Consider the following 115343-nt stretch of genomic DNA (forward strand, 5'->3'; position numbering starts at 1 on the left):
ATTTGTAACAATATGGAAGTGTATTTTGAACTACTTTGATAAAATATTATCAATCATAATTCGATAAAGTCCTTCTTTCATCCCTTCTATACGACTATTTTGTTAGAAAAATTATATGTTGAATATTTTCAAAAAAGTACCAAAAGGCATGTTTCATATATTTTATTCATACACTATAGAGTACTTCAACCTGTTCATTTATGGGAGGGCTCTATCCGATGAAACGTATTCATGCGAAAAGACTTACTATTATTTTATATATCTGTTTACTTTTCACAATGCCTGTGATGGTCTATTTGCAAATAAACAACGAGGTTCTGTTGAGTATTATACTGGTCGGTATGATGTTCGTAATTTCAATGGTTATGTTTTGGTTATCAACAAAGGAACATGAGGCGGATGAAGCGAAGATGAAGGAGAAGAGATTCCTTAATTAGGTAAAACAGCGTTCGATCTTACAAATATACCCACATGAGGTGGAGACATCATGGATGAAAAGAAAATAAGAGATTACGGAGAACGTCTCAGTAATCTTGTATCCGACTATGAAGAGCATATTCAATCAACCATTGAAAAAGAGTATGATCGCCAAACAACGAAAGCTGATAAAATAGCTGACAAAGTAGCCAAATTTGGAGGTAGTTGGACTTTTATTGTTATTTTCTCCGTATTTTTGGCTACTTGGATCGTAGTAAATGCACTTCAATTAACAAAGCTGATTCATTTTGATGAACCACCTTTTATATTGTTGAATTTGATTCTTTCTTTTATAGCTGCCTTTCAAGCGCCCATTATTATGATGAGTCAAAATCGTCAAGCGAAGCGCGATAAGCAAGAATCAATCATCGATTTTTCGATCAATTATAAAGCGGAGCAAGAAATCGATGACATGCAGGGTCATTTGCATCGATTGGAAGCCGATTTTTCGGATTTCAGAACTGAAATCAGAAACGAGCTTACGGAGATTAAAAATCTATTGAAATCTAAATAAGTACCCGCTTACTGATTGTATTAACTTCGCCAAAAACCAAACATTTTTCGGAAGAGTCCATAGCTTTTTCTTTTCCTTTTGGAGCGAGGGATAAAAGTGTTATCCCTGGATGATGGGGGAAAAGTCGCAATTTTATTCGACAATAGCATGGAAAGTTCTTCTTCTGATATACCTTGAGCAGTCATTGGCAGATATCAACCTTTCTCGACAATCTGACTTTAATGTACCACATCTAAGGGCACGTAAGATAGTTGGACTTTCATCTTTGCACGTTTTATGGTAACTTGGTGTCATTAGGACTTGGGAGGAATAGGGGTAATGGCTAAACAGCAGCACAGATGGAATTTGCGTTTGAAGAGTAGTAATGTATATTTGGGAACCGTCTATTTGGGAGATCCTCTACCAGAAGTAGAAGATGTCATTATGATCGGAGATAAAAAATACACGATTCTTGAGCTTGGAAGCACGAGAGATGCTGGCGATGTATTTGTCGAGGAGTTTAAAGCGGCTAAAGAAGAGAGCAAAAAGAAGTAGACTGCTGAATAAAAAAAAGGAGACTGCGTACAAACGTACAAACAAGCAGTCTCTTTTTTTCGATTTAAATAGAGCAGCACTAAGAAACAAGAAAAAAGACTAGTATTCACTCAAGGAGGATGGAGTGAAACCGTCTTTTTTTTATTGCTTTGCTTGCTCCTACATCAAAGGATTAGCGTTTGAAGCTGGACAATTGTTGTTCAGCAATTTGTACTAATCGCTTGGTGATGTTGCCGCCTATTGCCCCAGCGTCGCGTGTTGCTAAATTACCGTTGTAGCCATTTGGGGAGAGAGGTACGCCAATTTCTTGAGCCACTTCATACTTCAGTTGATCTAATGCTGCCTTTGCTTGCTGTACGACTAAAGTGTTGTTAGCCATCCAAAATCATCTCCTTTTTTTTGGTACATCAATATTATTTGAATGTTCAGAATTTTTATTCGGAAAATTTTAAATTATTTACAAATGGATATTTCTCTTTGCAAAGATTATGGAAATATTAATAACCCCCTACCCATTAAGGGCGGGGGAATAATATTATATTAAGAATTATTCCGCTTCGGATTCCGTACTTTCTTCAGTAGCTTCTTCACTCACTACTTCTTCGGTGGATTCTACTACGATTTCTTCTTCATTCAAGGATACCACTTCTTCCTCTTGGCTCATTTTGTCACCTCCCTTGATACGAATAGTATCATCATATCTCTTTATCGTTGAGTAGACAAGCAGGTGGAAGTCTTCTTTAAAAGATTTAATATAAGCTTAATACATCTGTCATTTTATGCCTTACATGAGCCTGCTGCAGCGTCGATATCTATGTAGTAAAGTCGAAATTGGATGAATTACGCCTGCTTTTTAAGGTTGGAAAAGGATAAAATCAAATAAGCATGTTTCATGTTCCTGTGAATATATATGAGGCGAAGCAGCAAATGCTGAATGCTTTTGTCAAGGAATTAGGAGGAGTCCAAATGAATCGATCCGATGTTATCTTGGAATTGCAACTTGTTCCGGAATTGCTGAAGCAAGCAGAAGCCATTTATGTGGATGCGGTGACTGAGCTTGCATGGGCCAAACATCAACTGCTTTCCAAAGAATATGAAGTCATTGGTGATGGTTTGGTTACAGGGAAGAACGATTTACAACGACAAGCGGAAATATGGCCCTACACGAAAGACCTACAGCAACAAGTGCTAAGGATGGAGGCTTCCGTTGAGCATACGAAAATAGAATTTCATTTTTACAAACGGAAGCTAGAAAATTTGCAAACGATCGCGAAACTGATGACGATTCTGTAAAAGTTAAGAAGCAATACAAAGCTCTGCAATCAAACAATTGCAGACTTTTCTTATTTTGCAGATCGCTTGCTGAAAATTTGTTCTCTCTCGACGTTTACAGTGGATACCAGTTGCGCATCCTAAGGGTAGATATTGTAAATGCCAACTCGTCAGGAGGAAACTATCGTAATGAAGCCATTAAAAATCCTAATGTCAGCGAGTATGATCATGCTTGTCATAAGCGGCTGTCAAACTGTCAAACAGGCAGCGACGATAGAAGCGCCGACTCCAGCAGCGTTTAATGTCCCGCTCATAAGCTCAGCCGGACAAACCATTGGAGGTGCTAAGCTTACCTCCCTTCCAGAGGGAGTACGTATTGAGGTTCAGGTTAGCGGTTTGAAGCCGGGAGCCCATGGACTTCATTTTCATGAGAAAGCTGTCTGTGAAGCTCCTAATTTCGATACAGCTGGAGCTCATTTTAATCCTCATAAGAAGCAGCATGGTTTCAAAAATCCGAAGGGGGCGCATGCGGGAGATTTACCCAATTTGATCGTGGACAAGCAGGGGAATGGTAAGTTTGATGCTATCACGAAAACCGTTGTGCTTCTTCCGGATAAGCCTGATTCGTTATTGAAGCCAGGTGGAACCAGCATCATCATTCATGAACAGGAAGACGATTTGCTAACAGATCCAACTGGAAACTCTGGCAAACGCATCGCTTGTGGGGCAGTGAATAATTGAAGGGGCTGACTTAACATCATGATCAAAACACAAGATCTTAAGCTGCAAATTGATGAGCTGACGAAACAAAATGATATGGTGCTTGTTGAGCTTGAACAAGTAAAGAAGATGTTAATGGGCAGCGATTCCTCTCAAAATTCTCAAAGTGGTGGAGATTCCGGATACCAGACTTCTGATTCAGGTGGACAAGGTCAAGGGCAAAATCAAAACCAAGGCCAAAATCAAAGCCAAAATCAAAATCAAAATCAAAATCAAAATCAAAATCAAAATCAAAATCAAACCCAGAATGCCAACCAGGGTGGGGGAAATGGGCAGCAGGTTTCGGATTTGGCCAATGAGTTGTTGAAAATAAAGGATCTTGTTGAAAAGCTTGAGCAAAAAACGTCGCAGTATGTTAGCAGTCAATCCAACGGAACTTTGACAGAAAAAGATGCCGTTAATTTGGTGTTAACTCTCATGAATGGCATGGTAGATTGGGCAAGCGAGTTTGTATCGTCAAAAGCTTCTTCCAATGGACAATTACAATAAGAGAATGCGAAAAATGTTATTTTAAGACAAAAGAGCGGTGATGAGCTGTTCTTTTGTCTTTTTTGTCGAAATGAAACCATTTTTATAACCATTTATTCCTATTCATTTGATGTATTTTTAAGGTGATTCGACAATATGCACTTATTTACAGGAAGTGAATTGATCGCTAAAGTATAGAATAGTAAAAGATAAATAGACAAATTATTAATCGAGGTGTGGAGCCATTGAGAGAAATCGATATTAACCATTTGTTGATCCAACTTGGAATCTCTAAGATTGCATTTATGAAATGGCAAGCCGAGCAAGCGCAGCAGCATGAAGAATTAGGAGACTCAATGATTGTTCCTCAGGTTGATACGTTTACTGAACTGATGTCTGATGCTTCCCTTGAGCTTACTTTGTAGGATAGATTCCTTCCTGCTACTTGATTGTTCCTGTCCCTTCAAGCTTCAAATGAATTTGAACTCGAAAGTCTAGCTCGGGATAAAGAGATTGCCAGGCTTTCCACTCTTCTTCAACATTTCCAAAGTGGCGAGCGCGGTAGTTTAAACCGAAACCAAACGGATCGAGATTTTCTTTTTGTAACCTCCTCAGCAGTTTTTTTATCCGCTCCCTTCCCGTCTTCTCTGTGCTTTCCTGGTAGGAAGCAAGTTTATCAGAGCTCACCTTTAGATAAGCTTCCTCAATAACTCCACTCATATTGATCCTCAGATCTACGTGAGGCGGCGTTCCTCGAGGTGTGTAAACACGGTATTTGGATTTAATGCTATCCACTGAAATAAAGATTTTGGAATCGTCAATGGGCGCTTCGAATTCCACTTTATTCACCGTTGCTTTAATCACATTAAATAGGCGTGTTTCGTCTGAATTTAAGGTAAGTCTTGCCCTAATTTTATCGAAAACGATCGACGTGTTAATGGTATAATGATTGCCAGATGCTTCGACTACGGGGAGAATGGGGTCTAGGCCCCATTCTGTTTGTTTTCGAAAGAAATCAAACATGTATTCCGATACGATGAATCCTGATTCTACGCCTGTTTTACCGAAACTGAGCAGTAGAGAAATACCTGGCAAACGTTCTTGGCTGGTTTGTGTGGCTAATACAGCCTCGGCGCTAGGCTTTCCAATAGCAATCCAAGCAACCATCTGAATACCTCTGCGTCGGTTAAACCAATCGAGCGATTCACGCAAGTTTTCCTCAATGATGTTTTCACCGATAAGCACCATTTTGGCGTGTCCGAAATCTAATTCTTCGATTTGGTTTTTTAAATGATTCAGTACTTTATGATCTACAAGCATATCATCATACATAATACAGAGTCTTGATCTAGTGATACGTCCAACATCCATCGATTCTAGCTTCAAAGAAGCGTGTTTGTAACGAAACCGGATGAGGTTGATGTTCGTGTCGATATGTTCACTGAATGCAGTCTGCGGCCCTTGTATGGTTGCCTCTACTTTTGCTTCACTTTAATGCAGCAGCTTTTACTTGCGCAGCCTGAAAGAGCAGGATACAGGTCGGTAGAACAATAGCTACGTAACCAGAGGAAATTTTGAAAAGTGCATCCACATTACTCATAGGACGCTCGCAACCTGGGAAAGAGAGCAAATAACCTTCAAATTCCGAATCATCTTTCATTCGAAAAAAAGGCTGAATAATTTGCTCGCGAATCGTATCACTATCGCAAATATTTGTTATAGGTTAAATTCAAGGATATTCTTCCTTCCCATACAAGGTTTTCCTTCTTAGTCTGTCTCTCCATTTACAGCCGTATCCATACACCTGCTAGGAAGTTGGTTTATTTCCAGCAGGAAGCGGGAATGCTTGGAACAGAAGCATAAGCTAGGTTAACTGGAGGAGGAAAAGCAAGCAAGATGAAGACACTCGTCATCATTCCTGCGTACAACGAGGAGAAGAGTATAGGTGCTGTGATTACATCAATTCAATATGCGCTGCCAGAAGCAGATATGGTCGTGATTAATGATGGATCATCCGATCATACTTCAGAGGTTGCTCGTGCAACGGAACTTGCAGTAGTGATAGATTTGCCCGTTAATTTAGGCATAGGCGGCGCTATGCAAACGGGCTATTTATATGCAATTCGCAACGAGTACGACCTTGCAGTTCAGATCGATGCGGATGGTCAGCATGATCCATCGGAGCTTTCTCAAATCTTGAATCCGCTTATAAAGGGAGAGACCGATTGCTGTATTGGATCGCGTTTTTTGAGGAAAACCGACTATCGATCTGCATGGAGTCGGCGAGTAGGAATAAGGTTCTTTACTTGGATGATCCAGTGGATGATTGGTAAAACGTTCACAGATCCAACCTCAGGCTTTCGTGCTGTGAACCGGCCTATAATTCAGCTTTTTTCCAGCTACTATCCGGAAGATTACCCGGAGGTAGAAGCTATTGTTCTACTAGAGAGGCAAAAGTTCCGAGTTTGTGAAGTATCTGTCGTGATGCATGCTAGACAAGCTGGACGTTCCTCTATAACACCAGTGAAATCGCTCTATTACATGTTAAAAGTATCATTGGCTGTATGTATGACTAGAATTCGCAATGTGAGTTGATGATTATGAATATATATTTACTTGCAATCACCTTTTGTTTAGTGTTCCTATTTATTACAGTGGAGCTTATTCGGAGGCAAAAACTTCAGGAGCAGTATGCAATTCTATGGTTGACGCTTGGTTTTTTTATGGGGATGTTTAGTTTGTTTCCAAGTATGCTGAATCAGATTTCTCGGCTTATGCGCATCTACTATGCCCCTTCCTTACTTTTCCTTGTTGGCTTGTTGTTTTCACTAGTGTTCATCATGCATTTGACCATTGTGATCTCGAAGCTTCATCGTAAATTGACACGTCTCGTTCAAGAGGTTGCTTTGCTGCAGGAGCGGGTGGGGAAAAAGGAGTCAGAATGACACAAATGGCACCGTTAATCGTCGTTTTTATTAACGTTCTGCTGCTCGTAGGAGGCCAAATCTTATGGAAATTAGCTTTAAATCGAACTCCACTTACCGGCCTAGACAATCTGGGAGCTGTTTTGATGCAGCCCTATTTGCTGCTAGGTTGTTTACTGTATGGCCTCGCTACGCTCCTATGGTTCTTTGCGCTTAGTAGATTTGATCTTAGTCGCATTTATCCACTACAGTCTATTGCTTATGTTTTGGGAGCCTTATGCGGCCTGATAGTATTCAAAGAAACGTTTTCAACCTCACAATGGATGGGGCTACTGCTTCTTGTGGGTGGCGTGTTTATGTTAGCAAGATAGGAGTAAACAACGACAAGGTTTCTAGATGTTGAACGCGCAACAACGATGATGAAGCCAAAGGGTTTTATCGATAAATTGTTGGGAGGGGATGCCAATTGAATAAAGGATCTTTATTCGCGTTACTGCTTCTCTTGGTCGTAGGCCTCTATTTACGGCTTCATTATGTGCTGCAAGCGCAGTATCCACCCTTGGATTGGGATCAGTTGGAATACACAAAAACGGCGATTCAACTGCTGAACAAGGGGATTTATGCCTACCGAGATACGATGCCCAACTCGCTTGTTACACCTGGTTGGCCGCTAATGCTAGCTGGCGTATTTTGTATTATAGGGTATGAACCACTGGAGCCAGCTTTAATGGTAATTCGCCTGTTGAACTGCTTTATCGCTTTGGGAGCTATTACATTTATATTCCTCTTGGGCCGTAGACTATTTCATCCGATTACTGGCTTCTTAGCCGCGGGGTTTGCCACAGTATATCCGTCCTATGTGTGGTCTACTTCCTTGATATTAACGGAGGTTCCATTTTTGACAGCCTTTACAGGCATGTTGTATTTGCAGGTGCGGATTATTCAGGAGAACAAGGGGAAGGACCATCTATGGATGGGACTGCTGCTTGGTATTTGTGTTCTTTTTCGGCCTAACGCGCTGCCGATGGCGATTATTCCTTATGTATTCCTTTGGACAAAAGATAAGCAAATCAACTGGAAGCCTACGTTACTGGCTGCAGCTTCATTCGCTTTTGTCATGCTGCCATGGTGGATACGTAATTTATTGACGTTCCACGAATTTATTTTTATCGCAAAAGGAGAAGCAGGCAATCCGTTCCTTGGCGGAACAGACCCCTACTTCGCAGATACGATAGATTGGAATCACATTAATAAGGACCATCAATTCGCAGAAGGCTTGAAACGGATTCGTCAAGGGCTCAAAGATAATCCATGGTTATGGATCAAGTGGATGACGGTGGGGAAGCTATTCGTATTTTTCAAGACGATGTGGGTTGGCCCCTATCCGTTTTCGGTACCGGCTTGGTATGCAAATTTATTAGTCAAGCTGCACAATTATTTAATTACTTTTGGTGCATTTAGCTTAATGGCATTTAGTCTTCGGAATCGTTCAATTCGTTATTTGACATGCAGCTTCTTCGTATTTCTAAGCGTGCATTTGGTGTTTATCCCCGTTGATCGCTATCTATACGGGATGCTCCCCTTTCTTATGCTGGGAACAGCCTATTTCGTTACGCAAGCTCTTTTTTTAATCCGTTACGTATGGATTACATCTCTACTGCAGCGGAAGGGGATTTGAATAGAATCTGTTTCGCGCAGTATTCGATAATATCACTTCGTCTTACAATTCCAATGAAATTATCCGAATCGTCGACGACAGGCACGAAGTTTTGTACTTTAGCCAACTCAATGAGATCCTCCATGTTTGCATGGATATGAACGGGTTTATTTCTCATTCGCAAAGGGACTTCTTCAAGCAAATGGCGATGGGCATTCTCAAAACCAATGGCTCCGGAATTTTTCAGAAACCATAATAAATCGCCCTCTGTCACCGTACCTACATATTGTCCTTCATCAGATAGAATGGGCACTGCGGTATAGCGATGATATTCCATTCGTTCTAGGGTTTGGCGAAGCGTAGCTTCCAGGGTAGTTGTAATAACTTCAGATTTAGGTAAAAGAAAAAATGCGATATTCATTCATTGACACTCCTTAGAGTTTTACGTAGCAAAACTAACATCGTAAGCAAGACCTTAGAGTTTTGCATGGCAAAACTGGCATCGTAAGCATGGCATTGCGTTCTGCGTAAGGCAAAGCGAGCTGTATCAGTTGAGATTACAATCGTTTATAAGAAAGATTGATATTGTAACATAGAACTGCAAGATCATGCACCTCCATTGTAACAAAAAAAATGAATAGAATCTAAACCTGTGATGGATTCTATGATTGAGAGGTGAATTTCATGAATCAAGCTTTGACGACAGCATTAATCGGAATCGGCGCGGCGCAAGCAATGAAGCTACCCATTACCTATGCCAAAACGAAACAATGGGATGTGTCCCAACTTATTCAAACGGGCGGCATGCCTAGCTCGCACTCCGCAGGTGTATCTGCCTTAGCTACATATATTGCGTTGAAAAGGGGACTTTCTGCTATTGATTTTGCTGTGAGTTCTGTCTTCGGGGCCGTCGTGATGTACGATGCTATGGGTATTCGACGCGCAGCGGGGGAAATCGCAGTGGAAGTTAACGATTTGGACGAGCGATTAGAGAGGCTGGCTGAGCAGCATCCAGGGCCGTATCATGCGCGCAAACGCAAAGCGTTAAAAGAACAGCTAGGACATCTGCCTATTGAAGTTTTGGGCGGAGCTGTTCTAGGAATTACCATAGGAACGCTTAGTTACTTGTTCGAACGAAGAAACAAGTAGCTGTCCAACATATGGACATCTTTTTGGGAATGGGATAAGATCAGGGGACGTTCTCAGAAAGGAAGATTGTCGATATGGAATCAATTCGAGTTACATCCGTAGACCAATTAAAAGCATGTTTCGAGGTCCGTTTGAAAGTATTTGTAGAAGAACAGCATGTTCCAGAGCACCTGGAAATGGATGAGAAAGACGAGTCTCCAGAGGCATGTCATCATATTCTGATTGTAGATGAGGGCAAGCCTGTTGCAACTTCAAGGTGGTACGAGTATCAACCAAACACTGCCAAATTTCAACGGGTTGCCGTTCTACAAGATTACCGAGGCAAAGGTCTAGGGAAACAGCTTATTTTGGAGATGGAAAAGCAAGCGAAGGAATTAAACTGCCACACATCTATCCTGGATGCGCAATGTCACGCTGAAGGATTTTACAGTCAGCTAGGCTATGAGGTTATTTCAGCTGAGCCCTTTTACGATGCAAATATTTTACACGTAAGAATGAAAAAGCCGCTTTAGCTAAAAGCGGCTTTTTTCCGATGAGCTATCCAACTCTTCGGTAGAAAGAGGGAATGTGATGATGAAACGAGCCCCGCGATGAGGTGCGCTTTCAACTTCTAAAGTCCCTTCGTGATCCTGCACGATTTTATGACATATTGATAATCCAAGACCCGTTCCAGATTCTTTAGTTGTGTAAAAAGGATGAAATATTTTTTCAAGTAACTCACTCGGTATGCCTGGGCCGTTATCTTCAATAACTAAAGTCGCGTGTTTTTGATCGCGAGTTAGTTTAATTTGAATGACACCGGTTTCTTCCATGGCTTCGCAGGCGTTTTTCAGCAAGTTTAGAAGAAGCTGAATCATTTTATCCTGGTCCATCAAAATAGGGACAGGCAGGAACGATTCGCTGTAATGGATCTGATGACCTAACCGTGTCGCTTCTGATTCCATGAGCGAGATGACTTTCAATATGCACTCATGAAGAGAATGGATTCGAAACTGTGTGGAATGAGGCTTAGAGAACTGCAAGAATTCAGCAGTTAACTCACTCATTCGGTCGATTTCATCCATAATCATGGAATACCAATTCTCAATGTTGTAACCATTCGCCTTGGAGATTTGTAGAAATCCCCGCACGGTAGTTAAGGGATTTCTAATTTCATGGGCCATGCCGGATGCTAACTCGCCAACTACCCGTAATTTTTCCGAACGCAGCATATGCTCTTCGCGCTTTAACCAAGTCTCCCTTTTCTTAATAAACAAGTTATGTTCGGCAAGGAGGATAAGGTCATCCTTTGTTACCCCATCTGAGGGATAGGTAGCAATTCCGTATGTAATTTGAATACCTGTTAATTTAGGCAGCTCTGAATCAAGCTGAAGTTTGTAGGAAGGGAATGCCTGTTTATTTTGCATGTAAGGCATAACGACAGCGAATTCGTCGCCACCATATCGCGAGATAAAAAGGGCATCTGAAAATAAAATTTTTAGCAACTCCGCGATTTGCTTTAAAATGAAGTTTCCGGCCTGAAAGCCGCGAGCTGTATTCATCGACTTTAGATCATTACAATCAATTAAAATAAGTACAAGGCTACGATTTTCTTCAATTAATTGTTCTAATCGACGATGGCACTCTTCAAAGTTATATAAACCTGTTAGTGAATCTTGTTTGGACAACAGGGCTCGTTCTTTTCTTAACAATTCAGTCTGTTTTAAGTTCATAAAGCTTGTTTTGGTAAGTATTACAGCAGCGACAAAATGCAAGCTGTTACTTAACACGAAGAGCCAAAGTAAATGTATAGAGTCATCTTCTGAGGTATAGAAGGCTGTTGTCATGTATACCAGTGCGAAAGATGCGGCCAAACTCCATGATTTCTTTGTGCTATCTTCTGTGTAAATGTCTCGAGAGAGCAGCAGCAAGTACAACGGCAAAGCGAGATTTAACTGAGCAGTCCAGTGAAAACAACATAGAATCAATAGGCGGACCCAAGGCATGGCCCATAATCGATGTTCTCGCAGGCTCACCAGAAAGAGACTGCAGCTTAGAATTAACAAAAGCGGGTTAAGTATTGGATGTGAAAAATAGGCATAGATACTAAAAACAACGGCATAAATATAAATAATCCAGTTCGTAACCACCATATCATCTCCTGAGTGCAAGTATGACAGTATTTTACACCCTTGTCTTAAGTTCTCTATTGCAACCTAAATCCCTGCATTAAAACGTAAATTTTAGGATATAATCACGGATTTTCTCGAAAAAAAGAACCTGACGAGTAAAGGCTCGTCGGGTTCTTCGCAGTTCTGCTAGAACGTTGGTAACTGATCAAGATTATTGCTCGGGTCGCCATCAGCATCAGAACGTAAATGTTCGTCGCCATCACGCCCTCTAAACACGTTTACATGTTCAATCTGTCCGTCTTTTGCTAGCTGCTGCGCTTGTTTGTAGTCCACAATGTCGCCTGAGGACAATTGTAGTTGAATAATGTCTCCGTCCCCATTTTTCCTAACGGCTACTACTTGAGCTTTGGTGCTCTGCGATGAGCCGATCTTACCTACAGTTGATTGGTCAATAGGATTCATAACCATCACCTCCACAGCTTAGTATGGAGGCTAATGAATCAATTTATTCAGAAAGCTTGAGAAGCTGGTGCTGCTTGATGAAGGACATATGGCCAGTTTTGCCGATATAATCGGGCATTTTATCGTCGTAATGCATCAAGTAAATGCGTTTCTGCACATCCTCAGGCAGCGTTAATAATTCTTCTAAAGTAGCATGTATGGCACCTCGTCCGCTTAGTTGACAGTCGTGCAGAATCGTATGACAATTTCTATGTTTTACAACCTCGTGGAGGAGTAACTCTTCGCTGAATCGGATATCTGCGCTGTAAAAAGTCTGGTTGTTGATAAAGAGCGAGTAGCTGGCTTTACGGAGAATATGTAGGGTAGGTATGAATTCTATTGTAAGATCAGAGGCGATGGTGGATGGCTGCCGTTCTTCGAGGAGGATTACATCAAAATAATCATCTAAGCAGTAGAAGCCTTCTTCCGGGTTATACATACCACCTTTTAGTGTGTTTTCCCAGAGCACGCCTGCTAATGTATCGGTAAGGAAAAGTTTGGTTTTTTTCTTATTATGTTGGTACAACAGACGAAACGCGATTTCTTCTAGCCCGCCAATGTGATCTGCATGAATATGGGAGATGGCAATTCCATCAATTTGATCAGGTGTTATGCCAAGTTCGTGTAAGGATCTGGGTGTATTGAAACCACAATCAATGAGGATTGTTGCATTGTCGCTTCTGACAAGAGCACTAGTATTGTAATAGTTTTTGGCAAACGCGCTGCCGGTTCCAATCATTTGAATGTGTAAACTCATTCAGCCGCCCCCATTTTTCGACAAAATACATCTTTTTCTAATGTAGCATGGGAACTTGCAGAATATCAATCCTTATGTGAATCCACTTTTGCGCGGGATAGGGCGGTGGTATAATGAAGTTAGAGCAAAAAGGATGAGAGATGCAGGAGTAGAGTTCGTTTACTTAACGTGAAACGCTTAGGAGTGATTGAGATGTCGTTTACATTTACGTCCCATTTGCACGCTGTGTCCCTAATTGGATCTTTAGGTGCGGCGCTTGTGGTTATGTTCGCCCGTTTGAGAGCTGCTTCTAAGCCAGTCAACGCTGCAAAAATTATAATGCCACCGATTGGCATGACAACAGGTTTTTTAATGTTTGTTGTACCCATGATGCGAATACCCTTGCTATGGGGCATCGCCGCATTCTTGACAGGAGCTATCTTATTTGCTTATCCGCTCATTCGCACATCGAAATTTTATGTGCTGAATGGCTTTGTTTACATGAAGAGATCGAAAGCATTTCTTGCCATACTGCTCATTCTGCTTATTATCCGACTATCTTTGCATGAATATGTGGAAGCCATTATATCCATCTATCAAACTGGCGCGATTTTTTTTATTCTTGCCTATGGCATGCTCCTCCCGTGGCGTATTGCCATGTATATGCAGTATAGAAATCTTCGTATTAAGAACGAGCAATGAGGATTGCGTTCTAACAATGAGGTGTGGATCGATTCATGTTGTGGATCTTTGTTAGTGTACTTTTGATTGGATGCGGGCTTGTAAGCACGTCGGTTTATGTCGGCTGGCGCCTTACACATCCAGAACGTCGTCGGATCGATGATTCTCCAGCTAACTATGGGTTGTATGCTGAAGAAATTGCGTTTTCTAGCCGAACAGGGGATGTACAGCTTCATGGATGGTTCCTGCCATCCTCTGATTGTTCGTCTCAGATGACGATATTATTTTCTCATGGTTATGGGGGAACACGTCTTGAGAAGGGGCTCCCCGCACTTGAATTGGCCAAATCGCTCGTCGACGCCGGGTATCATGTTGTCATGTTTGATTTTCGTAATTCGGGTCAATCCGAGGGTGATTTGACGACAGTAGGATATTTAGAGAAACAAGATGTGTTGGGAGCCATCGATTGGATTCGAGAACACACGACAACCAAAATTGGATTAATCGGTTTCTCCATGGGGGGAAGCACGTCAATTCTAGCCGCTGCAGAGGAGGAGGCTGTGATCGGTGTAGTCGCGGACAGCCCATTCAGCCAACTCAGTCCATATTTGCGCAATAATTTGCCAGTGTGGTCGAAGCTCCCCCGCTTTCCTTTTACAGCGCTTATTTTGGCTATTTTGCCTCGCATGATTGGGATTAGTCCACGTCATGTGGATGCACTTGCCGCTGTGGATCACGTTTATCCGAGGCCAATCTTATTTATTCATAGTCAAGACGATAATGCGATTCCTTGGACGAATAGTCAAGCCATGTGGAGTAAATATCCAGATGATTTTGAGTTGTGGATCACGACAAAAGCACCCCACGTAGGCACCTACAAATTGCAGTCTGAGGCTTATACAAAACGCGTTCTTGCTTTTTTTTCAAAATTGTAAAAACAACGCAACTCTTCTTAGCCTTCGGAGTATAAAGATGCAGACACAAAGATTACTTACGAGAGCTGGAGGTTAAGAGGATGAAAGTTCAGCGTATATTTGCGTTGATGCTAGTGTTTTTTGTTTTAAGTACGGCTGCAGTGGCAGCCTCATCGATATGGGGGGATTATAAGGGGTTTAGTATTGCCCGTTTGATCGTCAACGACAAGACATCCGAATTTGCCGATTCTGATGTGCCTCCGCTTATTGTTGATGGTAAAACGGTTCTGCCACTTCGTGCTGTGAGCGACGCACTTCAGGCATTAGTGAAATGGGATAATTCGAATAAAACGGTTTCTTTGTACAAACCAAACGTACATATGTTTTTCACAACAGAAGTACGTAAAGATTCAGCAATTGTTCCCTTTGGCGTTGTAGAAAAAGGGAAGCAAGCGGATTTCATTGTTTTCGCCCAAGTAGACAACTTGAAAACTAGCATTAACTCTGTGCAAGTTTCTGTGATCTCACCAAGCGGGAAGAGTGTCACTACACCTGTTGTTAAATCAATTAATGAATCCAAAGAATCATTTTGGTTAAAAGTTCCACTCTATGGCGTATCCTTTGACGAAGCGGGTACGTACGTGGTGAAATTCGCGATGAAACGAGAAGGTTCGTCTGACTATTCCGTTGTGTCGGAGAAACAAATTCAATCGGAATAGAGACGTGCTGACGAAGTTGTGGTTTGACCTCTTATTATGAAAGTGTTACGATAATTGGGTAATCCATAATGAAACGAAATGAGGTTCTGCCTGTGAGCGATGATAAGCACGATCATGTGCACGGCCCGGACTGTGACCACGATCACGACGAGCATGGGGAAGATGTTTTTATCGTAACGGATGAGAACGGTGAAGAACACGAGATGGTTATGGTGTATACCTTCCAATCTCAAGAGCAAGCCTATGCTGTTTTACTCGATCGTAACGATCCTGACGCCGATGGTGTCATTTTCCGTGTCGAGGAAGAGGATGAGGATGCATATCTCGTCAATATTGAAGATGAGGCTGAATGGGAACGTGTAGTGACCATTTACAATGAAATCATAGCTCAAGAAGACGAAGAATAAGAGTTATACATAAGAACCCCCTTTCAGATTACAATCTGGAAGGGGGTTTCTGTTTGTGCTTGTTTATTTTCTAGGGTTGAAATACATGATTCTACCATTGAATAGATGAAGTTCGGCTTTTAACTGTTTACCAAGATACTTACAGAACTCATTACCTTTGCTTTTATCCCCGTGAGTTGCATCCTCAGGCAAAACTACCTGAACATAGTGTCTATCTTCTTCTTGGCTGCGCTCGCTGCCAACACCGACGACAATATATTTATACAACGGGTTTTTACCCTTGAGGTAAAACCACTTGCCTTCGCCTTCAGGCTTGGTCTCGATTGTATAAGGAAATCCTGCGTCGTCATACTCCCAACCGAGCTGCTGGGCGGTGAGCGATAGTTGATCTCTGTAATGCAGCAGCTTCTCTTTCAGCTCTTCCAAGGATAGAGCGGGTACTACAGAGCCTGTCACGAATTTGATATAGGCGCTTTGAGCCATTTCCTTAGTCACCTCGCTTACTAAACATCACCAACATCATAGCATCATGTAAACGGTTTTACAATATTTCCCCTCGTAAGTAGCAGGTCTAGAAAATCGCTTGCGTTTCGACGATAACTTTTACGTTTTGTACACTGCGATCCTCAGGTCCTTTTACAGGAAGCCCAACTTCCACATGTTCAATGATATAGTCGATTAACTCTTGAGTAATGACTTCACCAGGCAGCAAAATTGGAATCCCCGGCGGGTATACATAGATGAATTCGGCGATAATTCGATCGGCGGCTTCCTTGAACGGAATGGTTTCTGTTTCCCCGTAGAATGCATCCCTAGGTGTTAATGTCAGCTGGGGAATGGCTGGAACCTTAATGACAACTTCTTTCACATCAACAACATCATCATTCACATGTGAGAGCTTGCGAAGCGCTTCAAGTAAAATATCGATATTTTCTTGGGTGTCGCCCGGTGTAATCAAGCAAAGGATATTGTACATATCGCTCATCTCAACTTCAATGTTGTAATGGTCGCGTAGCCAGTTTTCAGCTTCAAAGCCAGTGATGCCTAATTTTCGCACATGTACACATATTTTTGTTGGGTCATAGCTGTACGTTGCCTCGTCGCCAAGTATCTCTTCACCGAAACAGTAGAGATTGGTAATTTCGTTTATTTGATTTCTCGTATATTCAGCTAGTTCGAGGGTACGTTCGGCCATGGCATGTCCGTTTAACGCCAAATGTCTGCGAGCGGTATCTAACGAACCCAGCAATATATAGGAGGTAGAGGTTGTCGTCAGCATACTAATGATCGTTTGGATGCGTTTCGGGTTGACGCGGTTCCCTTGTACGTTTAGAACAGAGCTTTGGGTCATTGAACCGCCAAGCTTATGTACGCTCGTTGCGGCCATATCTGCGCCGGCTACCATCGCAGACATTGGAAGTTTTTCATGGAAGTGAATGAGCACACCATGGGCTTCATCGACAAGGACAGGCATATTGTAGCTATGAACGAGATCGACGATTTCTTTGAGGTCCGTACAAACGCCGTAATAAGTAGGATTAATGACAAGTACGGCTTTAGCATCAGGGTGCTTCTCAAGTGCTCGACGAACGGAACGAGTCGGAATTCCGTGGTCAATCCCCAGGTTCTTGTCCCGAGCCGGAGAGATGAATACCGGCTTGGCGCCGACGAAAATAATGGCAGCTAAAATTGATTTGTGTACGTTGCGGGGGACGATGATTTTATCGCCTTCCGAGCAAACGGACATGATCATCGTCATGATCGCTCCGCTAGTCCCTTGAACCGAGAAGAATGTATGATCGGCGCCGTATGCGTCCGCAGCAAGCTTCTGAGCTTCCTCAATTACGCCCATTGGTTGATGTAGGTCATCCAGCGGTGCTATATTGATGAGGTCGATGGACAGGGCATTGTCCCCAATAAAGGAACGAAACTCCGGGTCCATGCCGACTCCTTTTTTATGACCAGGAATATGGAACTGAATCGGATTTTTCTCCGCATGCGCGAGCAGTGCTGAGAACAGGGGGGTACGCGTGTGATCCACCTGATTATCGCTTCCCTTCTATCGTGGATTGCTTGTCGATCTATGCAACAAACAAAAAAAGTATAACAAAATAGAAATTACATGCAAGCTAAATTTTTGAAAATAGTTTGCGCTGAATACGGCAAAACTAACAGTAAACGGTAAAAAAACTGGAAATGGAGGGAAGATTGCATGAATTGGCTGCAAAAATGGCATCAAAAGCGATTATTTTCACCATTTGTGTTGGAATTGTTGATTATTATGTTTGTTGTCGAATTTGTGAAGGGAGCCTTGCTGCTAACGATTTTACCTGTTTATATGAAAACGGCGCTCGGAGCTTCCACTTTTATTATCGGCTGGACGCTTGCTGCGCAATACATAGGAGATAACGTTCTGCGAACACCAGTTGGGTGGATAATCGATAAGTTTGGTTATCGGACAACGATGTTGACAGGGGTGCTGCTGACCTTCATCTCAGTTATTCTCATAGCAACAACTACGGAATATTTATGGACAATTATTGCCTGTGCAATGCTAGGATTTGGTACAGCTCCACTGTGGCCCTGTGTCATAACAGGAACGACGGAAGTGGCAGGAGATGAAGGGAAAGGCACCATAATGAGTATTGTTTACATGGCGTGGTTGTCGGGTACAGGGCTAGGGCCGGTCGTGATCAATTTTTTCATCAAGGAAAATCAGTATAGTACGGCATTTCGGTTATTGCTTGGCTGTATGACGGTTGTCGTGTTAGTTGCGCTTTTGCTGCCGAAAAAGCCTAGCCTTCCTATGAGTCAATTGGAGGAGAAGAAGGGGACCCGGAATAAGTCAAATGCTCCTTTCTTGCAAAGGGCAGCCGATTATTTGGGAGAGGTAAGGCGGTCGATGTCTGTAAGCCCGCTTTTATTTCCCGCTATGTTCGCTCAAACATTCGCTCTGGGGATCCTGACGCCGATTCTTACGCTTTACGCGAAAGAAGTATTACGGCTAACGTCCTTTCAGTACAGTATGTTCCTTATCGCTGGAGGTGCTGTGACTGTGATCTTCTTAGTCCCGATGGGGAAGTTAGTGGATCGAATCGGTATTCGGCCCTTTTTAATAGCTGGTTTCTCCATCAGCGCAGCGGCGTTGCTGCTATTTACGTTTACACATACAATGGTATTCCTTTACATGCTAGTGGCGGCTCTAGGGGTTGGATATGCGTTCATCATTCCATCCTGGAACGCACTCATTGCATCTGCTATTCCTCCAGAGAAAAGGGGAGCGGTGTGGGGCTTTTTTTTAACGATTGAAGGCTTAGGTATGATCGTGGGACCCATCGTTTCCGGCAAGCTGTGGGATGTGTATGGCTACCATGCGCCATTCGTCATGAGTGGTTCTGTTCTGCTCGTTTTGCTTGTTCTACAAATGTTCATTTCCATCCCTAAAAAAGGTGTGGTACGATAGTGGAAAATGTTTCATTTGGAGGATAGACAAGCAACATGAATAAACAAATAGGAATCATCATGCTGCTGCTGATGACGATATTTATTGGATTTGGTATCATCATCCCTGTGCTTCCAGAGGTTGTCAAAGGCGCTGGGGCCGAATATCATAATGCGCTTTTACTCTCTGTATACTCAGCTGCATCTTTTCTGATGTCGCCGATCTGGGGAGCTGTGTCTGACCGAATCGGACGAAGACCGATTATTTTGATTGGATTGATCGGTTTCTGCATCAGTTTCCTCATTTTCGGATTTGCAAATGGCCATTTGTGGGTTATGTATGTGTCTCGCATTTTCGGAGGGTTGTTTTCGGGAGCGGCTACAGCCTGCGCCGTTGCTTATGTGGCGGATATTACTACGGCTGAGAACCGAACCAAAGGCATGGGGATGGTAGGCATGTCTATTGGGTTAGGATTTATTTTTGGTCCTGCCATTGGCGGCATCTTAAGTCGGTGGGGAACGTATCTGCCATTTTTCGTAGCTTCGGGACTTGCGCTTGCTTCTTTCATTTTTGCCTTCGCGATATTGAAAGAGTCGCTGCCGGCAGACAAGCGGACCTCTGTAAAAGAGCAGGCGCCATCCAGATGGACAGCGTTCTCGGGCGCTTCCAAGTATTTGTATATCTTATCCTTCTTTGTATCCTTCACGTTAGCTGGACTGGAAGCGACGCTTCAATATTTCCAAATGACCAAGATCGGTGCAACGCCATTTGATATTGGCATGATGTTTTTGGCCAGCGGCATCGTTGGTGCGCTCATTCAAGGCGGGGTCGTTCGACGATTGGTCAAAAATGGAGCCGAGCAGCGAGTTATCGCAATCGGACTCCTTCTTTCCGCAGCAGGGTTTTTCTTGCTACTGTACTCTACAAGCGTACTCACTGCTGCGATTTACTTATCTGTATTCGGCGCAGGGAACGCGCTCATTCGCCCTTGTGTGACATCGCTGATTACACAGAGGACGAAAGTAGGGCAAGGCGTAGCGACTGGTCTCAGTTCCTCTATGGATAGCCTTGGCCGTATAGCAGGGCCACTGCTCGGAGGAGCTGTGTTCGCGATTGCGCACTCGCTGCCGTTCATCATCGGAGGGATACTATGTTTAGCCGCTACGCTGCTGCTGCTGCGCTTCGTATTGCTAGACAAGCAAAGCGCTGCTCAGCAAACGGCCTAGTATGTTTAAAAAGCTGTACATCTACTTCCCTAGAATAGTGGGAGTAGATGTACAGCTTTTTGGTATCTGAATAGAACGATTTGCCAATCTGGGATATCCCTGCTGTCAACCGATCGATTGTTGTCTTCCACGAATCGGATGGACCAAGTAAAACGCAGATACAGGCGTGATCACTCGTTTTTTTGAAAAAAGAGCTATCCTCAAGCTGAGGATAGCTCTTTGCCGAATATCTAATGCTATATCATTCAGCATTTTTCTTCCGGTCGATCAATTTCTCAATCGATGGCGTCAGTTGTTCCTTAATTGATGCGACTAACTTGTCTTTGGATATACCCTTAGACTTAGCGATCTCTGCCAATGATTTGCCAGCTTTGAGTTGAGCGTTCAGATCGGATTCACTAATACCAAGTGATTTGGCTAGCTTTTCGGGGTCTGGTTTCAAACCGTGATGATGCCTCTTGCTTCGCCCATTCTGATTCTCGAACCAGTTCTTCTCATTCAGAATGAACTTCAAGTGCTGGCTAAGATTCTGCTTCATACGTTCGCCTTGCTCAGCCGTCAGCTTCCCGTCTTTTACCGCAGCCTCAATTTTGCCTACCCGCAATTGCTGCAGCTTCACGGTTAGGTCAGCCTCATTGATGCCTTTCTCGGCGGCCACTTCGACGATGCTTTTACCGCTCTTTAGTGACTTGATCATGGCTTCATGATCGACGCCAAGTAAAGTGGCTGATTCCTCGACAATTGGCCATCTCCGACCGTGATGATCCCGTTCATGCTCAGCTTTTACGCTCATTTGCGTATTCGCGGTCATTGTTTGCGCGTGTGCGCTTTGGCCTAATGGGAAGAGAGTGGTGCTGCCGAATAAAGCTGTGAGAGCGACGGAGCCGATAATCAGCTTCTTCAAATAAGTTTGCTTCATGGGAAGCCTCCTTTCCATATGGAATTTGGAAATACAGCACTTAGTCTGCGCAGGAGGGATTTATTTTAGTTTAAAGAAACCTTAGGCTAACATAAATTATTGCTTAAGACGGTTACTCTGCGTTAACTGCCATCCGATAAAGTGGCATCAAAGTCTCGAACGTATGTTTGATCAATTGCTCAAACTCCTCACCCTTGCCGAGAAGAGGATCAACGGAAGCTATGTTTCTGCCAATAAGCAGCTCAGCTTTTTTCACATCACGGAAACGACTCAACGCTGCGTTCCATCCGTCGTGATCCAGCTCGTCTACGGGTACTGTATCTTTTTTCATATGATCGAATGAAAGGAGGAAATCACTAGGGAGCCCCTTTTGTAAATGATCGACTTCTCTCATATATCTCGAGGCAATGTTTCCTTTGTTGGGAAGCTCGTAAATTAAAGCTAACCAAATGAATACATGATCGTCGAATAGTCCGACTTGAAAGTGAGGAACTTGCTTGTAGCCGCGCTTGTTTGGACAAAATGCCATCCAGGTATCTACCGGTGGATTCACTTTGCGTCTTGCATGCTTAGCGATATGTAAAAACATTTCGTTGCCTGCTAGGATGGACAGATCGTGGCAGAGGGAGTCGCCAAGCTCTTTGAATTTAGGCTGGATGCGCTCGCGAATCGCTTCCATTCGTCCTTCCAGGCCCTCTATCGCAAATGTATCAAAATCATGCTGTGTAAAACCATTGAAACTCATATCGTTCAGTTCCTCTCTTATCTCCAATTTATAATTATTCTAAAACAATTCGACGTTTCAAGCAATGAGCGGCCAGTTTAGCAGCTTGGTATAGGACATTTGATCCATTTTATTGAAAAAAGGAGGAAAAATCGCGATTTTTGGCGAAAGATTTTAGAAAGATTTTATAAAAGGAAAGACAGGAGAACTTATACAGATGAGCATGCCAAAATGGTCTAAAATAACGATTCTCGGTACGCTAATGGGAACTTGCTTTACAGCTGGTATCTATGCGCAAGATCTGATCCAACGTGTGGATGCCTATTTGCGAGATGATTTCAATGTCGTTGTTGATGGTAAGCAAGTGAAGCTGGCTAATCCGCCTTTGATTTATAATAATACTAGTTACTTGCCAGTGAAAGAGCTTGGAACTTATTTGGGGGCAGTCGTTAACTGGAAGGAAAGCAATAAAACGATCTACATGAATAGTCGCATTCACCCGGAGCAGCCGGCAGAGGGCACCGATACAATCTATACGGAGATTGTGCTTCAGTACCCGTACGCACAGCATATGGATTACCTTGGAGCAACCTATCCCGTTCTCATCAACATGGTAGGGGATCAAACCTATTATCGGTTGAAAGATATTGAGAGAATGGGTATAAGCACAGAGGGACTTCGTAAGGCGAAAGAAAAATATACAGAAGAAATCTATGTTAGCGAAGCAGAGCTCAAGACGAAATGGAAGGACATACCTCAAGCCTCCTATGTCATCAATGAACCGCTTGTCATTAATGGTGAAAAAGATGAATCCAAACGTGAAGCGCTCAAAAAGTACGTGGCTGATTTCCGTTATTACGTGCTCGATAACAAGGCTTTTGCATCCGTGCCGATTATTATTGATGCGCTGCCTGAGGAAAACACCTATACCTATTTATTTACGGAAAATAGACACTATTACCGGACTACCTTGAAGCTTACAAAGACGGTGCAATTTACGGACTCCGCCTTTTATGTGGTAGGAAGCTCTTCTAAAGAGGACATCGAAGTCATTACGGTCAAATAGGTTACGCACCTGTGTTTGATTGGCTCTTTAAATAAAAAATCGCGATCTGCGTGCGATCCCGCAAATTCAGCTTGCTCAAAATTTCAGTGATATAATTTTTAACCGTACCTTCGCTCAGGAATAGCTCCTGGGCGATTTCTTTATTTGAGAGGCCTTCGGAAATTTTTGAGACGACGGTCTGCTCTGTAGGCGTTAATCCGAAGCCGCTCAATGGCTTAGGAGTTTCAACAGTTTTAGTGGGGCTGTGGCTGATAAACGTAGTTAGTTTTTTGGCGATATCCGGATGAATGAGTAGATTGCCCTGTTGAACGGTTTTGATGCCTTGGATGATTCGATCTGGCGCAATGTTTTTAAGCAAATATCCGCTTGCGCCATTTCGTAAAGCTTGAATGATGAATTCATCATCGTCGAAAGTTGTAAGGATAAGCACGGCTACATCAGGGTAAGCCTGCTTGATGAGCAGAGTGCCTTGCACGCCGTCGCAAATCGGCATTCGAATGTCCATAAGAACGACGTCGACTTTTGTTCCACTTTGAATAACATGCAAGGCTTCTTCACCGTGCATACATGTGCCAACAATTGTTATGTTTTCGTCGAGACCAATAATTAACTTTAAGCTTTCGCGAATAAAAGGGTCATCATCTGTAATCAACACATGAATCATTGAAGTTTTCTTCCTTTCTAATTGGACTGAACTTGACGATAGGTCGGCAATACGGTAGTTACCGCGAAGCGTTCCTGCATGCTTATGTTCAATTGTCCACCGATAAGCCCCGTACGTTCTTCCATCCCAGTAAGTCCAATCCCTTTAATATGCGTAGAGTCAGGGAGCTTACCATTATTGGATATGTTCATTATAATTTGTTTGGATTCATACGTTAAGGCAATAAATACTTGTGTTGCTCCGCCGTGACGAATCGCATTCGTCACGGCTTCTTGTGCGTTGCGATACAGGATAAACTCAAGACTTGGGTAAAGGGCATAGGGCATGCCCAGTATCTCCAATTCAATGGTTATCCCGCTGTTGCTAATCAAATCTTCAATGAGCTTATTAAGTGAGTAGGTTTGCAGGTCGACCTCGTTGGGTTTCAATCGTCGAACGGTTGCACGGAGCAACTCCATACTTTCTGTCATTTGATCGCGAATCGTATTGAGCATCTCCATACCTTGCTGTGGCTGAGTGGGGAGAATGCGGATTGCCGCTTCCATCATCATTTTCAACCGGATAAGCTTATGGCCAAGATCGTCGTGGATATCATGCGATATGCGATTGCGCTCGTCAGCTTGAGCAATGTGTTCAACCTTGCGTGCATAGTCAATCAACCGCAAGCGCGCATCATCCAATTCGTAGTGCTGACGACGCAGGTGGTCGTAAAGCAGTTCGACTTCATCTTTGTTTTGTTCTATGAAGAATAGCTTTAATAGCATGCAGGCAAACCCGATAAAAATGAGATTGGCGATTATATAATTACTGGCTCCTTGACCTTGCATAGAAATATTCAATAATACAAATTGAAGAAGTGCGCAAACATAACGAAATTGGCTATTAGCAAGATGCATATAGGAGATAAGGGTAGAATAAAACGTGATGAACATAAGTCCATCATAGTGATAACTCATCCATGCGCTAAAACCGATTTCAATTAGAAGCATGAAGAGGGAATAACGCGCTGATAAGATCGTCCTGCGTAGTTCGGCGATCCATATAAGCAAAAGCGTAAAAAACGCGAATGTTCCATAAGAAGCATAGTTTTCTAGATACATAGACGCTAGAGCTGGGGTGAGAATAAGCGCATAGCGCGTAAAGGGTAGAAGTATTGTCACAAGTTTCCCGTCCTTTTCCATCTTATGTAGGCAAATTATATCACAATTAATAGAGAAGAGAGCGAAGGAACGATCATTTCATGACGATTGTCATGTTGTGCAATGACTTTGTCTACCTGCTCATTACATTTAAAAAAGGTACACTAACATCAATAACAACAAAGGAAAAAGGAGTTGGTCTTGTGAGCTTTATTCAACTCAAAGATGTCGTTAAAAAATACAACAATAAAATATCAGTAGATCACCTGAATTTGACGATTGACGAAGGGGAAGTTTTTGGATTACTAGGTCCGAATGGAGCTGGGAAAAGCACGACGATTAAAATGTTGAGTGGGTTGCTCAAAATCGATCAAGGTCAAATGGTAGTCGATGGCCTTTCCGTATCCAATCAGACGATTGAAGTGAAACGAAGAATCGGTCTAGTTCCTCAAGATTTAGCTATCTACGAGGGATTGACTGCCAAAGAAAACGTAACATTTTTTGCGAGGCTGTACGGTCTTCAAGGTAAGCTTCTCAAAGCAAGGGTGGAGGAAGCCTTGGCGTTTGTAGGTCTTTCCGATCGGAGCAGCGATAAACCAAGCTCTTTTTCGGGTGGTATGAAGCGTAGATTGAATATTGCTTGCGCCATCATGCATCATCCCAAGCTGATCATTATGGATGAGCCTACGGTGGGGATCGACCCGCAATCGCGGAACCATATTTTAGATTCGGTTCGAGCGTTGAATCGTATGGGCTCTACAATCATTTATACGAGTCATTATATGGAGGAAGTTTCCGCCATATCGACGAGAGTGGGCATTATGGATCACGGTCATCTTATCGCTTGTGGAACCCAGGCGGAGCTTCGCAGTAAAGTAGCTCAAGACCATAAAATTGTGATACAGGCAGCGAATATTGTCGAGGATGCCGTTCAAGAACTGAAGAATCATCCACAAATCAAGCGAGTTACGATTCAGGATCAAACCATTGAATTACTGCTAGGTTCCTCGCAGGCTTATTTACAAGACATTTTATTCATCTTATCTAAGCATCAAGTGAAAATTAATTCGCTCACGCAAGTAGAACCTGATCTTGAAGCGTTGTTCCTGTCGTTGACAGGAAGAACTTTAAGGGATTAGGGGGTACTATCATGCATATATGGACAATTGCTTGGTACGAGGTGCTGCGCATGATGCGTATGCGCTATGTGTTTATCATTCAGTTTCTGATGCCCTTATTACTCATCTTCATTCTAGGTTCAGCGTTATCTAACACATTCAAAATCGAAGACAAGACGTTAAAACCCGTTAAAGTAGATGTTGTTCAAGGGGATACAGGAGCTATTAGCAGTTGGTTTGACAGCTTTGTCGCAGCGCAGCAAGTACAACCAGTAATCCAAACAAACAGCATTCCAACGAGAGAGGAAGCTGTGGAGCGGGTGAAAGCGGGGGAATCCGAGTTTGCTCTGATTATCCCCAACGATTTTAGCGCTCAGGTATTACAGGGGAAAGAAGCTCAGTGGGAAATGATCCTGGGTAAGGACTATGGGCAGAACCTGACAGCGCAAATGGTACTTCGTTCTTTCTTAGATCAAATTAATCAAATCCAAGCGACCATGGTTGCAACTGGGCCCGGAGCGCTGCAGGCCATGCAAAATCAAGGTAGTAACTTATTTCATAAGCCGGATACGAATGCGCCAACGCACGTGCGCATTGGGAAGATGACCCAAACGAATGCAAATTATACAGCAACCCAGTACTACGCGGCATCTATGTTAATCATGTTTCTATTATACTCGGGCATGTCAGCAGCGATCGGTTTGCAAAATGAGAAAGAAAAACACACATTGTCACGTTTGAATTCATTACCTATCTCCAATGTGAAGATTTTGATGGGTAAAATTTTGGGCAATACAATCATTTCCTTACTTCAGGCGTTTGTGATTATCGCTGCTACAATTGTGTTCTACGGCGTAGATTGGGGACATTCTTATTTGATGCTCTTTCTAGTCTGTTTACTGATTATCGTTGTGTCCATGAGTCTCGCTATAGTAGTTATGATCATTGCCGGATCGACGAAATCGGTCAATACGATTTTTCAAATGTTGATTCTCGCAATGACGTTTCTAAGTGGCGGCTTTACTCCTTTGCCCGATGGGCTTCTGCACCAGCTTGGTGAATTTACGATTAACTACTGGGGAATGCAAAGCTTATTTCGAATAATGCTGCGAAGCGATAGTTTTATCATTATTCATCATGTTCTTATTTTAGCAGCTATAGGGGCTTGTCTCTTGGTTGTATCTCTTGCTGCTTATCGAAAGGCGGGATACCATGATTAGTTTTTATATTGCGCTTAACATGCTGCGGCGGACACTTTTACAAAAAAAAGGAATTATGATGTATCTCATTATTCCAGCAACTGCTGTTTCACTTATTATTGGGGTTCTTGGACAGCAGGAATCACGGCAAATTAATATCGAATACGTGAACGCAGATCGCGGCACAATTGGTACCCACTTGCTTCGCGAATTGTCTGTTTTGCCCGACTATCACCTCACAGAGGCTACCTCTGAAGCGTCTTTAAAGGATCGTGTCATTGAGCAAAAGGTCGATGCCGCATTCCTCATCCCAGAAGGATTTAGCGAGACGATGCTGAAGGGCTCATTGGCACAAGTGGATATGTATCAGCTGAATTTGAACGAAGCTACCTTTACGTTGAAAATGAATTTGAACAGCGCTCAGTCGCTCTTGCAAGGAACGATTGATCTTCAGAGGAGCAAGGGAGTGCAGGAAGTCGATCTTCTGGACACGGTTGAGAAAACAATTAAGCAAGTAGAAAAGCATCAAGTCAAGGCGACCATCACGGATTATGATTTGTATATGAATCCAAATATGAATGCAGTAATTGGCTTTATGTTGATGTTTATGATGGGATTAATTAATAATACAGTTACTGTCATTATGGAAGACCGTAGTCAGCGAACGATGGCACGTACTTATTCGGCGCCGGTTCGATCCATTGAAATTGTTTTAGGTAATTTTCTGGGTAGCTTCTTCGTTGGCACTTTACAGGTTCTCGCGATATTGTTTGTTACTAGATATGTGACGAATTACAATTATGGGTTGCCGTTTCTGTCTCATTTTATCATTTTGGAGTTCTTCCTTCTGGCTAGTATGGGGATTGCAAGCGCAATTGCAGGAATGGTCAAAAATACGAAAAACATTAGTATCATCAATTCCCTTGTAGTAACTCCTACCTGTATGCTCGGAGGCTGTTTCTGGCCGATTAGCTTGATGCCTGATTGGATGCAAAAGATAGCAAATTTCGTGCCGCAGACATGGGTCATTGATGCCATCCAGCGAATGGCTTCTGGGCAGACACTTGGACAGATGTGGATGCACATGGGGGTGCTGGCGTTGTTCGCTTTAATTTTACTTGGGGTTGGTTCGGTTATTCTTAAACCTGGCGAAGCCGAGGCCAGCTAAATAAATAATAGACTACCTGAGGAAACCCAGGTAGTCTATTATTTATTTTTGTATTACCAAGCAAACGCGCTTGTGATGATAACCAACAAAATGAAAAGAACAAGAATTGCTGTCGAGGATGTATAACCTACGCCTCCACCTGCTGCATAGCCCATTTAAACAATTTAAAATGGTTTCTTTTAGGTAGAGTTGGTTGGATATTTCTTGCCGAATTTCAAGATGAGTATGGTACAATATAACGGTGATAGCGTGCGGATGTTCACAACATCTTGGAAGAACGAGTGAAAGGGAGCGGAGACAGCATGTCGATTACTGCTAATGAAGTGGCTGAGTGGATGTTTCAAGAACTGCAATCAGCGGGCATTTTACATCAAAAAGAGGCCGTAGAATACATCACACGTAATTTTGGTGAAGCATTCATTTACGTCAATGAGAATGGCAATCGGGCCATCGGTAAGGACGTAAAAAAAGTATTTAAGAAATTGCATGGCGGAAGAGCTGCTTGGGAGCGAGATGGATTTTTCTGGGGTTGGCATTAGAAGTTAAGCGCAGAATTTGGTTTTCTAGACGGCAATAAGTGTACAAGCTGTGAGAAATTTAATCTGAATTTCAGGTTGCTTTAATAGAAGGCTGAAGAAAAAGGAGTACACTGAGGGTGCTTTCACAATATAGTCAAAATAATAGGAGTGATGATTGTGAAACCTCTCAAGTCTCTGGCTCAAGGATTTCTGTATGCATTTGTTGCAATTGGAGCTTTGCCATTTTTACTCATTAAAAGCTTGCTTGAGCTTTAAGAATGAATGGATTTATTTACCAATTAGGGCTGAAGCCGTGATGAAACAGGCCTCAGCTTTTTTTGTGCGGCTCAGCTTAAAAAAATGTCAATAATCCAAGTTGCTAAAACATATAATTCATAATAAGATAAGAATATGAGGGTGAGTTGTCTGAATATTTAAACAAAATTGCTGTGATTGAATTTGGAGGGGATTGCCGTGAGTAAGAGTCATGAAGTAGAGTATTGCAACCTAGAGTTACGATTTGATCGCCGGCTAATCCGGAATTTTATTAAATCCCTTATTCAGGAAGGTTATTCCTTGTATTGGAACGAAAGCGAGCAGCAGTTCATCATTTCCATTCGTACAGGTCGTAAGTTGATTAAGCTGAAATTTGAACGTATTGGAGAGAAGTATAAAATTGTTGGCAATTACTCCTTCAAAGATGAGAAGCTTGCTGAAATGATGGAAAAATTGATTGGTGACACGCGCGGCCACGCGGTGGTAAAAAGATTTAAAGATCGGCAAATACTCATTGAGAATATTATGTTTGGGGAAATCATTCGCATGGTGGAAATCAGTGGTATCGAGCATAAAGTGCTTTATCAAAAAGAGCCAGCTGTGACAGTAGAAGAAGTCATGCAAGCGTTGCGCTCCAAACGAACGGACGAACGCATTCCAATTTTACGCATGGAGCTTGATTATGAACTGGCTACTTTATACGATGCAGTGACTACGGGGGACCAGAAAGTCGTGATGGAAAGCAAGAAGAAGCTGGTCGAAATGAGACAAGAGATGCTCTTATTGGAGATGTGAGAATGAATAATGGAATCAAATAATAGGAGAGCCTGTATCTAGATACGGTCTCTCTTTTATGTTTTAATAAATTATACTTGTTAATCAAAAAAACATCGTTTATAATCAACTCATGAAAGTTAAAGTGCTTTAACTTTTGAAGGGTGAATAGCTCGCTAAGCTTTTTTAAAGGATCATGATTTGCTAAGTTAAGCGATTTATTTATAACCAAAAGTTAAAGCGATTAAACTTTGGTGGCTGTAAGCATTGAAATGTAGAAAGCTGGAGGAAGGAGCGGTTTCGCTGGGCGCAAGCAGAGGAAGTCGTCGTGAGAGCAAGTATTTCTATCTGTTCATTTCACCTTGGATCATCGGTTTCACCGTATTTGCCTTATTTCCAATTGGGGCTTCGCTCTACTACAGCTTTACGGATTACGATATTATTCATGCGCCCGTTTTTGTAGGCACTAGTAATTATTCAGAGCTGTTCCAAGATCGGCAGTTCTGGAATTCGATCATTGTGACACTGAAATATACATGTTTCAGTGTGCCGCTTACCCTTCTTTTATCTTTAGGCTTTGCAGTGCTTATTAATCAGAAAGTTCCGTTCCGTGGATTTTTCCGGACGGCAATGTATTTTCCAAGTATGATTTCAGGTGTTTCTATGTCCTTATTGTTTTTCTGGGTGTTTAATCCACAAGCGGGCCTGTTTAATTATGGACTTTCCTTACTTGGCGTCAATCCGATAAACTGGCTTCTTGATGAGAAGTATGCGATGTGGGCGCTCATTATCATGTCATTTTGGGGGATGGGAGCGGGCATGTTAATCTTCTTAGCAGGTCTGCAAGGAGTTCCGGTAAGTTTGTTGGAGGCTGCGCGGCTCGATGGCGCTGGGCGCTGGAGATCGTTTTGGAATGTTACATTTCCCATTATCTCACCTGTGTTTTTGTTCCAGCTCATCATTGGCATGATCGATTCTTTCCAAGTGTTTACGCAAGCGTATACCATGACGCAAGGAGGACCTAATTACTCGACATGGTTCTATGTGTATAACATTTATGTGAATGCATTTAAGAATTTCCGCTATGGATACGCTTCCGCAATGTCTTGGCTGCTTCTGCTTGCTGTCATGATCGTGACCTTCCTCATTATGAAATCGTCGAATCGCTTCGTGCATTATGAAGGAGGATCGAACTCATGAGTAACCGGAGGTTCGGGTTTAATCTAATGCAGGTCCTTGGATTCCTTATTTTGATTTCTGTGACGATCATCATGCTCTCGCCACTATGGTTTATGGTTTCTACATCACTGAAAACAACGAAAGAAATGCTTGCCTTTCCACCAACATGGATTCCGAAAACTTTCGCTTTTAAGAATTTTGTTACACTGTTTACGAATGCGGATCTTAAATTCGGGCAGCAGTATGCGAACAGCTTTATCGTTGCTTTCTTTTCTGTTATTGGCACAGCAGCTTCTTCCAGCTTAGTGGCGTTTGGTTTTACACGCTACAACACGAAGTGGAAAGCGTTCTTTTTCATGCTGCTGCTTAGTACGATGATGCTTCCATACCCGGCGATTATGATTCCGCAATTTCTGTTATTCCGACAGTTGGGTTTACATGATTCTTTACTTCCGCTCATCGTTCCAACCTTTTTTGGTTCAGCTTATATGATCTTTTTGCTCCGCCAGTTCTTTTACTCGCTTCCTAATGAACTGTTCGACGCGGGTCGAATAGATGGGTGCAGTGAGTTTCGTTTGTTCTGGAATTTGACCTTGCCTTTGTCAGGACCGGTATTGTCGACGGTAGCCATTTTCACTTTCATCTGGACGTGGAATGATTTGTTGGCTCCAGTCTTATACTTGGATTCGCAAGAGCACTTTACGCTTCCTATTGGCATGGCGGCGATGCTTTCTTCCAAATTCAGAATCGCGCCTTGGAATCTATTAATGGCCGCTTCACTCTTATCTGTGTTACCGATTATCGCACTGTTTACGTTTGCTCAGAAACGGTTTGTCGAAGGAATTGTTCTCACAGGTATTAAGTAATGATCCACATTACTTGATCTCATACATGGTTTATCCAAGGGGGAGGAAAAAAAAGGATGAAGCAGGGGAAAAGAACAATCGCTATGGCATTAGGCTTTACGCTGGCAAGTATGTCCGTGCTGTCCGCTTGTTCAGATTCAGGCAGTAAAGGAAAGAGTACCGGTGAGGCGGTCACCATTACCCATTATACGATCGATTCGCCAGACCGGACATTCGTAGAGAAGTTGATCCCAGATTTTGAAAAGTTGCATCCAAACATTAAAGTCAAAGTGACCAAAACGCCGTATGAGCAGTTTGATTCAAAATTACAATCCTCTATAGCAGCCAACAACGCACCGGACGTGACGTCTCATTGGGGCTATGGCGGCTTCATGGAGTACTACAACAAAGGGATGCTTACGGATCTTAGCGACATCATGAAGGCAGACGGATTCAAAGCTTCAGATTACTCTATTCCTGAAGATGTGATGAACATTTATAAAGTTGATGGCAAAACTTATGGAATACCACTCAATAGCTACGTCACAGTAATGCTTTATAACAAAGATATGTTCGATAAGGCAGGACTCTCTTATCCGCCAACGGATTACGAGGACAAGAGCTGGACATTTGATAAGATGGTTGATTATGCCGGCAAAATGACTGTCGATTCAAAGGACTTGAATCAAGCCCAATACGGAGTGGATTTCGGTTGGGGCGAGAGAGACCAAAGAGCGCAATATTTCGGTGCGAATGTGTACTCCGACGATACATGGAAGAATGGTGGAAAGCCATCCGCAGTTAATTTAAACAAACCGGAAGTGATAGAAGCTTATAAGAAGCTCTATGGATTGATCTGGGATAAAAAGGTGTCGCCGACACCAGCCTTCTCGAAGTCAGTTGCAGGCCAATTTGGCGATCCGTTCTTATCAGGCAAGATCGGTATGTCCGTCGTGGGTTCATGGAGTTTGGCCGCATCCAGCGAGTTTAATTTCAAGGTAGGCGTTGCTGCTGTTCCGCAAGGTCCGAACCAGAAGACTCGTAGTGTGCTGTACGTGGATCCATTATTTATCCTGAAAGATTCGAAGCATCCGAAAGAGGCTTATGAGTGGATTAAATACTTAATTACCACGGACGTTCAAGAGAAATCGATTGAACTAAGTGGAGGTAATCCTCCAGTTAACCAAAAGGCTGCTGAGAAATACTATGCGAATTTCGAAGGTATCGACCCGAAACAAATTAAACAGGTGTATGAGGGAGCTTTTAAATACGGCTTCGAATCCTACAACCATTTGCTTTCTAACTATTCGCAAATTAATGAATTGTTCATTAACGAGCTTGCCGCTGTGGAAAATGGTGATAAGAAAGTGGAGGAAGCCTTACCAGGCGTTCAAGATAAAATAACAAAACTGTTGGAACGCGTTAATAAGCAATAGCAAGAATGATCAGGAGGGATGCGGCTCTTCATTCCTCCTGTGTATTTGATTCGCCAAGTGTGGTAATTTGGAAGTATGCCGTGAATCGATCGTTTACTGCAATTATAGAGCTACAGGAGTTGTTCCTTTATGAAAGTAAGTATCTTTGATGTCGCCAAGAAAAGCGGACTGTCCGTTGTAACCGTTTCGCGAGTCATTAATCAAGCTGGCACTGTGCGTGAAAAAAATCGGCAAAAAGTACTGCAGGTTATGAAAGAATTAGATTACCGCCCAAATGCTGCCGCACGAAGTTTAGCAAGAGGGAAGACGGGGATTATCGGACTTGCGATTACGACCTTGAATGACTCATTCTTAGATGCGGTTGTTAAAGAGATTAACGATCGGCTTGCTGAAAAAGGCTACTTTTTGGCGCTTTCGATTTCTACAGAAGTATTTTCTTCATTTGATAAGTCGATGTTTCAGGAAGATCGCGTCGATGGCGTCATTATGCTTTCGCCCATTCACGAAGACCAGTACGTGATGGAACTCAAAAAAAAGAAAATTCCATTCGTGATGCTGGATAATCAGAATGTTCATCCTTCCGTATCTTCCGTCATTGTGGATAATTATAAAGGCGGATACGAAGCGACGAAGCATTTGATTGAGCTTGGACATAAAGAAATCGCTCATATAAGCGGGCCTGAACCGTTTCTTAGTAGCAGTGAGAGGAAGCGCGGATTTGAGAGCGCGATGCAAGATGCTGGCTTGAACCCATCGTGGATTGTACGAGGAGATTTCAGTATCACATCCGGTTACGAAGTAACCAACCGCTGGATACAAGCTGGCAAACTTCCAAGTGCGGTGTTTGCAGCAGATGATTTAACGGCATTTGGCGTCATGGACGCGTGTAAAAATGCGGGTTATCAAGTACCGCGGGATATTTCAATTATTGGCTTTGATGATCAAATTTTCTCGGCTGAGTTTCGGCCAAGGCTGACGACTGTTCGTCAACCTGCTGCAAAGATGGGTAAACATGGTGTTGATCTGTTGTTGAAATGGATTGATGGTACGGTTAAACGTGGCGCGACAGTGCAGCTGGAGCCGGAATTAATTATTCGTGAATCTACAAGTAGAAAACAAAACTAGAGAAGACAGATATACAGGAGTTGTGAGTATGAAATATTTTTTGGGTGTGGATGCTGGCGGGAGTAAAACCTATACATTAGTAACCGATGAGCACGGACATATTATCGGTAAAGGGCACAGCGGGAATGGCAATCATCAATTAGGTGTTGAGCGGGCAAGAGCCAATATTACAAGCTCCGTTGAAATGGCGTTGCAGCAAGCGAAACTAACACGTAATGATATTGAATTTGCTTTTTTTGGCTTGGCTGGTGCCGACCGACCGATTGATTATACAATACTTCGTCCTGTGATTGGCGGGCTTGGTTTTCCCAATCATGCGATTGATTGCGACACAATGATTGCGCTGCGAGCTGGAGCAAGAAAGCCATACGGCGTCGTTTTGATTTGTGGCAGCGGGACGAATAGCGCAGGGAGAAATCCGCAAGGCGAATTTTATCAATGCGGAGGATTTACCTATCAATTTGGTGACTTCGGCGGCGGTGGAACTTTAGCTGTCGAGACCTTCCGTTCAGTTATTCGTGCTTGGGATGGTAGAGAGCAACCAACGATGTTGACAGAGCTTCTTCTTGAATTCTTAGGCTTCACTACCGTGAAGGACATGTTCGATGATTTCTTAGATAAGAACAAGCCTGTTCCTTTGAATGCAACCAAGTTGTTATTTCAAGCTGCGCATCAGGGTGACGAAGTCGCCTTACGCATTCTCCGCATACAAGGAGAAGAGCTTGGGAAGTCTGCTACCGCTATTATTAAGCGTTTGAAGATGGAACAAGAGAGCTTTCATGTTGTGTTAGCCGGCAGTGTAATTTCCAGAGGCGAAGGACCGTTTATCCATACTTATATCGAAAAAGCGGTCAGTGCGATCGCGCCAAACGCAGAAATCGTTAAATTGAATGTTGAACCCGTGGTTGGCGCCGTATGGCTGGCCATGGAAGCTGCCGGTACCATCGTATCCGGTGCAGCTTACGAGCAACTCAGAACAGTGTCCGACTATCAAAACATACAACTATAAGACGAGATAAGGATGTGGGTACAATGAGAAACGCATTAAAAATCGCAATCATTGGCGGAGGTTCTTCGTATACGCCAGAAATCGTGGAAGGCTTTATTTTACGATACGAACAATTGCCTGTGAGAGAGCTTTGGTTTGTTGATGTGGAAGAAGGCAAGCATAAGCTGGAGATTGTAGGTAATTTGGCGAAAAGGATGATTGAAAAGTCAGGCCTTCCAATTGAGGTGCATTTAACCCTCGATCGTAGAAAAGCGATTGAAAATGCTGATTTTATTAGCACTCAAATGCGTGTAGGCCTTTTGGAAGCACGCAAGTGGGATGAGCATATTCCGAATAAATATAATGTTATTGGACAAGAAACTACTGGGCCAGGCGGCATGATGAAAGCACTTCGTACAATTCCAGTGCTGCTGGATATTTGCAAAGATATCGAAGAGCTTGCTCCGAATGCTTGGTTATTGAATTTTACGAACCCTGCTGGCATGGTAACCGAAGCTATTCACAAGTATTCGAAAGTGAAAAGTATTGGGTTGTGTAATGCCCCTATCGGTCTGCACAAATGGTTGATGAAGAAGTATGATGTAAGCTCAGAACACATCTACACGGAATTTGTCGGTCTGAACCATTTGCACTGGGTTACGCGCGCTGAAATCAAAGGCGAGGACAAATTAGCCGAACTGCTGGATCGCAGAGAAGAATACAGCGGTAAAAACGTGCCAGCTAGCGAGTGGGATGCTGATTTCCTTCGTTCCTTGCAATCCTTGCCCTCGTACTATTTGAAATATTTCTACATGACCGATGTCATGCTGCAGGAGCAGCTCGAATCCCTCAAAGAAAATGGGACACGCGCTGAGGTTGTGAAGCGTGTAGAAGATGAATTGTTCGAGCTGTATAAAAATCCTGACTTACAAGAGAAACCAAAGCAGCTTGAGAAGCGTGGTGGCGCCTATTACTCCGAAGCGGCGGTTAATCTGATGGACTCGCTTTACAATGACAAACGAGACATTCAAACCTTGAATGTGATGAACGATAACATCATTGACTTCCTGCCGAAGGATGCTTGCATTGAGGTTAACTGCGTAGTCACGGCAAATGGCCCAGTACCAATGGGATTGACTAAAGTTCCTGAACATGTCAAAGGACTTATGCATGCAGTCAAAACATATGAGCGACTGACAATCGAGGCGGCCGTACAAGGCAGCAGAGACCTCGTTCTACAAGCGCTTGTTCATCATCCCTTAGTGCCTTCAGTAGGGGTAGCCAAAATATTGATGGAAGAGATGCTAGAGAAAAACCGACCTTATTTACCTAATTTTTTCAAATAAGTAATCGTCATCAAGCTCCCTGAGAAGGGGGCTTTTTAGTTTCTAAATGACTATTGTTAACGTGTGCATTCCGTGCTATTCTGTTGGTAGAGGTGATTGTATGAGCGTTACCATTAAAGATATAGCTCGTCAAGCTGGGGTGTCTCATACGACCGTTTCAAGAGCATTGAACGATAGTCCCCTAATCAATGAAGAGACGAAGGATCGGATTCGCACCCTTGCAACTAAAATGGATTACACTCCTAATTTCAGCGCCAAAAGCTTGGTATTGGATCGTTCGTATAACTTAGGGCTCTTTTTTACTACACTGAGCCAAGGAACATCGGCGGGTTTCTTCTATGAAGCCATTCGCGGTGTTAATAACGTGATTCAAGATCGCTATCAATTGATCGTCAAAGGGATAGACGATTACACGAGTTTTCATTCCATAACACGTAAAAGTTTTGATGGTATTATCGTTGTTAGCCAAAGCGATGATGACCAGCCTTTCATTGACCATGCGACAGACAAAGGCATCCCGCTTGTTGTCTTGAATCGTCCCATAGACACCCCTGGTGTGCTGAACGTAATATCTGACGAAGAGCAAGGCGCATTTCTGGCAGTTTCCTATCTCATCGAACAAGGACATCAACGAATTGCTTTAGTTGAAGGACGCGCAGGCTTCAAATCCGCACAGAACCGCAAGAAAGGCTTCGAAAGAGCGATGCTTCACAATCGTCTAACGGTAAACTCAAATTATCGATTTCCTGGTTTGTACGATTTAGAGAGTGGACATAAGGCGATGCAGCATTTCTTGACGCTTGCTGAACGACCGACTGCTGTTTTTTGTTGTAATGATGAAATGGCCTTGGGTGCTATGAAAGCGATTTCGGAAGCTGGTATGCTGGTTCCTCGCGACGTATCCATTATCGGTTTCGACAATACGGTTTATGCTGCTTATGTCACGCCGGCTTTAACAACCGTTCATAGACCGATTGAACAAATCAGCAAGGAAGGCGCTACTCGCCTTATTAGCAATATTGAAAATAAGCAGCATGAAACCGAGCAGGTGCTTTTAAAAACAGAGCTAGTGGTACGGGAATCCGTTCGTTCACTGTTAAATGGATAGGAGAGTGAGAAGCTAGATGAGCATTCTTAGAGAGTTACTTAAGGATATTCCCATTCCGCAAATGGTTAAGATCCGGCAGAAATTTGACCGCGCGATCCTCGAAAACCCTGAGGTGGAGCTAGCGAACAAGCTGGCAAGCAGCGGTGTGATGGAGAGCATCCATCCAGGACAGCAGGTTGCTGTTGCCGTTGGGAGTCGCGGTATTGCCAATATTGCTGGTTTCACCAAGACAACATTAGATGCGATAAAGGCTAGAGGAGCGCATCCTTTCATCGTACCGTGTATGGGAAGTCACGGGGGAGCTACGGCTGAAGGACAAACGGAAGTTCTACAGCACTTTGGTATCACCGAAGCAACCATGGAAGCGCCGATTCGCTCCTCTATGGAAGTTGTACAGATTGATCAACTGCCTAACGGTTTGCCTGTTTATGTGGACCGTATTGCGTCTGAGGCCGATGCCATTGTCGTTATTAATCGGGTAAAGCCCCATACCGCGTTCCGTGGTCGCATCGAGAGCGGCATCATGAAGATGATTGCTATCGGGCTTGGCAAGCAAAAAGGCGCAGAGGCTTGCCATCAACTTGGGTTCAAATATATGGCGGAAAATGTGCCTGCAATGGCTACTCTTATGATAGAGAAACTCCCCATTGTGTTCGGAGTCGCGCTTATCGAGAACGCCTATGACGAAACGTGTCGAGCTGAAGTGCTTCCAGCAGCTGAGATAGAGGCTAGGGAGGAGCAATTGCTCATCGAAGCGAAATCGCGTCTGCCGAAAATTTTGTTTGATGAGATCGATGTGCTTGTAATCGACTACATAGGCAAAAACATTAGTGGTGACGGGATGGACCCCAATGTAACAGGACGGTATCCTACGCCTTACGCACATGGCGGCCCGGAAGTAGCCAAGATGGTCGTTCTTGATCTAACACCGGAAACAAAAGGCAATGCAAATGGCGTAGGCACTGCTGACTTCACCACCCAAAGACTTGTCGATAAGACGAATCTGGAGGCAACCTACGCTAATGGGTTGACTTCGACCGTCTGTGCACCGACTAAGATCGCAACAACACTAGAGAACGACTTCTACGCGATTAAAGCAGCTATTAAAACGTGTAATATCCTTGATTACACAACATGCAAGTTAGTTCGGATTCAAGATACGCTTCATCTTGGAGAAATTGAGATATCTGTCAATTTACTGGCTGCTGCTCGTCAACATCCAGATATCGAGATATTAACAGAGCCATATGAACTTTCATTTGACGCAGAGGGGAACATTTGCAAATGACAGATCATTCCCCAGCAGCTAAACCTTACATAGTCGCAGCGGATATTGGCACAACAAGCACCAAAACACTAATTATCGACCGGGAAGGGCGCGTTAAAGCTTCACATTCCATCGAATATCCTTTGTTTACTCCAACCGCTGATCGTGCTGAGCAAGACCCTCAACAAATTTTTCAGGCTGTCGTTGAAGGCATCGGTGCCGTTGTGCGCGAACTCGGAATATCGGCCGAGGAAGTGCTTTGTGTATCTTTTAGTTCCGCCATGCATAGTCTTATCGCAGTTGATGACCAGGCAAATCCGCTTACACAATGTGTGACGTGGGCGGACAATCGGAGCGCTGTCTACGTAGAAGAACTGAAACGCAGCGGTTTGGGTCAGCAAATTTATTCTCGTACAGGAACGCCCATACATCCGATGTCTCCCTTGCTTAAGCTGATGTGGTTCCGCGATAATGAGCCCGATCTCGTCAAACGTACATATAAATTCATCGGTATTAAGGAATTTGTTTTCGTGCAGCTGTTCGATCGCTATATCATCGATCATTCCCTAGCGAGTGCAACAGGCCTATTCAATCTCCAAAATCTTGATTGGGATGAAGAGGCTCTTCGTTTGGCTGGAGTGACTCGCGGTCAGCTTTCAGAGCTGGTGCCGACAACGTTCCACATCAACGGCCTTCGTGTCGAACACGCGGCCGCTATGGGTCTGTCCACAGCTACACCTTTCGTGGTCGGTGCTTCCGATGGCGTCCTTGCAAATCTGGGCGTTGGCGCTATCGAGCCTGGCGTTGTGGCTGTTACCATCGGGACGAGCGGGGCCGTTCGCAGCGTCGTAAACAAGCCACAGACCGACCCTGAAGGCAAGCTGTTCTGCTACGCGCTGACTGAGAATTTCTGGGTTGTCGGCGGACCGATTAATAATGGCGGCATCGTTTTTCGATGGGTAAGAGACCAAATAGCGACGTTAGAAACAGAAGAAGCACGTCGTATAGGCATGGACCCATATGATTATTTGACGGAACTGGCTTCTCAAGTGCAAGCGGGCTCCGATGGACTGTTATTCTTGCCGTTGCTAGCTGGTGAGCGCGCTCCTTACTGGAACGCCAATGCGCGAGGCGTATACTTCGGCCTTTCATTAAATCACCAGAAAAAGCACATGATTCGTGCGGCTTTGGAAGGCGTCATGTTCTCCATCCAGGCTGTCGCCTCTTCGCTAGAAAGACTGATGGGACCAGCTACGGAGCTTCGCGCTTCTGGCGGATTTGCGCGATCTGCGTTTTGGCGTCAGATGATGGCGGATATGATCGGCACGTCAGTAACAGTCCCCGACGCTATAGAAAGCTCGGGAGTTGGCGCGGCATTGCTCGGCCTACTAGCAATGGGCGAGATTGAAGATTTATCACATGCGCACAATTGGATTCAGGTAGGCACGGCTCATGAGGTAAATGAAAGCGATTATCGCATCTATCAGCAATTGACATCTATTTATACAAGCGTATATCATCAATTAAAAGATCAATTCGATGCGATTACCGCCTTTCAGCAGCAGCACCTCTTGAGTCTTAAATCATAAGTTTTTGCGAATAAAGCATAATGCAGCATGGTTTATGCAGAAGTGCTTGCTAAAGCAAACGCAGCTCATGCTTGCCAAGATAGCTTTTTTAAAGAAAAGCTGGGCTTATGCTTATGAAGAAAGTTTTGCTACAGCAAAGCACTTAGGAGGATGACGACGATGAACTTATTCGATCTTACAGGCAAAACAGCAGTCATTATTGGCGGAAACAGCACACTAGGAGGAGCCATGGCGGTTGCTCTTGGTGGACATGGGGCAAAAGTTGCCATCGTTGGGCGCAATCAAGAGAAAAGTGAGCAGGTGGCTCTGCGTATTCAAGAAGACGGCGGAGAAGCGAATTGCTTTCAAGCGGATGCGACCAAACGCGAGGATCTGGAGCACGTATTGAAAGAAGTCATTGCTTGGTCAGGAAGCGCGGACATTCTGATGAATTGCCCCGGTAAAAATAGTGCCACACCTTTCTTTGACATTTCCATGGAAGAGTGGGATTCTATAATGGAGGTTAATTTGAAAAGCGTCGTGTTAGCTTGCCAAGTGTTTGGGAAATATATGGTTGATCGTGGAGAGGGCGGAAGCATCATTAACATTTCCTCCGTTTCATCTGATCCTCCGCTTTCCCGTGTATTCACTTACTCCGCCTCCAAAGCAGCCGTCAATAATATAACGCAAAATTTGGCCCGTGAATTTGCTCCGAGCCGTGTACGCGTCAACGCGATCATCCCTGGATTTTTCCCAGCGGAGCAAAATCGTAAGATCTTGTCGCCTGAGCGGATCGAGTCTATCATGCGTCATACGCCGATGAATCGATTCGGGGAGGCTGCTGAGCTGCAGGGTGCAGCGGTTTTCCTTGCCTCTGAGCAAGCTTCAAGCTTTGTGACAGGCTCTGTCTTAAGAGTGGATGGCGGTTTTGGCGCGATGACGATTTAATACCTATTTATCGGACTACTTATCGGAAGGGTGTATGAGAAACATGTCGAAACAACAAATTGGTGTGGTTGGTCTTGCGGTTATGGGGAAAAACCTTGCGCTGAACATCGAAAGCAGAGGATTCAGTGTATCGGTCTTTAACCGTTCTTCCGAAAAAACAAAAGAGCTTCTGCAAGAAGCTCCGGGTAAAAATTTAGTAGGTACATACAGTATTGAGGAATTCGTACAATCGCTAGAAATTCCGCGCAAAATTTTGATTATGGTCAAAGCGGGCGGACCGACGGATGATACGATCAACCAATTGCTTCCTCATTTGGACAAAGGCGATATTTTGATCGATGGGGGGAATTCCTTCTTTCCAGATACACAACGCCGCAACAAATCTCTTGAAGAGCATGGTATCCGTTTCGTAGGAACCGGCGTTTCCGGTGGTGAAGAAGGCGCACTTAAAGGTCCTGCGATTATGCCGGGCGGTCAAGAAGATGCTTATAAACTGGTAGAACCTATTTTAACGGCAATTTCTGCAAAAGTGGGTGGCGACCCATGCTGTACATATATCGGACCTGATGGCGCTGGACACTATGTTAAAATGGTGCACAACGGTATTGAGTACGGCGATATGCAGTTGATTTGCGAAGCTTATCAATTGCTCAAAGACGTGTTGAACGTGAGCACAGAAGAGCTGCATGAGATTTTCACCGAGTGGAACAATGGTGAACTCGATAGTTACTTAATCGAGATTACGAAAGATATTTTCACCAAATATGACGCTGAAACTGGTAAACCAATGGTGGATGTCATCTTGGATTCCGCTGGACAAAAAGGTACAGGAAAATGGACCAGTCAAAGTGCGTTGGATCTTGGCGTTCCGCTTTCAATTATTACAGAATCCGTGTTCTCCCGTTTCATCTCAGCGATGAAAGAAGAACGCGTTGCGGCTAGCAAAGTTCTCAAAGGACCTGATGCTCCAGCCTTTACAGGTGATCGCAAAGCGTTTATTGAGGCTGTACGCCAAGCGCTTTACGCAAGCAAAATTTGCTCTTATGCTCAAGGTTTCGCTCAGATGAGGGCTGCTTCTGAAGAGTATAATTGGGGTCTGAAGTATGGCAGCATCGCGATGATATTCCGTGGTGGTTGTATCATTCGTGCTAGATTCCTGCAAAACATTAAAGAAGCGTACGATCGTGATCCGGAATTGAAGAACTTACTTCTGGATTCGTACTTCAATGGCGTGGTTGACAATTATCAACAGTCTTGGAGACAAGTGATTGCAGAAGCGGTTACTCGCGGGATTGCAGTACCTTCTTTCGCATCAGCACTTGCCTACTACGATAGCTACCGCACTGAAAGATTGCCAGCGAACTTGCTGCAAGCTCAGCGCGACTATTTTGGCGCACATACGTTCCAACGTGTGGACAAAGAAGGTAGCTTCCATTTCAACTGGATGGAAAACTAAAAGTCCATTGCTCATAGCAGAAGTATAATTCTGGGGAATTAATCAGTTTCCTGTAAGCCATAAGCTGCTTCGCGCAGCCACATTTTCAGACGATCAGCTTCTTGATCGAAACCATGGCGCCTATGAATAAGCATCATTGCTACCTCGGCAAAATAACGGAAGTTTTTCATTAATCGCGGTTGAGCTAGACCTTGCATTTGTGGGTCTTCCTCAACCATTTTTTTCTTTATAAACTCCAAAATCCAAACGACATCTTCTTTGCAAAGCGGGTAATTTGGATGCAAAATTTGTTCCAGTTTGCCTTTCGTATGGTTGGTATAGGCGACAGTTTGGTTCAAAGTTCCATCTCTCCTTAATCGGTATAGGGTCTCTTTTTCATCTTCGAGCTCCCCTGAAAGGAAAACTCTTCATCTTAAGTCTAACTCAACTGTAAATGCTGGAATTTATTCACAATACTATATGTTTTTTTTGCTGATTGTATTCATGTCTTATAGGCGTATGGTATGATGTTGGGAACGTTTGTATGAACAGTTTATGGGAAAAGAGGATCAATGTGAATACGAGAAATATCGTGCTTGTAGGTTTCATGGGGACTGGTAAATCGACAGTTGGGCAGAAGTTGGCTGAGCGGTTAGGATGGTCATTTCTAGACTCGGATGCTGTAGTTGAGCACCAACAGCAAACAACGATTGCTGAGCTATTTAGCAACTATGGCGAAGCCCATTTTCGCGCTTTAGAAAGCAAAGCACTTGAACATATTTTAACACAACAAGGTCAAGTGTTAGCCACAGGTGGAGGGGCGGTGCTTGCAGAGAGCAATCGAGTATGTATGTTAAGCCAAGGCTTTGTTGTTGCACTCCAAGCAGCTCCCTCAGTCATTATTGAACGTGTGAGAACGGATGAGAGTCGCCCTTTACTGCAAGGCAACCTAGACGATCAGGTTTATAAGCTGCTTGAACAGCGGAAGCACGCATACGATTTTGCGCATACCACAATCGACACCACAGAACTGACCGTAGAGCAAATTGCAGAGGAAATTGTGAGCAGGGCAGGACTGAGAGGAGAAGGATAAGCGTAGACGTAGACGCTTAGTCCTCCCATTCCAACATGCCGCCCGTCATGTTCTTTAAACCTTTGTAACCAAGTGATTCCAAATAATCAAACGCCCGACCGCTGCGGTTACCGCTCCGGCATACAAGAATAATTTCTTCGGTTTGCGGAATGTCAGTGTGACGCTCTGGCAATTGACCTAAAGGAATATGTTTGGCCCCTGGGATCATGCCTGCGGCCACTTCCTCATCTTCACGAACATCGATAATTGTTAATTGCTCGCCGCGACCGAGTCTTTCTTTAATTTCTGAAGGAACAATCGTATCCAAGGTAAGCCTCCTAGCTTCAAGGTGACTGGGAAGAAGTCCCATTGTAAGTAATGATAGAAAGAATTGAACAAGAAGTCAAACCATTGGTTAATTCAATGGATTTCGTCAGTCATTTTCATAGATGGAGTGAAGTCTTTTGACGATGTTATATATCGGCTTTGCTGGAATCTTCGGGGCACTAGCCCGTTATGGGCTTTCTCTCGCGTGGAATCCAGCTTCGCCAATGGCGTTTCCTTGGGGAACCTTATTTTGCAATTTCGCAGGCTGTTTGCTATTAGGCTTTTTAGCTTTTGCAGAGGGTCTCGCGATTCCGATTCGCATACGTGCTGCCATAACTACTGGTTTTATAGGCTCGTTTACCACGTTTTCGACCTTTAGCTATGAAACGTTCACTATGTTGAAACACGGACATCTTCTATTGGCTGCTCTGTATGTAGGTGGCAGTTTATGGGGAGGACTTGGTTTTACATGGGTTGGTATACGGATCGCAGAGCGCTTTCAAGGAGGAGGAAATCCTTCGTGATGACTTGGTTATGGCCTGTTTTTTTAGTGGGATTGGGAGGTTTCTTCGGTGCGATTAGCCGGTTTCAGCTTGCCGCATACATGGCGAGAAGGTTCCCAAGTTCTTTTCCGTATGGTACACTGACAGTAAATCTTTTGGGTTGTTTTTTACTAGGTTGGTTAATGAGATATCATGCCTTTGATGATTGGAAATTGCTTATAGGCACAGGGTTTATGGGTGCGTTCACCACATTTTCTACATTAAAGCTTGAAAGTCTTAAATTGCTGCGTGCTAATGACATGCAGACCTGGCTGCTGTATACGTCTTTCAGTTATACATGCGGAATTTTATTAGTGTTCATCGGATATTACATATAAGTTTATGACGCCATTTAGGTGGGAGTGCGAAGTTATTGCTCAAAATGCCGGTTTTTCTGGCGAAAAACGCTAAGGAGAGATTGCTTACATGAAAGCTATTGTGAAACCAACCGCTCAACTTCAGGGCGAAATCAATGCATTGTCGTCCAAAAACTACACCACTCGTTACCTTCTTATTGGTGCACTTGCCGATGGGACAAGCACGATCTACTATCCAGCTCATAGTGAAGATAGCGATGCGATGAGACGCTGTGTGAGGGATCTTGGAGCTATTATTGAAGAAGACGATGAAAAAATCGTCATCACAGGATTTGGCAAGCACCCCAAACACGTATCTGAGCTTAACGTTGGAAATGCTGGTGCAGTACTTCGATTCTTGATGTCAACAGCTGCATTTTGTCCGGATCTGACTTTTGTCAATACGTATCCAGAATCTCTAGGCAAAAGGCCACATGATGATTTAATTGTAACTTTGCAACAAATGGGCGTTGAAGTTCAACATTCGAATGGTCGTTTGCCGATAACAATAAAAGGGGGACAACCACGCGGCGGTAAACTTACCGTTTCTGGTCATGTCAGCTCTCAGTTTTTGAGTTCCCTCTTATTCATGACCCCTCTGTTAGAAGAGGATAGCGAAATTGAAGTTTTGCATGATTTGAAATCCAAAATTATTGTTGGACAAACATTGGAAGTGCTAGAGCAAGCAGGAATTACGGTTCATGCTAGTGAAGATTTGATGCATTATCGAATTCCTGGCGGCCAATCGTATCAAGCTAAGGAATATGTTATTCAAGGTGATTATCCAGGTTCAGCGGCTATTCTAGCGGCTGCTGCGGTTACTAATTCCGATGTGCGCGTACTTCGTCTTGAAGAAAACAGCAAACAAGGGGAGAAAGCATGCGTTGATGTTTTGCGCGCCATGGGAGTGAATTTGACACATGATAACGGTGTGGTTCACGTTCGCGGTAATCAGAAGTTGCTGGCTGGAGAATTCGACGGCGATCATTTCACCGATGCTGTATTGGCAATGGTTGCTGCAGCCGTTTTCGCTGAAGGTACTTCGCGTTTCTATAATGTTGAAAACTTGCGGTACAAAGAATGTGACCGGATTACCGACTATTTAAATGAACTGCGTAAAGCTGGGGCTGATGTAGAAGAGCGCCAAAGTGAGATTATCGTCCATGGTAAGCCGCAGGGAGTCGAGGGTGGCGTTGAAATTAACGCACATTTTGATCACCGCGTCATTATGGCGTTAACGGTTGTAGGACTGCGTTCCCAAAAGGGTCTGATTATCAAGGATGCCCATCATGTGGCAAAATCTTACCCTCAATATTTTGATCATTTACGATCTATCGGTGCTCAGGTTGAACTTTTGAATGAGTGACGAATTTTCAAAACAACGGCGGGTGAATCAGCATGATGATTATTTGGCAAGGATTAAAGGTCACATTAGGATTATTCCTCGTAGTAGGACTAGTGTTTGCCAGCAGCGTGTTTGCGGTATTGCTTTATGCGAAAGCGACCGGTAAGGAGCCGGCTCTATTCGCAGCGGGTTCAGCGTTACATGTGATTGCTGCTGCACCAGCTAAAGTGATCGAGGCATCCCCTACGCCGATCCCGGAGAAGCTAAAATCAGCTATGATTGATGCACCTGTTTTTAGACAATTACCAGAACTGCCAGCAGGTTGTGAAATTACAAGCTTGACCATGCTTTTGCAGTTCAGTGGTGTGAACAAAAGTAAGATGGAGCTGGCAGCTGAAATGCCCAGGGATGAAACGCCAGTTACGCTTAATGCAGACGGTTCGATAGGCTACTGGGGCAATCCGAACACTGGTTTTGTGGGGGACGTCACTCGTAAGCAAAGAGGTTTTGGTATTTATCATGCAGGTATTTTCCCGCTGCTTAAAACCCATATTCCATCGGCTATTGATATAACCAACGAATCATTTGACATGTACGAAGATCAGGTAGCTAGTGGGATTCCGGTTGTTGTTTGGACGACAATTGATTACAATATTCCTTACAAATGGGTTACATGGGATACGCCAATTGGACCCGTAAAAACATCGTTTGCGGAACATGCTGTTTTATTGGTAGGATATGATGAAAACAACGTCTACTTAAATGATCCTTTGAGTGGCAAGAAGCAAGTACAAGTGGATAAAGCGCAGTTCATCGACAGCTGGACTGCGATGGGGAAACAAGGTCTGACGTATTTGAAAAAATAGGAGGAAAGACGATGGTCTTCGAAAATCCATCCCGTGATCATATTAAGGAACTAATGGCAGGAGCAGGTAATATCGCTGTTGTTGGTTTGTCTGATAATCCGGATCGTACTTCGCATATGGTTTCAGCAGCTATGCAAAAAAGAGGCTACCGGATCATTCCAGTGAATCCGAATGCGACTGAAATTCTTGGGGAAAAAAGCTACGCTTCGTTATCTGATATTCCAGATCCCATTGATATCGTCAATGTCTTCCGTCGTGCTGATCAGGTTGTACCGATCGCTAAGGAAGCCGTTAAAATTAAAGCTAAGGTGTTTTGGCTGCAGCTTGACATTGTGAACGAGGAAGCTGCTCATATTGCCGAGGAAGCTGGACTTGTGGTTATTATGGATCGTTGCATTAAAGTTGAGGATGCAATCCTCAATCCAAGAAACAACTAAAAATTTAAAGCACATAAAAAGAGCCTAACCCTTAGGATATGATCATTAAGGGCTAGGCTCTTTTTATGTAACAAGGGGTTACGAATTCAATATATCATGATCAACGTAACACGCTTTTTCCCCTAATGAACGTACATTCCTTCCGGTCGGTACCCAACAGCTTCCATAAATAAAAAAAGAACAAGCGGAGAGAATAAAAAAGGCCCCAAAAACGGGGTAACTATTGATGAAATTCAGAGGAGGATTTACAGATGTATAACAATAACTTCAGCAACTACGGATCTTCATCTTTTGCTAACCCCAATACCCAAGGCTCTCAAAGCAGCAACTCGCAGTACCAAGGCTATCAGAAGCAATATCAACCTATAGGTTATGTACAGTCTTTTTATGGAAAAAGCGCTGTTCAGCCGAATCAAAGCTATGGGCAAGTAGCATCTCCAGAATCGTTTCATACAGCTAACTACCGTGGCAATCAGCCAGGTCAAGATGCATACTTGCGCTCGGATTTAGTAGCTCCCGCACAGCACCAAGTATCCAGTTTCCAGAGCGGATACTCTTCCTATACGCCTATAACTAACAGCCAATACGCCGCTAATCAATCCTCACAACAAAGCTATCCAATTAACCAACAACAATATGCTTCAAATCAGTATGGCAGTGTGGTACAAGCTAATCAACCGTACGCTCAACAAGCGATTGCACCTAATGCATATCATACGGCAAATTATCGTGGGAATCAGCCAGGACATGATGCATACCTGCGTTCTGATTCTTCAACCCCAGCCCAACAACAAGGCTTCCAATCGGGATATGGTAGGCAAGGTATCCAATCTTTTAATACAGGCTTTAGTCAATCAGGACAAGGACAGCAATTCGGATATAATTCCTCATATTAATAACGAGAAGTACTTGATGTTGTCTATAAGCAGGTCGATATTCGACCTGCTTATTTTGTTTTTGACAAACAGGCTGACAAGCTTTACGATTTGAGTAGAAAGGAGGTAGCATACGTTTGAACTGGATGGGGAATTTACAACAGCTCGGCCGCTCTTTAATGCTGCCTACCATTGCGCTTCCTATTGCTGCTGTGCTGCTTCGTTTAGGTGACTTACCGTGGGATGCGATTCATGCCTCCAGCTTCGGGGATATGTTGCTCCTAGCGGGAAATACGGTGTTTGATTACATACCGATCATTTTCGCTGTTGGTGTTGCGCTAGGACTTACAGAAAGCGCTGGTATAGCTGGTTTATCCGCCATGCTTGGTTATTTTATTTTTATAAGACTAATCGAGCACCAACTTGGACCTAGTTTTCAGCTTGGGGTTTCTGGCGGGATATTGATTGGTCTTCTTGCTGCAATTATTTATCATCGCTTTAAAGAAGTAAAGCTGCCTGAATACATTCAGTTCTTTGGCGGTCCGCGAATTGTTCCGCTCCTCATGGGACTAGCAACACTAATTGTATCCTACATTATGATTGCTATTGGTCCCTACCTTGAAATGGGGATGTCTAAGTTATCCAGTTGGTTGCTAGGATTAGGTGGCTTTGGCACGTTCCTTTATGGGATTGCCCACCGTCTGCTTGTTCCTTCCGGCTTGCACCATATTCTGAACAATTTTTTCTGGTTTCAGGTTGGCGCTTACAAAGCGACGGACGGCAATATGGTGTATGGCGATCTTCCTAGATATTTTGCAGGAGATCCGACAGCTGGGATGTATATGGCAGGGCTTTATCCGATCATGATGTTCGCTCTTCCGGCTATTGCATTCGCCATTATTGGCGAAGCACGTGAAGATTTGAAGCCGAAGATTAGAGCAACTTTTCTTACTGCAGCGTTAGCTTCCTTTTTGACAGGAGTCACGGAACCGATTGAATTTGCTTTTTTGTTTGTTGCACCTTATTTATTCGTAGTTCATGCGATTTTATCCGGTGTGGCAATGTGGATTGCTTATTACTTGAATATACATCATGGATTTTCTTATTCCGCAGGTGCTATCGATTACATCATTAACCTGCATTTATCGAATCATGGACTTCTCTTAATTCCAATAGGTTTGATTTACGGTTTACTTTACTACTTCTTATTTCGATGGGCCATTCGGCGGTTTCAAATACCGACACCTGGAAGGGAAGAAGGCTCATCTTTGGAAGAATGGGCGGGTGACATTCCTTATCGCTCACCGCTTATTTTGCAAGCACTAGGTGGAAAAGATAATATTAAGAAGATTGAGGCCTGCATAACAAGGTTGCGACTTACCCTTGTCAATGATCGTCTGATGGACATCACGGCATTACGACATCTGGGAGCAGCAGGCGTCATACGTCTTGGGGGAGGCAATGTTCAGGTCGTGTTCGGGACATTCTCAGAGCTAATTCGTGAAGAAATTATGAAAGTATTGCGTAAGGATATTCATGTTGTTCTTTTCACTTCACCTATGCAGGGTAGGATGATTCCTATTGAGGAAGTACCGGATCGTATTTTTGCTTCAAGGTTAGTAGGCAACGGCGTTGCTTTTTTTCCTGAAAAAGGGGAGCTGGTATCTCCGGTCGCAGGCACGATCATGCATATTTATCCGACAATGCATGCTCTTGGTATTTTGACGGAAGATGGATTGGAAGTACTTCTGCATATTGGTATTGACACAGCTAGTTTACCAGGTAAATGTTTTACTGCCGTGGTTAAAGAAGGCGATCGTGTTGAGCCAGGTCAACTGCTCGTGAAATTCAATTTGAACAAAGTTAAAAAGTTTGCTTCATCATTGGCGACACCGATGATCATTACAAATCCGGATCTTGTCAAATCGTGGAGCTTCGCTCCGTTTAAAGCCGTTAAAAAAGGCCAAGGTTCTGTGATGTCCGTCGTCTTAAAGCCTACCAAATCGTCAGGAGGGACAAACGGATGATCAGAGGGATAGGGGCGTCTTCGGGTATCGCGATGGGGAAAGCGTTCGTCATCCCAACCTGGGAGTGGGATTTTCCCGAGAAAATGATCGACGTGACAGATCTAGCGTACGAATTCGAACGCTTGTATGATGGCATTAGATCTTCAAAAGATGAGCTTGAGCTCATTAAACAAGAGATTAAAGAAGTCGTGGGACAGGATCAGGCCTATATTTTTGACGCACATTTGGCCATTTTAGAAGATCCTATCTTTATGAATGAAATTCAGGGAATTATCGAGCTGCAGTACAAAGCCGCAGAAGTAGCTGTTAAAGAAGTAATTGATAAATTTGTCGGCATGTTTAACCTTATTGATGATGAATACATGAAAGAACGCGCGCTTGACATTAAAGATGTGGGCAATAGACTGCTTAAGCATTTGCTAGGCGATACGAGCTCGAACGTTCCGCCGATTGACCATTCCTACATTTTGGTAGCGAAGGAATTAACGCCGTCACAATTAGCCCATTTGGACCCTAGTAAAGTACTGGGACTACTTACTATCCTTGGCGGCACACATTCACATGTATCCATTATGGCAAGAGCAATGTCGGTTCCTTACGTACTCGGCTTAGAAGGCAAGCTGCTCAGGCCGATTCAAAATGGTGATTTTCTGATTATTGATGGTCAAGAAGGTGCTCTGTATATTAACCCGGATCAAGCGACCATTGAACGTTTCCAAGCACGAAAGCGGAATTGGCTAGAATTTAAGGAAAGTTTGCAGGAGATAGCTGATGTAGCCTCAATGACTTTGGACCACAAGCACGTTAATCTTCATGCCAACATGAACTCCGTTATGGAGATTGACCAAGTTTTGCGTAATGGAGCTTCGGGGGTTGGCTTGTTCCGTACAGAGTATTTGTATATGGATCGGGATTCACTGCCAAGCGAGGATGAGCAGTTCGAAGTTTACCGACATGCGGTTAAGCAATTGCAGGGCAAACCAATCGTAATACGGACACTCGACATTGGTGGGGATAAGAAGCTGGATTATTTACCATTACCGAAGGAAGATAATCCGTTTCTTGGCTACAGGGCGATTCGTATCTCGCTGCACCGTAAAGACTTGTTTATGACGCAGTTGAAGGCCATACTGCGTGCAAGCAGCTACGGTCCAGTCAAGATCATGTACCCGATGGTGACATCGCTGGATGAGGTGCGTCAGGCCAAAGCTATGTTAGAAGAGGCCAAACTGGAATTAACCGCCCAAGGGATTTCTTTCAATGCTCAGATTGAAGTCGGTTTAACAATTGAAGTTCCCGCCGCTGCACTTATTGCGGACATACTGGCAAGTGAAGTCAATTTCATGAGTATCGGTACCAACGATCTTGTCCAGTATGTCCTTGCAGTTGATCGAATGAATGAGAACATTGCGCATCTATATGATCCCTACCATCCAGCGGTTATCCGACTCTTGAAACATGTAATTGATTCGGCCAAAAGTGTAGGGATTCCAGTAGGCGTGTGTGGTGAAATGGCTGGTGATAGTAAGGCGCTCCCGATTTGGTTAGGTCTTGGCATCGAGGAGCTTAGCATCTCAGTTCAGTCGCTTTTACAAGTCAAACACCGCTTAATAACAAGCGATGCTTCTAAATGCAAGGAACTTGTAGATCGAATCTTGCTTTGTAAAACAAGTGAACAAATTACCGAGCTGCTTGCTCAAAGCGAACAAGCAGAAACGGCAGTAGGAGGAAATTCAAATGGAGTTAACAGGTAGCAAAGTGTTAGCGTTTGTTGATGAGGAATTTGAAGATTTGGAAATGTGGTATCCCGTATTGAGGTTGAGAGAGTCTGGAGCCGCAGTAGACATTGTTGGGCCGAAAGCAAAGACGGTCTACCATGGTAAGTATGGTGTTCCCATTACTACGGATTACGCGTTTGATGAAGTGAAATCTTCTGATTACTTGGGGTTGTACGTTCCAGGAGGTTGGGCGCCTGATAAATTGCGCCGATACAAGGATGTGCTCCGATTAACGCAAGAGTTCCATGCTGCGACGAAACCGATTGCGCAAATTTGTCATGCTGGGTGGGTGTTGATTTCGGCTAAGATCATAGATGGCTATACATTGACTTCCACACCAGGCATTCGCGATGATATTGAAAATGCAGGAGCCACATGGGTAGATGAAGAAGTGGTTGTAGACCGCAACATCATTTCAGGACGACGTCCGCCAGATCTTCCGGCATTTTCCAAGCGATTTGTGGATGAACTTATCAAATTTAAGGGACATCAGGCAAACTAACATTCAACTTCTTTAGGTGGCAAAAACTACTACTCATACTTCGGGAGGAAATCGACCGATAGAGTAGAATATCATAAGTACAAGCAAAAGTGTGTACACGCCGCCTGTCATGAAGGAGTGTTTAGGATGCAAAAGTATTGCAAGTGCGGACGCGCGATGAACCTTCGTCTGCGTACAGTTATTTATCAAAATAACGTCGACATTGAAAACGTGCCTATTTACTCTTGTGAGACGTGCGGCAGAAGTGAAGTTGTCCCCCATGTGAAACCTGAATTGACAGGTTTGATTGGGAAATTGGGAAGTAAACCTGAGAAACAGCAATTCTTCTTTCATGAGATCTCGGAGATCGCCTTTTTGTTGCTTAAAGTAACGGAAAAAGAGCATATGAATGATTCCTTAGAGAAAATTGTGGAGGAACGGATTAATGAGCTTCTTGATATTCTTTTATTAGCTCAATCGTTGGGTGACGAGCCTTGGACCGAAGAGATTCGTAAACGACTGTCGCAAATTACACAAAGCACTATTTCGACATAAGCAGCAAGCTGCCAATCTCTATGGGATTGGCTTTTTGCTCATAGAACTGCTAGATTTGAAAATAACAATGAAAATCTGTAAAATAATTTTCAAAGCATTTTCATTATGCATTGCAAGATGGATTAATTTGTCGTATCATAACGGTAATATGCTAGGATCGCAGAATACTTTTGAATATGGAGAGAGTGACCGTGACCGTAACCATTTATGATGTAGCTAGAGAAGCAGGAGTTTCGATGGCGACCGTTTCGAGGGTTGTTAACAACAATCCGAACGTCAAGCCTCAAACACGTAAAAAAGTTTTTGAAGCGATTGAACGGCTCGGTTACCGCCCTAATGCGGTGGCGAGAGGACTCGCCAGCAAGAAGACAACAACGGTAGGCGTTGTGATTCCCGATATTTCCAACTCCATTTTTGCTGAAGTTGCTCGTGGGATTGAAGATATCGCGAACATGTATCACTACAATATCATTTTGTGTAATGCTGATAAGAAGAAAGAAAAAGAAATTCGTGTCATCAATACCTTACTGGAGAAGCAGGTCGATGGTCTGTTATTCATGGGTGGCGTTGTGACCGAGGATCACATCCAAGCTTTCCGCACGTCATCAGTCCCAGTCGTTCTTTGCGGAACCAAAGATGAGAATCAAACAATGGCGTCGGTGGATATTGATCATGAGAAAGCGGCATTTGATGCGGTTCATGTACTGATTGCTAGCGGTCACCGTGACATTGCAATGATTTCGGGAACGCTGCATGATCCTGCGAATGGATTCGCCCGTTATCAAGGGTATAAGAAAGCATTAGAAGCGGCAGGCATACCTTTGCGTGATGAATATGTACGTATTGGAAATTATCGTTATGAATCCAGTGTAGATGCTGTCAATTTTTTCTTGGAGCTATCCCCAAGACCGACAGCAATTTTCTCAGCTACCGACGAAATGGCGATTGGCGCTATTCATACCATTCAAGATAATGGCTTGCGAGTTCCAGAAGATATTGCCGTCATTAGTGTGGATAATATTCGCATGGCGTCTATGGTAAGACCTACATTAACGACGGTTGCTCAGCCTATGTACGATATCGGAGCGGTTTCCATGCGTTTGCTAACGAAGCTGATGAACAAAGAATCAACAGATAACATGCAGGTTATTTTACCGCACGAAGTTATTCACCGCCATTCGGTGGCTCATTCTTAATGAGCCATCTTTCTATTTTAAAGCAGAAAAGAGGATACCAGGCATGACATGGAACAAAATTGCGCTTATTGGAGCGATGAATGAAGAAATCGAGCTTTTGCTCTCTCATATGCAAAATGTGAGTGAAACGATTAGAGCGGGCATTACGTTCCGAGAAGGCGTATATTTCGGTAAGGAAGTAGTTGTCTGTCGCACGGGTGTCGGGAAAGTTAACGCGGCGGTTACTACACAAATTCTGATTGACCACTTCAGGGTAGAAGCTATTATTTTTACAGGTGTTGCAGGTGCTCTTGATCCTGAATTAAACATTGGTGATATCGTTGTATCCAGCGAATGTGTGCAGCATGATATGGATGTAACCGCACTCGGGTTCCCACGGGGCGTTATTCCATATGAAGCTAAGTCTAACTTTGAAGCAGACAATAAGTTAGTTGAACTTGCGATTGCTTCCGGTGAACGCTTGTTTGCTGGTAAGGTTAAGCAGGGGAGAGTTCTATCAGGTGACCAGTTTGTGGCAAATCGCGAGGTGGTTGCTCAACTGCATCAAGAGCTAGGCGGCGTTTGCGTTGAAATGGAAGGTGCATCCGTGGCTCAAGTAAGCTCTATGCATGGCATTCCCTTCGTGATCATTCGATCGATGTCCGATAAGGCAGATGGATCTGCTCATGTGAATTTTGCCGAGTTTACGGTGCAGGCTTCAGAAAACTCATACAAGATGGTTGAGGATATGGTGAAGCATCTCTAAAGAGGAGAAGCCAAGCCAAGACAAATGTTAATCGCATGAACGTTACAAAACAAGCAGACTAAAACCTCAGGATTTTGCCAATATGGCGAGTTCCTGAGGTTTTTTGTAGGTGAGAGTTTGACTTGAAATTACATATTGGAGGGAGTCTGCTGTTGGTTTCCTCTAATGAGTTATTTCAGGTACATCATAGCAAGTTCTTTCGTTTGACGATTTTTTTCTGTAATTGCCTGGCGTCTAGGAATGGGTACCCAATTGTCTAATGGATCCAGCCAAGTATTCGGAAGCAGGGCAGGGCTCTTGCTTTGCCAGGCGTCTAGCCACGACTCAGGCAGCTCTAGCAGGGGTTTTTCATTTAATTGCTTTAAGATTGGCTGCTCGCTCATAACGAGCCAGAGGAGGCTCCAGGCTCGCGGAACAACACGCCAAATATCATAGCCGCCGCCACCGAGGGCAATCCAACGCCCCTCACACCATTGGTGGGCAAGGGAGTGTATGAGTTCAGGCATTACTTTGTACACCTGCATGGAACAATGCATATGCGCAAGCGGGTCGAAAGCATGGGCATCACAGCCATGTTGGGAGATAATGACGTCTGGCCGGAAGCGCGCGACAGTTTCGGTGAGCACTTCTCCGAAGCATTCTAGCCATGACTCATCCTCGGTGTAGGGCTCCATGGGGATATTGATCGTTGTGCCGAACGCGTCGCCCTCTCCGCGTTCGTTCACAGCACCTGTGCCAGGAAATAAGTATTTCCCTGTTTCATGAATGGATAGGCTGCATACTTGTGGATCGGTGTAGAATCCCCATTGCACACCATCCCCATGATGTACGTCCGTATCGACGTACAGTACCTTCGCTCCGTATATCTCTTTGGCATGCGCAATCGCCGCAGAGGCGTCATTGTAGACGCAGAAGCCTGCCCCTTTGCTTTGCAGCGCATGGTGTAGCCCGCCACCCAGGTGAAGGGCGTGCGAGGCCGCGCCAGACATCACCATCTCCGTTGCGGTGATGGAACCACCAACAACCTTTGCCGTGATATTGTGCATACCGGCAAAGTAAGGCGTGTCGTCGGTATCTAGACCGAAGCGTGCCGCTTCTTTGATCCAGCGATCTTCCGGCACGGAGCAGCTAAGGCCCTTCACCGCCTCAATGTAAGCGGGTGCATGAACACGAAGCAGCTCCATATCGGTAGCTGGTGTAGGTAGCCTCAGTGCGCTGTCAGGCAGTGCGCCGGCTTTGCGCAGGAGATCTACCGTCATGAGAAGCCTGTCTTGATTGAAAGGGTGGTCTTCGTTAAATTTATACTGAATCTCTTGATTATCAAAGATGAAGACAGGATGTGACACGTTCCTTTTCATATTGAATATTCCCCCAAAACCATCATGAAACCCTCTATTATTAATACATGAATCGTTGATGAAAACGGATGCGATCGAAATGCTCGACGGAAGATTGAGGAACCTTCCTACCGATTCTAACCATTAGGCAGTTCGCTGGGTGTGAGCAAATCTCGGGATCATCTGTAGCAAACCATACCATGTCTACGCATTTCATTAGCTTCTCCATCATTTGGCGGTACTCCCAAACGGTAAGTCCGCTTGTTTCCAAGTCCCAATGCCAGTAGTACTCGGTCGTGAAACAGATTACATTTTCGAGTTGTTCATTTTCAAAGGCGAGTTGGATCATTTTTTTGCCTAAACCAATTGAGCGATAGTCGTCCGCAACTTCAATCGCTCCAAGCTCAATGAGATCCTGCATATTATCTTGCGACCAACGTTCAATCTCATCCGGATAGTGAAAGGTCACATATCCAACAATCGTTGATGCATCTCTTGCTAATATTATACGTCCTTCAGGCAATTGCGCGATTTCAATTAAAGCTTCTAATTGTTCTTTAGGCCTTCTGAAAGCGTCCAATTTCACGTGCATGGTAAGTTCTTGCAGGCTCTCCGGTGAAACAGGTCCTTCAATAACGATTTCGGGTTGATCCGGAGCAGCGCGAAAGCAGAGTGAACGATACGTTTTGATATGCTGCATAACCTTAGCTCTCCTTTTAAAAAACAGCATGATGAAAGATTCCTTTTCCATTAGGTCATCGTATATATTACCATATAAGAAAGTATAAGGTTTCAGATTCGCGAAAACAACTTTCTTACTGATTTCCGTTCATAAATATATACTTTCTATTAAATTGAGCCTGGAAATAAAAGCTTGAATTGGGCATAGGCGAAAAATTATCGTTGTGATATAATAGAATATGTCAAAAAGCGTTCACATTTTGCGCGAAAAAATCAATAAAATGAAAGCGGTTTAAAACTGTGAGGAGGGCTTTACGAACATGGATCAAATGAAAGTGGAACTCATTGAGGCTGTATCCCTTAACCCGAACATGAAAAGTTATGAGCAAACTCGTGAAGAGTTTGATTGGAATGAAATCGAGCAGAGCTTCTCATGGTTTGAAACTGGCAAGGTGAACTTGGCCTATGAAGCGATTGACCGACATGCGGATTCTTCCAAAAAAGACAAGATTGCTCTGTATTACAGTGACAATCAACGAGAGGAAGCCATCTCGTTCGCGCAAATGAAAGCGAGATCCAATCAGTTCGGCAATGTCTTGCGCGATTTGGGTGTAAGCAAAGGAGAGCGCGTATTTGTTTTCATGCCGCGTACCCCTGAACTTTACTACGCCTTGTTGGGTACGATAAAAGTAGGGGCAGTCGTAGGTCCGTTGTTTGAAGCCTTTATGGAAACGGCGGTAAGAGATCGTTTGGATGACAGCGCTGCAGTTGCCATCGTGACGACACCAAGCTTGTTATCACGTGTTCCAGTCAGTGAACTGCCTCATTTGAAGCATGTCATTCTCGTCGGTCAAGACATCGATCTTGGCGAAGGGCAAGTTGATTTCTTCAAGCAGATGGAGGGAGCATCAACGGATTTGGATATTGAGTGGGTGGATCGCGAAGACGGTTTGATCATCCACTACACATCTGGATCAACGGGCAAGCCGAAAGGCGTTTACCATGTACACAATGCAATGCTACAGCATTATTATACAGGTAAAATTGTATTGGATCTTCAGGAAGATGATATCTACTGGTGCACCGCTGATCCAGGCTGGGTAACGGGGACCTCCTACGGTATTTTTGCTCCTTGGCTCAATGGAGCTACGAATGTCATCCGCGGAGGACGTTTTAGCCCGCAGGATTGGTACAGTACGATTCAGAAATACGGTGTAACCGTATGGTACAGCGCTCCGACTGCTTTCCGCATGTTGATGGGTGCAGGCGATGAAGTCGTTACACAGTACGACCTGTCTTCTTTACGCCATGTTCTCAGCGTAGGTGAGCCACTCAATCCAGAAGTTGTGCGTTGGGGACTGAAGATATACAACCAACGCATTCATGATACATGGTGGATGACGGAAACTGGTGGGCAATTAATCTGTAATTATCCTTCTATGGTGATCAAACCTGGTTCCATGGGTCGTCCAATTCCGGGTGTGGATGCAGCTATTATCGATGACGCAGGCAATGTGCTTCCGCCTTATCGGATGGGGAATTTAGCGATAAAAACACCTTGGCCGTCCATGATGCGCAAAATTTGGAATAATCCATCCAAATACGAGGAATACTTCCGTCTCTCAGGATGGTATGTATCCGGGGATTCTGCTTATCAAGATGAAGATGGTTACTTTTGGTTCCAAGGACGTGTCGATGACGTTATTAACACATCTGGAGAACGTGTAGGTCCATTCGAAGTCGAGAGCAAGTTGATTGAACATCCAGCAGTTGCTGAAGCTGGTGTCATCGGGAAACCAGATCCGATGCGCGGCGAAATTATTAAAGCATTCATTGCTTTGCGCGAAGGCTTCTCCCCGTCGGATGAGCTGAAGGCTGATATTTCTAAATTCGTCAAAGAAGGATTGTCTGCTCACGCAGCGCCTCGTGAGATTGAATTTAAAGACAAGTTGCCTAAGACACGCAGCGGTAAAATTATGCGTCGTGTATTGAAAGCATGGGAACTTAATTTGCCGACAGGTGACCTATCTACTATTGAGGATTAATTGCTTTACGGTTGAACTGAATTATAATGAGGCCCTTCTTCTTACCGCATTGTGCGAGTAGAAGAGGGGCCTTTCTATGCCTTGAATTTGTAAGATTTAAAAGAAAAAGACCCGGTTTCCCGGATCTTAATGAGTATCAATTGTTAAAAGCGATTGCGACCGATGTCTTAGATTCCCCTGCATCATTAATTGCGGTTATTTTGTAATAACCATTGTAAGACTTAGCCGAATAATGATATTCCGAGGTATCCTTTACAGTGCCTAGCTTCGCATAGGTGCCTTTTTCCTTCTCACTGTAGTAGATATTGTATTGTTTTACTTTCTCTTTTGTTGAATTTGCCTTCCAACTTAATAGAATACCTGACCCATCTTCTTTGGCTTTGACTCCTGTAGGGGCGGTGGGCAGATCTTTGTTGTTAGCGGTAGTACCGTTACCGTTACTGTTGTGATTGTTCGTTTCAGTGCCGTGAGTAGTGCTGCTTTCAGCGCCGGTTCCTGCAGGGTGCTCTGAAGTGCCGCTGTTTTCCTCTTTATTTGTACCTGTTCCTGGGGGCGTACTACCCGGAATTTGGCTGCCATCAGCAGGTGGCACGAAGAGGGTGTCAATTGAGCTTCCATCTGTATATGCTGCTCGGCTTGGCCCAGATTCTTTGCCTGCAACATCGACCGCAGTTACATAATAGCCCATTAAGCTAGAGGCAGAGACTTGATCCACAAATTTTGTTTCCGCTCCTGCTAGTACGACTTTTCCACCTAATTGCAGAAATTTGCCGTGATTATCAGATCGATAGAAGCGATATCCAACGATGTCAGGATTCGGACTGCCTTGAAAGGTTACAACAGCCGTGTCGCCGGATTTTGTCGCTATAACGGATGATGGCGAATCGGGTGCCTTGCCATCATCAACGCGAGGATCAATCTCTGAAGGAGCATCATCGTTGTAGTCTGTCGGCTTGTAATTATCAAGCGACTTTCTGCTTTTCTCAGGGAGCTTGCTCATCGCTGCGCTGACTTCTTTTAACAGTTGGCTAATCGATTTTTTTCTTTTTATGACAATCTTCTCTTGAACGAAATCAGCTGGCGTGTTCTCTTGTGCTAAGTAATTGAGTCCATTGTAGCTGCTGATTTTTGCATTAACCATGACATTGTCTTGTTCTGTAGGTATGAATTTTTTGTTGAAAATATCAGTTACCAGAAGATTGGACTTAGATGTTAGTTCATTCGGCAACTTACCTGAAAGAGTAGACACTGTTGCAGATACGATACCGCTTGGCTTCGCGAATGTTTTTGTAGGGAAGAGCTCTGGTTTCTTCTCGACCGTGCTATTCATAATCAAAGCCCAAATATCCTTGGCATGGTTGGTTTGAAGTGTTTTGGAGGATAGCTTATTGATCGGTTGATCGTAGCCTATCCACACGCCTACCGTAATATCTGGAGTGAAGCCCATGAACCAAGCGTCTGCATCGTCTTGAGTTGAACCGGTTTTTCCTGAAATTTCTATTTTTCCGTATGACTTAAATTTTTTCATTAAATCAGTCGCCGTACCTTGACTGATGACCGTTTTCATCATATCGGTAATTAGATAAGCAGATTGTTCCGAGTAGACAGCCGTAGGCTCATCTTTATGCTCGTAAATGATCTTGCCATTGGAATCCTTAATAGAACGAATCATAAAGGCTTCATTAAAAGCGCCTTTATTCGGAATGGAAGCGTAGGCTCCTGTCAACTCTTTGACGGATGTACCTCGGCTAAGCCCGCCTATAACACCTGTTTGCGCGTAGTAATCTTCTTTTTGCAGGGAGGTGATACCGAGTTTTTTGGCAAACTCCCAGGCCTCGTTAATTCCAACTTTATTCAGGAATATATCGATTGCAGGAATATTGTAAGACTGGTTTAGCGCCCTGCGTGCTGTCATTAAACCATGGAACTTATGGTCCCAGTTTTCTGGAATATGGAAGCCTTTGACGCCGTCTTTTAAAATGATCGGCACATCATCCACTGCGGTTGCAGGTTGGATGACCCCTTTTTCCAAAGCTGGTATGTATGCAGCGATCGGTTTCATCGTTGAACCCGGCTGCCTGAAAGCTTGCGTAGCGTGATTAAGCTGCTCGTCGAAGAAATTACGACCTTCAATCATGCCTTTTATCGCTCCGGTTTTGCTGTCGATCATAATAGCTCCGACTTGTTCAATCCCTTTTTTCTCATCTTTGGGTGCAAAGTTTTTTTCATTACCTGATATTTCATGCATCGAGTCATAAATGGTTTTATCAATTGTGGTGTAAATTTGGTATCCACCGCGCAGCAGCTGTGCTTGTACACCTTTTAATGCTTCGTTATAAGCGGCTTGATTCTTTTTAGGATCGAGATCTGGCTTTTGAATTTTGAGTAAAATCTCTGCTGCTTCTCGTTCTGTCTCGATCATTAAGTACGGATAGGTCGTGTAGGCTTTCTGAGATGCAGTTGGAATGGAAGCCTTCAAATCAAATTTTAGCGCTGTTTGATATTGATCGTTCGTAATTTTTTTCTCCTCAAGCATCCGTTTTAACACAAGCTGCTGTCGGGTAACTGCTCGCTTGAAGCCATCCTCGTCAAATTCCGGTTTACCTGTGAAGGCTGAATACTGAGAAGGGAGTTGAGGTAGACCAGCAAGGTAAGCAGCTTGAGCTACGTTTAACTTGTTCAAATCATCGATATTAAACAAGCCTTTAGCTGCGGCCTTAATGCCATACAGGTTGTACCCCGTAGCTCCATTGCCATAAGGAATTTTGTTTAGATAGGCAAGTAGGATTTCGTCCTTAGACATTAGACGCTCCATGCGTAATGCAAGTAAGATTTCTCTGGCTTTCCTGCCATCGTCACGGTCTAACGTGAGGAATACCCGTCTTGCAAGCTGCTGAGTAATCGTACTGCCGCCTGTTTGAACTTCTTCATTCAATAGCTTCTGAGTAACAGCGCGATAAAGACCGCGAAAATCAATGCCTCTGTGATTATAGAAATCTTTGTCCTCAATAGCTAAGACAGCATCGAGTACGACTTGGGGAATGTCAGTTAATTCGACAAGTCGTCTGTCTTCTTCCGTCCTTAATTGGCCAATGACGTTATCATCATTGAAGTAAGCGAAACCCGTGACAGCATTTTCTTGCATTTGTTGTCGAATCGATTCTTGACTGCGCACAGGGTCTTTCTTGACCAGTGCACTGACGTATCCGAATGCAGCGGATCCGCCTATCAGTCCTGCTAAAAAGCCTACAATGATAACCCATTTAAACGTAATCCAGGTTACTTTGAATGTCATTCTCACCCAAGGGCGATTCCATTTTGCGAAAATATTGCGCATAAGTTCCAATTTCCTCCTAACATGAACGGGTATATTATACCATAGTTGTTTGCGCAGCGGTAAGGATGAAGTAGAGAAAGGTTTCGGCAAGGTTTGACAATACCAGAAAACCTATGATATAACTTTTATGAAATGCGTAGATGGATCAGCAGTAGGTAGCTTGCGGATGCTTTCAGAGAGCCGGTGGAGGGTGCGAACCGGTACCTGCATGTTAGTGAATTACGTTCTTGAGCAGCAAATGGGAACCTGCAGCAGCTGGCTGTGGCAGTAGTGTTTGCCGGGTTAACCCCGTTACCGGTTCTTGAGTGAAAATAGTGAGCATCGTATACGATAACGCTTCGTTATATAGGTACGTAGCTACTGTTTTAATTAGGGTGGTACCGCGAGTCAAGTCTTCTCGTCCCTTTGTGGATGATAAGGCTTTTTTGTATTTTATTTGAAAGAAGGAGATGGCTGAGCATGAGTATTTTAAAGGATTTAGAATTTCGTGGGTTGCTTCATCAAATTACGGACCGAGAAGGTTTAGACAAAAAGTTAAGTGAAGAAAAAGTGGTTTTATATTGCGGATTCGACCCTACGGCAGATAGTTTGCACATCGGCAGCTTGCTCCCTATTTTGACACTAAGACGGTTTCAGCTTGCAGGACATGTTCCGTTGGCTCTTGTTGGCGGTGGAACTGGCTTGATTGGGGATCCAAGCGGTAAAGCAAATGAAAGAACACTTAATGGACCAGAAGTGGTTGAGGCGTGGTCACAGAGTATCAAGAGTCAACTTTCTCGTTTCCTGGACTTTTCAGAAAAACTGGACAACCCAGCAGAGCTTGTAAACAACTACGACTGGCTCGGCTCCTTGAATGTCATTGAATTCCTAAGAGATGTAGGTAAAAACTTCACTGTCAATTACATGTTGGCTAAGGATTCCGTCGACTCACGAATTACAAAGGGGATTTCTTTCACTGAATTCAGCTATATGATCCTGCAGTCGTATGATTTTCTGAAACTGAATGAAACGAAAAATTGCTCCGTCCAAATTGGTGGAAGTGATCAATGGGGGAACATAACAGCGGGATTGGAATTGATTGGAAAATCAACGGACAAACGAGCTTATGGAGTTACGTTGCCGCTGGTTACAAAAAGTGACGGGCAAAAATTTGGCAAAACGGAAGGCGGAGCGATCTGGTTGGATGCGACTAAAACATCGCCCTACCAATTCTACCAATTTTGGGTAAATACGCATGATAATGATGTCGTGCGGTTCCTCAAATATTTCACCTTCATTAGTCATGAAGCTATTGCGAAATTGGAAGATGAAGTGAAGCAACAGCCGGAGAAGAGAGAAGCCCAAAAAGTGCTTGCTCGCGAAGTCACCAAGCTAGTGCATGGGGAAGAGGCGTTGCAGAGTTCGCTGAACATTACTGCTGCTTTGTTTAGTGGCCATATACAAGAACTCACTCGCACGGAGATTGAAGAAGCGTTTAAAGATGTGCCATCAACGACTTTGGAGCAAGCAGATATCACACTTGTGGATTTGTTAATTGCGGTAGGCGCAGCGCCTTCGAAACGCCAAGCGCGCCAAGATATTGAGAGCGGCGCAGTAACTGTCAATGGTGTAAAGATTACACAAGTAGATGCAGTTGCTACGGATTTAGGCAAGTTAGGGGAATCTTATCTCATTGTTCGCCGTGGTAAAAAGAATTATTTCCTAGTTCAGTTTGCATAAGTATGCATATGAACATACTTTTGAGTTATTCTTTGATGATGACAAACACGCTTTGCAGCAGTGAACTCAGCTGCAAAGCGTGTTTTTGTTAACTTGATTTCCTTACAAAAAAAGAAGAGTTGTCCGATTAGGTCTAGACCTAATCGGACAACTCTTCTTTAAAGATTAACGGCTGTAGAACTCGACGATTTGTTTCTCATCAATTTCTTGTGGCAATTCAGAGCGTTCTGGCAAACGGATGTATTTACCTTCTAGACCAGCCTCGTTGAACTCGAGGTAAGTAGGGAGGTAGTTACGGTTAGCAAGAGCTTCTTTAACTGCGGAAAGGCCTTTGCTTCTTTCACGAAGTGAAATCACATCGCCAGTAGATACGATGTATGAAGGAATGTCTACTTTTTTGCCGTTCACAAGTACGTGACCGTGAGCAACTAGTTGACGAGCGCCTGCACGAGAGTTGGAAAGACCAAGACGGTAGACAAGGTTGTCTAAACGGCTTTCCAGCAAGATCATGAAGTTTTCACCAGAGATACCTTTAAGTTTGGAAGCTTTATCGAACAAGTTACGGAATTGTTTTTCATTCAAACCGTACATATGACGCAATTTTTGTTTTTCTTGCAATTGAACGCCGTAACCGCTCATTTTTTTACGTTGGCCTGGACCATGTTGACCTGGAGGGAAAGGGCGTTTCAAATCTTTACCGTTACCGCTCAAAGAAATACCAAGACGACGACTTAATTTAAATTTAGGACCTGTATAACGTGACATGTAGGAAAAACTCCTTCTTTTTGACAATTAGTTTAGTAGATAGCATCTAGATGTCAGGGTGAAGACAAGTGCCTGTTTTTGCTTACGAATCAATACTGTGATTCCCTGGCAAGAGTAGTTCAGCCGCTGTCTTGGCAGGAGCAAAAGCAGTGAGGGTGATCACAATTGGCATTCACCGAAATCATGTTGGTACTCGACTTCTAATTTTATAAAAAACAAAGGGGCATGTCAAGTCTCAATCCTTCGACGTGATTCGAAAAAATAGTGCAATAAGCTCAGAAAAATAGTATGATATGTGGGTATACAAATTCTAGAACTTATCAGATTGCAGCCGTCGGTAAAGGAGAATCCTATGAGCGAATTACTTCGTAGTAGTCAACAACATAGTCGTGCAAAGCACTTCGAAGATTTCCTTCGTCAGGGACTCGTTCTTTCTACCGACTTTTATTCTATTAATCAGAACACTCGACAAGTGCTACAAGATGCTTGGGGTCATTGGAAAGAGAATGCAGGGATCGATATGCTCCCACCTCAAACCGCTCTGTTATGCGTAGATTTGGATCTCCAAGTCCTAAGTGTCGGCGCCAATGAAATTTCAATTGATGAGCATTTGTTTAAAGTTGGTACATCATGGAGCTCTGTAGTGCGAAGAGATAATCCATTTGCTCGCTGTAAGGAGTCCCTCACCTTCCAATTAATGATTGGGGAGGAGATGGGTGCAGTTGGGTTAAGAAATGTATCAGGCGCTTCAATTCCGATAACGGGTACTGACGGAAAACCAGTTGCATTTATGGGACTATTTTCCTATTCAAATTTAGAGCCTGATGAACTCACTCATTTACTTTATACCCTTGTTGTTTCTATTAATAATAGCGTGATTGCATTGGCAGAACGTTGTAAATATGAACATGTATTAAGACAATATCAACATAGCGAACGAGAATTTAAGAAACAGGATGTATTGTTTGAAGCCTCAAAAAAATTACATGCAAAAATCGATGTTGATTCAGTTTTAACAGAAGTCATCGAGAGTATTCATAGTGTATATCCCAAAATTCAAGTGGATTTATTGTTGTCTCAAGATAACGATAGTACGAATTTACCTGTAAAGCCATTGAACTTCCAAAGTTTGGAGGATGATATTTGTACGCGTGCGTTTATGGAAGGGCATGTCATTTTTGAGCCTTCCAACGATTCTAACGGTCCAAGCGCAGGTAATATAGCTGTGCCCTTATCAGGCAAACAAGGCGTGTACGGTGTCCTTCACTTGCAGTCTGAGCATGAGGCCATACACGCATCTGATCTTCAGTTTATCTCGTTATTAGCTGATACGGCCGGCTCTGCATTTGAGAATGCAAAGCTATATGAACAATCTAATTTATTGATTAATGAGCTTCGATTAATCAATGAAATAACGAAACAATTAAATCAAAGCTTGAGGTTGAATGAAATATTCAATTTTGCATCCAGTGAGCTTCTAACGATTTTTGGAGCAGATTTTAGCTGCATTTTGCAAACGGATAAGGATAGCGAGAAGCTAATCGTAAAAGCGAGCAACTTGCCAGCGATGTTTCATGAAAGTTTTACGCTCGATCAAGGCTTCTCGGGACTTATTTATACATCCAAAGAGCCAATTATTATTTCAGATTACTGGGCAAATTCCAAAGTAAATTCAAAATTGATGCAGTTAACGAATTCTCGTTCCTTGATTGGCTCCCCCATTCTTGTGAACGGGGAAGTGGTGGGCGTTATTCTCGTTGTACATGGTAAGCCCAATTACTTTTCTTATGATAATTACAAGTTATTGCAAGTACTATCAGGACACATCGGGCTGGCAATGACGAATGCTTCTCTCCATGCCGAAGTGAAGCGAATGGTTATTACAGATAATTTAACCGGGCTCTATGTACGTCATTACTTAGATGAGCAAGCCAATTTAATGCAAAAGAAAGATTTTTGCGGTTCTTTAATTGTTGTGGACATTGATAACTTCAAGCGTGTAAATGATACTTACGGCCATCAAGTCGGTGATAAAATACTGATTCAGGTAAGCCAAATCATCAGATCAAGCATTCGTGACAGTGATATCGCCGCGAGATGGGGCGGGGAAGAGCTTGCCGTTTATTTGCCGCAAGTCGCTAAGGATCGGACTCTCCGCATTGCGGAACGGATCAGGCTTCGTGTCCAGGAAGAGACCAGTCCCCAAGTAACCGTTTCTTGTGGCGTTTCCGACTGGAACTGGGAAGAAGATAAAATTAGCGTCGAGTCGCTCTTTTATCGGGCAGATATGGCGCTGTATCAAGCAAAACATAACGGACGTAACTGCATTCAGATCGGCTAGCCATAACAGAAGCACTTGTCTAAAGGACAGTGCTTTTTGTTTTGTCTTCACAGGGATTCTTTCATAATTTTGCTGTTAGGGGGGAAAGCTTCAATAATGAAGGAAATCATTTTGAAGCATGAACTCAATAGCTGTTTCAAAGTAAGAGTTCGAAGACAGGCTTGAACGCTTGCAAGTGATGAGTCTATTCAACACATGACTTGTTCCCAGACATAGAGATGACGATAAGCAGAATGGAATTTCTCGCTAGAAAGAAACGTGGGCGATGTACCGATTTCGAGCTGCAGAAAAGCCTACTTCCTTCCAGACACCTCTTTCTGAACGTTGTTTAACATGTTACAATAGTGGGGTCTGAGGGAAGGATGGTCGAAATTTGTCGTTGTTTAAGCGTAAGCGCATTCTACAAATGAGTGTTGTGCTCGTTCTGCTGCTGTTCTTGATTTATTTTCTGTTCTTTAACCCTGTGGGTATTAAACTTACACATAGCAATGTGCGACAGTTGTCCGAGCATCTAAGTGAGCTTGGTTGGACGGGCAGATGGATTGGAATGGGACTAGTCTTTTTTCAAACCTTTTTTCCATTCATTCCCTTTGTACTTGTCGCGGGAACGAATGTAGCGATTTTCGGCCTCAAATGGGGCTTTATTGTCAATTATGCGATGTCTTGCTTAGGCGCGATTGCTTCTTTTTATTTTGCCCGTTATTATGGACATGATTGGGTGGAAAAGAAGCTGCAGAAGTTTCCGCTTGTTACTCAGTTCAGTGAGCGTATGGAGAAGCAAGGCTTTGTTTATGTACTCATTGGCCGACTTATTCCCATTTTGCCTTCATCGGCAATTAATTTTGCAGCAGGGCTTACACGGATGCGGTTTAATCAGTTTCTGTGGGGGACAGTAATCGGGAAGCTTCCCATTGTTTTCTTGGAGTCGCTGATTGCCCACGACTTGTTTCATTTTAAAAAATATAAGGGTAGACTTCTATTGCTTTTGGCTATTTTTGTTGTATTAATTATCATTGGTAACTATGTCAAGAAAGTGCTTACACCCAACCGTAAGTAGGGTTTCTTCTTGGAGAATGAAGGAAATTTTTAGTTGCGCTTTCCTACCTTTCCAAGTTATCATAGAGAAGGTAAGCCGACCAATGTATATGTGAATAAATGGAGGAATGTAACATGCCAAGTGCTAATAATGCCGCAATCGTTGAAATTTCCCAAACTGCTAACAAATTCAGATCGTCTATTGTACTTCAGTATGATAATAAGTATATCGATGTGAAAAGCATTTTGGGATTGTTCACTACCCTGCTGAGCTCAAGCAACTATGATCTGCATGTTCATGGTCCTGATGCAGATGAAGCAAAGATAGCTATGGGTGAAGTATTCTCCAAGCACAACCTAGGCGTTAATATTGTAGAAGACTAAATCAAACGGAAAAGAAGGTATTCTCAGGTTCTCTGAGGGTACCTTCTCTTGTATATTGGAGCAATTTCGCTTAATATAGATCATAGAAGGACGGATGACTTAGCGTATAGGGGGAAAGTTGGAATGTCTTCATCTGATCTATTGCTAAATTTGAATCAAAGAGCGCTTAATCTTCTTCAAGAAGATGCAGATAAAATCGAAAAGCTGATCGAAGTACAAATGGAGAATTTGACAACTCGTCAATGCCCGCTGTATGAAGAAGTTTTAGATACGCAAATGTACGGACTTTCGAGAGAAATTGATTTTGCTATTCGAGCTGGCCTTATTTCCGAAGCTCCTGGCAAACAAATTCTTCATAAGCTGGAACGTAATCTTGCACAACTGTATGAAGCGCTAAACGCTAAAAAGTAGAAACGGCTCCCATTTTGGGAGGCTCTATAATTCGAATAAAGCGTGTAAAATAGCAAACCAGTACCTTAAAGGTGCTGGTTTTGTTGTTTTTTTAGTTATTTTTTATCAACACGCCCTGTATGAGGGTCTTCTCTGCGCACGGATGGAAGGTGAATGGTTTTAACATGCTCTGTATGCAAAATAGCTCTCCCATTCGCTGTATGGAGCTCAAGAACAGGATAATTTGAAGCTTGGAGCAGTCCGATTTTAATTGGATTCTCACCGAGGTCTAGAACAACAAACATACCTTCGAGTTTTTTTAATTGTTGTTCAAAAGTACGAGAGAGCGTAACTTGAGAGGGTTGAACTAGAAAATATTCAGGTTTCAATGAGTAGGGTGTCGTGTCTGGATGGTATGGAACTAAATATTTAACATGCTGCATGGAAATGAAAATCGTATGAAAAACTGGCGAATGAAATGCAAAATAATCGTTCATGATATGGGTTAAATACCCGTGTACAGTTTGATTGCCTGTAATATAAATTTCAACGAACATTCCTTTGGCATTCATAAGCATCTTTCGATAGGAAATCGAGGCAGTTTGAAGTTCAACAGGAGGTTCAGTTTGCGTAACACTTAAAGCGGCCGGTGAGGTATCGAGCTTTAGATAGTGTAAGTGATTAGACGGAATATAAAAGAAATGAAGGCCATTATGAATAATCAGAAGATCACTTCCTACTTCAATAAGAACTCCTTTCAATGGTAGTTTTATCCCCGAAATCATTAACTCTACTTGCTTTCCAATAAACATACGTAAGTTTTCCATGATATACCTCCTTTCTATCTTATTTGAATCCAGAAGTAAAGTTACAGTCAAGCAAATAGGTATGACGAAAATAGTAGTTTTCAAGTATGTTCGCCAAAAGCAAGATTATACGTGTGCGAGTCAAAGCCCATTACTATCAAAGTGAACGTTCCAGAAGGACGGATAATAGATTAATCAATAGGTTGGTTGGCAATCGAAAGAAAACCAACACTCAAGATGGTCTGAGGGTCGCTTATTTCTTGTAAGAATACTTACACAAGGAACAAGCAGGCTTGTCATCCGTTGCTATGAAGAGCAAAAACGCAATGCATACATAAAGGCAGAAGCGAGATATGAACAAATTTAATCAAATCTTATCAAATCTATCTTGAGCATTTGCAGAGAATTCAAATTAGCTAGATTACTTACCCCAATTGACGCGCTAGATGCTATCGTCACTAGCGCGCCTGCAACGAGATAGGGTTTTTTTGTTGTGTTGAACAATGATGGGGTAGTAATGTACCCCAGAAGCACTATGCTGGAAGGGCAAAATAGTGATTAAAACTAAGTAACGTTAGTATAGAGAGTTAGTTATGCTTGTGTGTTTGCCTCGCTAGCATACGGTTCAGCGACATCTTGATAAAGTTAGGCATGCTTTTTGCATGTACGTTTGGGTGAAGCAAAAAATAAAGAGGGGGGGTTATACATCGTGATAGTAGGATTAAATTCAACTTGTATGCCCCTCTCACTTGCAGAATACGAGCGAAATTATTAAAGGATGCGAGACTTTTTCCATAAAGTTTTTATAGTTGAAGTTTTCACTGTAGAATTTCTACCTGCGGAGCTTTTATTTGCTGAACTTTTGTTCGCAGAGCTCTTGTTTGAAGAGTTTTTGTTGGATGAACTTTTATTGGCGGAAGAAGATTTATTCCCTTTACTACCTTGATTGCCAACAACACTAATGCTTCTTATATGAAAGACAGGAACCCGCACGACTTCATTGTTGACTACAAGCAATAAATAATCCGAAGAACTTTCTACGATGAAAGCGTCAAATTTCTCTGGCCCTCCGCGATTGATTTGAACAAAGCTATGATTCAATCGAGTCAAAAGTGAATGGAAATTATGGGATGTTTCATAATGTGAATGAGAGCTATAGGAACTGCTGACGTTACTTTTCGTTTCACTAATGCTTTTAATGTGCTGGAATTGGATATAAACGATGCTGCCATCTTTGGCTTGAAGAACTAGGAAGTCTTGTTGAATGCTAAGAAGCTTACCTACGATAGCGTCAGGGCCACCTCGATTGATTCGTACTTCTTTTCCTACTAATTGATTTAAATAGTTGATACTCATCTGTCATTTCCCCTTCCAGGAATGTGGTTTTGTAATGAATTTCATAAATGAAAGAATTGAATCCTCTTCTAGTAATTTAATAAGCAGCTAATTAGTCTTTCACCTCCTAACTGAATATCATTGCTGCTCATTTGTAATATAAGTATATGTATCAGGTAAAGTAGAGGTACTAGATTTCAATCTATTTTCATTCTTATTTCCACACTTAACTATGTTGAAAAAATGAAACTAAGAAACTTTTTTGATATCAACCAATATCTCTATCCAATTATTCCTTCCTTTCATAGAATGTACTATCAAATAAAAGGAGGTAATTCAATGCTAGCTTATATTTCCAATAAATCTGGAGGCAACAAATCGCAAGGTGGTAAATCTGGAGGCAATAAATCACGCGGTGGTAAATCTGGAGGCAATAAATCACGCGGTGGTAAATCTGGAGGCAACAAATCGCGCGGTGGCAAGTCTGGAGGCAACAAATCGCGCGGTGGTAAATCTGGAGGCAACAAATCACGCGGTGGCAAGTCTGGAGGCAACAAATCACAAGGCGGCAGATCAAAAGGAAACAAATCAGGGAACCAGAGCCGTGGCAACTGTGAGTAAGTACGCATAAAGTAAACTAGCATAAAAAGCCTATCGATAATGGATAGGCTTTTTATTATGTAGAAAAGGGGTGTAGGATGGATGCTGCCCACTCGACATATCGTTATCGCGGATCAACAACTCGCTGCGTTGAATGAAGATGTTTGGAGAGATCAATTCGTGAACGCTTTTATAATAAATAAAGGGATTAAGATCCCCATTAAAGTTCGTTATCGCGGCGGTCATACACGGGAGTACCCGAAAAAGTCTTATGAAATCATAAAAGGTGATAAGACCTACCATCTGAATGCGGAGTACGATGATCCATCGTTGATCCGAAATGCGCTCTCTTTTCGATTCTTCCAACGTATAGGGGTAGCAAGTCCCCAAACGAAACACTGCCATTTGAAGTTAAATGGGCGAAGTTTGGGAGTATATCTTGAGATAGAGGCTGTTGATAAAAATTTTTTCAGGCGTAGGAAAATTAATGCGCAGTCCCTCTTCTATGCGGCAAACAACGATGCTAACTTCGAACTCATCAATCCAGATACAAAAAAAAGAAAGCAATCCTTGCTAGAAGGATATCAGCTAGTTCTAGGGCAAAGCAAAGATAAACGTGAGCTGCAATCGTTCATTTCTCAAATTCATATTCGAACTAAGAAGCCTTTGTATCAATTCATGCAATCGCAATTAGATATAGATAATTATTTGCGATGGTTAGCAGGGGCGGTATGTACAGGAAATTTCGATGGATTTGATCAAAATTACGCAATCTATCGGCATAAATCAAGTAAATTATTTCGTATTATTCCATGGGATTACGAGGGGACTTGGGGAAGAAATTGTTATGGGAAGGCATGCGGAAGCGATTTGGTAAGAATAAAAGGCTACAATCGCTTAACAAGCAAGTTAATGGCGTTTAAAAGTGTTCGTCAGCGTTATAAGCAACTTCTAACTTCTATTTTGCGAACTTCGTTTACGCTGAAGCAATTAAATCCGGTAATTGATCAAATGCATCAAAGTATTGTTTCTTATGTACAGCATGATTCTGATCGGAAGTGGTCGTATTCGGAATTTAACAATGAACCTAAATTTATCCGCGAGTATGTAAAAGAACGGCGGGAAATTATTTTACATGAGCTTACAAAACTATAAATGAAAAAAGATTGCAAACTTGTCGGCTAGAAGACCGAGGAGTTGGCAATCTTTTGAGTGTAAATCAAATCGTCAGTATTTGGTTTGTATGTCTAGACCATGAAGAAAACAACGCCAAGTATGATATAAACGACGAGGAGCAAAAGCCCTTCATACCAGTTGGTCGAACCGTCTTGCGAAATCGATTTGGTAATGAAGACAGCAACAGCGATTGCTGCGAGCTCGTAAGTTGAGAACACGATGTTCATCGGTGTTCCCCCCATAAAGAAGCTTGTTAGTACTAGTACTGGGGCTACAAACAAAGCAATCTGTAAAGAACTGCCGATGGCGATTTCAACAGCTGCACCCATTTTATTTTTCATTGCCATCATAACGGCAGCACTGTGCTCGGCAGCATTACCGATGATAGCGATTAAGAAGGCCCCTACGAACAGCTCGGACAGCCCAAACCTGTGAGTTACTTCCTCTAACGTACCAACCAACCATTCGCTGGTAAAGGCGACCATAACGGTGGCAAGGACGAGAAAGAGAATGGAGGTCGACTTCGACCAAGCGGCTTCGCCGTGTTCCGTGGCTTCGTCTGAGAGCACGTGTTTGTGCGTGACCATTGAGAACAGAAGCCAAAGTAAGTAAGCAACTACGAGTAAGATCGCCACAATCATACTCATATTAGTCGTTTCTGGCGTGGTCAGGCCGCTTGCAAATACAGCTGGGATGAACAGCGCGATCACACCGAGAAGCATGAGGGAGGAATTGTGAGAAGCTAACTTTACATTGAAAGATTGCTCTTTGAATTTCAACCCTCCAGCGAAGACACTTAGTCCAAGAACCAGAAGCAAATTCCCGATAATAGATCCTGTCAAACTAGCTTTGACTACATCGAATAAGCCGTCTTTGACGAGGAAGATCGCGATTATTAATTCGGCAGCATTACCAAATGTAGCGTTGAGAAATCCACCCACGCGTTCTCCCGCATAGTGGGCTACGCTTTCTGTTGCTTTACCTAAAAATCCAGCCACAAAGATGACAGCGATGGCGGAAATGACGAATTGGAGTGTATGATTCCAGTTCGCATAGTGAGCGATTGCACTGAGTGCAAATGTGACAATTAAGCCAACATAAAACAATTTTCCTTTCAAATGGAACCCTCCGGCTTTGCAAAATAAGAAGTGTCATTTTTTGACTTCTTTAAATATACATATTTTGAATCGCAAAGTAAATTGAATCCTTCTGAAAAGCGACTAATCTTGCATTCGTGATTTGAACTTATTACAATAGAATTATAACAAGTTTAGGGAGTGATCCGTATGTCCGAAGACAATCAAACTGGTTTAATTCGTATTTCTGATGACGTAGTATCGACTATTGCAGGACTTGCAGCCTTGGAAACTCAAGGAATTGCAGGTATGTCGGGAGGCATCTCGGAAGGCTTAGCTAAGCGTCTGAGTGGCAAAAACGTACAAAGAGGCGTCTCTGTTGAGGTTGGTCAAGTAGAAGCAGCCATCGATCTTCGAGTTATTGTAAACTACGGTTCCCGTATTCAGGATGTATGTCGGGATCTCCAAGAGAACGTTCGAGAAGCGGTAGAGAATATGACAGGTTTATCTGTTGTGGAAGTGAATGTGAAAGTTGAAGGCGTCGCTTTCAAGGAAGAAGATGTAGTAGATGACCCGCATCGGGTAAAATAAAGAAAAAGACCCCATCGATGTGTTTGAAATCGATTAGGGTCTTTTTTTGGTTGGAGCATCTGGTTTTCGCGTTTGCTCGCGAGAGATACTGAGTAGAACGCCCATACTGATGAGACAGACCATCATGGAGGACCCACCAGAAGAAATGAAGGGTAAGGTTACCCCTGTAAGGGGTATAGCCCCCGTAACGCCCCCGATGTTAATGAGCGCTTGGAAAGCAAACATCCCCATAATTCCAACCCCAGCGACCATGCCGAACATATCTGGACTGCGAACAGCAACAAGTATGCCTCTCCATATAAAGAGTAGAAAGACTAGAATGAACAGGGCACTTCCGATGAAACCAAGCTCTTCTCCAATAATGGCAAAAATGAAATCGTTATGCGCTTCAGGTAAATAGTGGAGCTTCTGAATTCCTTGACCGAATCCTGCGCCGCTAAGTCCGCCATGGCCAAATGCAAATAAGGATTGTGTAACCTGGTATCCTGTATTGGTATGATCCGACCAAGGATCCATAAAAGATGTCAGACGATTCACACGGTAGTTCTTGACGTCTGTAGTTCCTTTTAATAAATATAGAGCGACAACCATACCTGCTATTGAAAGTAGGCCTGTCCCTAACATGAAGATATGCTTCAAGTTCGAACCACCTACGATGATGACGATCAATGAGCAAGCAAGAAGAATAAAGCAGGAGCCGAAATCGGGTTGGAGCATGATGAGAAAGCTGACAAACCCGACCACCAACAGGGCCGGCAGGAGCCCATTCTTGAAGTTCCGAAATTTCTCCTCTTTATTGCTAATGAGAGAAGCCAGATAAAGGACGACAATTAATTTGGCAAACTCGGTGGGCTGGATGCCGAATTTACCGATGTTGTACCAGCTGCTTGCTCCGTTTGCTTTGGATGTAAATACAACGAAAATCAATGCAACAACAATCATGAAAAAAGCAGGAATGACGAGCTTTTTGAACTTGGAATAATGGATGTTCATGCTTAGGAGCATGAACACCGAGCCCAAGCCAACAGCGATTAACTGCTTTTTCGTAAAAAACCACGGATCATTGTACTTATAGGCGCTGGTCATGGAGCTTGCACTAAATACCATAGCAAGTCCAAAACAAACAAGCACGAATGCCAAAAAGAGCAGCAGAAAATCCGGTGTTCCTCTACGAGGGGGATTCATGCCGGCTTCCCGCTTAATCCGCTAATGCTTGCTTTAGCTGCTCTAGCTTTTGTTTAGAAATATTCATGAAAGAATCAGGTACAGGCGAGTTGTAATCTAATCCATGTGGGAATGTTTCTCTACCTATGTAGGCTTCTTCTAAAAACAGAATAGCGTAGGGAGATTCCAACTTGCCAGATTCTACACGTGCATTTACCCGTAGGAAATAGACTTCTTTCCCTGCTTTATCTTCCATTTTAAAATCGTAAGTCGCACGTGTGTATTCCCACTGCCAGCGCACGAATCCGAGCTCTGTCGTTACTTCGTCCAGATGAGCAAGATCACTTTTTAAGCCTGTTAGGCCAGTTGTTTCAATAATCACTATTTAACGCCTCCATATTGTACGTATCCATTCTTTATTCATGATAGTATGTTTCTAAACGTTCTGCAAGTCGATAGCTGGCGATAATTCCTAAAAATTAATGGTACTTTGCAGATGAAACGCGTCCTTGAATTTGATAGAATAGGTTCTAACACAAGCGTAAAGAGAAAAAGCGAGAACTAGGATGACGGAGGATTTTCCAAATGAACGATTTTGAGATCGGCTTACAACAAACTTATGAAGAAATGGTAGGATGGAGACGCTATTTACACCAAAACCCAGAGCTTTCCTTTCAAGAACTTCGAACGGCTGAGTTTGTAGTCAACCATTTGTTGGACTGGGGCATTGAGGTACGCACTCAGGTTGGCGGTAATGGTGTGGTAGGACTGCTTCGTGGCGCGAACCAAGGGCCTACAGTTGCCCTTAGAGCCGATATGGATGCCCTGCCCATTCAAGATGAGAAGAACTGTGACTATTCTTCTCTGATTAAAGGTGTTATGCATGCGTGTGGCCATGATGCGCATACGTCGACACTGCTTGGTATTGCGAAAGTAGCCAGCCAGCACCGTGACAAGTTGAATGGCAATCTGGTCTTCCTCTTCCAGCATGCGGAAGAAACAACGCCAGGGGGCGCTAATGCGATGATCCAAGACGATGCACTAGTAGGTGTTGACGTTGTATTCGGTGTGCATTTATGGACGCCATTTCCTGTCGGGCATGTATATGCTAAGGCTGGATCTATGATGGCAGCACCGGATGAATTCACCATCCAGATCCAGGGGAAGGGCGGACATGGTGGCTTGCCTCATCAGGCCATTGACAGTATCCACGTTGCATCTCAATTAGTTGTGAATCTCCAATCCATTGTTAGTCGGCAAGTAGACCCTGTGGAACCCTGTGTAGTGAGTATCGGCTCTTTTCATGCGGGAACTAGCTTTAATGTGATTGCGGAGACGACGAAATTAACGGGAACAGTCAGAACCTTTAATTCTGAGTTGCAGCAAGATGTGAAGGCTCGCATGGAAAGAATCGTCGATGGCACATGTAGGATGTTCCAAGCCTCCTATGTGTTTGACTACAAAATGGGATATCCACCTGTCGTAAATGATGTTAATGAAGCAGAACGTTTCTTCAAAGTTGGGAATGCGCTTTTCGGTGAGGAATCCGTTCACGAGTCTCCTCTTATTATGGCCGGAGAAGACTTCTCTTATTATTTGCACCACCGTCCAGGCTGTTATATGTTCGTAGGCGCTGGAAATATAGAAGCGGGCATTATACATCCTCATCACCATCCGAAGTTTGATATTGACGAGCGTTCCATGTTGAATGCGGCAAGGCTTCTGCTTGGAATGGCTTTGGATTATATGGCATGAATGCTTTCTTTCTTTTCGGCAGAGTCTATCTTTGAAGTGGGTTAATTGGCTATCTTTAACGAGCTGGCTCATCTTCAAGATAATGCGAAGGAGGAATGACAGACGTGGCAGGAAAAACCGTCAAAGACATTATGACAAGAGATTGCGTTACCGTTACTTTATTGGATAATGTATTTGAAATTGCTACGAAAATGAAGCAGTATGATATAGGGTTTGTACCTGTCGTTGAAGGCAAAAAATTGATAGGTGTCGTCACAGACCGCGATTTAGTGATTCGTGGCTATGCCGAGAAAAAATCGGGATCTACCGCGGTGGAGGAAGTAATCACTAAAGATGTAGCTACAATTGAGGCGAGCACCTCTATTGAAGAAGCGGCTAAAATTATGGCTAAGGATCAAGTGCGGCGTTTGCCAGTCGTTGAGAATGGCGAGCTTGTAGGTATTGTAGCTATTGGCGATCTCGCGGTGAGGGACAATTTTGAGGATGAAGCTGGTGAGGCTTTAAGTCAAATTTCTTCAGACAAAATACCTGTGGGAGCTAAATAAAATAACAGTTCTGTTTGAACATCCACTTCCTTATACAGGGGGCGGATGTTTTTTTGTTAAACGACAAATGGTATCTCCTAAGAAACAAGCTATAGTTGGGTTTGCAACTGTAGGAGAAAGTAAGTTAAGGACTTGGCGGAGGCCATTTTTCAAGGAAACGCGGAACTGTCAAAGTTCGCAATAAGGTTGTCAATCTGAGACAAGATGATGATCTCTAAATATGCTACATTGATAACGTGTTCAAAAGTTATCATCAAACAAGAAAAAGGTGGCTTTTATATGGAAAAAATGCGGATCGGTATTATTGGTCTTGGTAATATGGGAACTGGACATGCAAAGTACTTGGTTAATGGGGAAGTGAAGGGCGCTGAGCTGACTGCAATTTGCGAAATGAGACCTGACCGTTTGGAGTGGGCCAAAGAAAATCTTGGCGAAGGTGTTCAATTATTCGACGATTTAGATACATTTTTAGCTTCTAATGTAATGGATGGTGTTCTGATTGCTACTCCTCATTATGATCATCCAGAAGTTGCAATCAAAGCGTTTCAACATAATCTTCATGTTCTCTGTGAGAAGCCAGCGGGTGTTTACACGAAACAAGTGCGCCAAATGAATGAAGCTGGAAAAGCTTCAGGCAAGGTTTTCAGTATGATGTACAACCAAAGAACGAATCCGTTATATGTAAAGCTGAAAGATCTTGTGTCTTCTGGCGAGCTTGGTGAAATTCGTAGAACGAATTGGATTATTACGAATTGGTATCGCTCTCAAAGTTACTACAATTCAGGTGGTTGGCGAGCAACGTGGGCAGGTGAAGGTGGGGGTGTGCTGATTAATCAAGACCCGCATCAATTGGATTTGTGGCAATGGACGATCGATATGATGCCGAAAAGAGTGCGTGCCTTCTGTTATTTTGGTAAGCATCGTGATATCGAGGTGGAAGATGATGTTACCGCTTTCGTTGAATATGAGAATGGAGCTACTGGTTTATTTGTAACAACGACAGGCGAGGCGCCAGGAACGAATCGTTTCGAGTTATCTGGTGATCGCGGCAAAATCGTTATAGAGGATGGCAAGCTAACCTTCTGGCGACTGCGTGTGTCCGAAAGAGAATTTAATGAGACCTACAAGGGTGGCTTCGGACAACCGGAATGCTGGAAATGTGAAATTCCAGTGGAGGGTCAGGAGACAAGTCATAAAGGTATTACCCAAAACTGGGTAGACGCAATTCTTCACGGTACTCCGCTAATCGCTCCTGGCGAGGAAGGGATCAAGGGATTAATGCTTTCCAATGCAATGTTGCTCTCGACATGGACGGATAACTGGGTAGATCTTCCGATTGATGAGGAATTGTTCCATAAGCACCTGCAAGAAAAGATCCAACAATCAAAGGCGAAAAAAGATTCTGCTTATCAAACCTTTGACGTTTAAGTGATAGGAAGTCAACTCAAAATGGGGGAATCGTCTATGCAAAAAAATGATGGAATGAATTACGCGCCCAAAGGAAAACCAAACGCGGTTGTTAATAAAGGGGAGTTCGTGTTCGCAGCCATCGGGCTTGATCACGGTCACATTTATGGAATGAGCAATGGGCTTCAGGAAGCGGGTGCTGAGCTGAAATGGGTGTACGATCCAGATGTTGCCAAGGTACAGGCCTTTTGCCAAAGATACCCGCATGTTCAGGCGGCTGCGTCAGAACAGGAGATTCTACAGGATGCCGAAGTGAAACTGGTCGCTGGTGCTGCCGTGCCTTCAGAGCGCGGGGCGCTTGGCATTCGTGTTATGAACCACGGTAAACATTATTTTACCGACAAGTCTCCCTTTACATCATTGGAACAGCTTAATGCTGCCAAGGCTAAAGTTCAAGAGACGGGACTAAAACATGCTGTTTACTATAGTGAACGGCTGCATGTGGAGAGCGCAGTCTTTGCTGGACAACTGATTCAAGAAGGTGCGATTGGACGTGTTGTTCAAGTAATGGGACTAGGGCCTCATCGCCTTCATGCATCTTCGCGTCCTGAATGGTTTTTCAAAAAAGAAAATTACGGCGGAATATTATGCGATATCGGCAGTCATCAGATTGAGCAATTTCTTTATTATGCTGGTTGTAAGGACGCGACAATCGCAAGTAGTAAGGTGGCGAACTATCATAGCAAGGATTATCCTGAGCTTGAGGATTTTGGCGACGCTACATTGATTGGCGATAATGGGGCTACGAACTATTTTCGCGTAGACTGGCTGACGCCAGATGGACTTGGCACTTGGGGCGATGGGCGGACCATCATTTTGGGGACAGAAGGTTATATTGAGCTTCGCAAATATATCGATGTAGCGCGTGATCCCCAAGGAGATCAACTGTATGTAGTTAACGGACAAGGAGAAAAGCACTACAGCCTGCATGGGCAAGTAGGCTTTCCTTACTTTGGTCAGTTGATTCTTGACTGCATGCACGGTACAGAATCTGCCATGACGCAAGCGCACACGTTCAAAGCGGCAGAGCTTTGTTTACTTGCTCAGCAGCAAGCGGTTCGCGTAGAGTAGATACATAGGGATTCGATGAAAGCCTGCATCGGCTTGGAGAGATGCTTTTTGGCATGATCAAAGCTGAGTTTGCTGTTTTGAATTTGGGTAGTGTAGCGGTAATTTATCGCTATACTACCCATTTTGCGTTTCCCCTTTAGGATCGATTTCGGCTATTTTTTCGCATCGAAAGCACGATCGTAATCCTTCCATAAACCTTTGCTTTTCGCACGGGCTTGCTCTTGATCTTTTTTAAATGAATCCGCGTATTTGACATTGGGAGGGAATGTTGCCATTCGTGCAAATCCTTCCTGGACTAAAGTGCGGTTGAAAAGTTCATCTCCGATCCAAACGTAAGCAAGTAGACGATCGAAACGATCTTCTTTCTCCACATCGAATTCAAGATCTACGGATTGCTTCTCCAAACGTTTTTTCGTGTAATCGCTAGCTTCCTTCCCATAAAACATAACGGGTGTATTCGGCTTCTTCGTTTCTGGCGTGTCTACACCAATTAAACGGACCTTTTCCTTCTTCCCCGCGCGCGTCACCTCTAAAGTGTCTCCGTCGACGATCCGTTCCACTTTTACGCGTTCTCGACCAGGCACTGAGGTTGTTTTGCTGGCGCATCCAGCTGTAACCGAGATAACTAGGAATAGACAAAGAGCAACGCTCCATGTACGCATGCTGCACCTCCAGTGCGTTTTGCTTTAGCAAAACTTTTCTTCGTAAGCTCAAGTTCTGATGTATCAGGTTAGAGGTTAGCATGGTGTACAGGTTTAAATCAAGTGCTTTCCTTTCATACTAGGAGAAAAAGGTGGTGTCAAGTGTATGAATTGGGATCCAACTCGACCACTGATCGTGCAAAATGATTTGTCTGTGCTGCTGGAGACGCACCATTTGGAATTTGAACAGGTTCGCCGTACTTTGTCACGTTTCGCAGTTCTTCTTAAAAGTCCTGATCATCTTCACACGTATCGCATTACGCCGTTATCACTATGGAACGCTGCGGCCGCTGGGATGCAGATTGAGGAGATGCTCTCTTTTCTGCAAAGCTATGCGAAGTTCGGGGTTCCTACTCATGTCATGAGCAGCATTCGGAAATATTCGAAGCGGTATGGGCTGCTGCGCTTGGAAAATGTGGGGCACGAGCTTTACCTTGTTAGTGACGATACGGTGGTGCTCAAAGAGATTTGTGGTTTTAATGTGCTGAAGTGCTGCTTGCAGGATGTACGTGGGGAACGGGCTATTGCCATTTCAGCTGACCATAGAGGGTTTATTAAACAGGAGCTTATCAAGTTGGGCTATCCGGTTGAAGATTTGGCGGCCTACCGAAGGGGGGAGTATATGCATATTTCACTTCTCGATGCTATGGATGAGGTCGAAACGCCATTCCAGCTGCGTGATTACCAGAAACATGCTGTCGATGCATTTCAGCGCATCGGTGACGGTGGAGGTGTTGGAAGCGGCGTCTTAGTACTTCCATGCGGCGCCGGGAAGACAGTGGTTGGCATCGCGGCTATGGCCAGATGCAGCTGCGCGACATTAATTCTCACCTCCAATGTCACCTCTGTTCGGCAATGGAAACGAGAAATATTAGCCAAAACAGGCCTCTCCGAAGCGGATGTTGGGGAGTATAACGGAACTTGTAAAGATGTGAGGCCCATTACAATCGCCACCTATCAGATTTTGACGCATCGTGGGAAGAAGGAGGATGAATTTTCGCATATGCGACTCTTTAATGAACGAGAGTGGGGGTTGATTATTTATGACGAGGTACACCTTCTTCCTGCGCCTGTATTTCGAGCTACGGCTAACATTCAAGCAACGCGCAGACTCGGATTAACGGCAACCTTAATTCGAGAAGACGGCCGGGAAGATGACGTTTTCTCTTTAGTTGGACCCAAACGCTACGAGATGGCATGGAAAGAGCTGGAGGCTAAGGGCTGGATCGCTAAAGTGGCTTGTAAGGAGATACGGGTGCCGCTTTCCTCATACGATCAAGATCGCTACGGATCCGCTGGTGCAAGGCAGCAATTTAGAATGGCTGGAGAAAATGTAGCCAAGCTTAAAGTGATTGATCATTTACTGCAGATACATGCGAACGAACAAATACTGATCATCGGTCAATACATTGACCAATTGAAGCGGATTGCCGCGCATACAGGAGCTTCCTTGATTAGCGGAGGCATGGCTCATGACGACCGAGAGGAGCTGTATGAGCGTTTTAAAACTGGCAGCGTCTCTCTGCTAATCGTGTCGAAAGTAGCGAATTTTGCTGTTGATTTACCTGATGCTGCCGTAGCCATCCAAGTGTCTGGCAGTTATGGCTCCAGACAAGAGGAAGCACAGCGGCTCGGTCGGATTCTTCGGCCCAAAAGCAGCGGCGCTAATGTGGCTGTTTTTTATTCTCTCATTAGCGAAGATACGAAAGAACAGGACTTCGCTATCAAGCGGCAGTTGTTCCTCGTTGAGCAGGGCTACCAATATAGGATTAGCTCATGGAAGGAAGATGGACAGAACTTACGAGAGGAAGGCCAAGATGAGGTACAAGCACATCTTCGAGAAAATGTCTCAGCCTTTGCGGGATTCGATAGCTGAACAAGCATGGTGCCAAAATCTCATTAAGCAAGGTACGGAGATGACTGATCTTCTTACCGATAAAAATCACCTTGCTGTGCTATTGAAACATATGTCTATAGCGGAGACACAGACACTTCGTCTGATTGTTTCGGCGTGCGGCTGCGAGCCTTTTACCAAAGAAGTGTTAGAAAAGCAGGCAGCACTTAGTATGGCTGGAGCAAGAGTGACAGTGGGGCTTATCGGACTAAGGAAGGTTGGCGTGATTACTGCATTCCGCAAAGCTTGGGGGGAACAGCTATGGGTACTGCCAGAGGATGCTTTTGGTGCATGGCAGACCCTGCTGTACCCCGAAATTACGTTTCCGACGCTTGCAAAGGACTTGGAACTGAACCTAGTAGAAGCAGCCTCTTCAAGCGCTAGAGGGCTGGCTCAGCAATTGCTTCACTTCTTTGTGGCTTGCTTTCAGCAGCTGGATTTACCATTAACAAACAAAGGTGCTCTACACAAAAAACAACTGCAAAAACTGTCGGATCATCTTATTGCGCTTCCCCGTGAGAGCCTGCATCGCACAGGTCTTTCTTATGCTTTCAATGACGTGTATGACGAAGGAATGGCTGTTATGCTGGAAATGGGCTTTCGGCTTGGGATTTTGGTACATACAGACCATCGTTTCCTCATGGAACATAAGGCTTTGCATGATTGGCTGAAGCTTTCCTATGATGAGCAGCAAGGGCAGCTATATGGCCTGTGGCGTGATATGCATCTTCCCGCTCCAGCTTGGCTGCAGCATGCTATATCACTCATGGATGGAGCTGAACATGGCGTTTGGTGTCGATTGGACGATATGACTGCATGGATTGAACAGTATGCTTTTGAGGAAAAAATGTTAGATAGAATTGCTATTCACACAGCGTTGATGGAGCAATGGATAGAGATGTTATGTAGGTTTCGTTGGTTGGAAATTGCTGTAGACACCAGTGGACATTCATGGTTTCGCTGGTTGATTGCAGGAGATCTGACAACGGTTCCAGATAGGGGACGTGGAGAGGAACACCCGGTTGCTACTACGTCTGCTCCGCGCTCTTTATACGTACAGCCCGATTTTGAACTGCTGCTGCCCCCAGATATTTCGCTTGCCTTGGAATGGGAAATTGCGGCATTCGCCGATCTTGTATCCTCCGATATTGTTCGTACCTATCGGATCACCAAAGAAAGTTTCCATCGCGCCTCTGAACGCGGTAGCAGCAGTGAACGGATTCTTCTCTTTCTACAACAGCATGCTTGTTACGATATTCCAGAGCCTGTCGTGTTGACGTTACAGCAATGGGACCGACAAACGGGAAAGCTTCATATCGAAGAGGTTACGCTGTTACGCTGCGAGTCAGCGGATGTCGCGGAATCTCTACTGAGAAACGAGAAATGCAGCTCTTTTTTGGAACAGCGTTTAGGGTCATGCGATTTCATCATCAAGGCTGAGCACCAGGCTACCATGAGGAAGCAGTTGGAACAAATGGGGTATCATCCTCGGGTTTTGGGAAAAGACATCAAGCTGAAGGAGCTTTCCTCAATCTCAAACCAAGCGGGCTCCATCACAGAAGCAACTACTGTTGCTGCTGGCAAGCCGAAAGGGTTGTTTTATTCCCGTGATGCTATTCAGCTATATGAAATGGATACTTCCTTGTCTCATTTGGAGGGGTTATACCCAAATATGGAGGGAATTCCCACTTCGTGGATCAAAGAATTCCGAGATTACCACGCGTCTACGCGAAAAGAGATGATTCGTAAGGCGATTGAATGGAAGAGCTGCCTGCAGCTGCGGAAGAAAGGGCATGATCGCTTCGTCATCCCCAAAGCACTTTACGAGGAAAGAACCGGGTGGTCACTTGTAGGATTTGAAAAACAGAAGGAGATCATACTCAAAAGTGAAGACTGGGAAGAAATGAAGCTTATTTTGCCTGGAATTAACGATGAAGAAAAGGAAGAAACTCTGTAAGAACTGTGGTATGATAGAAACTGGTACACTTTTAGAGAGGAAGGATGTTGATCTTAGTATGAGTACAATGGAAATGGAAATGGATACGCTAGATATGTCGGCTGTTCTCATGCAGGCCTATGATATGGGTGATATGATTAATTCCTCTGCGGAAGTTGCAGATTATTTATATTGGAAGGCTGTTGTGGAAAGCAGCGCTGAGGTTCGCGATTTAAAGATTGTTTTTAACAGGAAGAAAGATGCTTTCGAAGAATGCGAGCGGTTCGGGCATTATCACCCGAGTTATCATGAAGCTCTCGCAGCTGTGAATGAAGTGCAGGATAAATTGCATGCCGTAGAAGCCGTTCGCAGATTCAAAGAAGCAGAGGATCGTCTGGACGATTTATTGTTTACTGTATCATCAACGATTGCCCATGCCGTGTCAGACACCATTAAAGTGCCTAGCAACAACCCGCTGCCAACGGGTAAAGGCTGCAGCTCCGGTGGAAGCTGCAGCGGCAATTGCGGTTAATTTGAAAATCTCTATAGCTGGAAATCGGGTCGGATTTGTCCGACCTCGGTTCCCTGCCAGTTATGCACGGTAGGGGTGTGATAGGAAGCGAGAGCGTCGACTTCGGATTCATTGAGCAAGTTAAGCTGCTTTAAGGCTTCAACAACTGCTGGATACATAGCGCGTTGATTGCCATCTTCGATTTTGAGGACAAAGCCGATGCCTTGTTCCGGAATCGTGAGTGCGAAGATGCCTTCTGCTCCCATTTTCCCAATAATCCTACCACCCGTAACCTCGATTAATCTCGTGTCGAAGCGATCGCTTCCAGCGAGGTATTGGGGATATTTTCGCACCGCGGCAACAATTCTCCGGCAAGCGCTTGCACGTGCTACTGTTAATTCGTCTGGGCAGCCTAACCTGGCAAACGCAAGGGCTAAGCGATTAATGGACAGGCCAAATACGGGAACGCCGCAGCCGTCAATACCAAGCTGCATCTGTTCTTTTGGCACATCGGACATGTCGCAAACAGTTTGCAGCATGAGTTGTTGAACAGGATGTTCAATGTTCATGTAGACTTCCGGCGAGGCGTGCAGATGCGCTGCTAGCGCCAGCATGCCAGAGTGCTTGCCCGAACAGTTGTTGTGCAAGGTCGTCGGGGCTTCGCCGCGCTCGCGCATCGCCTGGGCCGTTGGCGCGTGGTAAGGATCATGGGCGCCGCATTGGAGGTGCTCAGGGGTGAAACCAAGCTTGCCCAAGATGCCTTGGGCTGCGGTTACATGTTCGGCTTCCCCGTTGTGGGAAGCGCAGCATAGTGCGATTTCGGCATCTCCGAGGCCGAAATGATCAGCAGCGCCAGATTCAATGACTGGCAGCGCTTGAATCAGCTTTGCCGTGGAACGGGCAAATGTAAGTAAGTGCGGATCGCCTGCCTGATGCAGCAGCGTCCCATCAGTACTAACCATCGCAAGGTGAACGCGGTGTATACTCTCTGTAATTTTGCCGCGGATAACGCGGATGACAGCGTCAGAAGGCTTCATGGTTAGTTTCACTCCACAGTAGGATTTATTGAAAAGAGGTTGGTCATGATGATTGAACGCAGCGGATTAATTGTATGGGTGAACGATACGAAAGCCGCCAGAAACTTGGAACGATTCGGCTCACTCCATTACATATCCAAAAAAATGAATTATGCGGTACTTTATATACATGCAAGCAGATTAGACGAAACGATGCGAAACCTTCAGAAGCTTCCTTACGTAAAGAAGGTAGAGCGTTCGTATCGTAACGAAATAAAAACAGAATACAGTAGTGATGTGCCAGACAAAACTAGATTTTACACCCTTTGAGGCTACAGTGCAAAACGAAAGCTTCGTAGAGAAGCTTTTTTTATTTTTTTGAATTTTTAGAAAATAAGCATTTTTTCAGGACTTCACAAATAAATTATAATAATTTTATATATTCTCACATGGAAAAAAAAGATATAATCAAGTAAAATAAAACATACACCAAATAGGGAATAGGTACTCGGTCCCATTTTAGTAGGAGGGGGGTTGTGATCATGAAAGACAAAGCAATGGGGAGATGGAGTACTTACGAACCATTCTACGTGCAGTTGGGCGATAAGAAAGTGGCAGATGTCGTGATCACGAATCATGCCAAGCTGAGATGGAGTGATCGTGTTTCCGAACAGAACGGTTCTTTGGAAGAAATTTGCGCTTTTCTGTGGGAGAAGCTGAAAAATGATAAAATTGTGCCTTATTATCGCAACGAAGAAGATGTGTATTTAATTGATGAAGATCTTGTTGTTGTTGCTGAATTTTCGCATCTAGACAATGAAACCGATCTAGTCGGCAACCCGCTTCATAAAATGATTATCGTCACATTCTTGGGCAGAATGTCCGAGACCATTGAACTTCGGGATTTGAAGTCCTACTACTCTTGGCTTAGGCACTCCCGTCGAATGACCTTGATTAAAAATAGCCGCAAGCGTAGATAACTATTTCGATTCTCCCTTAGAGTATGCCCACTATTCGCGGCATGCTCTTTTTTAACTTAAGGGTGTTTAATGGACTCTAATGATGGATTTTCATATAATGGACACAAAGAGAGGCGGAAAACAATGGCACTTAATTTTCATCAATTGCATATATTTTTCACCGTTGCCGAAAAAGGGAGTTTTTCCCACGCTGCAGCTGCGCTGCACATGACCCAGCCCGCTGTGACGATGCAGGTTCAGTCTTTGGAAGACTACTTTGGTGTTAAACTGTTTCATCGCAGCACGAAGAAAATAGAGCTTTCTGAAGCGGGAAGAACGCTATTGCCTTTTGCCAAGCGGAGTATTGAACTCATTCGCGAAACAGACGTGGGGATGTCTATATTCACGAAGATGATCGAGGGTCGGCTGCAGCTTGGTGCTAGCTTGACGATGGGTGAATATATTTTACCGCGTTTGTTGGGTCCATTCGGTAAAGATTATCCCAATATTTCGGTTTCCATGAAAGTCATGAACACCACGCAAATTTTGGACGAGGTCCTCGGACATCAATTGAATTTTGGACTGGTAGAAGCGCCGATTCACCATCCTGATGTGCATACGGAAGCTATCCTTAATGATGAGCTTAAACTTATTGTGCCATCTGATCACCCATTGGCGGATATGGATGTGATAACGTTTGAAGAGGCGATGAAGTATCCATTCGTGCTGCGAGAACAAGGTTCTGGAACCAGACAAGTGATGGAGGAGGAGTTCGCTCGTCGAAACATGGATTACAACTCGATGAAAATTATTATGGAACTTGGCAGCACAGGGGCAATCAAATCTGCGGTTGAAGCTGGACTTGGCATTTCTATTTTATCGCAATCTTCTGTTAAGCATGAAATCACACTGGGATTGTTCAAGGTGAAACGAATTGAGAATATCTCATTCGCGCGTAATTTTTATGCGATTTATTTGAATTCAACCTTGCTGCCGATTTCGGCGGTAAGCTTTATGACTTTCTTACGTCAAGACAATTTAAGTCGGTTGCTCTAACATTTAACATCATGTTATCACTCGTTTAATAGTCTGTTCATACATCTCATTTATGATGGGGAAGGGGAATCATTATGACTACCGGATTAGAGGCGGATCTACACACGCATACAACAGCATCTGATGGGACGCAGAGCCCCGCGGCTAATGTGCAAATGGCTTTTGAAGCTGGTTTGGGTGCGATTGCAATTACGGATCACGATACGGTGTCAGGTATTGCCGAAGCGGTTGAAGCGGGGCTAAAGCTAGGAATTGAAGTCGTTCCTGGCGTAGAAATCAGCACCGTTGCAGGCGGTCAGGATATTCATGTGCTAGGCTACTTTATGCAAGTTGAAGATCCTCAATTTCTTGCGAGACTAGCGTCTTTAAGGGAAACTAGAGATCGACGCAATGAAATGATCATCGAGCGCTTACAACAGCTTGGTCTAAGCATCACCTTGGATGAAATATTTCAGGAAGTGGCAAATATTAAGACGAAAGGCGATACGGTCGGAAGGCCGCATATTGCCGCTGTTTTGATGAAGAAAGGTTATGTCGCTTCAATAAGTGAGGCATTTGATAAATACTTAGGCAATGGGGCTGCTGCTTATGCTAACCCGCCGCGTATTGAGCCGTCTACGGCCATTCAGTGGATTCAGGAAGCGGGAGGGACCGCTGTTCTGGCACATCCTGGCATCTATCACGACGATAAGCTAGTGGAAGAGATTATTGGACAAGGGTTGGATGGGATTGAAGTGTATCACTCTGACCATTCACCGGAAGAAGAGACTAAATATCTGCACCTTGCACAGCGCTTTGAACTTCTTATTACGGCAGGATCTGACTTTCATGGTGAACGTGGAGGTGTGGTTTTTCATGCGCCGATTGGATCAAAACGAATCGGGATGGACGTCCTAAAAAACCTGCAGCAGAAAAAGGAGCCTCTTTCATGAAAAAAATACGTAAAGCTATTATTCCCGCTGCCGGCTTGGGTACAAGATTTCTGCCAGCAACGAAAGCACAGCCTAAAGAGATGCTTCCCATTGTCGATAAGCCTGCGATTCAATATATCGTGGAAGAAGCGATTGAATCTGGTATTGAAGATATCATAATTGTAACAGGCCGCAACAAACGCGCCATTGAGGATCATTTTGATAAATCGGTAGAGCTTGAAATGATGCTGGAAGAAAAAGGAAGTCTGCAATTGCTCGAAATTGTGCAAGCTGTCTCCAATTTGGCGGATGTTCACTATATTCGCCAAAAGCAGCCTCTTGGTCTTGGCCACGCGATATTGTGCGCACGTAAATTTATCGGGGATGAGCCATTCGCCGTTCTTTTGGGTGATGATATCTTACAATCATCTCCGCCAGGACTCAAGCAGATGATAGACGTTTATGATAAGACCCAATCCTCTGTCATTGCTGTACAAGAAGTCCCATGGGAAGATGTTAGTAAATACGGTATCGTTTCCCCAATAGAGAGCTTCGAAGGCTATAAACTGATCGGAGATCTCGTGGAAAAACCAGATCGTGATCAAGCGCCGTCTAACTTAGCGGTAATTGGAAGGTATATTATCACACCGGAGATTTTTCAAATCCTTGAGAGTCAAGAGCCCGGTAGAGGCGGCGAAATTCAATTAACGGATGCGCTGCGCGTACTGAATATGCAGCAGGAAATGGTTGCCTACCTGATGCAGGCTAAACGTTATGATGTGGGTGATAAATTGGGCTACATTGAAGCCACGATTGAATTAGCGCTTCAACGTCCAGATTTGCAGGACCAAGTAAAAGCATATCTATTATCTTTGATTCGCCAGCTGGAATTGAAATAGAGAAGCACGAGTGAACTTGGGAGGTTGGACAGGCTGGTCGAACGTGTTACGGTAATTGGAGCTGGTTAGGTAGGATTGGTTTCGGGTACTTGTTTCGCGGAGATGGGGAGCAGAACTGCTAATGACCGACCGTGAGACTGCGGAGCTAATTAAATATGACGCCCCAGCGCTCCATATCATTGCGGCGTTGCAGCTATGCCATGGAGTTGGTGATTTAACTTAATCAGATATTCAAAAAGCCAGAACAGCAGGGGTATGACCACTGTTCTGGCTTTTTTTTTACTTTATAGTGACCTTCATCTGTTTGATTTTATTTTCGTCCGGCGTGACGTATATTGTTTTCTGATTGACATAAATAACGAAGCCGGGCTTAGCCCCACTTGGCTTATGCACATGTTTAATGGCGGTATAGTCGACAGGGACTTGGCTGGAGTGCTTGGCTTGACTGAAATAAGCGGCTAATTCAGCTGCTTCCAAGAGTGTTTCGTCAGAAAATTTGTCGCTGCGAATGACGACGTGAGAACCGGGAATATCTTTGGTATGGAGCCATGTATCGCTAGAGCTAGATAACCGATTTGTCAAATACTCGTTTTGTGTATTGTTCTTCCCGACGTAAATCGGGACGCCATCACTAGATACATAGCAGGCCAATGCGGGTTTATCCTGTTTTTTCTTTTTACGCTGCTTTTTGTTGCGGTCCCTGATATAACCCTGCTCCATCAATTCATCGCGTATTTCCTCAATATCTTGCAAAGAAGCGACACTAAGCTGCTGTAAGAGCGAGCTTAAATACGTGACTTCTCGATGGGTTTGCTCAATTTGCTCCTCTACGATAGCCGTGCTGTTTTTCATTTTTGTATACTTTTTAAAATAGCGTTGCGCATTTTCTGATGGGGTGAGCAGCGGATCCAAAGCAATATGAATCGTCGCTTGTTCCTCATCGTAATAATTGACGGCTTCTAGCTCTTTATCGCCTTTTTTGATGGTGTGAAGGGAGGCCGTTAATAGTTCGCCGAGAATTCGATGCTTATCAGCATCTTTGGATTCGTCTACGGTCTCTTGTAATTTCTCTAGTTTTTTCACATTTTTATTTTTCTCATTTTGCAAAAAGCGAAGAAGATCCGCGACGCGCTGCTTCACCGTATCTCTTTCCGCTTTATCTCCATAAAAGTGTTCCAGACAAGCGCTGGCTGATGGATACGAGATGGAAGTTCCTTTGATATGGGTTAGCGGCGTCATGGCAAAGCTGAGTTTGCCACTCTCTGTGTGTTCGACAATTACAGGTTCATACTGATGTTGGCGTGTTGCTTGCATCACTTCAGCAAATGCTTGCCAAAGCGCTGATAGAGGAGCTACACCATCTTGATGGTCTGCTTTTAAGCGGGCGCGATATACGATTTCTTTGGCGATCAAAGGACTTAATCCGCTGAAAGCGGCAACGATCCGTTGTTCTGGCTCTGTCACGGCTTGCTCTTCATCAAAAAAATTCTGAAATTCGGCCGCGTCGACTTCCAATGGATTTAATTTTGCCTGCTCAGGCGGCGCGACATATTTGCTGCCTGGCATGACAATTCGGTAAGAACTGATAGACGGCGTGACATGATGAATACCGTCTATTATCGTTTTAGTGAGAGGGTCTATTAGAATAATATTGCTGTGTCTTCCCATGATTTCCACCATGATGAGCTTGGTACTCATATCTCCCAGCTCATTGCGATGACGCACCTGCATGCGAATCATGCGTTCCATGCCAATTTGCTCGATGGTTTCTATAATCCCACCCTCAAAATGTTTGCGCAGCAGCATACAGAACATGGGTGCATCCACAGGATTCATAAATGTTTGGTCTGTGGGATGGATCCTCGGGTAGGTAGGGTTTGCTGAAAGTAATAGCTTGATATTTTGACCTTGCGCTCTTATTTGCAGGACAACATCATTATTTGTGGGTTGATGAATCTTATTGATTCGGCCCCCTATACATGTTTGCAGTTCGTGAACAATCGCGTGAAGGACAAGTCCGTCTAAAGCCATGATGCATACAACTCCATTCTAGGTTCAAAAGCTTGCTAACCTCTATCATGCCATACTTTTAGCAAAAACTTAAGCGCATTTCCGGCAGAAAGATGTTTTCAGGGATATTTTCCTGCTTGTCTGAATACAAATACGTATGAGTGATAGGGCAAGATCAAGTGGGAATTGGGAGGGAGAAGGGCGGATGAGTCAGAATAAGTGGTACCAGATGACGTCGGAGGATGTTTTGCAATCTCAGCAGGTGAGCATGCAGCAAGGGTTGCCCTGGGAAGAAGCTTTAAAGCGTCAGGCTGAGGTTGGCCGAAACGAGCTTTCAGAAGGGCAGCGCGTCTCTCCGATTACGCTGTTGCTAAATCAATTCAAAGATTTTATGGTTTTGGTCTTACTGGGGGCGACCTTAATATCCGGGTTGCTTGGGGAATATTTGGACGCAATCACAATCATCATCATTATTTTGATGAATGGCATTCTTGGCTTCGTGCAGGAATTTCGAGCAGAGCGTTCTCTACGTGCACTTAAAGAGCTGTCGGCCCCTAATGCGAATGTATGGAGGGATAGCGCAGTTCATCAAATACCGGCTCGTGATTTAGTTCCAGGCGATATCGTTTTGCTTGAAAGTGGAGATCGGGTTCCGGCAGACGTTCGTTTTCTGGAAACAAACGGCTTGTATATTGAGGAGTCGGCCCTTACGGGTGAATCGGTACCTGTTAGTAAGATGATCGCTGCTTTATCTGATGTTGAAATCCCTCTAGGGGATCAACGCAACCTAGGTTTTATGGGGACGATGGTAGGCAGAGGAACCGCTAAAGCGGTAGTCGTTCGAACGGGCATGCAAACGGAGATGGGCAAAATCGCAGATTTGATTCAGAACACGGAATCAATGGAAACCCCTTTGCAGCATCGCTTAGAGCAGCTTGGCAAAATTTTAATTATTGTAGCTATCGCATTGACAATTCTGGTTGTCGTTGCAGGCATCATGCATGGACAACCACCATATGCCATGTTCCTGGCTGGCGTGAGTTTAGCCGTAGCCGCTATTCCTGAAGGGCTGCCAGCGATTGTCACAATCGCTCTTGCTCTCGGTGTGCAGCGTATGATTAAACGCAAAGCGATCGTTCGTAAACTTCCCTCCGTGGAAACACTCGGCTGTGCTTCCGTCATTTGCTCGGATAAAACAGGAACGCTAACGCAAAACAAAATGACCGTTACCCATTTATGGGTAGGTGGTGAAGTCATGGAAGTAACCGGAGATGGCTATGCACCGATTGGTGACATTCAGATTCGCGGTCAAAACGCAGATCCAAGGAAAAATCCAATGCTTACTAAGCTGCTGCAAGTATCTGCACTGTGTAACAATGCCACTTTGCATGAAGAAAAGCAGGAGCAGAAGCGAAGGAAGGGCAAGGATGCTAAGGAAGATGGTTTTGATGTCGTATGGAACATTAAAGGCGACCCGACCGAAGGAGCTTTAGTTGTACTAAGTGCCAAAAGTGGCGTCACCCAGCAATCACTCAGCGAGCAGTTTAGTCGTATTGCGGAATTTCCTTTCGATTCTGAACGCAAGCGGATGTCTGTGCTAGTGTCTTATCAGGGAGGCCGCATGGCCTGTACGAAAGGAGCCCCTGACGTATTGCTGCAGCATTGCAGCTATATCCTTTGGGAGGGTAAAGTGATTCCTTTCACGTCAACTCTCAAGCAAAAAGTACTTTCAGCGAACGAAGGAATGGCAAAATCCGCCTTGCGTGTCCTTGGACTCGCCTATAGGGAGCTCAAAAGCAGCGACCGTTTTGAAGAATATGAAGATGTGGAGAATAGTCTTGTTTTCGTCGGTTTAACAGGCATGATCGATCCTCCGCGTAAAGAAGTGCGCGAAGCGATATCTAAATGTCGCAAAGCGGGAATCAAAACGGTGATGATTACTGGTGATCATCAAACAACGGCTGAAGCGATCGCCAAGCAGCTCGGTATGATTCCTACTAACGGAACAAGCATGAGCGGCCAACAAATTGGACAATTATCGGATGAGGAACTTGAAGTCAGGGTGGAGGATATATATGTCTATGCCAGAGTTTCGCCTGAACATAAGCTTCGTATTGTAAAGGCACTCCAGCGTAGGGGTCATGTTGTGGCAATGACAGGGGACGGTGTGAACGACGCGCCAGCCATCAAAGCAGCCGATATCGGCATCGCGATGGGGATCACGGGGACGGATGTTTCGAAGGAAGCTTCCTCTTTGATCCTGAGTGACGACAACTTCTCAACCATCGTGGCTGCAATCGAAGAGGGCCGCAGCATTTACGAAAATATTCGTAAATTCATTCGCTATTTGCTTGCTTCTAACGTTGGTGAAATCATGACGATGTTTATTGCGATGATGGCCGGACTTCCCTTGCCATTAGTGCCGATCCAAATTCTATGGGTTAACCTTGTAACGGATGGTCTTCCAGCGATGGCGCTTGGTGTTGATCAAGCGGAAAAAGATTTGATGCAGCAAAAGCCACGCACAGCCAAGGAAAGCATATTTGCAAGACGGTTGGGTTGGAAAATTATTTCACGCGGCATTTTGATCGGAGTTTGTACGCTCGGAGCATTCTGGCTTGTGCTTAGGGGGAATCCCGAGGACGCGCAGACACTGCTTAAAGCGCAAAGTGTCGCCTTCGCTACACTTGTTATGGCACAACTCATTCATGTTTTCGATTGCCGAAGTTCGCGTTCTATTTTCCATCGCAATCCGCTGCAAAATAAATATTTGGTGCTCGCAGTACTGTCTTCACTCATTTTGATGCTGGCTGTTATGTATGTGGAGCAATTGCAGCCAATTTTCAAAACCGTTCCGCTTGGTTGGAAGGATTGGATTCTTGTCTTAGCTGCTGCTGGTATACCTACTTTCTTTATGGGGCTTGGAAGTGTGTTTTCGCCGAAGAAAAACAAACGCTCGGGGTCTTCAATTTCTTACAATTCTAAGCCAAGTTTCAGATAGTCGGTTTCCCCGCACGGGGAAGGTTCTAATCGATCCTAAGCGGAAAGTCGCCCTCGGGCGGCTTTTTGCGGTAATTGGGAGAGGATTATCAGGAATGTGATTGCTGTAATAACCATTTAATTGGATGCACTATGCATTTTTGCACTTTTACGCTATGATTATGGCTAAAATACTTACTAGGGGTGCTTGTTACAATGGAATTTACAAAAATGCACGGTCTAGGTAATGACTTTATTGTAATTTATGGAGAAAAAGAACTTCCTGCTAATGCTGATCAGCTTGCGATCGAGCTTTGCAATCGCTTCTTTGGCATTGGAGCCGATGGCTTGGTATATATTCTTCCTTCTGACAATGCCGATTTCAACATGCGAATTATTAATTCAGATGGCTCTGAGGCCGAGCAGTGTGGGAATGCGATCCGCTGCGTATCCAAATATGTGTACGATCAAGGTTTGATTGATAAAGAAGAGATTACGGTCGAGACGCTAGGTGCAGGAGTGCAAAAAGTGCAGCTGGACGTTGAAAACGGCAAAGTGGTCAAGGTCCGAGTAGATATGGGGCAGCCGATCCTGAACGGACTTGCAGTGCCTACGATCGTTGATCAACCGCAGGTTATTAACTATCCAATTGAAGTAGATGGGCAAGAGTTCTATTTCACGGCTGTGTCTATGGGGAATCCACACTGTGTTATTTATGTAAAGGATGCTGTAAATTTCGATCTCGCTACGTGGGGACCTAAGCTGGAAGCGCACCCGATGTTCCCAAGTAAAATTAACGTAGAATTCGTAACGGTGACAAATCGTCAACACACAGATATGCGTGTATGGGAAAGAGGAGCGGGACCGACACTGGCTTGTGGAACGGGCGCTTGTGCAACGCTTGTTGCTTCTGTCTTGAATGGTTTAACGGACCGCCAAGCAACGGTTTCTCTAAAAGGGGGGGACCTCTTCATCGAATGGGATGAAGCGGATAATCATGTATATATGACAGGACCTGCGGAAGAAGTATTTAAAGGAACACGTTAAGTATCAAAATAATTGATAAACGTTCTCCTTAATATTCCACTGGTTTTGTGATACAGTAGAACTACATTTTTGGTAGGTGGGGAATTTATGATGAAAACGGATCTTCGCACGGCGCTTCAGCGAGATATTTTGACCGGTGACGGCGCTATGGGGACTTATTTATATCAGATGGGATTTCCTGTCGGCATTTCTTATGAAGAATTGAATTTGCTCCGCCCTGAAACCGTGGAGGGCGTACACCGGCGCTACTTTGAGGCAGGCGCGCGTCTTATTGAAACGAATACGTTCTCTGCCAATCGCGAGAAGCTTTCTAAATATGGGCTGGAAAGCGATGTCGAGGCGATTAACCGTGCAGGCGTGGAGCTAGCTCGGAAAGCTGTGGGCAGCGATGCTTATGTCGTTGGCGCAATTGGCTCTATTCGTGCGGGGAAACGTAAAAATGTGCGCACAGCAGACGTGGAGCAATCGCTGCAAGAGCAGATTGGCGTGCTTCTTGATTCTCCTGTGGACGGGCTGCTTCTCGAGACGTTTTACGATCTGGAGGAGCTACAGCTTGCTCTTCGAATCATCAGGAGCATGAGTCAACTGCCGGTTATTTGCCAATTCGCTAATGAAGGAACAGGCAGTACGCAAGATGGCGTACCGCTGCAGGAAGCGTTCGAGCGTCTGCGTGATGGAGGCGCTGATGTGATTGGCTTTAACTGTCGCGTTGGCCCTAATGGGATTCTCCGCTCTATGGAGAAGCTTTCGCCGCTCGTCGGTGTTCCGTTTTCCGCATTTCCAAATGCGGGATTACCCGACTATGTCGACGGTCACTATACGTATGCGGCGACGCCTGAGTATTTCGCCGAGAGCGCGCTGCGCTTCGCCGATCTCGGCGCGCGTATAATCGGCGGCTGCTGCGGCACGACGCCGGAGCACATCGCCGCTGTTGCAAGAGCGCTCAGCGGTTACGTCCCAGCGGCTCCAGGCGCCGCCTCCGCACACGCAGAAGCGCTGCGCGTAAGTGAGCCGACGCCCGCTAAGCCGGCTCCGTTAGCCGCTAAGCCATCGCTGCTGGATATCGTGAAGCAGCGCAAAACCGTCATTGTCGAGCTGGATCCCCCGCGAGATCTCGACATCGATAAATTCATGCAGGGATCCAAGGCCCTGCAGGACGCGCGTGTCGACGCCATTACGATGGCCGACAACTCTCTAGCGGTGACGCGTATGAGCAACCTTGCACTCGGCTATCTGGTGCAGGATAAGTTAGGTGCTCGCCCGTTGATTCACATCGCGTGTCGCGATCGTAACATGATTGGGACACAGTCCCATCTCATGGGTCTCCACGCGCTTGGCATTGACCATGTGCTTGCTGTGACTGGCGATCCAGCCAAGTTCGGCGATCTGCCAGGGTCTAGCTCCGTGTATGATCTTACTTCGTTTGAGATCATACGGATGATCAAGCAGCTCAACGAAGGTATCGCCTTCTCCGGCAAGCCGCTCAAGCAGAAGGCTAATTTCGTTGTTGGCGCTGCATTTAACCCAAATGTGAAACATTTGGATAAAGCCGTGCAGCGGTTGGAACGCAAAATTGAAGCGGGCGCTGATTATATCATGACGCAGCCTGTCTATGACGCTAAGCTCATTGAGCAAATCTATCACGCTACCAAACATCTAGATGTGCCTATCTTCCTTGGGATTGCTCCATTAGCTAGCGGGGGGAATGCCGAATACCTTCATAATGAAGTTCCGGGCATTCAATTGTCGGATGAAGTCAGGGGTCGTATGAATGGTCTCAAGGGGGAAGAAGGTCGTACTGTAGGCGTTGAAATCGCTAAAGAACTGCTGGATGCAGCTATGCCTTATTTCAATGGGATCTATTTGATGACACCTTTTCTTCTGTACGAGATGTGCGTAGACTTAACAAACTATGTATGGGAAAAGTCGGAACGGCATGATTTCCACTTGTACCCACTTTCAAAATGAATTAATATAGGGTAATGGATGTGATCAGGATGATTTGCAGTATGACCGGATTCGGACAAGCGAATCGTTCTTTTGCAGGATACAAGGTGTTTATCGATGTGAAATCGGTCAATCATAGATATAGTGAAGTTTCTATACGTATGCCTAAGGAATGGGCGGTATTCGAAGATTCATTGAAGAAAACCGTGCTGCAATCCGTAAAGAGGGGACGCGTAGATGTTTTTGTCACAGCAGAACGCGAGACCGCTAGCTCGAGAAGTGTGACGGTAGATTTTGCTTATGCGGATGCCTATTTGCAGGCTGCCGAACAGCTGAAGCAGCGTTACGGTTTTTCTGGAAATGTAGAACTAAAGGATTTACTCAAGCTTTCCGATCTTGTTCAGATGAAAGAAGTTCGTACAGAACCCGATGAACAGTTCGAGGCGGAGCTTTGTGCTTGCCTGCAGGATGCGGTTTCCCGTCTTTCCGAGATGCGACTGCGCGAAGGTGCATTTCTGGAGCAGGATATTCGTGACCGTTTAGCTGAACTGAAGCGTGTTCATGTGGAACTGCAAGCTTTTGCGCCGCAGGTCGTTCAGGAGTATGCGAATAGGCTAAATAGCAGAATTCAATCCTTCTTACAGGAGCAAACACCTGTGGACGAACAGCGTCTAGCTACGGAGATTGCGATATTTGCAGATCGTTCCAATGTAGATGAAGAGCTGACACGGCTGCAGAGTCACTTTCAGCAGTTTGATGAATTGCTTGCTGAGCAAGAACCTGTAGGACGCAAGCTTGACTTCTTGATTCAAGAGATGAATCGCGAAGTCAATACGATCGGCTCTAAGGCGAATCATTCTGAGCTTACAGCAAGAGTGATTCACATCAAAGCAGAGCTTGAGAAGATGAGAGAACAAATACAGAATATCGAGTAAAGTGGCATGAAGCTTTACGAGGAGGAAGTTTGAATGGCTATCAAATTAATCAATATCGGGTTCGGTAACATCGTATCGGCGAACCGCATTATCTCGATCGTTAGTCCTGAATCGGCGCCGATCAAGAGAATCATTCAAGAGGCACGTGATCGTCACATGCTGATTGACGCTACATATGGTAGAAGAACCCGTGCCGTAATTATCACCGACAGCGATCATGTGATTTTGTCGGCGGTACAACCAGAAACGGTAGCACATCGACTTTCTAACAAGGACGATGATCATGACGAGTAATACGAACACGCTTGAGCGTGAGAGAGGGATTCTTATTGTATTATCCGGTCCCTCTGGCGTTGGTAAAGGCACTGTTTGTGCGGCGCTGCGCAAAATTTCGCCAGATATTGTGTATTCTGTATCCACCACAACTCGCTCCCCGCGACAAGGGGAAGTGGATGGCGTGAATTATTTCTTTAGAACCCGGGAACAATTTCAGCAACTTATCGATACCGATGAAGTACTGGAATGGGCCGAGTATGTAGGGAACTACTACGGAACGCCAAGACGTTTTGTGGAAGAAACGTTGCGCTCAGGCCATGACGTTATTTTGGAAATCGAAGTCCAAGGCGCCTTGCAGGTGAAACAAAAGTTTCCCGAAGGTGTCTTCATCTTCCTGTTGCCGCCATCACTGGATGAACTTCAGAATCGTATTGTTACTCGGGGCACTGAAACCGAAGAAGTCATTCGCAGCCGAATGTCGGTTGCTTTGGATGAAATTCGCTTGATGGAGCACTATGACTATGCGATAGTTAACGACCATGTAGAAACAGCTTGTTCCAAAATACAAGCGATTCTAGCTGCAGAGCATTGCAAAAAAGACCGTATGTTTCCCAAAATCATTCAATGGATTGGTGAGGTGAATTAAGATGTTATATCCTTCAATTGATAAGCTTCTTGATATCGTTGACAGTAAGTATTCACTGGTAGTTGCAGCATCTAAGAGAGCAAGATCGTTACGTGACGGTGCGAAATCTGATTTGAGAGGACAAAAATCTCACAAGCAAGTCGGCGTTGCCCTTGAAGAATTGTATGGCAATTACATTGCTTATGAGAAAATTGAGCCTAAAGAGAACGAGAAATAAATGATTTACCCGACAACCCTAGTGGTTGTTTATTTTTTTCTTTCTATTCGAAGGGGGATGCTCCATGGGTGATCTGTATGGCAAAACGATCGTGCTTGGCGTGTGCGGAGGCATTGCTGCGTATAAAGCAGCTGCGCTGACGAGTAAATTGACTCAGGCTGGAGCCACTGTACGCGTCATCATGACGAAGTCGGCGGTCCAATTCGTAGCGCCGCTGACGTTTCAAACATTGTCGCGTCATCATGTTTTTGTCGATACGTTTGATGAGAAAGATGCTTCCGTTGTATCCCATATCAATTTGGCCGACAGTGCCGATCTTGTTGTAATTGCACCGGCAACGGCGAATACCATTGGTAAGTTGGCTTTGGGACTTGGTGACGACATGCTGAGTACAACGCTACTGGCAACCATGGCACCAGTGTGGGTTGCCCCTGCAATGAATGTGCATATGTATGCGAATCCAGCTGTACAGCAAAACATGCAGACGCTGCGCAGCCGTGGCGTGCGCTTTATCGAGCCGGGAGAAGGTCAGCTTGCTTGTGGTTATGTAGGGAAGGGAAGACTTGCCGAGCCTGAGGAAATTTTTGCAACTATTGAACAGTATTTTGGTGGGGGTAGTCGGCTAAAGGGACGACATGTTCTTGTAACGGCTGGGGGTACTGTGGAACGTATCGATCCAGTGCGTTACATCACCAATGATTCGTCTGGCAAAATGGGTTATGCCATCGCAGAAGAAGCGGTACGTATGGGAGCTACACATGTGACGTTGGTTACGGGACCAACGGCTCTTTCTGCGCCTGCAGGCGTAGAACTCATCCCTGTGAAGTCAGCCTTGGATATGCGGGACGCTGTTTTATCGCGACTAGCTGCTAACCATTTAATTATTAAAGCGGCCGCCGTTGCTGATTATCGCCCTGCGGCTGTGGCCGAACAAAAGATGAAAAAGAAAACCGAATCATTGACGTTGGAATTGGTTAAAAATCCTGACATTTTACAAGAAATAGGTACCTTGAAAACAGAACAGTTTGTAATCGGCTTCGCAGCTGAAACCGAACGTCTGGATGAGCATGCGCTGGATAAGCTAAAACGTAAAAATTGTGACCTTATCGTTGGGAATGATGTTTCTCAAGATGGGGCTGGCTTTAGCGGAGATACGAATGTTGTGCGTATTTTTGATCATAACGGGCTGGTGGAGGCCCTACCTATACAGAGTAAGCACCTAGTCGCGCGTAGGCTGCTCGAATTGGCAGCAGAACGTATGCCGAGACTCGCTCATACAACCGGAATACCAAGTTGACGAATAATTAATATACTGTAAAACATAGAAATTTGGTTTGTTCAAGTCTGTTATTTAGTTGAAAATGCCAACTCAATGTTTTTTCGTACCAGCTTTTTTAGCGGATATGTGGAGTTGATGTTTTTGAACCTAGTTTTTCTTAGGAAAAACGCTAAGGAGAATGTGAATGTATGCAAAAGTCATTGTTGATGTGCCCGCTAAACAAACAAATCGCGCTTTCGATTATGAAGTTCCTGTAGCCTTACGCAAATGGGTCGAAGTGGGCAGCCGTGTCGGTGTTCCATTCGGCCCGCGTGTCTTGCAAGGCTTTGTAGTCGAACTGCAAGAGGAAACGCAGGTGGATGTTAAACGCATAAAGCCGATTCAGAGTGTACTTGATTTGGTTCCTCCACTTACTGAGGAGCTGGTAGGGCTGGCTAGGTGGGTCAGCAGCATGTATTTGTGCCACGAGGTAACGGCTTTGCAAGCGATGCTGCCTGCTGCTCTTAAGGCGAAGTATGAGCGCGCTATTCAGATTGGCGATGAATCAATTGAGCAGGCGCTGTTGGATTTACCTGATCTGCAAGAGATCGTTAGCTTTGTTAGATTAAAGGGAACGATTTCGATGGAAGTGTTGATGGAGCGTTTTTCCAACGATGGTTTACTCATCAAACAATTGCTCACCAACGGTATCCTCACTGAAGTTCAGATGGTCAAAGATCGGATGGCGACGAAGAAGGCGTTGACGGTTTTCCCACCTGAGGGTGCCAGCGGTCTGGAAGAAGCTTTGGCGGAGCTGCCGGCAAGAGCCAATAAGCAGCAGGACGTGTTGCGTTATTTAATAGAGCATCCACACGCGATCCGGCTCACGGAGTTGATGGACGTTGTGCAGGTCGGAGCTAGCACTGTTAAAAGCTTGGCTGATCGCGGGTGGATCGATTTGCGTGAGGTTGAAGTTATGCGAGACCCTTACGCGGGTCGCTCGTTTGCGCGGACGAAGCCGCTCGAGTTGACAGAAGAGCAGAGTAGCGTTTTTACAGAAATACGCAACGCGGTAGATGAGCGGAGACATGAGGTTTTTTTGCTGCATGGCGTAACGGGCAGTGGAAAGACGGAAGTGTACCTGCAGTCGATTCAGCAATGTCTGGATCAGGATCGTGAAGCTATCGTGCTCGTGCCTGAGATTTCATTAACACCGCAAATGGTGGAGCGTTTCAAAGGCAGGTTTGGCGATCTGGTTGCTGTGCTGCACAGTCGCTTATCCAATGGTGAGCGTTACGATGAGTGGCGCAAAATTACCCGTAAGCAAGTAAAGGTGGTTATCGGGGCTCGATCGGCGATTTTTGCTCCTTTCACGAAAATTGGTCTTATTATTATTGATGAAGAACACGAATCCTCCTACAAGCAGGAGGAAAGTCCGAAATATCACACCCGAGATGTTGCGGTCCAACGGGCAAAGCAGCAAGGAGCCGTCGTAGTGCTTGGTTCCGCGACCCCGTCATTAGAAAGTATGCAGAAAACAATGCGACGCAGAGATGGGCAAAAGCCCTTGTTTCAATTGCTAACGATGCGTGAACGGGTAGCTGGCAGACCGCTGCCAGCCGTAGAAATTGTGGATATGCGTGAGGAACTCAAGAACGGAAATCGCTCCATGTTCAGTAAGGTTCTGTATAAAGCGATTGAAGATCGGTTACACAAGAAAGAACAGACTGTTTTGTTGCTTAATCGGCGTGGTTACGCGACATTTGTCATGTGCCGCACCTGCGGATTCGTGTCTACTTGCCCGCACTGCGACATTTCGCTCACGTATCACCAAAGTTCACGCATGCTGCGTTGTCATTACTGCGGCTATGCAGAGCGCGAGGTGACCCAGTGTCCTTCATGTACCTCCGAACACATTCGTCATTTTGGGACGGGCACTCAGCGCGTAGAAGAAGAACTAGGCAAGTTATTTCCAGGTATTCGCGTTATTCGAATGGATGTCGATACGACTACTGAAAAAGGCTCTCATGAAAAGTGGCTGACGATGTTTCGTGAAAAGAAAGCTGATGTGCTGCTGGGCACCCAGATGGTGGCTAAAGGGCTGGACTTTCCCGATGTCACACTAGTCGGTGTCATAGCCGCGGATACAGTGTTGAATTTGCCTGATTTCCGCTCGGCGGAAAGGACATTCCAACTTTTGACGCAAGTTGCTGGACGGGCAGGCCGTCATGAGAAGCTGGGGGAAGTGTTCGTCCAGACGTACACGCCTGAACATTACAGCGTTCAGTTTGCGAGTCGGCATGATTATGTGGCCTTTGCGAGGCATGAGTTGGATATCCGCGCGAATTTGGGGTATCCGCCCTATCAGCGCTTGATTCTTATTACATTTTCCCATGAGCAGGTTCCATTATTGGTGCGCGCTGCGGAAGCTTTTGTCACCAGACTCAAGGAGCTTGCACAGGAGCAAACCCAGAAGCAAGGTGACCTGTTTGCGGATGTGTCCTCATCGGTAGAACCTTTTAGTATGGATGTGTTAGGGCCCGTGGCCTCCCCCGTTTCCCGAATCAAGGATAGATATCGGTTCCAATGCGTGGTAAAATATCGGGGGGAAGCACTGGCTTCAGAGCTTGTAGGTCGTACCGCTCAGTGGTTTGAAGAGCGCTCGGCGAAGGAAAAATTACTCATTAGCGTTGATGTCGACCCGCAATATTTGATGTAACGATGAAATGATAGAGAAGACTTCAGAGGTAGGTGCACATTATGGCTATTCGTATTATTGTCAAAGATCCGGATCCTGTACTGCGTGAGAAGGCAATTACAGTAACGAAATTCAATTCCAATCTGCATAAGCTGCTCAACGATATGGCAGATACAATGTATGAAGCAGAAGGCGTAGGCCTTGCCGCTCCACAAATCGGTATTTTGAAACGTGTTATTGTAATGGATTGCGGCGAAGAACATGGTGGATTAATCGAGATGGTGAATCCAGAAGTAGTTGAATCAAGCGGTGAACAAACAGGGCCGGAAGGCTGTCTGAGTATTCCAGGGCTTCGTGGCGATGTAAGCAGACCGCTGAACGTCACGGCTAAAGGGCAGGATCGTGATGGAAACCCGATTGAAATTACTGGTACTGGGCTGTTGGCGCGTTGTATTTTTCATGAAATAGATCACTTGAACGGTGTTCTGTTTACGGATTTAGCTATCAAAACCTATACGAGCGAAGAAGAGGAAGATTCCGAGTGAACATTATTTTCATGGGCACACCTGATTTCGCTGTTCCCTCCTTACAGTTACTTCTGGAGGAAGGCTACAACGTTACAACCGTAGTGACGCAGCCTGACAGGCCGAAGGGGCGCAAGCGTGTCTTGACGCCTCCGCCTGTGAAGGTGGAAGCCGAGAAGCATGGCATAACGGTTTTGCAGCCAGAAAAGCTGCGCCATGCTGATTCGGTAGAAGTTTTGCGTCAGTTAAAGCCAGATCTCATCGTGACGGCTGCTTATGGCCAAATTTTGCCTAAATCGATATTGGAGCTGCCGGCTCATGGATGTATCAATATTCATGCTTCGCTGCTGCCCAAATACCGTGGAGGGGCTCCCATTCACCATGCCATTCTTCAGGGCGAGCCTGTGACGGGAGTTACGATCATGTATATGGCTGAGGGTCTGGATACTGGCGATATGATTAGTAAAGTGGAAGTGCCGATTACAGATACTGATACAACTGGAACGATGCTGGAAAAGCTGAGCGCAGCTGGAGCCGATCTACTGAAGCGCACGCTGCCCGATTTGTTGGCTGGGCAAATTCAAGCCACACCACAAAACGATGCTGATGCCGTATATTCACCGAATATCCGCAGAGACGATGAGTTGATCGATTGGTCGCGTTCAGCTGTAGAAATTTGGAATCAAGTTCGTGGTTTGAATCCTGCTCCAGGCGCATATACGTTTTGGAATGGGGAAGTTATGAAGGTATGGACTTGTGCGAATCCCCGAGGTTCTGCGCCTCAGAGCCGCAGCTTTACGGAAGTGGTTAGGGCGCAGCATACGCCAGGAACTGTTCTGAACAGCAGTGAGTCGGGCCTTGAAGTGATGACCGGTAACGGCACCTTATGGCTCACGGAAATTCAACCTTCAGGCAAAAAATCAATGAAAGTTGTTGAGTTTATCCGAGGCGTCAAAATGCCGGAAGGCACCGTATTCGGTCATTAACTATATAAAAGAGGTATCTGATTTGTCTACGCAAAAACCAAAACATCCCCATCATGAAACAGCTAACAAGCCGCAAGGGGTACGTCATGCATCCGTTCCAAAATCTTCTTCAAGCGCTGCGAAGAGCAGCGCTGTTAAGCGTTCTGCCCGAGATGCTGCGCTTGATGTGTTGATCCGTGTTGAAGAGGATCAATCCTACAGTAATTTGCTGCTCAACCAGACGCTGCAAAAGCATGCGCTTGAGCGTGCTGACGTAGGCTTAGCGACTGAGCTTGTGTATGGGACCATCGGGCGGAAAAATACAATTGATTTTTTCTTAGAGCGCTTTGTAAGTAAAGGGCTAGGAAAGCTGGAGCCGTGGGTAAGATGCTTACTGCGGCTCAGCTTCTATCAGATGCATTATTTGGATCGCATTCCCGATCATGCGGTCGTAAGCGAAGCGGTCAATATCGCGAAGCGTCGGGGTCACCAGGGGATCTCGGGGATGGTCAATGGCGTGCTGCGGGCTATTATTCGCAGCAAGGCTGAGCTTACGCTGCCGGATGCATTCGGCGATGTGAAGCGCATTGCATTCGGTCATTCCCATCCGGAATGGCTTGTGCGCAGGTGGATTCGTCAGCTCGGTCCAGAGCTGACGGAACAAATTTGTGCAGCTAACAATGTGCCGCCGCACGTGAGTATCCGCGCGAATACGAGACGCGGCACTCGCTTGCAGCTGTTAGAGCAATTGCAAGCGAGCGGTTTCAGCGCGGAAGCGTCCGAACTGGCCCAAGCGGGCATTCTTGTGCACGGCGCTGGCAACATGGCCTTAGTCCCCGGCTTCCAACAGGGGGATTTCTCTATTCAAGACGAGAGCTCGATGCTCGTCGCTGAAGCGCTGGATCCGCGTCCAGGCATGAAGGTGCTAGACTGCTGCGCCGCCCCAGGGGGCAAGACCGCCCACATCGCCGAGAAAATGGGTGATGTGGGTACGATATGGGCTTGTGATCTACATGAGCACAAGCAGAAGCTTATCGCAGACCAAGCGGAGCGTTTGGGGCTCTCGTCGATCCAGACGCTTGTAATGGATGCTGTTAAGCTGACCGAGCATTTTGCGGCGGAATCGTTTGATCGTATTCTGTTGGATGCGCCTTGCTCCGGGCTTGGGGTCATACGCCGCAAACCGGATTTGAAATGGGCGAAGCAAGAGGATGAGATTGAGGAGATCAGCAAGCTGCAAGCTGCTATTCTCGGTAACGTGCACCGGTTGTTGAAGCCCGGTGGCGTGCTGGTTTACAGCACCTGCACAATTGAGCATGCAGAGAACGAAGGCATGATCGAGCGTTTTCTAGCTGATCATAACGAGTTTGAGCTGACTGCGTTGCCGGAGGAAGCCTTTGCTAGCATAGATCCGCAAATGGCTGCTTCTGGGATGGTGCAAATTTTACCGCAGCATTTCCACTCGGATGGATTTTTCATCGCGCGGCTGCGTAAGCGTTCGTAGATTGTCCTAAATCTACGGGGACGTGTGTTCGTCCCCTCATTGTGATAAAATAAATAAGATAAGCAAAAAAATAGACGAAATAACAACAGGTTGTGATGAATGTGACTGAGAAAGTTAAAGTAAATGTGAATGTGAAACCATTTGTGTATGATTTAAATTGGGATGAGTGGCAAAGCTGGGTCAAAGAGAACGGCGAGTCTTCCTTCCGTGCAGGGCAAATCTTCGATTGGCTCTACATTAAACGTGTATTTAGTTTTGATGAAATGACGAACTTACCGAAAGCGCTGCGTGACAAACTCAAGGATCAGTTTGAGTTCGTCACTTTGACGGAGATTGCTAAGTATCAATCGCAGGATGGTACGGTTAAGTTTTTGTTTGAACTTGAAGATAAGAATGCGATTGAGACGGTTGTCATGAAGCATAACTACGGCAACAGCATTTGCGTGACTACACAGGTAGGTTGCCGTGTCGGTTGTACGTTCTGCGCGTCCACGCTCGGCGGACTCAAGCGTGATTTAAGACCTGGAGAGATTGTGGCCCAGGTCGTGAAAGCGCAGAAGCTGCTTGATGATACAGATGAGCGTATCTCCTCTATTGTCATCATGGGCATCGGGGAACCTTTCGAGAACTATGAAGCGACGATGAATTTTCTTCGCGTCATGATTCACCCGAAGGGGCTGAACATCGGCCAACGTCATATTACGGTATCGACAAGTGGTATCGTGCCGAACATTTATAAGTTCGCAGACGAGAATCTGCAAGTGAATTTGGCGATTTCGATTCATGCGCCGAATGATAAGCTTCGTTCCAAGCTGATGCCGGTCAACCGAAGATTTCCTTTTGTGGACTTGATTGAGGCTTGCAAGTACTATATCGCCAAAACGGGAAGACGAATAACGTTTGAATACGCGCTTATGGGTGAGGTCAATGACCAACCCGAACATGCGGAGGAACTGGCTCAAGTGCTGAAAGATATGCCGCTCAGCCACGTGAATCTGATTCCTGTTAATTTCGTGGCAGAACGGGATTTCAAGCGCACGCCGCGAGATGATATTTTCACGTTCCAACGTATTCTCGAGAAGGGCAAAATTAATGCCACCATACGCCGAGAACAGGGCAGTGACATTGCTGCTGCTTGTGGGCAGCTTCGCGCCAAGCATATGGAGAGCAAGTAATGAGGTGAAATTGGGATGAAGATGGTAAGCCGCACCGATATCGGCAAGGTTCGGTTAGTGAATGAAGACCGTGCTTCCATTCACCAGCAACTTAATGGACTCTCTCTAGCAATCGTTGCCGATGGCATGGGAGGACATCAAGCAGGTGATGTCGCCAGCCAAATGGCGATCGAAATTATTGAAACGCAGCTGCAAACGATACATGGGGACATGTCCCCAGAAGAGCGCAAGCAAGCGCTGAAACTAGCCATTGAGAAGGCGAATGAGAAAATCTATGAGTTTGCCTCTCAAAGGGAAAATTATCATGGCATGGGAACGACGGTTGTGGCTATCGTTGCGTCACGGGAGCTGCTTAGTATAGGACACATCGGCGATAGTCGGGCTTATAAAATCAGCCGCGAGACGATCACTCAACTAACGGAAGACCACTCTCTTGTTTATGAGTTGGTAAAGAACGGGCAGATCACGCTCGAAGAGGCTGATCATCATCCTCGTCGCAATTGGATCACTCGCGCGCTAGGCACTGAGCCTAGTGTGGAGGTTGATCTGTATGAGTATGCATGGCTACCAGATGAGACAATTCTGATCTGCTCGGACGGTCTCAGCGGCCTTGTTGAATCTAACGAGATTCTGGACATTGTGAAGAAGCAGCCTCAACTGGAAGAGGCTGCTTCGCAATTAATCAACAGTGCGCTAGATGCGGGTGGATTCGATAACGTAACGGTTGTTTTACTTGCTCACGAAAATGATGAGGGCGAAGAGAAGGGGTGATGAGAGTTGATCGGTAGAAAGCTTGGAGGCCGCTATGAAATTTTGGAACGGATCGGCGGAGGCGGCATGGCCTTGGTCTACAAGGGCCAAGATTTATTACTAAATCGTAAAGTTGCTGTGAAGGTGCTGCGCCAGCAGTACGTGCATGACGAAGAGTTTATACGTCGTTTCCGCAGAGAAGCACAGGCAGCCGCTTCACTATCTCATCCGAATGTCGTCAGCATTTATGACGTCGGGCAGGAAGACGAAGTTCATTACATTGTCATGGAATATATTGAGGGTACGACCTTGAATGATTTAATTAAGGAAAAGGCCCCTTTGCAAGTTGAAGAAGCCGTTCATTATGCTGGCCAAATTGCAGATGCGTTGGATCACGCTCATCATAATGAAATTATTCATCGGGACATTAAACCGCACAATATTTTGATCGGCAAAAACGGGCGCGTGAAGGTAACGGATTTCGGTATTGCTCGAGCAGCAACATCATCCACGATTACCCAAACGGGTTCTGTTGTGGGGTCTGTTCATTATTTCTCGCCCGAGCACGCGAAAGGCACGAATACAGGCGAGAAATCAGATCTGTATTCGCTTGGGATTGTGATGTATCAAATGCTAACAGCTCGTTTGCCTTTCCTAGGTGAAAGCCCGATTAGCGTGGCCCTCAAGCATTTGCAGGAGGAGGTGGAAGAACCGCGTAAGGTGAATCCACTTATTCCGCAGAGCGTTGAAAATATCATTTTGAAGGCGATGCGCAAAAAGCCTGAGGAGCGCTATCAGTCTGCGAAGCTGATGATGGCTGATCTTGAAACGTGCCTGAGTTCAGACCGCAGGAACGAAGCGAAGGTTGCTTTCTGGGACGCTGATGGGATGGATGAGGAACGTACTTTAGTGATGCCTGCGATTCGCCCGAATCAGCTGGGGGATTTCAAGGATGCAGAGCTCGAAAGGGCAACCTTGCGTGAAGAACCGACGCCACCGAAAAGCAAGGGCTGGGTTAAACCGCTCGTTTGGATCGTCATTTTGCTTGTTATTCTTGGGGCGATGTGGTACATGGTCGGCTATGTAAAAGGGATGTTCGCGATTGAAACCGTTGAGGTTCCGAACGTAGAGAACAAGCCTCTACAACAAGCGCAGGCTGAACTTACTGCGGCTAAACTTGGCTATATCATCGAGCTTGATCAGGATAGTAAGCTTGCGAAGGATACCGTCATTCGCCAAGACCCTAATGGAGTACGGATGAACGTGGGTACCAAAGTGACGCTATATGTCAGCAAGGGTGTTCGGAAGATCACAATGGAAAACTATGTTGGACAGCCGCTGAAGGATGTTAAATTAAAGCTTCAGGCGCTAGGTATCAAGGAAGATCAAATTACGATTGCACCGGGATCGATAGAGGATACACCCGATATGATTCAGAAGCAGGCTCCGCTAGTTGGTGTAGAGTTCGAGGCGGAGAAGGCGGCAATTGTTTTTACCATCAGCAAAGCCAAAGAAACGTTCAAGATGCCTGACTTGGTTGGCATGAGCGAAGGGGACGCCAAGGCACAAATTGCAAAGTTGAACTTGAAGTTGCCTGTTAACGGCATTACGCGTGAGAAAAGCTATAAGATACCGAAGGGCAAAGTGATTAAGCAATTCCCCTTTGAAAAAAATCAAGACGTATCGGTCGGTGTGGAGATTAGTTTAATTATTAGTGACGGTCTACCGGAAGATGCAGGGCAATTAAACGTCAGCATCCCTGTCAAGCCAACTGAGGAAGGCAAGGATTCCGAGTTCAAAATCGTCGTTAGCGATGCTCAGTACGAGAACTTCGAGTACAAACCGGAGAAAGTGACGAAACCACAGAATTTGGATGTTAAAGTTATCGTTTCTCCCGATAAGAAGGCCGTTATTTTGATTAAAGAAGGCGATAACTTAGTGAATTCGGTTACCCGCACCTATCAAGATTATTTGGATCAAAAGAGTGGTAAGAATGCGTCTCCTAGTCCATCCGCTTCCCCTAGCACATCTCCTAAGCAGCAAAATAGCGGCGCGGCGATTCCCGTTGGCGGTAATGGAAACGGGCAGGAACCAACAAGCGGAAATACCTCGAAACCAGGAACTGGAGGCGGCAATTAATGCCAAAAGGAAGTATTGTTAAGGCATTAAGCGGTTATTATTATGTGCTGCCTGAAGGGATGGAGCTTCGCGATACGGAGACAATTACCTGTCGGGGAAGAGGCGTTTTCAAAAATAGAAATATTACTCCGCTTGTAGGAGATCAGGTGATCTATGTGGAAACGGAGAACGGGGAAGGAACAGTCACTGAAATCCTTCCTCGCACCTCGGAACTTATTCGACCTCCAATTGCGAATGTGAACCTTGTTGTGCTTGTGTTTGCGGTTACAGAACCTGCATTGAATTTGCAGCTCTTGGATAAATTTCTTGTCCATATTGAGCATACGGGTATCGAAGTAATCGTGTGCTTTACGAAGAGTGATTTGCTAGCGGAGAAGGCTGCTTCTGATGAGATGTCCATTCCAGAGTTGGAGCGAATTTGCAAGCTTTACGAGCAAATTGGTTATCAAGTTCTTACCACAAGCTCCAAACTTCAGGAAGGCGTGGATGCGATTAGGCATCGATTGAAGGGGGCAGTCAGTGTATTCGCTGGGCAATCCGGCGTCGGTAAGTCCTCTTTGCTAAACAAAATGATTAGTGGTCTGGATTTGGAAACGAACGCGATCAGCCAACGATTAGGTCGAGGCAAGCATACCACGCGTCATGTGGAGCTGCTGCATCTCGACGAGGGTGGATTAGTGGCTGATACACCTGGCTTTAGTCAGCTGGACTTTATGGAAATCGAAGTCGAGGAGCTTGGAAGCTGCTTTAAGGAGTTCGCAGCAATGGCTGAAGGCTGTAGGTTCAGGGGTTGCTTGCATTTGCATGAACCGAACTGTAAAGTCATTGAAGCTGTAGCTGAAGGGACAATTGCGGCTTCTCGGTACGATCATTATTTATTATTTTTAGCTGAAATGAAGGATCGGAAGAGGAGGTATTAACCGGATGGTATACGTGGCACCTTCTATTTTATCGGCAAACTTTGCCAAACTCGGGGAAGAGATTAAGGAAGCGGAGCTTGGTGGAGCTGACTGGATTCACGTGGACGTGATGGATGGGCATTTTGTGCCCAACATTACGATTGGACCACTTGTGGTGGATGCCATACGTCCCATCACCAAGCTGCCGCTTGATGTGCATTTGATGATTGAGCAACCGGATCGCTACATTCCTGACTTCGTTAAGGCGGGAGCTGATTTGATTTCCGTTCATGTGGAAGCATGCACGCATCTTCACCGAACGCTGCATCTTATTAAGCAAAGCGGCGTTAAAGCTGGCGTCGTGCTGAATCCAGCTACCCCTATCTCTTTAATCGAGCATGTGCTTGATGAGCAGTTGGATCTTGTGCTTATTATGACAGTCAATCCAGGGTTCGGTGGGCAGGCATTCATTCCTGGGATGTTGAACAAAATTCGTGCCTTGCGTGAGCAGGCGAACGCCAAGGGACTCCATGGTCTGCATATTGAAGTGGATGGCGGCATTAATGAGGTGACCGCTCGTCAGGTGGTTGAGGCTGGCGCTGATGTGCTTGTAGCTGGCAATGCTGTGTTTGGTCAGCCGGATCGCGGTAAGGCGATAGAGCGCATACGCGGGTAGAGGGGGCTGAGGAGCAATGAGAATTGTCTCGCTGTTGATCTACTGCATCCTGTGCGGAGCTTTGTTAACGTTGTACACAAACACCCACGACATATCCAAGTTTTTGTTCTCACTTGGTGCGCTTTATGCGGGCATTCGCTTTTTCAGACGGTTTGAGCAAACGGGACTGCGTGTGTGGTTTATTGTACTATCAGTACTTTTATATTTTATTTTCAGTTTAGGTTTTGCGCTTTACACGCAGGTGGGCATAACCTCATAGAAGACGCATACATATAGTTACAAGAGTGAATCGCTCTTGTAGCTTTTTTTGCTTTCTGGAAGCATTTTAAGGGAGAAAGTAAATAGGAGGCACTTTTTTGCGGTCCGGGCATATACTGTTGTAACGATGCTAGGGAGCAGTGATGCAACCTGTGAAGGAGGGGTAGGGTATGAAGTTCTACACAATCAAACTACCAAAATTTTTGGGTGGATTCGTGAAGGCGGTACTTAATACGTTTAGCAAAAACTAGGTGAACACCTATTAAACCCAGAAATGCAAAAAAAAGCACCGGTTAGGTGCTTTTTGTCTATCTTGCGCGATTAAACGCGTGCCACTTTACCGGACTTCAACGCACGAGTACTTACGTAAACGCGTTTAGGTTTACCATCAACGAGGATGCGAACCTTTTGAACGTTAACTCCCCAAGTACGCTTGTTTTTATTGTTAGCGTGGGACACGTGATTTCCAGTGCCTGGACCTTTACCTGTAATAAAGCATTTGCGGGACATGTTTGACACCTCCTTCGGCAGTATACAAAGCAGCCTGGGTGGCAAGCCTAAGCTTGACATGACAGCTTTCTCAATTTAGACTTGGTTTTTATATTTTGCATTAAATAACCAGCTAAAAACACACTTAGATATAATAGCATGATGAGAGGAGCCTAGTCAACGAATTACCTCTACTTTTGCCGTTTATTTATTTAGTATGTTATAGTACAATGAAGATTAGTCCATAATTTGTTACATAGAGAATTGTTTGCGAACGAAGTTTTGTTAAAACAAAGCTATGGCTATTTTATGAATTAGCGTTCATCTGGAAAACGCGAAGAGAATGTTTATAAAGTCAGTCTTGTTAAAGCAAAACGCTAAGATTATGCTTACGAAGTTAGCTTTCCATGGGAAGCTCTAAGGAGTTGTCGGAAAATGTCAATTGAACTCACAACGGAATATGGAAAAATTTATGTTACTAATGAAGTCATCGCAACTTTGGCGGGATCGGCTGCCTTGGAATG

At 44.6% G+C, this 115343-nt stretch carries 119 protein-coding genes, 1 pseudogene and 1 other annotated feature (1 of these 121 cut by a window edge); of the genes and pseudogenes, 90 read left to right on the forward strand and 30 right to left on the reverse strand.

Going from position 1 to position 115343, the window contains the following annotated elements; genetic code table 11:
- Positions 1-218: 218 nt before the first annotated feature.
- The 3 genes from GK047_RS04895 (at position 219) to GK047_RS04905 (ending at position 1525) form a co-directional block, all read left to right on the forward strand.
- Positions 219-437, forward strand: coding sequence for a hypothetical protein (locus GK047_RS04895; protein ID WP_163941960.1), 219 nt, complete (start codon positions 219-221; stop codon positions 435-437).
- Positions 438-487: 50 nt separating this feature from the next.
- Positions 488-991 carry a DUF1003 domain-containing protein gene (locus GK047_RS04900; protein ID WP_163941963.1) on the forward strand — a complete coding sequence of 168 codons (504 nt, stop codon included), beginning with the start codon at positions 488-490 and terminating at the stop codon, positions 989-991.
- Between the two features lie 318 nt (positions 992-1309).
- Positions 1310-1525, forward strand: a complete 216-nt coding sequence (locus GK047_RS04905; RefSeq protein ID WP_163941966.1) for a hypothetical protein — start codon at positions 1310-1312, stop codon at positions 1523-1525.
- 172 nt (positions 1526-1697) lie between these two features.
- On the opposite strand, the gene GK047_RS04910 is transcribed toward GK047_RS04905, so the two are convergent.
- Positions 1698-1904: an alpha/beta-type small acid-soluble spore protein gene (locus GK047_RS04910; RefSeq protein ID WP_163941969.1), complete on the reverse strand. Its 207-nt coding sequence runs from the start codon at positions 1902-1904 to the stop codon at positions 1698-1700.
- A 587-nt stretch (positions 1905-2491) separates the two neighbouring features.
- Between GK047_RS04910 and GK047_RS04915 the strand changes: the two genes are divergently transcribed.
- The 4 genes from GK047_RS04915 (at position 2492) to GK047_RS04930 (ending at position 4470) form a co-directional block, all read left to right on the forward strand.
- On the forward strand, positions 2492-2818 hold the full coding sequence (locus GK047_RS04915) for a hypothetical protein (RefSeq protein WP_163941972.1): 327 nt from the start codon (positions 2492-2494) through the stop codon (positions 2816-2818).
- A 168-nt stretch (positions 2819-2986) separates the two neighbouring features.
- Positions 2987-3538: a superoxide dismutase family protein gene (locus GK047_RS04920; RefSeq protein ID WP_163941975.1), complete on the forward strand. Its 552-nt coding sequence runs from the start codon at positions 2987-2989 to the stop codon at positions 3536-3538.
- 18 nt (positions 3539-3556) lie between these two features.
- Positions 3557-4066: a hypothetical protein gene (locus tag GK047_RS04925; RefSeq protein WP_163941978.1), complete on the forward strand. Its 510-nt coding sequence runs from the start codon at positions 3557-3559 to the stop codon at positions 4064-4066.
- 224 nt (positions 4067-4290) lie between these two features.
- Positions 4291-4470, forward strand: a complete 180-nt coding sequence (locus GK047_RS04930) for a hypothetical protein (RefSeq protein WP_205516288.1) — start codon at positions 4291-4293, stop codon at positions 4468-4470.
- A gap of 16 nt (positions 4471-4486) precedes the next feature.
- On the opposite strand, the gene GK047_RS30520 is transcribed toward GK047_RS04930, so the two are convergent.
- From GK047_RS30520 to GK047_RS04940, 3 genes and pseudogenes are all read right to left on the reverse strand, one after another.
- Complete coding sequence (locus GK047_RS30520; RefSeq protein WP_481855941.1) at positions 4487-5023, reverse strand: Ger(x)C family spore germination C-terminal domain-containing protein; 537 nt, start codon at positions 5021-5023, stop codon at positions 4487-4489.
- Positions 5018-5521: pseudogene (locus GK047_RS30525) on the reverse strand (spore germination protein); the annotation flags it as partial. The pseudogene GK047_RS30525 and the gene GK047_RS30520, both read right to left, overlap by 6 nt.
- 10 nt (positions 5522-5531) lie before the next feature.
- Positions 5532-5705 (reverse strand): hypothetical protein, encoded by a 174-nt coding sequence (locus GK047_RS04940; RefSeq protein ID WP_163941988.1) that lies wholly within the window; start codon positions 5703-5705, stop codon positions 5532-5534.
- Positions 5706-5941: 236 nt separating this feature from the next.
- Between GK047_RS04940 and GK047_RS04945 the strand changes: the two genes are divergently transcribed.
- The 4 genes from GK047_RS04945 (at position 5942) to GK047_RS04960 (ending at position 8647) form a co-directional block, all read left to right on the forward strand.
- Positions 5942-6640 (forward strand): glycosyltransferase family 2 protein, encoded by a 699-nt coding sequence (locus GK047_RS04945; protein ID WP_163941991.1) that lies wholly within the window; start codon positions 5942-5944, stop codon positions 6638-6640.
- Between the two features lie 5 nt (positions 6641-6645).
- Positions 6646-6990, forward strand: coding sequence for a DUF2304 domain-containing protein (locus GK047_RS04950; RefSeq protein ID WP_163941993.1), 345 nt, complete (start codon positions 6646-6648; stop codon positions 6988-6990).
- Entirely contained in the window at positions 6987-7340 is a 354-nt protein-coding gene (locus GK047_RS04955) for an EamA family transporter (RefSeq protein ID WP_163941996.1), read from the forward strand. The genes GK047_RS04950 and GK047_RS04955 overlap by 4 nt, the downstream gene beginning before the upstream one ends.
- A gap of 95 nt (positions 7341-7435) precedes the next feature.
- The gene (locus tag GK047_RS04960; protein ID WP_163941999.1) at positions 7436-8647 is read left to right on the forward strand and encodes an ArnT family glycosyltransferase; all 1212 of its coding nucleotides are present in this window, start codon (positions 7436-7438) and stop codon (positions 8645-8647) included.
- Here GK047_RS04960 and GK047_RS04965 read toward each other — a convergent pair.
- On the reverse strand, positions 8616-9047 hold the full coding sequence (locus GK047_RS04965) for a CBS domain-containing protein (RefSeq protein ID WP_163942002.1): 432 nt from the start codon (positions 9045-9047) through the stop codon (positions 8616-8618). The two genes, GK047_RS04960 and GK047_RS04965, sit on opposite strands and share 32 nt — an antisense overlap.
- A gap of 263 nt (positions 9048-9310) precedes the next feature.
- Between GK047_RS04965 and GK047_RS04970 the strand changes: the two genes are divergently transcribed.
- Positions 9311-9775: a divergent PAP2 family protein gene (locus tag GK047_RS04970; protein WP_163942005.1), complete on the forward strand. Its 465-nt coding sequence runs from the start codon at positions 9311-9313 to the stop codon at positions 9773-9775.
- A gap of 74 nt (positions 9776-9849) precedes the next feature.
- Positions 9850-10287 (forward strand): GNAT family N-acetyltransferase, encoded by a 438-nt coding sequence (locus GK047_RS04975; RefSeq protein ID WP_163942008.1) that lies wholly within the window; start codon positions 9850-9852, stop codon positions 10285-10287.
- Here the strand turns inward: GK047_RS04975 and GK047_RS04980 are convergent, their stop codons facing one another.
- From GK047_RS04980 to GK047_RS04990, 3 genes are all read right to left on the reverse strand, one after another.
- Positions 10288-11907 (reverse strand): ATP-binding protein, encoded by a 1620-nt coding sequence (locus tag GK047_RS04980; RefSeq protein ID WP_163942012.1) that lies wholly within the window; start codon positions 11905-11907, stop codon positions 10288-10290.
- A 165-nt stretch (positions 11908-12072) separates the two neighbouring features.
- Entirely contained in the window at positions 12073-12348 is a 276-nt protein-coding gene (locus GK047_RS04985) for a DUF3892 domain-containing protein (RefSeq protein ID WP_163942015.1), read from the reverse strand.
- Between the two features lie 43 nt (positions 12349-12391).
- Positions 12392-13144, reverse strand: a complete 753-nt coding sequence (locus GK047_RS04990; protein WP_163942017.1) for an MBL fold metallo-hydrolase — start codon at positions 13142-13144, stop codon at positions 12392-12394.
- Between the two features lie 192 nt (positions 13145-13336).
- Here GK047_RS04990 and GK047_RS04995 point away from each other — a divergent pair, with 192 nt between their 5' ends.
- The 4 genes from GK047_RS04995 to GK047_RS05010 all read left to right on the forward strand — a co-directional run bounded on the left by GK047_RS04995 (position 13337) and on the right by GK047_RS05010 (position 15844).
- Positions 13337-13825 (forward strand): CcdC family protein, encoded by a 489-nt coding sequence (locus tag GK047_RS04995; RefSeq protein ID WP_163942019.1) that lies wholly within the window; start codon positions 13337-13339, stop codon positions 13823-13825.
- 35 nt (positions 13826-13860) lie between these two features.
- Positions 13861-14739, forward strand: coding sequence for an alpha/beta hydrolase (locus tag GK047_RS05000; RefSeq protein ID WP_163942023.1), 879 nt, complete (start codon positions 13861-13863; stop codon positions 14737-14739).
- An 80-nt stretch (positions 14740-14819) separates the two neighbouring features.
- Positions 14820-15437 (forward strand): stalk domain-containing protein, encoded by a 618-nt coding sequence (locus tag GK047_RS05005; protein ID WP_163942027.1) that lies wholly within the window; start codon positions 14820-14822, stop codon positions 15435-15437.
- Positions 15438-15505: 68 nt separating this feature from the next.
- Positions 15506-15844, forward strand: coding sequence for a DUF1292 domain-containing protein (locus GK047_RS05010; RefSeq protein WP_163942030.1), 339 nt, complete (start codon positions 15506-15508; stop codon positions 15842-15844).
- Positions 15845-15907: 63 nt separating this feature from the next.
- On the opposite strand, the gene GK047_RS05015 is transcribed toward GK047_RS05010, so the two are convergent.
- Both GK047_RS05015 and GK047_RS05020 read right to left on the reverse strand, forming a co-directional pair.
- Positions 15908-16327 (reverse strand): DUF1885 family protein, encoded by a 420-nt coding sequence (locus GK047_RS05015; RefSeq protein WP_163942033.1) that lies wholly within the window; start codon positions 16325-16327, stop codon positions 15908-15910.
- Positions 16328-16415: 88 nt separating this feature from the next.
- Positions 16416-17885 carry an aminotransferase class I/II-fold pyridoxal phosphate-dependent enzyme gene (locus GK047_RS05020; protein ID WP_163942036.1) on the reverse strand — a complete coding sequence of 490 codons (1470 nt, stop codon included), beginning with the start codon at positions 17883-17885 and terminating at the stop codon, positions 16416-16418.
- Positions 17886-18056: 171 nt separating this feature from the next.
- Between GK047_RS05020 and GK047_RS05025 the strand changes: the two genes are divergently transcribed.
- Both GK047_RS05025 and GK047_RS05030 read left to right on the forward strand, forming a co-directional pair.
- A complete protein-coding gene (locus GK047_RS05025; RefSeq protein ID WP_163942039.1) occupies positions 18057-19307 on the forward strand; it encodes an MFS transporter in 1251 nt (416 codons plus the stop codon).
- 35 nt (positions 19308-19342) lie between these two features.
- Positions 19343-20512 (forward strand): MFS transporter, encoded by a 1170-nt coding sequence (locus GK047_RS05030; RefSeq protein WP_163942041.1) that lies wholly within the window; start codon positions 19343-19345, stop codon positions 20510-20512.
- A gap of 241 nt (positions 20513-20753) precedes the next feature.
- Here the strand turns inward: GK047_RS05030 and GK047_RS05035 are convergent, their stop codons facing one another.
- Positions 20754-21431: a hypothetical protein gene (locus GK047_RS05035; protein ID WP_163942043.1), complete on the reverse strand. Its 678-nt coding sequence runs from the start codon at positions 21429-21431 to the stop codon at positions 20754-20756.
- Positions 21432-21543: 112 nt separating this feature from the next.
- The gene (locus tag GK047_RS05040; RefSeq protein WP_163942046.1) at positions 21544-22176 is read right to left on the reverse strand and encodes a YktB family protein; all 633 of its coding nucleotides are present in this window, start codon (positions 22174-22176) and stop codon (positions 21544-21546) included.
- A 196-nt stretch (positions 22177-22372) separates the two neighbouring features.
- Here GK047_RS05040 and GK047_RS05045 point away from each other — a divergent pair, with 196 nt between their 5' ends.
- A complete protein-coding gene (locus GK047_RS05045) occupies positions 22373-23221 on the forward strand; it encodes a stalk domain-containing protein (protein ID WP_163942048.1) in 849 nt (282 codons plus the stop codon).
- 1 nt (position 23222) lies between these two features.
- Here GK047_RS05045 and GK047_RS05050 read toward each other — a convergent pair whose 3' ends face one another.
- Together GK047_RS05050 and GK047_RS05055 are read right to left on the reverse strand one after the other, a co-directional pair.
- On the reverse strand, positions 23223-23885 hold the full coding sequence (locus tag GK047_RS05050; RefSeq protein ID WP_163942051.1) for a response regulator transcription factor: 663 nt from the start codon (positions 23883-23885) through the stop codon (positions 23223-23225).
- Between the two features lie 17 nt (positions 23886-23902).
- Entirely contained in the window at positions 23903-25045 is a 1143-nt protein-coding gene (locus GK047_RS05055; RefSeq protein ID WP_163942054.1) for a histidine kinase, read from the reverse strand.
- Positions 25046-25227: 182 nt separating this feature from the next.
- Here GK047_RS05055 and GK047_RS05060 point away from each other — a divergent pair, with 182 nt between their 5' ends.
- The 3 genes from GK047_RS05060 to GK047_RS05070 are packed head-to-tail and all read left to right on the forward strand — an operon-like array spanning position 25228 to position 28509.
- Positions 25228-26163, forward strand: coding sequence for an ABC transporter ATP-binding protein (locus GK047_RS05060; RefSeq protein WP_346010302.1), 936 nt, complete (start codon positions 25228-25230; stop codon positions 26161-26163).
- A gap of 11 nt (positions 26164-26174) precedes the next feature.
- Positions 26175-27362 carry an ABC transporter permease gene (locus GK047_RS05065; RefSeq protein ID WP_163942057.1) on the forward strand — a complete coding sequence of 396 codons (1188 nt, stop codon included), beginning with the start codon at positions 26175-26177 and terminating at the stop codon, positions 27360-27362.
- Entirely contained in the window at positions 27355-28509 is a 1155-nt protein-coding gene (locus GK047_RS05070) for an ABC transporter permease (RefSeq protein ID WP_163942059.1), read from the forward strand. The genes GK047_RS05065 and GK047_RS05070 overlap by 8 nt, the downstream gene beginning before the upstream one ends.
- Before the next feature lie 53 nt (positions 28510-28562).
- Here GK047_RS05070 and GK047_RS05075 read toward each other — a convergent pair whose 3' ends face one another.
- Positions 28563-28664: a YjcZ family sporulation protein gene (locus GK047_RS05075; RefSeq protein WP_163942062.1), complete on the reverse strand. Its 102-nt coding sequence runs from the start codon at positions 28662-28664 to the stop codon at positions 28563-28565.
- 147 nt (positions 28665-28811) lie between these two features.
- Between GK047_RS05075 and GK047_RS05080 the strand changes: the two genes are divergently transcribed.
- The 13 genes from GK047_RS05080 to gndA all read left to right on the forward strand — a co-directional run bounded on the left by GK047_RS05080 (position 28812) and on the right by gndA (position 43343).
- Positions 28812-29048, forward strand: a complete 237-nt coding sequence (locus GK047_RS05080) for a DUF6953 family protein (RefSeq protein ID WP_163942065.1) — start codon at positions 28812-28814, stop codon at positions 29046-29048.
- Positions 29049-29501: 453 nt separating this feature from the next.
- Entirely contained in the window at positions 29502-30098 is a 597-nt protein-coding gene (locus tag GK047_RS05085; protein WP_163942067.1) for a hypothetical protein, read from the forward strand.
- Between the two features lie 246 nt (positions 30099-30344).
- Positions 30345-31277, forward strand: a complete 933-nt coding sequence (locus GK047_RS05090; RefSeq protein ID WP_240343759.1) for a carbohydrate ABC transporter permease — start codon at positions 30345-30347, stop codon at positions 31275-31277.
- On the forward strand, positions 31274-32122 hold the full coding sequence (locus GK047_RS05095) for a carbohydrate ABC transporter permease (RefSeq protein WP_163942070.1): 849 nt from the start codon (positions 31274-31276) through the stop codon (positions 32120-32122). The genes GK047_RS05090 and GK047_RS05095 overlap by 4 nt, the downstream gene beginning before the upstream one ends.
- 56 nt (positions 32123-32178) lie before the next feature.
- Complete coding sequence (locus tag GK047_RS05100) at positions 32179-33537, forward strand: ABC transporter substrate-binding protein (protein WP_163942072.1); 1359 nt, start codon at positions 32179-32181, stop codon at positions 33535-33537.
- A 129-nt stretch (positions 33538-33666) separates the two neighbouring features.
- Positions 33667-34662 (forward strand): LacI family DNA-binding transcriptional regulator, encoded by a 996-nt coding sequence (locus tag GK047_RS05105; RefSeq protein WP_163942074.1) that lies wholly within the window; start codon positions 33667-33669, stop codon positions 34660-34662.
- A 28-nt stretch (positions 34663-34690) separates the two neighbouring features.
- A complete protein-coding gene (locus GK047_RS05110; RefSeq protein WP_163942076.1) occupies positions 34691-35671 on the forward strand; it encodes an N-acetylglucosamine kinase in 981 nt (326 codons plus the stop codon).
- A 23-nt stretch (positions 35672-35694) separates the two neighbouring features.
- Positions 35695-36996: a 6-phospho-beta-glucosidase gene (locus tag GK047_RS05115; protein WP_163942077.1), complete on the forward strand. Its 1302-nt coding sequence runs from the start codon at positions 35695-35697 to the stop codon at positions 36994-36996.
- Between the two features lie 100 nt (positions 36997-37096).
- The gene (locus tag GK047_RS05120) at positions 37097-38104 is read left to right on the forward strand and encodes a LacI family DNA-binding transcriptional regulator (protein ID WP_163942079.1); all 1008 of its coding nucleotides are present in this window, start codon (positions 37097-37099) and stop codon (positions 38102-38104) included.
- 16 nt (positions 38105-38120) lie between these two features.
- Positions 38121-39392, forward strand: a complete 1272-nt coding sequence (locus GK047_RS05125) for a nickel pincer cofactor-dependent isomerase, group 22 (RefSeq protein ID WP_163942080.1) — start codon at positions 38121-38123, stop codon at positions 39390-39392.
- Positions 39389-40960 carry a gluconokinase gene (gene gntK, locus GK047_RS05130; RefSeq protein WP_163942082.1) on the forward strand — a complete coding sequence of 524 codons (1572 nt, stop codon included), beginning with the start codon at positions 39389-39391 and terminating at the stop codon, positions 40958-40960. The genes GK047_RS05125 and gntK overlap by 4 nt, the downstream gene beginning before the upstream one ends.
- A 159-nt stretch (positions 40961-41119) precedes the next feature.
- Positions 41120-41887, forward strand: a complete 768-nt coding sequence (locus GK047_RS05135; protein ID WP_163942084.1) for an SDR family oxidoreductase — start codon at positions 41120-41122, stop codon at positions 41885-41887.
- Positions 41888-41930: 43 nt separating this feature from the next.
- Positions 41931-43343, forward strand: a complete 1413-nt coding sequence (gndA, locus tag GK047_RS05140; RefSeq protein WP_163942088.1) for an NADP-dependent phosphogluconate dehydrogenase — start codon at positions 41931-41933, stop codon at positions 43341-43343.
- Between the two features lie 38 nt (positions 43344-43381).
- Here the strand turns inward: gndA and GK047_RS05145 are convergent, their stop codons facing one another.
- Complete coding sequence (locus tag GK047_RS05145; RefSeq protein ID WP_163942091.1) at positions 43382-43681, reverse strand: hypothetical protein; 300 nt, start codon at positions 43679-43681, stop codon at positions 43382-43384.
- Between the two features lie 215 nt (positions 43682-43896).
- On the opposite strand from GK047_RS05145, the gene GK047_RS05150 reads away from it, so the two are divergent.
- Positions 43897-44415 carry a shikimate kinase gene (locus GK047_RS05150; protein WP_163942094.1) on the forward strand — a complete coding sequence of 173 codons (519 nt, stop codon included), beginning with the start codon at positions 43897-43899 and terminating at the stop codon, positions 44413-44415.
- 16 nt (positions 44416-44431) lie between these two features.
- Here the strand turns inward: GK047_RS05150 and GK047_RS05155 are convergent, their stop codons facing one another.
- Positions 44432-44722 (reverse strand): rhodanese-like domain-containing protein, encoded by a 291-nt coding sequence (locus GK047_RS05155; protein ID WP_163942097.1) that lies wholly within the window; start codon positions 44720-44722, stop codon positions 44432-44434.
- Between the two features lie 142 nt (positions 44723-44864).
- Here GK047_RS05155 and crcB (GK047_RS05160) point away from each other — a divergent pair, with 142 nt between their 5' ends.
- The 12 genes from crcB (GK047_RS05160) to GK047_RS05215 all read left to right on the forward strand — a co-directional run bounded on the left by crcB (GK047_RS05160) (position 44865) and on the right by GK047_RS05215 (position 55924).
- Positions 44865-45245, forward strand: a complete 381-nt coding sequence (gene crcB / locus GK047_RS05160) for a fluoride efflux transporter CrcB (RefSeq protein WP_163943664.1) — start codon at positions 44865-44867, stop codon at positions 45243-45245.
- The gene (gene crcB / locus GK047_RS05165; RefSeq protein ID WP_163943667.1) at positions 45245-45601 is read left to right on the forward strand and encodes a fluoride efflux transporter CrcB; all 357 of its coding nucleotides are present in this window, start codon (positions 45245-45247) and stop codon (positions 45599-45601) included. Before crcB (GK047_RS05160) ends, crcB (GK047_RS05165) begins: the two co-directional genes overlap by 1 nt.
- 88 nt (positions 45602-45689) lie before the next feature.
- A complete protein-coding gene (gene aroA / locus GK047_RS05170; RefSeq protein WP_163942099.1) occupies positions 45690-46985 on the forward strand; it encodes a 3-phosphoshikimate 1-carboxyvinyltransferase in 1296 nt (431 codons plus the stop codon).
- A 32-nt stretch (positions 46986-47017) separates the two neighbouring features.
- The gene (locus GK047_RS05175; protein WP_163942104.1) at positions 47018-47830 is read left to right on the forward strand and encodes a C39 family peptidase; all 813 of its coding nucleotides are present in this window, start codon (positions 47018-47020) and stop codon (positions 47828-47830) included.
- Between the two features lie 11 nt (positions 47831-47841).
- Positions 47842-48267, forward strand: a complete 426-nt coding sequence (locus GK047_RS05180) for a CoA-binding protein (RefSeq protein WP_163942107.1) — start codon at positions 47842-47844, stop codon at positions 48265-48267.
- A gap of 251 nt (positions 48268-48518) precedes the next feature.
- Positions 48519-49163, forward strand: a complete 645-nt coding sequence (locus tag GK047_RS05185) for a hypothetical protein (RefSeq protein ID WP_205516306.1) — start codon at positions 48519-48521, stop codon at positions 49161-49163.
- Between the two features lie 116 nt (positions 49164-49279).
- Complete coding sequence (locus GK047_RS05190) at positions 49280-51169, forward strand: glucose PTS transporter subunit IIA (protein ID WP_163942109.1); 1890 nt, start codon at positions 49280-49282, stop codon at positions 51167-51169.
- Positions 51166-52923, forward strand: coding sequence for a phosphoenolpyruvate--protein phosphotransferase (ptsP, locus tag GK047_RS05195; protein ID WP_163942112.1), 1758 nt, complete (start codon positions 51166-51168; stop codon positions 52921-52923). The genes GK047_RS05190 and ptsP overlap by 4 nt, the downstream gene beginning before the upstream one ends.
- Positions 52907-53449, forward strand: coding sequence for a type 1 glutamine amidotransferase domain-containing protein (locus GK047_RS05200; RefSeq protein ID WP_163942115.1), 543 nt, complete (start codon positions 52907-52909; stop codon positions 53447-53449). The genes ptsP and GK047_RS05200 overlap by 17 nt, the downstream gene beginning before the upstream one ends.
- A gap of 126 nt (positions 53450-53575) precedes the next feature.
- Positions 53576-53983 carry a hypothetical protein gene (locus GK047_RS05205; protein WP_163942118.1) on the forward strand — a complete coding sequence of 136 codons (408 nt, stop codon included), beginning with the start codon at positions 53576-53578 and terminating at the stop codon, positions 53981-53983.
- Between the two features lie 176 nt (positions 53984-54159).
- Positions 54160-55179 (forward strand): catabolite control protein A, encoded by a 1020-nt coding sequence (ccpA, locus tag GK047_RS05210; protein WP_163942120.1) that lies wholly within the window; start codon positions 54160-54162, stop codon positions 55177-55179.
- Between the two features lie 43 nt (positions 55180-55222).
- Positions 55223-55924: a 5'-methylthioadenosine/adenosylhomocysteine nucleosidase gene (locus GK047_RS05215; protein WP_163942124.1), complete on the forward strand. Its 702-nt coding sequence runs from the start codon at positions 55223-55225 to the stop codon at positions 55922-55924.
- A 170-nt stretch (positions 55925-56094) separates the two neighbouring features.
- Here the strand turns inward: GK047_RS05215 and GK047_RS05220 are convergent, their stop codons facing one another.
- Positions 56095-57282: an acetoin utilization protein AcuC gene (locus GK047_RS05220; protein WP_163942127.1), complete on the reverse strand. Its 1188-nt coding sequence runs from the start codon at positions 57280-57282 to the stop codon at positions 56095-56097.
- Between the two features lie 40 nt (positions 57283-57322).
- Positions 57323-57961 (reverse strand): GNAT family N-acetyltransferase, encoded by a 639-nt coding sequence (locus GK047_RS05225; protein ID WP_163942129.1) that lies wholly within the window; start codon positions 57959-57961, stop codon positions 57323-57325.
- Positions 57962-58262: 301 nt separating this feature from the next.
- Between GK047_RS05225 and acsA the strand changes: the two genes are divergently transcribed.
- Positions 58263-59987 carry an acetate--CoA ligase gene (gene acsA / locus GK047_RS05230; RefSeq protein ID WP_163942132.1) on the forward strand — a complete coding sequence of 575 codons (1725 nt, stop codon included), beginning with the start codon at positions 58263-58265 and terminating at the stop codon, positions 59985-59987.
- Positions 59988-60123: 136 nt separating this feature from the next.
- Here acsA and GK047_RS05235 read toward each other — a convergent pair whose 3' ends face one another.
- On the reverse strand, positions 60124-63324 hold the full coding sequence (locus tag GK047_RS05235) for a transglycosylase domain-containing protein (RefSeq protein ID WP_163942134.1): 3201 nt from the start codon (positions 63322-63324) through the stop codon (positions 60124-60126).
- Positions 63325-63452: 128 nt separating this feature from the next.
- Positions 63453-63732: a binding site (T-box leader), on the forward strand.
- Positions 63733-63783: 51 nt separating this feature from the next.
- On the opposite strand from GK047_RS05235, the gene tyrS reads away from it, so the two are divergent.
- Positions 63784-65043, forward strand: a complete 1260-nt coding sequence (gene tyrS, locus GK047_RS05240; protein ID WP_163942137.1) for a tyrosine--tRNA ligase — start codon at positions 63784-63786, stop codon at positions 65041-65043.
- Between the two features lie 165 nt (positions 65044-65208).
- On the opposite strand, the gene rpsD is transcribed toward tyrS, so the two are convergent.
- On the reverse strand, positions 65209-65808 hold the full coding sequence (rpsD, locus tag GK047_RS05245; RefSeq protein WP_163942141.1) for a 30S ribosomal protein S4: 600 nt from the start codon (positions 65806-65808) through the stop codon (positions 65209-65211).
- A gap of 352 nt (positions 65809-66160) precedes the next feature.
- Here rpsD and GK047_RS05250 point away from each other — a divergent pair, with 352 nt between their 5' ends.
- The 4 genes from GK047_RS05250 (at position 66161) to GK047_RS05265 (ending at position 69979) form a co-directional block, all read left to right on the forward strand.
- Entirely contained in the window at positions 66161-68149 is a 1989-nt protein-coding gene (locus GK047_RS05250) for a diguanylate cyclase (RefSeq protein ID WP_163942144.1), read from the forward strand.
- Between the two features lie 373 nt (positions 68150-68522).
- Positions 68523-69206, forward strand: a complete 684-nt coding sequence (locus GK047_RS05255; protein ID WP_240343760.1) for a TVP38/TMEM64 family protein — start codon at positions 68523-68525, stop codon at positions 69204-69206.
- Between the two features lie 113 nt (positions 69207-69319).
- Positions 69320-69568 (forward strand): HPr family phosphocarrier protein, encoded by a 249-nt coding sequence (locus GK047_RS05260; RefSeq protein WP_163942147.1) that lies wholly within the window; start codon positions 69320-69322, stop codon positions 69566-69568.
- 123 nt (positions 69569-69691) lie between these two features.
- On the forward strand, positions 69692-69979 hold the full coding sequence (locus GK047_RS05265) for an Fpa/YlaN family protein (protein ID WP_163942151.1): 288 nt from the start codon (positions 69692-69694) through the stop codon (positions 69977-69979).
- A gap of 95 nt (positions 69980-70074) precedes the next feature.
- Here GK047_RS05265 and GK047_RS05270 read toward each other — a convergent pair whose 3' ends face one another.
- Positions 70075-70785: a DUF2642 domain-containing protein gene (locus GK047_RS05270; protein ID WP_163942154.1), complete on the reverse strand. Its 711-nt coding sequence runs from the start codon at positions 70783-70785 to the stop codon at positions 70075-70077.
- A gap of 750 nt (positions 70786-71535) precedes the next feature.
- Positions 71536-72120 (reverse strand): DUF6897 domain-containing protein, encoded by a 585-nt coding sequence (locus GK047_RS05275; RefSeq protein WP_163942157.1) that lies wholly within the window; start codon positions 72118-72120, stop codon positions 71536-71538.
- 318 nt (positions 72121-72438) lie between these two features.
- Here GK047_RS05275 and GK047_RS05280 point away from each other — a divergent pair, with 318 nt between their 5' ends.
- Together GK047_RS05280 and GK047_RS05285 are read left to right on the forward strand one after the other, a co-directional pair.
- Complete coding sequence (locus tag GK047_RS05280) at positions 72439-72720, forward strand: hypothetical protein (RefSeq protein WP_163942161.1); 282 nt, start codon at positions 72439-72441, stop codon at positions 72718-72720.
- 81 nt (positions 72721-72801) lie between these two features.
- Positions 72802-73854, forward strand: a complete 1053-nt coding sequence (locus GK047_RS05285; protein ID WP_163942164.1) for a CotH kinase family protein — start codon at positions 72802-72804, stop codon at positions 73852-73854.
- Positions 73855-73946: 92 nt separating this feature from the next.
- On the opposite strand, the gene cax is transcribed toward GK047_RS05285, so the two are convergent.
- Complete coding sequence (gene cax / locus GK047_RS05290; protein WP_163942167.1) at positions 73947-74993, reverse strand: calcium/proton exchanger; 1047 nt, start codon at positions 74991-74993, stop codon at positions 73947-73949.
- A gap of 168 nt (positions 74994-75161) precedes the next feature.
- Here cax and GK047_RS05295 point away from each other — a divergent pair, with 168 nt between their 5' ends.
- Positions 75162-75542 (forward strand): Asp23/Gls24 family envelope stress response protein, encoded by a 381-nt coding sequence (locus GK047_RS05295; protein WP_163942170.1) that lies wholly within the window; start codon positions 75162-75164, stop codon positions 75540-75542.
- 33 nt (positions 75543-75575) lie between these two features.
- Here the strand turns inward: GK047_RS05295 and ftsW are convergent, their stop codons facing one another.
- Together ftsW and GK047_RS05305 are read right to left on the reverse strand one after the other, a co-directional pair.
- Positions 75576-76727, reverse strand: coding sequence for a putative lipid II flippase FtsW (gene ftsW / locus GK047_RS05300; RefSeq protein ID WP_163942173.1), 1152 nt, complete (start codon positions 76725-76727; stop codon positions 75576-75578).
- Positions 76728-76740: 13 nt separating this feature from the next.
- On the reverse strand, positions 76741-77088 hold the full coding sequence (locus GK047_RS05305) for a YugN family protein (RefSeq protein ID WP_163942176.1): 348 nt from the start codon (positions 77086-77088) through the stop codon (positions 76741-76743).
- A gap of 203 nt (positions 77089-77291) precedes the next feature.
- Between GK047_RS05305 and GK047_RS05310 the strand changes: the two genes are divergently transcribed.
- The 4 genes from GK047_RS05310 to GK047_RS05325 all read left to right on the forward strand — a co-directional run bounded on the left by GK047_RS05310 (position 77292) and on the right by GK047_RS05325 (position 81544).
- Entirely contained in the window at positions 77292-78461 is a 1170-nt protein-coding gene (locus GK047_RS05310) for a M20 family metallopeptidase (RefSeq protein WP_163942180.1), read from the forward strand.
- A gap of 95 nt (positions 78462-78556) precedes the next feature.
- Positions 78557-79006 carry a CBS domain-containing protein gene (locus GK047_RS05315; protein WP_163942184.1) on the forward strand — a complete coding sequence of 150 codons (450 nt, stop codon included), beginning with the start codon at positions 78557-78559 and terminating at the stop codon, positions 79004-79006.
- Between the two features lie 279 nt (positions 79007-79285).
- Complete coding sequence (locus GK047_RS05320; protein WP_163942188.1) at positions 79286-80434, forward strand: Gfo/Idh/MocA family protein; 1149 nt, start codon at positions 79286-79288, stop codon at positions 80432-80434.
- 36 nt (positions 80435-80470) lie between these two features.
- A complete protein-coding gene (locus GK047_RS05325; protein ID WP_163942191.1) occupies positions 80471-81544 on the forward strand; it encodes a Gfo/Idh/MocA family protein in 1074 nt (357 codons plus the stop codon).
- A gap of 152 nt (positions 81545-81696) precedes the next feature.
- Here GK047_RS05325 and GK047_RS05330 read toward each other — a convergent pair whose 3' ends face one another.
- A complete protein-coding gene (locus tag GK047_RS05330) occupies positions 81697-82206 on the reverse strand; it encodes a thermonuclease family protein (protein ID WP_163942194.1) in 510 nt (169 codons plus the stop codon).
- Positions 82207-82351: 145 nt separating this feature from the next.
- On the opposite strand from GK047_RS05330, the gene GK047_RS05335 reads away from it, so the two are divergent.
- The 3 genes from GK047_RS05335 to GK047_RS05345 are packed head-to-tail and all read left to right on the forward strand — an operon-like array spanning position 82352 to position 86607.
- Positions 82352-84121, forward strand: a complete 1770-nt coding sequence (locus GK047_RS05335) for a DNA repair helicase XPB (protein ID WP_163942197.1) — start codon at positions 82352-82354, stop codon at positions 84119-84121.
- Complete coding sequence (locus GK047_RS05340) at positions 84063-86096, forward strand: helicase-associated domain-containing protein (RefSeq protein ID WP_163942199.1); 2034 nt, start codon at positions 84063-84065, stop codon at positions 86094-86096. The genes GK047_RS05335 and GK047_RS05340 overlap by 59 nt, the downstream gene beginning before the upstream one ends.
- Positions 86097-86154: 58 nt before the next feature.
- Positions 86155-86607 carry a YlbF/YmcA family competence regulator gene (locus GK047_RS05345; protein WP_163942202.1) on the forward strand — a complete coding sequence of 151 codons (453 nt, stop codon included), beginning with the start codon at positions 86155-86157 and terminating at the stop codon, positions 86605-86607.
- 11 nt (positions 86608-86618) lie between these two features.
- On the opposite strand, the gene GK047_RS05350 is transcribed toward GK047_RS05345, so the two are convergent.
- The gene (locus GK047_RS05350) at positions 86619-87623 is read right to left on the reverse strand and encodes an asparaginase (RefSeq protein ID WP_163942205.1); all 1005 of its coding nucleotides are present in this window, start codon (positions 87621-87623) and stop codon (positions 86619-86621) included.
- A 45-nt stretch (positions 87624-87668) separates the two neighbouring features.
- Between GK047_RS05350 and GK047_RS05355 the strand changes: the two genes are divergently transcribed.
- The 5 genes from GK047_RS05355 to galU all read left to right on the forward strand — a co-directional run bounded on the left by GK047_RS05355 (position 87669) and on the right by galU (position 91427).
- The gene (locus tag GK047_RS05355; RefSeq protein ID WP_163942208.1) at positions 87669-87932 is read left to right on the forward strand and encodes a YlbG family protein; all 264 of its coding nucleotides are present in this window, start codon (positions 87669-87671) and stop codon (positions 87930-87932) included.
- Between the two features lie 212 nt (positions 87933-88144).
- Positions 88145-88582, forward strand: a complete 438-nt coding sequence (locus GK047_RS05360; RefSeq protein WP_163942211.1) for a hypothetical protein — start codon at positions 88145-88147, stop codon at positions 88580-88582.
- Between the two features lie 123 nt (positions 88583-88705).
- Positions 88706-89617 (forward strand): selenium metabolism-associated LysR family transcriptional regulator, encoded by a 912-nt coding sequence (locus tag GK047_RS05365; protein WP_163942214.1) that lies wholly within the window; start codon positions 88706-88708, stop codon positions 89615-89617.
- Positions 89618-89691: 74 nt separating this feature from the next.
- Positions 89692-90549: a PHP domain-containing protein gene (locus GK047_RS05370; RefSeq protein ID WP_163942217.1), complete on the forward strand. Its 858-nt coding sequence runs from the start codon at positions 89692-89694 to the stop codon at positions 90547-90549.
- Positions 90546-91427 (forward strand): UTP--glucose-1-phosphate uridylyltransferase GalU, encoded by an 882-nt coding sequence (gene galU / locus GK047_RS05375; protein ID WP_163942220.1) that lies wholly within the window; start codon positions 90546-90548, stop codon positions 91425-91427. Before GK047_RS05370 ends, galU begins: the two co-directional genes overlap by 4 nt.
- Before the next feature lie 279 nt (positions 91428-91706).
- Here galU and GK047_RS05380 read toward each other — a convergent pair whose 3' ends face one another.
- A complete protein-coding gene (locus GK047_RS05380) occupies positions 91707-93458 on the reverse strand; it encodes an Rqc2 family fibronectin-binding protein (RefSeq protein WP_163942222.1) in 1752 nt (583 codons plus the stop codon).
- A 184-nt stretch (positions 93459-93642) separates the two neighbouring features.
- On the opposite strand from GK047_RS05380, the gene GK047_RS05385 reads away from it, so the two are divergent.
- The 19 genes from GK047_RS05385 (at position 93643) to spoVM (ending at position 114581) form a co-directional block, all read left to right on the forward strand.
- Positions 93643-96438 (forward strand): calcium-translocating P-type ATPase, SERCA-type, encoded by a 2796-nt coding sequence (locus GK047_RS05385; RefSeq protein ID WP_163942224.1) that lies wholly within the window; start codon positions 93643-93645, stop codon positions 96436-96438.
- Positions 96439-96632: 194 nt separating this feature from the next.
- The gene (gene dapF / locus GK047_RS05390; RefSeq protein WP_163942226.1) at positions 96633-97463 is read left to right on the forward strand and encodes a diaminopimelate epimerase; all 831 of its coding nucleotides are present in this window, start codon (positions 96633-96635) and stop codon (positions 97461-97463) included.
- A 90-nt stretch (positions 97464-97553) separates the two neighbouring features.
- Positions 97554-99431: a bifunctional homocysteine S-methyltransferase/methylenetetrahydrofolate reductase gene (locus GK047_RS05395; RefSeq protein WP_163943673.1), complete on the forward strand. Its 1878-nt coding sequence runs from the start codon at positions 97554-97556 to the stop codon at positions 99429-99431.
- 29 nt (positions 99432-99460) lie between these two features.
- The gene (locus tag GK047_RS05400) at positions 99461-100345 is read left to right on the forward strand and encodes a YicC/YloC family endoribonuclease (RefSeq protein ID WP_163942228.1); all 885 of its coding nucleotides are present in this window, start codon (positions 99461-99463) and stop codon (positions 100343-100345) included.
- Positions 100346-100378: 33 nt separating this feature from the next.
- On the forward strand, positions 100379-100639 hold the full coding sequence (remA, locus tag GK047_RS05405; protein ID WP_009672664.1) for an extracellular matrix/biofilm regulator RemA: 261 nt from the start codon (positions 100379-100381) through the stop codon (positions 100637-100639).
- Entirely contained in the window at positions 100629-101267 is a 639-nt protein-coding gene (gene gmk / locus GK047_RS05410) for a guanylate kinase (protein ID WP_163942230.1), read from the forward strand. Before remA ends, gmk begins: the two co-directional genes overlap by 11 nt.
- A 1-nt stretch (position 101268) precedes the next feature.
- Complete coding sequence (rpoZ, locus tag GK047_RS05415; protein ID WP_163942232.1) at positions 101269-101484, forward strand: DNA-directed RNA polymerase subunit omega; 216 nt, start codon at positions 101269-101271, stop codon at positions 101482-101484.
- Between the two features lie 64 nt (positions 101485-101548).
- On the forward strand, positions 101549-102781 hold the full coding sequence (gene coaBC, locus GK047_RS05420) for a bifunctional phosphopantothenoylcysteine decarboxylase/phosphopantothenate--cysteine ligase CoaBC (RefSeq protein WP_163942235.1): 1233 nt from the start codon (positions 101549-101551) through the stop codon (positions 102779-102781).
- Positions 102782-102947: 166 nt separating this feature from the next.
- On the forward strand, positions 102948-105461 hold the full coding sequence (gene priA / locus GK047_RS05425) for a primosomal protein N' (RefSeq protein WP_163942237.1): 2514 nt from the start codon (positions 102948-102950) through the stop codon (positions 105459-105461).
- Between the two features lie 41 nt (positions 105462-105502).
- A complete protein-coding gene (gene def / locus GK047_RS05430) occupies positions 105503-105985 on the forward strand; it encodes a peptide deformylase (protein ID WP_163942241.1) in 483 nt (160 codons plus the stop codon).
- Entirely contained in the window at positions 105982-106950 is a 969-nt protein-coding gene (gene fmt / locus GK047_RS05435; RefSeq protein WP_346010282.1) for a methionyl-tRNA formyltransferase, read from the forward strand. The genes def and fmt overlap by 4 nt, the downstream gene beginning before the upstream one ends.
- Before the next feature lie 22 nt (positions 106951-106972).
- Positions 106973-108433 carry a 16S rRNA (cytosine(967)-C(5))-methyltransferase RsmB gene (gene rsmB / locus GK047_RS05440; RefSeq protein ID WP_163942243.1) on the forward strand — a complete coding sequence of 487 codons (1461 nt, stop codon included), beginning with the start codon at positions 106973-106975 and terminating at the stop codon, positions 108431-108433.
- 95 nt (positions 108434-108528) lie between these two features.
- Positions 108529-109608, forward strand: a complete 1080-nt coding sequence (gene rlmN / locus GK047_RS05445) for a dual-specificity RNA methyltransferase RlmN (protein WP_163942246.1) — start codon at positions 108529-108531, stop codon at positions 109606-109608.
- 15 nt (positions 109609-109623) lie between these two features.
- Complete coding sequence (locus tag GK047_RS05450) at positions 109624-110379, forward strand: Stp1/IreP family PP2C-type Ser/Thr phosphatase (protein WP_163942249.1); 756 nt, start codon at positions 109624-109626, stop codon at positions 110377-110379.
- 6 nt (positions 110380-110385) lie between these two features.
- Positions 110386-112497, forward strand: coding sequence for a Stk1 family PASTA domain-containing Ser/Thr kinase (gene pknB / locus GK047_RS05455; protein WP_163942252.1), 2112 nt, complete (start codon positions 110386-110388; stop codon positions 112495-112497).
- Positions 112497-113417: a ribosome small subunit-dependent GTPase A gene (gene rsgA / locus GK047_RS05460; protein WP_163942254.1), complete on the forward strand. Its 921-nt coding sequence runs from the start codon at positions 112497-112499 to the stop codon at positions 113415-113417. The genes pknB and rsgA overlap by 1 nt, the downstream gene beginning before the upstream one ends.
- A gap of 4 nt (positions 113418-113421) precedes the next feature.
- Positions 113422-114072 carry a ribulose-phosphate 3-epimerase gene (gene rpe, locus GK047_RS05465; RefSeq protein WP_163942258.1) on the forward strand — a complete coding sequence of 217 codons (651 nt, stop codon included), beginning with the start codon at positions 113422-113424 and terminating at the stop codon, positions 114070-114072.
- Between the two features lie 16 nt (positions 114073-114088).
- The gene (locus GK047_RS05470) at positions 114089-114331 is read left to right on the forward strand and encodes a hypothetical protein (RefSeq protein WP_163942261.1); all 243 of its coding nucleotides are present in this window, start codon (positions 114089-114091) and stop codon (positions 114329-114331) included.
- 169 nt (positions 114332-114500) lie between these two features.
- Entirely contained in the window at positions 114501-114581 is an 81-nt protein-coding gene (gene spoVM, locus GK047_RS05475) for a stage V sporulation protein SpoVM (protein WP_014652194.1), read from the forward strand.
- 70 nt (positions 114582-114651) lie between these two features.
- Here spoVM and rpmB read toward each other — a convergent pair whose 3' ends face one another.
- Positions 114652-114840 carry a 50S ribosomal protein L28 gene (rpmB, locus tag GK047_RS05480; protein ID WP_163942264.1) on the reverse strand — a complete coding sequence of 63 codons (189 nt, stop codon included), beginning with the start codon at positions 114838-114840 and terminating at the stop codon, positions 114652-114654.
- 414 nt (positions 114841-115254) lie between these two features.
- Between rpmB and GK047_RS05485 the strand changes: the two genes are divergently transcribed.
- A protein-coding gene (locus GK047_RS05485; protein WP_163942267.1) for an Asp23/Gls24 family envelope stress response protein crosses the window boundary here: on the forward strand, positions 115255-115343 show its 5' portion. The gene runs 271 nt beyond the window's last position; only the first 89 of its 360 coding nucleotides appear in the window; it begins with the start codon at positions 115255-115257; its stop codon lies beyond the right edge, outside the window.

The sequence above is a fragment of the Paenibacillus sp. SYP-B3998 genome (assembly GCF_010820665.1).
In the GTDB taxonomy this organism is placed as follows: Bacteria; Bacillota; Bacilli; order Paenibacillales; family NBRC-103111; genus Paenibacillus_E.

Coding starts and splice junctions, on each gene's coding strand:
- GK047_RS05350 (WP_163942205.1), bottom strand. CDS start 87,623: ATGAAGCCTTCTGACGCTGTCATCCGCGTTATCCGCGGCAAAATTACA.
- GK047_RS05215 (WP_163942124.1), top strand. CDS start 55,223: ATGACATGGAACAAAATTGCGCTTATTGGAGCGATGAATGAAGAAATC.
- GK047_RS05175 (WP_163942104.1), top strand. CDS start 47,018: ATGATGATTATTTGGCAAGGATTAAAGGTCACATTAGGATTATTCCTC.
- GK047_RS05335 (WP_163942197.1), top strand. CDS start 82,352: ATGAATTGGGATCCAACTCGACCACTGATCGTGCAAAATGATTTGTCT.
- GK047_RS05040 (WP_163942046.1), bottom strand. CDS start 22,176: ATGAGTTTCAATGGTTTTACACAGCATGATTTTGATACATTTGCGATA.
- GK047_RS05320 (WP_163942188.1), top strand. CDS start 79,286: ATGGAAAAAATGCGGATCGGTATTATTGGTCTTGGTAATATGGGAACT.
- GK047_RS04915 (WP_163941972.1), top strand. CDS start 2,492: ATGAATCGATCCGATGTTATCTTGGAATTGCAACTTGTTCCGGAATTG.
- GK047_RS05400 (WP_163942228.1), top strand. CDS start 99,461: ATGATTTGCAGTATGACCGGATTCGGACAAGCGAATCGTTCTTTTGCA.
- GK047_RS05005 (WP_163942027.1), top strand. CDS start 14,820: ATGAAAGTTCAGCGTATATTTGCGTTGATGCTAGTGTTTTTTGTTTTA.
- GK047_RS04990 (WP_163942017.1), bottom strand. CDS start 13,144: ATGAGTTTACACATTCAAATGATTGGAACCGGCAGCGCGTTTGCCAAA.
- priA (WP_163942237.1), top strand. CDS start 102,948: ATGTATGCAAAAGTCATTGTTGATGTGCCCGCTAAACAAACAAATCGC.
- GK047_RS05030 (WP_163942041.1), top strand. CDS start 19,343: ATGAATAAACAAATAGGAATCATCATGCTGCTGCTGATGACGATATTT.
- ccpA (WP_163942120.1), top strand. CDS start 54,160: ATGGAGAGAGTGACCGTGACCGTAACCATTTATGATGTAGCTAGAGAA.
- GK047_RS05115 (WP_163942077.1), top strand. CDS start 35,695: ATGAGAAACGCATTAAAAATCGCAATCATTGGCGGAGGTTCTTCGTAT.
- GK047_RS05025 (WP_163942039.1), top strand. CDS start 18,057: ATGAATTGGCTGCAAAAATGGCATCAAAAGCGATTATTTTCACCATTT.
- GK047_RS05100 (WP_163942072.1), top strand. CDS start 32,179: ATGAAGCAGGGGAAAAGAACAATCGCTATGGCATTAGGCTTTACGCTG.
- GK047_RS05010 (WP_163942030.1), top strand. CDS start 15,506: ATGAAACGAAATGAGGTTCTGCCTGTGAGCGATGATAAGCACGATCAT.
- GK047_RS05135 (WP_163942084.1), top strand. CDS start 41,120: ATGAACTTATTCGATCTTACAGGCAAAACAGCAGTCATTATTGGCGGA.
- crcB (WP_163943667.1), top strand. CDS start 45,245: ATGACTTGGTTATGGCCTGTTTTTTTAGTGGGATTGGGAGGTTTCTTC.
- GK047_RS05260 (WP_163942147.1), top strand. CDS start 69,320: ATGCCAAGTGCTAATAATGCCGCAATCGTTGAAATTTCCCAAACTGCT.
- GK047_RS05050 (WP_163942051.1), bottom strand. CDS start 23,885: ATGATTCATGTGTTGATTACAGATGATGACCCTTTTATTCGCGAAAGC.
- GK047_RS04975 (WP_163942008.1), top strand. CDS start 9,850: ATGGAATCAATTCGAGTTACATCCGTAGACCAATTAAAAGCATGTTTC.
- GK047_RS05080 (WP_163942065.1), top strand. CDS start 28,812: ATGTCGATTACTGCTAATGAAGTGGCTGAGTGGATGTTTCAAGAACTG.
- GK047_RS05340 (WP_163942199.1), top strand. CDS start 84,063: ATGAGGTACAAGCACATCTTCGAGAAAATGTCTCAGCCTTTGCGGGAT.
- GK047_RS05220 (WP_163942127.1), bottom strand. CDS start 57,282: ATGAAAAGGAACGTGTCACATCCTGTCTTCATCTTTGATAATCAAGAG.
- GK047_RS05105 (WP_163942074.1), top strand. CDS start 33,667: ATGAAAGTAAGTATCTTTGATGTCGCCAAGAAAAGCGGACTGTCCGTT.
- GK047_RS05395 (WP_163943673.1), top strand. CDS start 97,554: ATGAAAACGGATCTTCGCACGGCGCTTCAGCGAGATATTTTGACCGGT.
- GK047_RS05270 (WP_163942154.1), bottom strand. CDS start 70,785: ATGGAAAACTTACGTATGTTTATTGGAAAGCAAGTAGAGTTAATGATT.
- GK047_RS04940 (WP_163941988.1), bottom strand. CDS start 5,705: ATGAAAGATGATTCGGAATTTGAAGGTTATTTGCTCTCTTTCCCAGGT.
- rsgA (WP_163942254.1), top strand. CDS start 112,497: ATGCCAAAAGGAAGTATTGTTAAGGCATTAAGCGGTTATTATTATGTG.
- GK047_RS05250 (WP_163942144.1), top strand. CDS start 66,161: ATGAGCGAATTACTTCGTAGTAGTCAACAACATAGTCGTGCAAAGCAC.
- GK047_RS04970 (WP_163942005.1), top strand. CDS start 9,311: ATGAATCAAGCTTTGACGACAGCATTAATCGGAATCGGCGCGGCGCAA.
- GK047_RS04950 (WP_163941993.1), top strand. CDS start 6,646: ATGAATATATATTTACTTGCAATCACCTTTTGTTTAGTGTTCCTATTT.
- GK047_RS04920 (WP_163941975.1), top strand. CDS start 2,987: ATGAAGCCATTAAAAATCCTAATGTCAGCGAGTATGATCATGCTTGTC.
- GK047_RS05095 (WP_163942070.1), top strand. CDS start 31,274: ATGAGTAACCGGAGGTTCGGGTTTAATCTAATGCAGGTCCTTGGATTC.
- GK047_RS05360 (WP_163942211.1), top strand. CDS start 88,145: ATGAAAGACAAAGCAATGGGGAGATGGAGTACTTACGAACCATTCTAC.
- GK047_RS04945 (WP_163941991.1), top strand. CDS start 5,942: ATGAAGACACTCGTCATCATTCCTGCGTACAACGAGGAGAAGAGTATA.
- GK047_RS05265 (WP_163942151.1), top strand. CDS start 69,692: ATGTCTTCATCTGATCTATTGCTAAATTTGAATCAAAGAGCGCTTAAT.
- GK047_RS05225 (WP_163942129.1), bottom strand. CDS start 57,961: ATGCAGCATATCAAAACGTATCGTTCACTCTGCTTTCGCGCTGCTCCG.
- GK047_RS05000 (WP_163942023.1), top strand. CDS start 13,861: ATGTTGTGGATCTTTGTTAGTGTACTTTTGATTGGATGCGGGCTTGTA.
- def (WP_163942241.1), top strand. CDS start 105,503: ATGGCTATTCGTATTATTGTCAAAGATCCGGATCCTGTACTGCGTGAG.
- GK047_RS05280 (WP_163942161.1), top strand. CDS start 72,439: ATGCTAGCTTATATTTCCAATAAATCTGGAGGCAACAAATCGCAAGGT.
- GK047_RS05125 (WP_163942080.1), top strand. CDS start 38,121: ATGAGCATTCTTAGAGAGTTACTTAAGGATATTCCCATTCCGCAAATG.
- GK047_RS05330 (WP_163942194.1), bottom strand. CDS start 82,206: ATGCGTACATGGAGCGTTGCTCTTTGTCTATTCCTAGTTATCTCGGTT.
- ptsP (WP_163942112.1), top strand. CDS start 51,166: ATGATCAGAGGGATAGGGGCGTCTTCGGGTATCGCGATGGGGAAAGCG.
- GK047_RS05235 (WP_163942134.1), bottom strand. CDS start 63,324: ATGCGCAATATTTTCGCAAAATGGAATCGCCCTTGGGTGAGAATGACA.
- GK047_RS05325 (WP_163942191.1), top strand. CDS start 80,471: ATGCAAAAAAATGATGGAATGAATTACGCGCCCAAAGGAAAACCAAAC.
- GK047_RS04900 (WP_163941963.1), top strand. CDS start 488: ATGGATGAAAAGAAAATAAGAGATTACGGAGAACGTCTCAGTAATCTT.
- crcB (WP_163943664.1), top strand. CDS start 44,865: ATGTTATATATCGGCTTTGCTGGAATCTTCGGGGCACTAGCCCGTTAT.
- GK047_RS05075 (WP_163942062.1), bottom strand. CDS start 28,664: ATGGGCTATGCAGCAGGTGGAGGCGTAGGTTATACATCCTCGACAGCA.
- GK047_RS05065 (WP_163942057.1), top strand. CDS start 26,175: ATGCATATATGGACAATTGCTTGGTACGAGGTGCTGCGCATGATGCGT.
- GK047_RS05450 (WP_163942249.1), top strand. CDS start 109,624: ATGAAGATGGTAAGCCGCACCGATATCGGCAAGGTTCGGTTAGTGAAT.
- gmk (WP_163942230.1), top strand. CDS start 100,629: ATGACGAGTAATACGAACACGCTTGAGCGTGAGAGAGGGATTCTTATT.
- GK047_RS05205 (WP_163942118.1), top strand. CDS start 53,576: ATGCAAAAGTATTGCAAGTGCGGACGCGCGATGAACCTTCGTCTGCGT.
- rlmN (WP_163942246.1), top strand. CDS start 108,529: ATGAATGTGACTGAGAAAGTTAAAGTAAATGTGAATGTGAAACCATTT.
- gntK (WP_163942082.1), top strand. CDS start 39,389: ATGACAGATCATTCCCCAGCAGCTAAACCTTACATAGTCGCAGCGGAT.
- GK047_RS04965 (WP_163942002.1), bottom strand. CDS start 9,047: ATGAATATCGCATTTTTTCTTTTACCTAAATCTGAAGTTATTACAACT.
- galU (WP_163942220.1), top strand. CDS start 90,546: ATGAAAAAAATACGTAAAGCTATTATTCCCGCTGCCGGCTTGGGTACA.
- GK047_RS04925 (WP_163941978.1), top strand. CDS start 3,557: ATGATCAAAACACAAGATCTTAAGCTGCAAATTGATGAGCTGACGAAA.
- GK047_RS05200 (WP_163942115.1), top strand. CDS start 52,907: ATGGAGTTAACAGGTAGCAAAGTGTTAGCGTTTGTTGATGAGGAATTT.
- GK047_RS05045 (WP_163942048.1), top strand. CDS start 22,373: ATGAGCATGCCAAAATGGTCTAAAATAACGATTCTCGGTACGCTAATG.
- GK047_RS05180 (WP_163942107.1), top strand. CDS start 47,842: ATGGTCTTCGAAAATCCATCCCGTGATCATATTAAGGAACTAATGGCA.
- acsA (WP_163942132.1), top strand. CDS start 58,263: ATGGATCAAATGAAAGTGGAACTCATTGAGGCTGTATCCCTTAACCCG.
- GK047_RS05365 (WP_163942214.1), top strand. CDS start 88,706: ATGGCACTTAATTTTCATCAATTGCATATATTTTTCACCGTTGCCGAA.
- coaBC (WP_163942235.1), top strand. CDS start 101,549: ATGGGTGATCTGTATGGCAAAACGATCGTGCTTGGCGTGTGCGGAGGC.
- GK047_RS05380 (WP_163942222.1), bottom strand. CDS start 93,458: ATGGCTTTAGACGGACTTGTCCTTCACGCGATTGTTCACGAACTGCAA.
- GK047_RS04995 (WP_163942019.1), top strand. CDS start 13,337: ATGTCGTTTACATTTACGTCCCATTTGCACGCTGTGTCCCTAATTGGA.
- GK047_RS05120 (WP_163942079.1), top strand. CDS start 37,097: ATGAGCGTTACCATTAAAGATATAGCTCGTCAAGCTGGGGTGTCTCAT.
- rpmB (WP_163942264.1), bottom strand. CDS start 114,840: ATGTCCCGCAAATGCTTTATTACAGGTAAAGGTCCAGGCACTGGAAAT.
- GK047_RS05110 (WP_163942076.1), top strand. CDS start 34,691: ATGAAATATTTTTTGGGTGTGGATGCTGGCGGGAGTAAAACCTATACA.
- GK047_RS05285 (WP_163942164.1), top strand. CDS start 72,802: ATGCTGCCCACTCGACATATCGTTATCGCGGATCAACAACTCGCTGCG.
- rpe (WP_163942258.1), top strand. CDS start 113,422: ATGGTATACGTGGCACCTTCTATTTTATCGGCAAACTTTGCCAAACTC.
- GK047_RS05345 (WP_163942202.1), top strand. CDS start 86,155: ATGAGTACAATGGAAATGGAAATGGATACGCTAGATATGTCGGCTGTT.
- GK047_RS05470 (WP_163942261.1), top strand. CDS start 114,089: ATGAGAATTGTCTCGCTGTTGATCTACTGCATCCTGTGCGGAGCTTTG.
- GK047_RS04985 (WP_163942015.1), bottom strand. CDS start 12,348: ATGAATCCTATTGACCAATCAACTGTAGGTAAGATCGGCTCATCGCAG.
- tyrS (WP_163942137.1), top strand. CDS start 63,784: ATGAGTATTTTAAAGGATTTAGAATTTCGTGGGTTGCTTCATCAAATT.
- aroA (WP_163942099.1), top strand. CDS start 45,690: ATGAAAGCTATTGTGAAACCAACCGCTCAACTTCAGGGCGAAATCAAT.
- rpsD (WP_163942141.1), bottom strand. CDS start 65,808: ATGTCACGTTATACAGGTCCTAAATTTAAATTAAGTCGTCGTCTTGGT.
- GK047_RS05185 (WP_205516306.1), top strand. CDS start 48,519: ATGTATAACAATAACTTCAGCAACTACGGATCTTCATCTTTTGCTAAC.
- GK047_RS04895 (WP_163941960.1), top strand. CDS start 219: ATGAAACGTATTCATGCGAAAAGACTTACTATTATTTTATATATCTGT.
- GK047_RS05370 (WP_163942217.1), top strand. CDS start 89,692: ATGACTACCGGATTAGAGGCGGATCTACACACGCATACAACAGCATCT.
- GK047_RS05015 (WP_163942033.1), bottom strand. CDS start 16,327: ATGGCTCAAAGCGCCTATATCAAATTCGTGACAGGCTCTGTAGTACCC.
- GK047_RS04910 (WP_163941969.1), bottom strand. CDS start 1,904: ATGGCTAACAACACTTTAGTCGTACAGCAAGCAAAGGCAGCATTAGAT.
- GK047_RS05355 (WP_163942208.1), top strand. CDS start 87,669: ATGATGATTGAACGCAGCGGATTAATTGTATGGGTGAACGATACGAAA.
- ftsW (WP_163942173.1), bottom strand. CDS start 76,727: ATGAATCCCCCTCGTAGAGGAACACCGGATTTTCTGCTGCTCTTTTTG.
- rpoZ (WP_163942232.1), top strand. CDS start 101,269: ATGTTATATCCTTCAATTGATAAGCTTCTTGATATCGTTGACAGTAAG.
- GK047_RS05295 (WP_163942170.1), top strand. CDS start 75,162: ATGTCCGAAGACAATCAAACTGGTTTAATTCGTATTTCTGATGACGTA.
- GK047_RS04905 (WP_163941966.1), top strand. CDS start 1,310: ATGGCTAAACAGCAGCACAGATGGAATTTGCGTTTGAAGAGTAGTAAT.
- GK047_RS04980 (WP_163942012.1), bottom strand. CDS start 11,907: ATGGTGGTTACGAACTGGATTATTTATATTTATGCCGTTGTTTTTAGT.
- GK047_RS05275 (WP_163942157.1), bottom strand. CDS start 72,120: ATGAGTATCAACTATTTAAATCAATTAGTAGGAAAAGAAGTACGAATC.
- GK047_RS04955 (WP_163941996.1), top strand. CDS start 6,987: ATGACACAAATGGCACCGTTAATCGTCGTTTTTATTAACGTTCTGCTG.
- GK047_RS05385 (WP_163942224.1), top strand. CDS start 93,643: ATGAGTCAGAATAAGTGGTACCAGATGACGTCGGAGGATGTTTTGCAA.
- GK047_RS05310 (WP_163942180.1), top strand. CDS start 77,292: ATGAACGATTTTGAGATCGGCTTACAACAAACTTATGAAGAAATGGTA.
- GK047_RS05315 (WP_163942184.1), top strand. CDS start 78,557: ATGACAGACGTGGCAGGAAAAACCGTCAAAGACATTATGACAAGAGAT.
- GK047_RS05035 (WP_163942043.1), bottom strand. CDS start 21,431: ATGAAGCAAACTTATTTGAAGAAGCTGATTATCGGCTCCGTCGCTCTC.
- dapF (WP_163942226.1), top strand. CDS start 96,633: ATGGAATTTACAAAAATGCACGGTCTAGGTAATGACTTTATTGTAATT.
- gndA (WP_163942088.1), top strand. CDS start 41,931: ATGTCGAAACAACAAATTGGTGTGGTTGGTCTTGCGGTTATGGGGAAA.
- spoVM (WP_014652194.1), top strand. CDS start 114,501: ATGAAGTTCTACACAATCAAACTACCAAAATTTTTGGGTGGATTCGTG.
- remA (WP_009672664.1), top strand. CDS start 100,379: ATGGCTATCAAATTAATCAATATCGGGTTCGGTAACATCGTATCGGCG.
- GK047_RS05070 (WP_163942059.1), top strand. CDS start 27,355: ATGATTAGTTTTTATATTGCGCTTAACATGCTGCGGCGGACACTTTTA.